105 protein-coding genes, 1 tRNA gene, 2 other RNA genes and 1 pseudogene (2 of these 109 only partly in view) are annotated in these 114604 nt (G+C 62.3%); 73 read left to right on the forward strand and 36 right to left on the reverse strand.

From position 1 onward, the window contains the following. Positions 1–704 carry the 5' portion of a TerB family tellurite resistance protein gene (locus tag FHR70_RS05295; protein WP_183447788.1) on the reverse strand. Its footprint begins 22 nt before the window's first position, so the window shows 704 of its 726 coding nt (coding positions 1–704); it begins with the start codon at positions 702–704; its stop codon lies off the left edge, out of view. Between the two features lie 85 nt (positions 705–789). Continuing rightward, a complete protein-coding gene (locus FHR70_RS05300; protein WP_183447790.1) occupies positions 790–1068 on the reverse strand; it encodes a hypothetical protein in 279 nt (92 codons plus the stop codon). A 288-nt stretch (positions 1069–1356) separates the two neighbouring features. On the opposite strand from FHR70_RS05300, the gene FHR70_RS05305 reads away from it, so the two are divergent. From FHR70_RS05305 to recN, 21 genes are all read left to right on the forward strand, one after another. Continuing rightward, a complete protein-coding gene (locus FHR70_RS05305) occupies positions 1357–2151 on the forward strand; it encodes a lytic transglycosylase domain-containing protein (protein ID WP_183447792.1) in 795 nt (264 codons plus the stop codon). A 47-nt stretch (positions 2152–2198) separates the two neighbouring features. Next, positions 2199–2593: RNase P RNA component class A (gene rnpB, locus FHR70_RS05310), an RNA gene on the forward strand. Positions 2594–2903: 310 nt separating this feature from the next. Continuing rightward, positions 2904–3401, forward strand: a complete 498-nt coding sequence (mraZ, locus tag FHR70_RS05315) for a division/cell wall cluster transcriptional repressor MraZ (RefSeq protein ID WP_183447794.1) — start codon at positions 2904–2906, stop codon at positions 3399–3401. Further along, positions 3398–4447: a 16S rRNA (cytosine(1402)-N(4))-methyltransferase RsmH gene (gene rsmH, locus FHR70_RS05320; protein WP_183447796.1), complete on the forward strand. Its 1050-nt coding sequence runs from the start codon at positions 3398–3400 to the stop codon at positions 4445–4447. Before mraZ ends, rsmH begins: the two co-directional genes overlap by 4 nt. Further along, on the forward strand, positions 4444–4839 hold the full coding sequence (gene ftsL / locus FHR70_RS05325; protein ID WP_183447797.1) for a cell division protein FtsL: 396 nt from the start codon (positions 4444–4446) through the stop codon (positions 4837–4839). The genes rsmH and ftsL overlap by 4 nt, the downstream gene beginning before the upstream one ends. Continuing rightward, positions 4836–6611 (forward strand): peptidoglycan D,D-transpeptidase FtsI family protein, encoded by a 1776-nt coding sequence (locus FHR70_RS05330; RefSeq protein WP_183447799.1) that lies wholly within the window; start codon positions 4836–4838, stop codon positions 6609–6611. The genes ftsL and FHR70_RS05330 overlap by 4 nt, the downstream gene beginning before the upstream one ends. Beyond that, the gene (locus FHR70_RS05335) at positions 6608–8077 is read left to right on the forward strand and encodes a UDP-N-acetylmuramoyl-L-alanyl-D-glutamate--2,6-diaminopimelate ligase (protein ID WP_183447801.1); all 1470 of its coding nucleotides are present in this window, start codon (positions 6608–6610) and stop codon (positions 8075–8077) included. The genes FHR70_RS05330 and FHR70_RS05335 overlap by 4 nt, the downstream gene beginning before the upstream one ends. Then, positions 8074–9507: a UDP-N-acetylmuramoylalanyl-D-glutamyl-2,6-diaminopimelate--D-alanyl-D-alanine ligase gene (locus tag FHR70_RS05340; RefSeq protein WP_183447803.1), complete on the forward strand. Its 1434-nt coding sequence runs from the start codon at positions 8074–8076 to the stop codon at positions 9505–9507. Before FHR70_RS05335 ends, FHR70_RS05340 begins: the two co-directional genes overlap by 4 nt. A 3-nt stretch (positions 9508–9510) precedes the next feature. After that, a complete protein-coding gene (mraY, locus tag FHR70_RS05345) occupies positions 9511–10596 on the forward strand; it encodes a phospho-N-acetylmuramoyl-pentapeptide-transferase (RefSeq protein WP_183447805.1) in 1086 nt (361 codons plus the stop codon). A gap of 5 nt (positions 10597–10601) precedes the next feature. Further along, positions 10602–11993 carry a UDP-N-acetylmuramoyl-L-alanine--D-glutamate ligase gene (murD, locus tag FHR70_RS05350; protein ID WP_183447807.1) on the forward strand — a complete coding sequence of 464 codons (1392 nt, stop codon included), beginning with the start codon at positions 10602–10604 and terminating at the stop codon, positions 11991–11993. Positions 11994–11997: 4 nt separating this feature from the next. Then, positions 11998–13137 carry an FtsW/RodA/SpoVE family cell cycle protein gene (locus FHR70_RS05355; protein WP_183447809.1) on the forward strand — a complete coding sequence of 380 codons (1140 nt, stop codon included), beginning with the start codon at positions 11998–12000 and terminating at the stop codon, positions 13135–13137. Then, on the forward strand, positions 13134–14258 hold the full coding sequence (gene murG / locus FHR70_RS05360; protein ID WP_183447811.1) for an undecaprenyldiphospho-muramoylpentapeptide beta-N-acetylglucosaminyltransferase: 1125 nt from the start codon (positions 13134–13136) through the stop codon (positions 14256–14258). Before FHR70_RS05355 ends, murG begins: the two co-directional genes overlap by 4 nt. Next, complete coding sequence (gene murC, locus FHR70_RS05365) at positions 14255–15670, forward strand: UDP-N-acetylmuramate--L-alanine ligase (protein WP_183447813.1); 1416 nt, start codon at positions 14255–14257, stop codon at positions 15668–15670. The genes murG and murC overlap by 4 nt, the downstream gene beginning before the upstream one ends. Then, entirely contained in the window at positions 15670–16590 is a 921-nt protein-coding gene (murB, locus tag FHR70_RS05370) for a UDP-N-acetylmuramate dehydrogenase (protein ID WP_183447815.1), read from the forward strand. Before murC ends, murB begins: the two co-directional genes overlap by 1 nt. Positions 16591–16641: 51 nt before the next feature. Beyond that, positions 16642–17565 (forward strand): D-alanine--D-alanine ligase, encoded by a 924-nt coding sequence (locus FHR70_RS05375; protein WP_183447817.1) that lies wholly within the window; start codon positions 16642–16644, stop codon positions 17563–17565. Further along, positions 17532–18518 carry a cell division protein FtsQ/DivIB gene (locus FHR70_RS05380; protein WP_183447819.1) on the forward strand — a complete coding sequence of 329 codons (987 nt, stop codon included), beginning with the start codon at positions 17532–17534 and terminating at the stop codon, positions 18516–18518. The genes FHR70_RS05375 and FHR70_RS05380 overlap by 34 nt, the downstream gene beginning before the upstream one ends. Further along, positions 18515–19837, forward strand: coding sequence for a cell division protein FtsA (gene ftsA, locus FHR70_RS05385; RefSeq protein ID WP_183447821.1), 1323 nt, complete (start codon positions 18515–18517; stop codon positions 19835–19837). Before FHR70_RS05380 ends, ftsA begins: the two co-directional genes overlap by 4 nt. Before the next feature lie 105 nt (positions 19838–19942). Beyond that, positions 19943–21634 carry a cell division protein FtsZ gene (gene ftsZ, locus FHR70_RS05390; RefSeq protein WP_183447823.1) on the forward strand — a complete coding sequence of 564 codons (1692 nt, stop codon included), beginning with the start codon at positions 19943–19945 and terminating at the stop codon, positions 21632–21634. Between the two features lie 294 nt (positions 21635–21928). Next, entirely contained in the window at positions 21929–22873 is a 945-nt protein-coding gene (gene lpxC, locus FHR70_RS05395) for a UDP-3-O-acyl-N-acetylglucosamine deacetylase (RefSeq protein ID WP_183447825.1), read from the forward strand. A 295-nt stretch (positions 22874–23168) separates the two neighbouring features. Next, the gene (locus FHR70_RS05400) at positions 23169–24065 is read left to right on the forward strand and encodes an outer membrane protein assembly factor BamD (RefSeq protein ID WP_425487840.1); all 897 of its coding nucleotides are present in this window, start codon (positions 23169–23171) and stop codon (positions 24063–24065) included. A gap of 12 nt (positions 24066–24077) precedes the next feature. Then, positions 24078–25754: a DNA repair protein RecN gene (gene recN / locus FHR70_RS05405; RefSeq protein ID WP_183447827.1), complete on the forward strand. Its 1677-nt coding sequence runs from the start codon at positions 24078–24080 to the stop codon at positions 25752–25754. Between the two features lie 161 nt (positions 25755–25915). Here recN and FHR70_RS05410 read toward each other — a convergent pair whose 3' ends face one another. Then, positions 25916–26155, reverse strand: a complete 240-nt coding sequence (locus FHR70_RS05410) for a hypothetical protein (protein ID WP_183447829.1) — start codon at positions 26153–26155, stop codon at positions 25916–25918. A 209-nt stretch (positions 26156–26364) separates the two neighbouring features. On the opposite strand from FHR70_RS05410, the gene FHR70_RS05415 reads away from it, so the two are divergent. Further along, entirely contained in the window at positions 26365–27021 is a 657-nt protein-coding gene (locus tag FHR70_RS05415; RefSeq protein ID WP_183447831.1) for a response regulator, read from the forward strand. After that, the gene (locus FHR70_RS05420) at positions 27018–28346 is read left to right on the forward strand and encodes a sensor histidine kinase (protein WP_183447833.1); all 1329 of its coding nucleotides are present in this window, start codon (positions 27018–27020) and stop codon (positions 28344–28346) included. The genes FHR70_RS05415 and FHR70_RS05420 overlap by 4 nt, the downstream gene beginning before the upstream one ends. 45 nt (positions 28347–28391) lie before the next feature. Here the strand turns inward: FHR70_RS05420 and FHR70_RS05425 are convergent, their stop codons facing one another. From FHR70_RS05425 to FHR70_RS05435, 3 genes are all read right to left on the reverse strand, one after another. Further along, a complete protein-coding gene (locus FHR70_RS05425; protein ID WP_183447834.1) occupies positions 28392–29018 on the reverse strand; it encodes a LysE family translocator in 627 nt (208 codons plus the stop codon). A 90-nt stretch (positions 29019–29108) separates the two neighbouring features. Continuing rightward, complete coding sequence (locus FHR70_RS05430; protein WP_183447836.1) at positions 29109–29378, reverse strand: hypothetical protein; 270 nt, start codon at positions 29376–29378, stop codon at positions 29109–29111. Between the two features lie 203 nt (positions 29379–29581). Beyond that, a complete protein-coding gene (locus FHR70_RS05435) occupies positions 29582–30736 on the reverse strand; it encodes a helix-turn-helix transcriptional regulator (RefSeq protein WP_183447838.1) in 1155 nt (384 codons plus the stop codon). Positions 30737–31005: 269 nt separating this feature from the next. On the opposite strand from FHR70_RS05435, the gene FHR70_RS05440 reads away from it, so the two are divergent. Continuing rightward, entirely contained in the window at positions 31006–32370 is a 1365-nt protein-coding gene (locus tag FHR70_RS05440) for a M20/M25/M40 family metallo-hydrolase (protein ID WP_183447840.1), read from the forward strand. A 26-nt stretch (positions 32371–32396) separates the two neighbouring features. Here FHR70_RS05440 and FHR70_RS05445 read toward each other — a convergent pair whose 3' ends face one another. Further along, positions 32397–33434 (reverse strand): NAD-dependent epimerase/dehydratase family protein, encoded by a 1038-nt coding sequence (locus tag FHR70_RS05445; RefSeq protein WP_183447842.1) that lies wholly within the window; start codon positions 33432–33434, stop codon positions 32397–32399. 711 nt (positions 33435–34145) lie between these two features. Here FHR70_RS05445 and ligA point away from each other — a divergent pair. The 4 genes from ligA (at position 34146) to FHR70_RS05465 (ending at position 38804) form a co-directional block, all read left to right on the forward strand. Beyond that, positions 34146–36818, forward strand: a complete 2673-nt coding sequence (ligA, locus tag FHR70_RS05450; protein ID WP_183447844.1) for an NAD-dependent DNA ligase LigA — start codon at positions 34146–34148, stop codon at positions 36816–36818. A gap of 46 nt (positions 36819–36864) precedes the next feature. Beyond that, a complete protein-coding gene (locus tag FHR70_RS05455) occupies positions 36865–37731 on the forward strand; it encodes an AraC family transcriptional regulator (RefSeq protein WP_183447847.1) in 867 nt (288 codons plus the stop codon). 66 nt (positions 37732–37797) lie between these two features. Next, on the forward strand, positions 37798–38508 hold the full coding sequence (locus FHR70_RS05460; RefSeq protein ID WP_183447849.1) for an AzlC family ABC transporter permease: 711 nt from the start codon (positions 37798–37800) through the stop codon (positions 38506–38508). Beyond that, a complete protein-coding gene (locus FHR70_RS05465; RefSeq protein WP_183447851.1) occupies positions 38505–38804 on the forward strand; it encodes an AzlD family protein in 300 nt (99 codons plus the stop codon). The genes FHR70_RS05460 and FHR70_RS05465 overlap by 4 nt, the downstream gene beginning before the upstream one ends. Here the strand turns inward: FHR70_RS05465 and FHR70_RS05470 are convergent. Next, the gene (locus FHR70_RS05470; RefSeq protein ID WP_183447853.1) at positions 38801–40621 is read right to left on the reverse strand and encodes an aminopeptidase P family protein; all 1821 of its coding nucleotides are present in this window, start codon (positions 40619–40621) and stop codon (positions 38801–38803) included. The two genes, FHR70_RS05465 and FHR70_RS05470, sit on opposite strands and share 4 nt — an antisense overlap. 290 nt (positions 40622–40911) lie before the next feature. Here FHR70_RS05470 and FHR70_RS05475 point away from each other — a divergent pair, with 290 nt between their 5' ends. After that, entirely contained in the window at positions 40912–41136 is a 225-nt protein-coding gene (locus FHR70_RS05475; RefSeq protein WP_183447855.1) for a hypothetical protein, read from the forward strand. 140 nt (positions 41137–41276) lie between these two features. Here the strand turns inward: FHR70_RS05475 and FHR70_RS05480 are convergent, their stop codons facing one another. Beyond that, positions 41277–42197 (reverse strand): 50S ribosomal protein L11 methyltransferase, encoded by a 921-nt coding sequence (locus FHR70_RS05480; RefSeq protein WP_183447857.1) that lies wholly within the window; start codon positions 42195–42197, stop codon positions 41277–41279. 157 nt (positions 42198–42354) lie between these two features. Between FHR70_RS05480 and FHR70_RS05485 the strand changes: the two genes are divergently transcribed. Both FHR70_RS05485 and FHR70_RS05490 read left to right on the forward strand, forming a co-directional pair. Continuing rightward, on the forward strand, positions 42355–43230 hold the full coding sequence (locus FHR70_RS05485) for an SDR family NAD(P)-dependent oxidoreductase (protein WP_183447859.1): 876 nt from the start codon (positions 42355–42357) through the stop codon (positions 43228–43230). Between the two features lie 19 nt (positions 43231–43249). Continuing rightward, a complete protein-coding gene (locus tag FHR70_RS05490) occupies positions 43250–44503 on the forward strand; it encodes a Gfo/Idh/MocA family protein (protein WP_246407799.1) in 1254 nt (417 codons plus the stop codon). 8 nt (positions 44504–44511) lie between these two features. Here FHR70_RS05490 and FHR70_RS05495 read toward each other — a convergent pair whose 3' ends face one another. Then, positions 44512–45786 carry an SAM-dependent methyltransferase gene (locus FHR70_RS05495; RefSeq protein ID WP_183447861.1) on the reverse strand — a complete coding sequence of 425 codons (1275 nt, stop codon included), beginning with the start codon at positions 45784–45786 and terminating at the stop codon, positions 44512–44514. A 203-nt stretch (positions 45787–45989) separates the two neighbouring features. On the opposite strand from FHR70_RS05495, the gene FHR70_RS05500 reads away from it, so the two are divergent. Next, positions 45990–46871: a manganese catalase gene (locus tag FHR70_RS05500; RefSeq protein WP_183447863.1), complete on the forward strand. Its 882-nt coding sequence runs from the start codon at positions 45990–45992 to the stop codon at positions 46869–46871. Positions 46872–47101: 230 nt separating this feature from the next. On the opposite strand, the gene FHR70_RS05505 is transcribed toward FHR70_RS05500, so the two are convergent. Continuing rightward, positions 47102–49465: an ATP-dependent helicase gene (locus FHR70_RS05505; protein WP_183447865.1), complete on the reverse strand. Its 2364-nt coding sequence runs from the start codon at positions 49463–49465 to the stop codon at positions 47102–47104. A 149-nt stretch (positions 49466–49614) separates the two neighbouring features. Here FHR70_RS05505 and FHR70_RS05510 point away from each other — a divergent pair, with 149 nt between their 5' ends. After that, on the forward strand, positions 49615–49899 hold the full coding sequence (locus tag FHR70_RS05510; protein ID WP_183447867.1) for a hypothetical protein: 285 nt from the start codon (positions 49615–49617) through the stop codon (positions 49897–49899). Positions 49900–49958: 59 nt separating this feature from the next. Here FHR70_RS05510 and FHR70_RS05515 read toward each other — a convergent pair whose 3' ends face one another. Then, complete coding sequence (locus FHR70_RS05515; RefSeq protein ID WP_183447869.1) at positions 49959–50501, reverse strand: thioesterase family protein; 543 nt, start codon at positions 50499–50501, stop codon at positions 49959–49961. Positions 50502–50682: 181 nt separating this feature from the next. Here FHR70_RS05515 and FHR70_RS05520 point away from each other — a divergent pair, with 181 nt between their 5' ends. Then, the gene (locus FHR70_RS05520) at positions 50683–52098 is read left to right on the forward strand and encodes an FAD-binding oxidoreductase (RefSeq protein ID WP_183448532.1); all 1416 of its coding nucleotides are present in this window, start codon (positions 50683–50685) and stop codon (positions 52096–52098) included. Between the two features lie 83 nt (positions 52099–52181). After that, a complete protein-coding gene (locus tag FHR70_RS05525; protein WP_183447871.1) occupies positions 52182–55751 on the forward strand; it encodes an AsmA family protein in 3570 nt (1189 codons plus the stop codon). Here the strand turns inward: FHR70_RS05525 and FHR70_RS05530 are convergent. Genes FHR70_RS05530 through fumC form a run of 3 tightly spaced genes read right to left on the reverse strand, consistent with a single transcriptional unit; the run spans position 55727 to position 57579 of the window. Beyond that, positions 55727–55981 carry a ribbon-helix-helix domain-containing protein gene (locus tag FHR70_RS05530; protein WP_183447873.1) on the reverse strand — a complete coding sequence of 85 codons (255 nt, stop codon included), beginning with the start codon at positions 55979–55981 and terminating at the stop codon, positions 55727–55729. The genes FHR70_RS05525 and FHR70_RS05530 overlap by 25 nt on opposite strands. Beyond that, complete coding sequence (locus FHR70_RS05535; protein WP_183447875.1) at positions 55982–56170, reverse strand: DUF4169 family protein; 189 nt, start codon at positions 56168–56170, stop codon at positions 55982–55984. A gap of 14 nt (positions 56171–56184) precedes the next feature. Continuing rightward, entirely contained in the window at positions 56185–57579 is a 1395-nt protein-coding gene (fumC, locus tag FHR70_RS05540) for a class II fumarate hydratase (RefSeq protein ID WP_183447877.1), read from the reverse strand. Positions 57580–57667: 88 nt separating this feature from the next. On the opposite strand from fumC, the gene FHR70_RS05545 reads away from it, so the two are divergent. After that, entirely contained in the window at positions 57668–59083 is a 1416-nt protein-coding gene (locus FHR70_RS05545) for a cytochrome P450 (protein WP_183447879.1), read from the forward strand. Between the two features lie 9 nt (positions 59084–59092). On the opposite strand, the gene FHR70_RS05550 is transcribed toward FHR70_RS05545, so the two are convergent. Both FHR70_RS05550 and ssrA read right to left on the reverse strand, forming a co-directional pair. After that, entirely contained in the window at positions 59093–59683 is a 591-nt protein-coding gene (locus tag FHR70_RS05550; RefSeq protein ID WP_183447882.1) for an SspB family protein, read from the reverse strand. A gap of 23 nt (positions 59684–59706) precedes the next feature. After that, positions 59707–60063: a transfer-messenger RNA gene (gene ssrA, locus FHR70_RS05555) on the reverse strand. 77 nt (positions 60064–60140) lie between these two features. On the opposite strand from ssrA, the gene FHR70_RS05560 reads away from it, so the two are divergent. From FHR70_RS05560 to acs, 10 genes are all read left to right on the forward strand, one after another. Further along, positions 60141–60935 carry a thymidylate synthase gene (locus FHR70_RS05560; protein WP_183447883.1) on the forward strand — a complete coding sequence of 265 codons (795 nt, stop codon included), beginning with the start codon at positions 60141–60143 and terminating at the stop codon, positions 60933–60935. Positions 60936–60941: 6 nt separating this feature from the next. Continuing rightward, positions 60942–61232, forward strand: a complete 291-nt coding sequence (locus FHR70_RS05565; protein WP_183447885.1) for a DUF2293 domain-containing protein — start codon at positions 60942–60944, stop codon at positions 61230–61232. A 94-nt stretch (positions 61233–61326) separates the two neighbouring features. Continuing rightward, positions 61327–62826, forward strand: coding sequence for a M64 family metallopeptidase (locus FHR70_RS05570; RefSeq protein WP_183447887.1), 1500 nt, complete (start codon positions 61327–61329; stop codon positions 62824–62826). A gap of 92 nt (positions 62827–62918) precedes the next feature. Then, the gene (locus FHR70_RS05575; protein WP_183447889.1) at positions 62919–63401 is read left to right on the forward strand and encodes a GNAT family N-acetyltransferase; all 483 of its coding nucleotides are present in this window, start codon (positions 62919–62921) and stop codon (positions 63399–63401) included. After that, positions 63398–63910 (forward strand): dihydrofolate reductase, encoded by a 513-nt coding sequence (locus FHR70_RS05580; protein ID WP_183447891.1) that lies wholly within the window; start codon positions 63398–63400, stop codon positions 63908–63910. Before FHR70_RS05575 ends, FHR70_RS05580 begins: the two co-directional genes overlap by 4 nt. 138 nt (positions 63911–64048) lie before the next feature. Next, positions 64049–65194 (forward strand): FtsH protease activity modulator HflK, encoded by a 1146-nt coding sequence (gene hflK, locus FHR70_RS05585; RefSeq protein ID WP_183447893.1) that lies wholly within the window; start codon positions 64049–64051, stop codon positions 65192–65194. Then, positions 65191–66132 (forward strand): protease modulator HflC, encoded by a 942-nt coding sequence (gene hflC / locus FHR70_RS05590; RefSeq protein WP_183447895.1) that lies wholly within the window; start codon positions 65191–65193, stop codon positions 66130–66132. The genes hflK and hflC overlap by 4 nt, the downstream gene beginning before the upstream one ends. A 9-nt stretch (positions 66133–66141) precedes the next feature. Next, positions 66142–66333 carry a DUF2065 domain-containing protein gene (locus FHR70_RS05595; protein WP_036350916.1) on the forward strand — a complete coding sequence of 64 codons (192 nt, stop codon included), beginning with the start codon at positions 66142–66144 and terminating at the stop codon, positions 66331–66333. Between the two features lie 88 nt (positions 66334–66421). Further along, on the forward strand, positions 66422–67939 hold the full coding sequence (locus tag FHR70_RS05600; protein WP_183447897.1) for a DegQ family serine endoprotease: 1518 nt from the start codon (positions 66422–66424) through the stop codon (positions 67937–67939). A 172-nt stretch (positions 67940–68111) separates the two neighbouring features. After that, positions 68112–70052, forward strand: a complete 1941-nt coding sequence (acs, locus tag FHR70_RS05605; protein WP_183447899.1) for an acetate--CoA ligase — start codon at positions 68112–68114, stop codon at positions 70050–70052. Here acs and serB read toward each other — a convergent pair. Further along, positions 70049–70957 (reverse strand): phosphoserine phosphatase SerB, encoded by a 909-nt coding sequence (serB, locus tag FHR70_RS05610; RefSeq protein ID WP_183447902.1) that lies wholly within the window; start codon positions 70955–70957, stop codon positions 70049–70051. The two genes, acs and serB, sit on opposite strands and share 4 nt — an antisense overlap. Before the next feature lie 9 nt (positions 70958–70966). On the opposite strand from serB, the gene miaA reads away from it, so the two are divergent. Then, complete coding sequence (gene miaA / locus FHR70_RS05615) at positions 70967–71926, forward strand: tRNA (adenosine(37)-N6)-dimethylallyltransferase MiaA (RefSeq protein WP_210277521.1); 960 nt, start codon at positions 70967–70969, stop codon at positions 71924–71926. On the opposite strand, the gene FHR70_RS05620 is transcribed toward miaA, so the two are convergent. Then, positions 71883–72713 (reverse strand): RMD1 family protein, encoded by an 831-nt coding sequence (locus tag FHR70_RS05620; RefSeq protein WP_183447906.1) that lies wholly within the window; start codon positions 72711–72713, stop codon positions 71883–71885. The genes miaA and FHR70_RS05620 overlap by 44 nt on opposite strands. A gap of 276 nt (positions 72714–72989) precedes the next feature. On the opposite strand from FHR70_RS05620, the gene FHR70_RS05625 reads away from it, so the two are divergent. From FHR70_RS05625 to ilvN, 3 genes are read left to right on the forward strand one after another with little or no spacing between them, the layout of a single operon-like run. Then, positions 72990–74762: an acetolactate synthase 3 large subunit gene (locus tag FHR70_RS05625; protein WP_183447908.1), complete on the forward strand. Its 1773-nt coding sequence runs from the start codon at positions 72990–72992 to the stop codon at positions 74760–74762. A 17-nt stretch (positions 74763–74779) separates the two neighbouring features. Further along, on the forward strand, positions 74780–75460 hold the full coding sequence (locus tag FHR70_RS05630) for a glutathione S-transferase family protein (RefSeq protein ID WP_183447910.1): 681 nt from the start codon (positions 74780–74782) through the stop codon (positions 75458–75460). A gap of 30 nt (positions 75461–75490) precedes the next feature. After that, on the forward strand, positions 75491–76033 hold the full coding sequence (gene ilvN / locus FHR70_RS05635) for an acetolactate synthase small subunit (RefSeq protein ID WP_183447912.1): 543 nt from the start codon (positions 75491–75493) through the stop codon (positions 76031–76033). Positions 76034–76036: 3 nt separating this feature from the next. Here ilvN and FHR70_RS05640 read toward each other — a convergent pair whose 3' ends face one another. After that, positions 76037–76585: a DUF924 family protein gene (locus tag FHR70_RS05640; protein WP_183447914.1), complete on the reverse strand. Its 549-nt coding sequence runs from the start codon at positions 76583–76585 to the stop codon at positions 76037–76039. A 280-nt stretch (positions 76586–76865) separates the two neighbouring features. Between FHR70_RS05640 and ilvC the strand changes: the two genes are divergently transcribed. Both ilvC and FHR70_RS05650 read left to right on the forward strand, forming a co-directional pair. Beyond that, on the forward strand, positions 76866–77885 hold the full coding sequence (ilvC, locus tag FHR70_RS05645) for a ketol-acid reductoisomerase (protein ID WP_183448534.1): 1020 nt from the start codon (positions 76866–76868) through the stop codon (positions 77883–77885). Positions 77886–78043: 158 nt separating this feature from the next. Then, positions 78044–79795, forward strand: coding sequence for a patatin-like phospholipase family protein (locus FHR70_RS05650; protein WP_183447916.1), 1752 nt, complete (start codon positions 78044–78046; stop codon positions 79793–79795). Positions 79796–79809: 14 nt separating this feature from the next. Here the strand turns inward: FHR70_RS05650 and FHR70_RS05655 are convergent, their stop codons facing one another. The 3 genes from FHR70_RS05655 to FHR70_RS05665 all read right to left on the reverse strand — a co-directional run bounded on the left by FHR70_RS05655 (position 79810) and on the right by FHR70_RS05665 (position 81001). After that, a complete protein-coding gene (locus tag FHR70_RS05655; RefSeq protein WP_183447918.1) occupies positions 79810–79980 on the reverse strand; it encodes a hypothetical protein in 171 nt (56 codons plus the stop codon). Positions 79981–80259: 279 nt separating this feature from the next. After that, positions 80260–80415 carry a hypothetical protein gene (locus FHR70_RS05660; RefSeq protein WP_183447920.1) on the reverse strand — a complete coding sequence of 52 codons (156 nt, stop codon included), beginning with the start codon at positions 80413–80415 and terminating at the stop codon, positions 80260–80262. Positions 80416–80479: 64 nt separating this feature from the next. Further along, positions 80480–81001: a DedA family protein gene (locus FHR70_RS05665; protein ID WP_183447922.1), complete on the reverse strand. Its 522-nt coding sequence runs from the start codon at positions 80999–81001 to the stop codon at positions 80480–80482. 152 nt (positions 81002–81153) lie between these two features. Between FHR70_RS05665 and pdxY the strand changes: the two genes are divergently transcribed. The 3 genes from pdxY to FHR70_RS05680 are packed head-to-tail and all read left to right on the forward strand — an operon-like array spanning position 81154 to position 83623. Then, on the forward strand, positions 81154–82002 hold the full coding sequence (gene pdxY, locus FHR70_RS05670; RefSeq protein WP_183447924.1) for a pyridoxal kinase PdxY: 849 nt from the start codon (positions 81154–81156) through the stop codon (positions 82000–82002). 5 nt (positions 82003–82007) lie between these two features. Beyond that, positions 82008–82913, forward strand: coding sequence for a PhzF family phenazine biosynthesis protein (locus FHR70_RS05675; protein WP_183447926.1), 906 nt, complete (start codon positions 82008–82010; stop codon positions 82911–82913). Then, positions 82910–83623: an NUDIX hydrolase gene (locus FHR70_RS05680; RefSeq protein ID WP_183447928.1), complete on the forward strand. Its 714-nt coding sequence runs from the start codon at positions 82910–82912 to the stop codon at positions 83621–83623. The genes FHR70_RS05675 and FHR70_RS05680 overlap by 4 nt, the downstream gene beginning before the upstream one ends. On the opposite strand, the gene FHR70_RS05685 is transcribed toward FHR70_RS05680, so the two are convergent. Next, positions 83614–83919, reverse strand: a complete 306-nt coding sequence (locus tag FHR70_RS05685) for a hypothetical protein (RefSeq protein ID WP_183447930.1) — start codon at positions 83917–83919, stop codon at positions 83614–83616. The two genes, FHR70_RS05680 and FHR70_RS05685, sit on opposite strands and share 10 nt — an antisense overlap. 422 nt (positions 83920–84341) lie before the next feature. Here FHR70_RS05685 and FHR70_RS05690 point away from each other — a divergent pair, with 422 nt between their 5' ends. From FHR70_RS05690 to FHR70_RS05735, 10 genes are all read left to right on the forward strand, one after another. Then, the gene (locus FHR70_RS05690) at positions 84342–85904 is read left to right on the forward strand and encodes a 2-isopropylmalate synthase (RefSeq protein WP_183447932.1); all 1563 of its coding nucleotides are present in this window, start codon (positions 84342–84344) and stop codon (positions 85902–85904) included. 296 nt (positions 85905–86200) lie between these two features. Continuing rightward, a tRNA-Lys gene (locus FHR70_RS05695) sits at positions 86201–86276 on the forward strand. A 526-nt stretch (positions 86277–86802) separates the two neighbouring features. Further along, a complete protein-coding gene (locus FHR70_RS05700; RefSeq protein WP_210277476.1) occupies positions 86803–87783 on the forward strand; it encodes a Bug family tripartite tricarboxylate transporter substrate binding protein in 981 nt (326 codons plus the stop codon). An 85-nt stretch (positions 87784–87868) separates the two neighbouring features. Then, positions 87869–88327 carry a tripartite tricarboxylate transporter TctB family protein gene (locus FHR70_RS24575; RefSeq protein WP_183447936.1) on the forward strand — a complete coding sequence of 153 codons (459 nt, stop codon included), beginning with the start codon at positions 87869–87871 and terminating at the stop codon, positions 88325–88327. Positions 88328–88335: 8 nt separating this feature from the next. After that, the gene (locus tag FHR70_RS05710; RefSeq protein WP_183447938.1) at positions 88336–89838 is read left to right on the forward strand and encodes a tripartite tricarboxylate transporter permease; all 1503 of its coding nucleotides are present in this window, start codon (positions 88336–88338) and stop codon (positions 89836–89838) included. Positions 89839–90010: 172 nt separating this feature from the next. Then, a complete protein-coding gene (locus FHR70_RS05715; protein WP_183447940.1) occupies positions 90011–90166 on the forward strand; it encodes a hypothetical protein in 156 nt (51 codons plus the stop codon). A 34-nt stretch (positions 90167–90200) separates the two neighbouring features. Further along, positions 90201–90818 (forward strand): SMP-30/gluconolactonase/LRE family protein, encoded by a 618-nt coding sequence (locus FHR70_RS05720; RefSeq protein WP_246407800.1) that lies wholly within the window; start codon positions 90201–90203, stop codon positions 90816–90818. Positions 90819–90842: 24 nt separating this feature from the next. Beyond that, complete coding sequence (locus tag FHR70_RS05725) at positions 90843–91598, forward strand: SDR family NAD(P)-dependent oxidoreductase (RefSeq protein WP_183447944.1); 756 nt, start codon at positions 90843–90845, stop codon at positions 91596–91598. A gap of 159 nt (positions 91599–91757) precedes the next feature. Continuing rightward, positions 91758–92735 carry an NADPH:quinone reductase gene (locus tag FHR70_RS05730; protein WP_183447946.1) on the forward strand — a complete coding sequence of 326 codons (978 nt, stop codon included), beginning with the start codon at positions 91758–91760 and terminating at the stop codon, positions 92733–92735. A gap of 447 nt (positions 92736–93182) precedes the next feature. Further along, entirely contained in the window at positions 93183–94835 is a 1653-nt protein-coding gene (locus FHR70_RS05735; protein WP_183447948.1) for a flavin-containing monooxygenase, read from the forward strand. Positions 94836–94975: 140 nt separating this feature from the next. Here the strand turns inward: FHR70_RS05735 and FHR70_RS05740 are convergent, their stop codons facing one another. The 10 genes and pseudogenes from FHR70_RS05740 to FHR70_RS05785 form a co-directional block, all read right to left on the reverse strand. Next, a complete protein-coding gene (locus FHR70_RS05740) occupies positions 94976–96169 on the reverse strand; it encodes an NADH:flavin oxidoreductase/NADH oxidase (RefSeq protein WP_183447950.1) in 1194 nt (397 codons plus the stop codon). 93 nt (positions 96170–96262) lie between these two features. Continuing rightward, positions 96263–97471, reverse strand: a complete 1209-nt coding sequence (locus FHR70_RS05745) for an acyl-CoA dehydrogenase family protein (RefSeq protein ID WP_183447952.1) — start codon at positions 97469–97471, stop codon at positions 96263–96265. A 138-nt stretch (positions 97472–97609) separates the two neighbouring features. Next, on the reverse strand, positions 97610–98503 hold the full coding sequence (locus tag FHR70_RS05750) for an SDR family NAD(P)-dependent oxidoreductase (RefSeq protein ID WP_210277477.1): 894 nt from the start codon (positions 98501–98503) through the stop codon (positions 97610–97612). Further along, a complete protein-coding gene (locus tag FHR70_RS05755) occupies positions 98496–98987 on the reverse strand; it encodes a MaoC family dehydratase (protein WP_183447954.1) in 492 nt (163 codons plus the stop codon). The genes FHR70_RS05750 and FHR70_RS05755 overlap by 8 nt, the downstream gene beginning before the upstream one ends. Continuing rightward, the gene (locus FHR70_RS05760; RefSeq protein WP_210277522.1) at positions 98984–99799 is read right to left on the reverse strand and encodes an SDR family oxidoreductase; all 816 of its coding nucleotides are present in this window, start codon (positions 99797–99799) and stop codon (positions 98984–98986) included. The genes FHR70_RS05755 and FHR70_RS05760 overlap by 4 nt, the downstream gene beginning before the upstream one ends. 7 nt (positions 99800–99806) lie before the next feature. Continuing rightward, entirely contained in the window at positions 99807–101624 is a 1818-nt protein-coding gene (locus tag FHR70_RS05765) for an acyl-CoA dehydrogenase family protein (protein WP_183447958.1), read from the reverse strand. Positions 101625–101754: 130 nt separating this feature from the next. Further along, the gene (gene bktB / locus FHR70_RS05770; RefSeq protein ID WP_183447961.1) at positions 101755–102936 is read right to left on the reverse strand and encodes a beta-ketothiolase BktB; all 1182 of its coding nucleotides are present in this window, start codon (positions 102934–102936) and stop codon (positions 101755–101757) included. Positions 102937–102995: 59 nt separating this feature from the next. Further along, positions 102996–103610 (reverse strand): 3-hydroxyacyl-CoA dehydrogenase family protein, encoded by a 615-nt coding sequence (locus FHR70_RS05775; RefSeq protein WP_343058731.1) that lies wholly within the window; start codon positions 103608–103610, stop codon positions 102996–102998. After that, positions 103571–103804, reverse strand: a pseudogene (locus FHR70_RS24580) (enoyl-CoA hydratase-related protein); the annotation flags it as partial. The pseudogene FHR70_RS24580 and the gene FHR70_RS05775, both read right to left, overlap by 40 nt. Continuing rightward, entirely contained in the window at positions 103774–104583 is an 810-nt protein-coding gene (locus FHR70_RS05785) for an enoyl-CoA hydratase-related protein (protein ID WP_183447965.1), read from the reverse strand. The pseudogene FHR70_RS24580 and the gene FHR70_RS05785, both read right to left, overlap by 31 nt. 556 nt (positions 104584–105139) lie before the next feature. Between FHR70_RS05785 and FHR70_RS05790 the strand changes: the two genes are divergently transcribed. The 8 genes from FHR70_RS05790 (at position 105140) to FHR70_RS05825 (ending at position 113366) form a co-directional block, all read left to right on the forward strand. Further along, entirely contained in the window at positions 105140–106783 is a 1644-nt protein-coding gene (locus FHR70_RS05790; RefSeq protein WP_183447967.1) for a long-chain-fatty-acid--CoA ligase, read from the forward strand. Between the two features lie 74 nt (positions 106784–106857). Beyond that, a complete protein-coding gene (locus FHR70_RS05795) occupies positions 106858–107982 on the forward strand; it encodes an acyl-CoA dehydrogenase family protein (RefSeq protein ID WP_183447968.1) in 1125 nt (374 codons plus the stop codon). Positions 107983–107989: 7 nt separating this feature from the next. Then, on the forward strand, positions 107990–108766 hold the full coding sequence (locus tag FHR70_RS05800; RefSeq protein ID WP_183447970.1) for an enoyl-CoA hydratase/isomerase family protein: 777 nt from the start codon (positions 107990–107992) through the stop codon (positions 108764–108766). Then, complete coding sequence (locus tag FHR70_RS05805) at positions 108766–109929, forward strand: acyl-CoA dehydrogenase family protein (protein ID WP_183447972.1); 1164 nt, start codon at positions 108766–108768, stop codon at positions 109927–109929. The genes FHR70_RS05800 and FHR70_RS05805 overlap by 1 nt, the downstream gene beginning before the upstream one ends. Positions 109930–109996: 67 nt before the next feature. Next, complete coding sequence (locus FHR70_RS05810) at positions 109997–110773, forward strand: ABC transporter ATP-binding protein (protein WP_183447974.1); 777 nt, start codon at positions 109997–109999, stop codon at positions 110771–110773. Next, a complete protein-coding gene (locus tag FHR70_RS05815; RefSeq protein ID WP_246407801.1) occupies positions 110763–111500 on the forward strand; it encodes an ABC transporter ATP-binding protein in 738 nt (245 codons plus the stop codon). Before FHR70_RS05810 ends, FHR70_RS05815 begins: the two co-directional genes overlap by 11 nt. A gap of 4 nt (positions 111501–111504) precedes the next feature. Then, positions 111505–112386 (forward strand): branched-chain amino acid ABC transporter permease, encoded by an 882-nt coding sequence (locus FHR70_RS05820; protein WP_183447976.1) that lies wholly within the window; start codon positions 111505–111507, stop codon positions 112384–112386. 5 nt (positions 112387–112391) lie between these two features. Then, positions 112392–113366 carry a branched-chain amino acid ABC transporter permease gene (locus tag FHR70_RS05825; RefSeq protein ID WP_183447978.1) on the forward strand — a complete coding sequence of 325 codons (975 nt, stop codon included), beginning with the start codon at positions 112392–112394 and terminating at the stop codon, positions 113364–113366. A 28-nt stretch (positions 113367–113394) separates the two neighbouring features. On the opposite strand, the gene FHR70_RS05830 is transcribed toward FHR70_RS05825, so the two are convergent. Further along, positions 113395–114420, reverse strand: coding sequence for an NADP-dependent oxidoreductase (locus FHR70_RS05830; protein ID WP_183447980.1), 1026 nt, complete (start codon positions 114418–114420; stop codon positions 113395–113397). A gap of 170 nt (positions 114421–114590) precedes the next feature. Beyond that, positions 114591–114604: the end of an LLM class flavin-dependent oxidoreductase gene (locus FHR70_RS05835; RefSeq protein ID WP_183447982.1), read on the reverse strand. Its footprint extends 1057 nt past the window's final position; 14 of the gene's 1071 nt are visible here — the last part of the coding sequence; its start codon lies beyond the right edge, outside the window; the stop codon is at positions 114591–114593.

Below are 114604 nucleotides of genomic sequence, written 5' to 3' on the forward strand. Positions count from 1 at the left end.
GCGATGCGTTCCCATGCAGCATTAATGGTGGCAAGGCGCTCGGTGGCGATCTTCACGGCCTCCGGTGGCAGGCCGCGGGCGATCTCCCGGTCGGGGTGGTTTTCGGCCACGAGCTTGCGGTAATGCCGCTTCAGCTCCTCGTCTCTCATGCTCCGGTCGGCCCCGAGGATGAAATAGGGGTCGTCCTTGCGCTGCACGTGGCGGGCGGCGATGCGCTCAAAATCCACGTCTGAGAAGGCGAAGATCGTTGCCACATCCTTGAGGTAGGCATACTCGGCCTCGTGCACGGCCTCATCTGCCTTGGCGATGTGGAACAGGCCGTCGATCACGTCCTCAAGAAGCGTAGGCTCTTCGCTGAACTCTTCATGGATTTGGCGGGCATAAGCCTCGAACCCATCCGAGGTCTGCATGGCAAGGTTGAACAGGCGCTCCACCTTGTCATGCTCGCTGTCCGGCACTTCGACGATCTGCTCGAAAGCCCGGACCTCCACGTCGACCACGACGCCGTCGGCCTTCGCCATCTTGGCGGCGAGCGCCACGAGGCCCATTGTGAAAATGACGTCGCGCGGCGGCTTTCCGAACAAAGCGCCTTCGCGATCGACGAGAACGTGGCCGGCGACGCCGCCCAGGAGAGCACCAATCGGCCCGCCCAACGCAAGGCCTATGCCGGCTCCACCGAGCTTACCCCAAATCGACTGAATCATCTTGAGATCAGTCGTACGCTCAAGTGCAGGCAAAAGAAAAGGGGCCGAGAATGCCTCGGCCCCCGAAATTCGCTTTCAGGTGTGATTAGCGGCAGTACACGTTGCCGTAGACGTCCTGGTAGGTGCCGTACGGGCAGGCCGGGCCGCGCGGAGCCGTCGAGGCGCCGACGATCGCACCACCGGCACCGCCGATGGCTGCACCGGCGAGAGCGCCACCAGCCGTGCCGGTTGCAGCGCCGCCGATGGCCGCACCAGCGAGGCCGCCGATGGCGGCGCCGCCGACTGCACGCTCACCAGGAGTATTGCAGGCTGCCATCGAGAGGGTGAGGGCACCGGCGGCAATGGCTGTCATGATCTTCTTCATGGAGGCTTCCCTGTTGTTGAGCGGGCCGTCGGCCCGGCGGTAGTTAGCTTGACCTTACGCTGTCGCCAACTCCTGTGCGGGGAAAGAGTTCCTCCAACGCAGGAGAGAGGGCGGGATTCGGAGCCATGTGAAGGCTGGAATTGTGTTGTAGGGCCCAAGCGCCACGAAGACAATACGGTCAAGCTTGAACGAATTCTGAACAAAATTGGGGCGGACGGCGCCACATCTTTGCCCCATTTCGCCGCCACCCAGCGCATCCTCGTGGTTAATGCCAGCTGGAGTTACGGTTTGACTTGGCAACACTTCCTCAGAACGCTGGCAATTGCAGGTTTGGGCGCAGCGGCCCTCGTGGTGGCATCGCAGGCCCGGGCCGGCGGAGGCGAGAATTCCCCCATCTCTCCGGATCAGGCCGAGCAGTTCCTAGGCGCGGCGGCCGCCGAAGCCGCAGCCTTCGCTGAGGAAGAGGCTGCGGCAGCTTCTGCCACGGAGACGTCAGAGCCGGACCCCAAGGCTACCGGTAAGAAGAAGCTGAAAGAGGCTGTTGCTTCCAAGCCCGCCAAGACCCAGGTGGCCAAGGCGGAAGTGGCACAACCGGAGAAGGTTGCAAAAGCAGTGCCCACGCCGGAAGAGGCGGATCAGGAGACCGCCTCCCTTCCCATGGCGCTGATGGGTGCCGCGTCCAAGACCCGGATGTCAGATGCAACCCGTGCCGTCGCGCTCAAGCCTCTTATCGCCCGCTATGCGTCCGAAAATGGTTTGCCATATGAACTGGCCGACGCTGTGGTCCGGCTCGAGAGCCGATACAACGCCGGTGCCCGCAATGGCCCGAACATGGGTCTCACCCAGATCAATGTCCGTACGGCCCAGTCTCTGGGCTACAAAGGCGATGCCGCCGGCCTTCTCGATGCGGAAACGAACCTCCGCTATGGCCTCAAGTACCTGGCCACCGCCTACAAGCTTGCGGGCGGCGATACCTGCGGCACGATCCTGCGCTACCAGTTCGGTCACCGCACACAGACCATGACCGCAGCGTCCCGGGCCTATTGCGCCAAGGTGAAGGTGATCACGGCAGCGGCCGATTGAGCCGTTGCCCTTGACGGCAGGACCCTTTTGGCACCACATCCCGCCCGTCAGCTGGCCGGGCGGCCGCTTCGAGCTCAGCTCGGGGAGGAAAGTCCGGGCTCCATGGAAGCAAGGTGCCGGATAACGTCCGGCGGGGGAAACCCTAGGGAAAGTGCCACAGAAAGCAGACCGCCCCGCAAGGTCTCCGGATCCCGGGGTCAGGGTGAAAGGGTGCGGTAAGAGCGCACCGCGGACGCAGCAATGCGGACGGCATGGTAAACCCCACCAGGAGCAAAACCGAATAGGGACGACAGGCGCTCGCGCCAGGCCCGCTTCCAGGCTGGTCGTCCGGGTTGGTTGCTAGAGGCGGTCAGCAATGATCGTCCCAGAGGAATGGTCGCCACGTCCAAAGTCTCTAAGACTTTGGGCCCTACAGAACCCGGCTTACAGGCCGGCTGACCCCATCTTTCCACAGGCTCGAAATTTGCAGAAAGCGGAGCAAACCGTTGCTCCGCTTACGATTCATTAACCGTAAATGCGTCTCATGGGGAACGCATGCCATGAGGCCTGTGCTCGCCCTCCGTTCCGTTGACGCCCACTATATCCCATGTTATCCCAAATCATCCCGTCGACGGTGTCTTTCGAGCAGGGCGTCAAGCACCCAAGAATTGCTGGCATCCTGCTTCCGAAAGAGGCGTCTCCACCGAGAACGGGTGGCGGATCCTCAAGATCCGCCTGGGGGCTGACAATCAGGAGCGTGCGAGCTGCGGCCAATGAACCGCTTCGTGTCCAATTTCACCAACAAGTTGGATTCGAAGGGTCGCGTCTCGATCCCCGCATCCTTCAGGGCCGTGTTGGCCCGGGATGGATTCGAGGGGCTCTACGTGCATCCGGCGCTCGATGCGCCGGCACTGGACGCAGGCGGCAACGTGCTTCTGAACGAGATCGATGCGTTCTTGTCGACGCTGTCGCCCTATTCGGACGAGCGGGATCAGCTGTCGACGGCATTGTTCGGAACCAGCGAGATTCTCAAGGTCGATCCGGAGGGGCGTGTCATCCTGACGGACACGGTAAAAGTGCATGCCGGGATCGGCGATACGGTGACGTTCGTCGGGCTTGGTCACAAGTTCCAGATTTGGGAGCCCGAGCGCTTCCGTGCGCACTTGGAGGAGGCGCGCACGAAGGTCCGAGATCTGAAGAAAGCGTTAGGCAACCGGGTTGTGGAGCCAAGGCTAGTGCAGAACACCTCACCAGGAGTACGGGAGCGATGATGGGACGCGGCGACGGCCCAGGAGCCGGAGCCGCTGGCGGACCGTCCCGTCACGTTCCTGTTCTCCTGGCGGAGGTTGGCACGGCGCTCGATGCAAAGCGCGGCGGCGTTTTCATCGACGGCACGTTCGGCGCGGGCGGCTACACGCGCGCCATTCTCGATGCCCATCCGCAGAACAGGGTGATCGCCATCGACCGCGATCCCGATGCGATCGCAGGCGGGGCGGGGCTCGTTACCAAATACAAGAAACGTCTGATACTCGTGCCGGGACGCTTCGGCGATCTCGACGAGATCGCGCGTGCCCAAGGGTTCGACGGTGTCGACGGCGTCGTGCTCGACATCGGCGTATCGTCCATGCAGCTCGATCAGGCCGAGCGCGGCTTCTCGTTCCGCAACGAAGGCCCGCTTGACATGCGTATGGAGCAGTCGGGTCCGAGCGCTGCGGACCTCATCAACGAGGCGTCGGAAGCCGAGCTTGCCGACATTTTCTATCATTATGGCGAGGAGCGGCGTGCCCGCGCCGTCGCACGCGCCGTCATCGAAGCGCGGCGCCGCCAGCCTTTCGAGACCACGCGGCAGCTGGCTGATCTCGTAGCCTCTCTGATCCGGCAGGAACCCGGCGGCATTCATCCCGCAACGCGCGTGTTCCAGGGACTGCGCATCGCCGTCAACGACGAGCTCGGGGAGCTGGTGCGCGCGTTGCACGCGGCTGAGCGCATCCTCAAGCCCGGCGGTCGCCTCGTGGTCGTCACGTTCCACTCACTGGAAGATCGGATCGTGAAGCAGTTCTTCACGGTGCGCACCGGTCGGGCGCCGACGGGCTCGCGCCATCTACCAACGGCGGCCGCCCCTGAGGCCACCTTCGATGCGATCACCCGCGGTCCCGTTGCTCCCAGCGAGCAGGAAATGGCGCGCAATCCGCGGGCTCGTTCGGCGAAGCTGCGGGCCGGGGCACGGACGGATACGCCGGCACAGGAGCCCTTGAGCGCCATCACCATGCTGGCCGAACTGCCGCAGACAGCTGAGAAAAAGGGAGGGCGCCGGTGATCCGACTGCTCCACATCATCGCGATCTCCGCCCTCATCGCTTCGGCGGGCTACGCCTATTCGGTCAAGTACGAGACCCTCTACTATGTGGAGCAGGTGGCGCAGCTGAAGTCGCAGGTCAGCCGCGAGCGCGAGGCCATCGCAGTGCTCCAGGCCGAGTGGCAGTATCTCGACCGTCCAGACCGTCTCCAGGAGGCCGCCGACAAGCACCTCGATCTGCAGCCGCTGAAGATTCAGCAGCTGGCGCGTCTGTCCGACCTGCCGAACCGGCCGTCCCGCGAGGACGAGATCGGCCGCAAGCTCGAAGCGCTCGGATTGCTGGAGCCGACTTCGACCCCGAAGGACAGGAATTCGGACGCCCGCACCCCGACGACTCAAACTCCGAAACGGTGAGCCTCGTGTCGCAAGAGCCCCAAACCGAATGGCAGGGTCAGCCCACCTATCAAAAGCGGGGCGTGCTCGGGCACGCCCGCGAGCTGTTTCGCCTGCGGCATGACAAGAGCACGTCGCGCGTTGGCCTTGCGGCCGTGTGCTTCGTCGGCCTATTCAGTCTGATCGGCGGGCGCCTCGTTCATCTGGCCGTCACCAGCGAGAATACGAGCGAAGTGCGCCGTGCGGCCTCGTCCGAAATCTCCGCCGCGCGTCCCGATATCGTCGACCGCAACGGCGAGATCCTCGCCACCGACGTGAAGATGGTGTCGGTCTTCGCCGAGCCGCGCAACATCGTCGACAAGGACGAGGCGGTTGAGCTGCTGACCGCCGTGCTGCCTGATCTCGATGCCACGGACCTGCGCAACAAGCTCGGCACGAAGAAGGGTTTCGTCTGGGTCAAGCGCGAGATCACGCCGCGTCAGCAGGCGGAGGTGCATCGCCTGGGCATTCCCGGTATCGGCTTTCTCCCTGAGAACAAGCGCGTCTATCCCAATGCGGAAGCCGCCGCCCACGTGCTCGGCTTCGCCAATGTGGACAATGTGGGCATCGCCGGCATCGAGAAATACATCGACAGCATGGGTCTGCAGGACCTCAACGGTGCAGGCTTCAACATCTCTGCGGCCGACTTGAAGCCCATTCAGCTCTCGCTGGATCTGCGCGTGCAGCATGCCCTTCGCGATGAGCTTGCCAAAGGCATGGCGAAGTTTAAGGCCAAGGCGACCGCCGGTGCGATTCTGGATGTGAACACGGGCGAGATCATCGCCCTCGTGTCGCTGCCGGATTATGATCCCAACAACCCGGTCGACGCACTCGACAAGGACCGGATCAACCGCATCAATGTCGGCGTGTTCGAGATGGGCTCGACCTTCAAGGCGCTCACCGTCGCGATGGCTCTCGATTCCGGCAAGTACAACATCAACTCGACCTTCGACGCGCGCTCCGGCCTGCGCTACGGCCGCTTCACCATCGGCGACTACCATCCGACCAGGCGCGTTCTCACCACGCCGGAAGTGTTCGTGCATTCGTCGAACATCGGCACTGCCCGCATGGCGCTTGGCATCGGCGTCGAGGGGCACAAGGCCTTCCTGCGCAAGATGGGCCAGCTCACCCGCCTTGAGACAGAGCTGCCGGAAAACGCGCTGCCGATCATCCCGCCGCGGTGGGGCGAGCTCAACACCATGACCATCGCGTTCGGCCACGGCCTTGCGGTCGCGCCGCTCCAGGCGCTCTCGGCCGTGGGTGCGCTGGTGAACGGCGGCATCATGATCAAGCCGACCTTCCTGAAGCGCACGCAGGAAGAGGCACGCCAGAACGCCCTGCAGGTGCTCAAGCCCGAGACGAGCGAGGCGATGCGCTATGTGATGCGCCTCAATGCCTCGACGCCGGAAGGCTCCGCCGGAAACGCCTCGATTGCCGGCTTCTTCGTCGGCGGCAAGACCGGCACCGCCGAAAAGGTGATCAACGGCCGCTACGCCAAGAACAAGAACTTCACCACCTTCACGGCGGTGGTGCCGTCCGACAAGCCGAAATACGTATTCCTGACCATCATGGACGAGCCGCAGGCGATAGAGGGCACCTATGGTTTCTCGACGGCAGGCTGGAATGCCGCTCCCGTGACCGGCAACATCATCGAGCGCATCGCGCCGCTGCTTGGCGTTCCACCGCGCTTCGAGCCGCCGGTGCAGCCTTTCCCGCTCATGTCGCGCCTCGGCGCCTGGGGCAGCAATCGATGAGCGCACGGTCACTCAATCTCGGCGATCTTCTCGATCTCGCGGCAGGCGACGCTCAGGCATCCCTTTCCGTCTCGAAAATCGCTTCCGACAGCCGTAAAGTGGAGCCTGGCACCCTATTCTTCGCCGTGCCCGGCACCAAGGTGGACGGCATGAGCTTCGTGCCGCAGGCAGCCGCCGCTGGCGCCGTCGCCATCGTCGGTGAGGCGGAGCGCCCGGCCGAATTGCCGGACGCCGTGGCCTATGTGCAGGTGAAGGACGTGCGCCGCACACTGGCTCTTGCGGCCGCGCGCTTCTACCCCAAGCAACCCGAGAAGGTCGTCGCCGTCACGGGCACGAGCGGCAAGAGCTCGGTGGCGGATTTTATCCGCCAGCTCTTCGCGCATCTGGGCTACAAATCCGCCAGCGTCGGCACGCTCGGCATCATCACGTCGGATGGCGCGGCCTATGGCTCGCTGACAACACCCGATCCGATTTCCCTGCATGAAAGCTTCGACCGCCTAGCCAACGATGGTGTGACCCGTCTTGCCATGGAGGCCTCTTCGCATGGCATCGACCAGCGCCGCCTCGACGGGGTGCGCCTGAACGCTGCGGGCTTCACCAATCTCGGCCGCGACCATCTCGATTATCATGCCACGACGGAAGCGTACGCGGCGGCAAAGTTGCGCCTCTTCGACACCCTGCTGCCGCAGGATGCGCCCGCGATCATCAATGCGGATGGGCCTTACGCGGATGTGTTCCTGCATGGCGTGCGCAATCGTGGGTTGAACGTCATCACCACCGGCAGCATGGGCGAGACCATCCGTCTCGTCGCAGCGCGCGCAGAGGGCTTCACCCAGGCCCTGACCATCGAGGCTTTCGGGAAAACCTTCCAGACACATCTTCCGCTTCTCGGCGCCTTCCAGGTCGAAAACGCGCTCGTCGCCGCCGGCCTCGTGCTGGCTGTTGAGGGCGAGGCTCGGGCGGCCGAGGTGTTCGAAGGCTTCAAGGGATTGAAAGGCGTGCGCGGCCGCCTGGAGCAGGTGGGCGAGGTGGATGGCGCCATCTGCATCGTCGATTATGCCCACAAGCCCGACGCGCTTGCCCATGTGCTCGATGCCTTGCGCCCCTTCGTGACGGGAAAGCTGTTCTGCATCGTGGGCTGTGGCGGCGATCGGGATCAGGGCAAGCGCCCGCTCATGGGACGCATTGCCTCGGACAAGGCCGATGTGGTCATCGTCACGGACGATAATCCTCGCTCCGAGGATCCGGCGGCGATCCGGGCCGAGGTGCTCAAAGGGGCGCGCGGAGCCCGCGAGATCGGCGACCGCGCTCAAGCCATTCGCACCGCCGTGGGCGAGCTTCGCCGGGGTGATATTCTGGTCGTGGCCGGCAAAGGCCATGAAACGGGCCAAATCATCGGCGACCGGACCCTGCCGTTCTCGGACCACGACGAGGTCCGGGCGGCCATTGCAGCGAGGCAGGGATGAATTCGCCCCTTTGGACATCAGACGAAATCAAAGCCGCCACCGGTGCCCGCATCGGCAGTGGCTTCACGAAAGGGACCGGCGCGTCCATCGACACGCGCACGCTCGAGCCTGGCGATCTCTACTTCGCCATCAAGGGTGACGTCCATGACGGCCACGATTTCGTTCAGGCCGCCCTGGAGAAGGGCGCTTCGGCCGCCGTCGTGTCCGAGGAAAAGGCTCCTGAATTTGCGGGCTCCGACAGGCTGATCGTAGTGCCCGACGTACTCGAGGCCATGCGCCAGATGGGCCGCGCGGCCCGGGCGCGTACGGGCGCAAGGATCGTCGCGGTCACCGGCTCCGTCGGCAAGACCGGCACGAAGGAGGCCATGCGTCTCGCGCTCTCGCGCCAGGGCGCGACGCATGCATCGGTTGCCTCCTACAACAACCACTGGGGCGTGCCACTCACGCTCGCGCGCATGCCGCGCGAGACCGCGTTCGGTGTGTTCGAGATCGGCATGAACCATGCCCACGAGATCCTGCCGCTCACCGGCATGGTGCGCCCGCACGTGGCGGTGATCACCACGGTCGAGCCCGTTCATATCGAGTTCTTCCCCTCGCTCTGGGGCATTGCGGACGCCAAGGGCGAGATCTTTTCAGGCCTGGAGCCCGGCGGAACGGCGGTCATCAATCGCGACAATGGCTATTTCGAGCGCATGCGCGCTCACGCCCTTGCCTCCGCGGCCGGCCGCGTCGTCACCTTCGGCGAGCACGAGGCAGCGGACATCCGCGCAAATCGCATCATCGTAAAGCCTGACCACTCCGTGGTCGACGCCACGATCTTCGGCCAGCCCCTGACCTACAGGATCGGCACGGCAGGTCGTCATCATGCGCTCAATTCCTTGAGCGTGCTTGCGGCCTCCCATGCGCTTGGTGCGGATCTCGCCCTGGCGGCGCTCTCCTTCGCCGAGTTGAAGCCGCCTGTTGGACGCGGCGAGCGCACCATGCTCACCATCGGCGATGGCGAGGCCCTGCTGATCGACGAGAGCTATAACGCGAACCCGGCTTCCATGCGCGCAGCGCTGGCCAATCTCGGCGCGGTGGAGCTTGGGCGCGGTGCGCGGCGGATTGCCGTTCTGGGTGACATGAAGGAATTGGGCGAGACGGGCCCACGACTTCACGCGGAACTGGCGGAGGCGATCAAATCCAACGGGATCGACTTGGTTTTCGCCGCCGGCGCCCTGATGCAGAACCTCGTGGATGCTCTGCCGAAAGCCATGGTGGCCGCTCACACGGACACCTCCGCCGATCTGGTCGATGCGGTCTGCGCGGTGGTTCGTCCCGGGGACGCGGTGACGGTCAAAGGCTCGCTCAGCATGAAGATGGCCCTGGTTGTCAAAACTTTGAAAGAACGTTACGGCGCGAGCCCAACGGCCCACGCGCTGAAAGGATGATCGATGTTAACTTGGTTGGCTGAGCTCAGCCCCTATTTCAGCCCCCTCAACATTTTCCGGTACATCACGTTCCGCACCGGAGGCGCGACCGCAACCGGCATGCTGTTCGTGTTCCTGTTCGGACCCGCCATCATCTCGCTTCTGCGCGTGCGCCAGGGCAAAGGTCAGCCGATCCGCGAGGACGGGCCGCAATCGCATCTTTTGACGAAGCGCGGCACGCCCACCATGGGCGGCCTGATGATCCTCGCCGGCGTGCTCGTCTCGACCCTGCTCTGGGCGAACCTCGAGAACCACTATGTGTGGGTCGTGCTGTTCGTCACCGTGGGCTTCGGCGCCATCGGCTTTTACGACGATTACCTGAAGGTGACGAAGCAGTCGCACAAGGGCTTCTCCGGCCGCTCGCGCCTCGCCATCGAGGCGCTCATCGCCGCCATCGCCTGCATCGCGATCTCGTACATGGCGACGCCGGGACTGGCGAACAAGCTGGCGCTGCCGTTCTCGAAGGACCTCATCTTCAATCTGGGCTGGTTCTACATTGTCTTCGCCGGTTTCGTGATCGTCGGAGCCGGCAATGCGGTGAACATCACCGACGGCCTCGACGGGCTTGCCATCGTGCCGGTGATGATCGCGGCCGGCACCTTCGGCTTCATCGCCTATCTCGCCGGTAACGCGGTGTTCTCCAACTACCTGCAGATCCATTTCGTGCCCGGCACCGGCGAACTCGCCGTGCTCTGCGGCGCACTCATCGGCGCAGGCCTCGGCTTCCTCTGGTTCAATGCGCCGCCGGCGCAGATCTTCATGGGCGACACGGGCTCCCTGGCGCTCGGTGGCATGCTCGGCACCATTGCGGTCGCGGCCAAGCATGAGATCGTGCTCGCCATCGTCGGCGGTCTCTTCGTGCTGGAGATCATGTCCGTGATCATCCAGGTCACGTCGTTCAAGCTCACCGGCAAGCGCGTCTTCAAGATGGCTCCGATTCACCACCATTTCGAGCAGCTGGGCTGGACAGAGCCGCAGGTCGTGATCCGCTTCTGGATCATCGCCGTCATTCTGGCCCTCACCGGCCTCGCCACCCTGAAACTCCGGTAAGGCGCATGACACCCGTCACCTCCTTCGCAGGCAAAACGGTTGCTCTCTTCGGCCTCGGAGGCTCGGGGCTGGCGACGGCCCTTGCCTTGAAGGAGGGCGGTGCGCGGGTGATCGCCTGCGACGACAATCCGGCGAAGATGGCGGAGGCCAACGCGAAGGGCATCGAGACCGCCGATCTGCGTAACGCCGACTGGTCACAATTCTCGTCGCTCATTCTCTCCCCGGGCGTGCCGCTGACCCATCCCGAACCGCATTGGTCGGCGAAGCTGGCGCGTGAGGCCGGTGTAGAGATCATCGGCGATATCGAGCTGTTCTGTCGCGAACGGGCGAAGATCGCCCCGAATGCGCCCTTCGTCGCGATCACCGGCACGAACGGCAAGTCGACCACAACGGCTCTGATTGCGCATATCCTCCGCGAGGCCGGCCGCGATGTGCAGATGGGCGGCAATATCGGCACGGCGATCCTGTCGCTTGGGCTGCCCGCCGACAACCGCATCCACGTCATCGAGTGTTCGTCGTTCCAAATCGACCTCGCGCCGTCGCTTAGCCCCACGATCGGCGTCCATCTCAACCTCTCGCCGGATCACATCGACCGGCACGGGACGATGGAGCTCTATGCGGCGATCAAGGAGCGGCTTGTGGCGAAAGCAGGTCTTGCCGTCATCGGTGTCGACGATCCGTTGAGCCGTGCGATTGCCGATTCCTGCGAAGCAAAGGGCGTGAATGTGGCTCGCGTCTCGGTCGAGCCACTTGGCGTGAAGGGTGTGTTTGCGGATGGCGAAACGCTTGTCGGCGTGACCACGTCGGACGCAGCGCCGATTGCCAATCTGTCAGGCATCAGCTCTCTGCGCGGTGCGCACAATGCCCAGAATGCAGCGGCGGCAGTCGCTATCGCGCTGGCATTGAACGTTTCTCCGGAGCAGATCCGCTCCGGCCTCCACACTTTCCCCGGCCTGCCGCATCGCATGGAGGAGGTCGGCCGCATCGGCGCGACTCTCTTCATCAACGACTCGAAGGCCACCAATGCGGATTCCACCGAGAAGGCCCTGAAGTCCTTCGACGATATTTTCTGGATCCTCGGCGGCAAGGCGAAGGAAGGCGGCATCGAGCTGCTGACATCCTATTTCTCGAAGATCCGCAAGGCCTATCTCATTGGCGCGGCTTCGGACGAGTTTGCAACGACGCTCGGTGACGATGTTCCGCATGTTCATTGCGGCACCCTCGACAAGGCCGTGGCTCAGGCGGCTGAAGATGCGCAGACGCTGGGGAGCCCTGCCGTCGTTCTCCTCTCGCCGGCCTGCGCGTCCTACGACCAATTTCCCAATTACGAAATGCGCGGAAACCACTTCCGCGATCTGGTCCGGGCATTACCCGGAATCGAAGCCAAGGGGGCTTGAGACAATGGTGTCACGCGCGGAACGCTCGGCTTTCGGCGATTGGTGGTGGACGGTCGACCGCCTGCTGCTTGCGGGCCTCGCCATCCTCATGCTGGCAGGACTCGTCTTCCTCATGGCCGGTGGTCCGCCGGTCGCGGAGCGGCTCGGGTTGTCGACATTCCACTTCGTGAACCGGCAGGTGATGTTCCTCGTCCCGGCCTTGTGCATCATCCTGAGCGTCTCGTTCCTATCCCTGCGCCACCTGCGGCGGCTGGCTCTCATTGTTTATGCGTTCGGCATGGCACTGATCCTGCTGGCGTTTCAGTACGGCCCCGAAATCAAGGGCGCGCATCGCTGGATCATGATCGGCCCGCTCGGGCTTCAGCCCTCAGAGTTCGTCAAGCCCGCCTTCGTGGTGCTCTCCGCCTGGGCCTTCTCGGAAGGCGCAAGGCGCAAGGACGTGCCGGGCACGCTGCTGGCCTTCCTGCTCCTGCCCGCCACCATCGTTCCGCTCATCCTCCAGCCTGACTTCGGCCAGACCATGCTCGTCACCATTGTGTGGTGCGGCCTATTCTTCGTCGCCGGCCTGCACTGGTTCTGGGTGATGGGCCTCGGCGGTGCAGGACTCGTGGGCATCGTGGCGGCCTATGAGTTCCTGCCGCACGTGCGTGCGCGCATCGAGCGCTTCCTCGACAAGGATTCCGGTGACACCTTCCAGGTCGACACGGCGATGGAGTCGTTCTCCCGCGGCGGCTGGCTCGGGCGCGGCCCGGGCGAGGGCTCGGTCAAGCGCATCCTGCCCGACGCCCATACCGACTTTATCTTCGCCGTCACGGCGGAGGAGTTCGGCATCATCGTGTGCATCGCGTTGCTCATGGTTTTCGCCTTCATCGTGCTGCGCGGCCTCACGCTGGCGCGCCGCAACGAGGACACCTTCTGCCGCCTTGCCGCTACGGGCCTCATTTTCATGTTCGGCCTGCAGGCCTGCATCAACATGATGGTGAACGTGCATCTTATGCCTGCCAAGGGCATGACGCTGCCCTTCATCTCCTATGGCGGCTCCTCGCTGCTCTCGCTGGCGCTCGGCATGGGCTTTCTCATCGCGCTCACGCGGCGGCGTCCGCGCGCCGAGATGATGGACCATTTCGGGCAGGACCGGGTGTGAGGATGAACGCTCCGCTCATCCTCCTGACCGCCGGCGGCACCGGCGGTCATCTTTTTCCGGCCGAAGCCCTCGCCAATGCCCTGAAGGCCTCCGGCGCCAGGGTGGCGCTCGCCACCGACAAGCGTGCCAACGCCTATGCGGGCTCGTTCCCGGCCGACGAGATCGTCGAGATTCCTTCCGCCACGCCTTCCGGCCGCTCCATCCCGCAGATGGCGAAGGCTGCGCTGATGCTGGGGCAGGGGACCTTGAAGTCCATCTCCGAGATCCGCCGGATGAAGCCGGCGGTGGTCGTGGGCTTCGGCGGCTATCCCACCGTGCCGCCGGTCATCGCCGCTTCGCTCCTCAAGGTGCCGACCGTGATCCACGAGGCGAACGGCGTGATGGGACGGGCCAACCGCCTGCTCGCCCGCCGCGCCACCGTGATCGCCACCGGCTTTGCCGACATCAAGGGCATTCCGGCCAATGTGCCGGGGCAGACGATCCATACCGGCAACCCGATCCGTCCTGCGGTGCTGGAGGCGGCGAAGCAGCCTTATGCCCCGCTTGGCCCGCAGGACTGGCTCCGTCTTCTCGTGGTCGGCGGAAGCCAGGGTGCCCGGGTGATGAGCGACGTGGTGCCGCCTGCTATCGAGAAGCTGCCGCCAGAGCTTCGCGCCCGCATCGCCGTCACGCAGCAGGCGAGGGGCGAAGACCTGGAGCGGGTGAGCGCCCATTACACGCGCCTGAATGTAGAATTCGAGGCCGAGCCCTTCTTCAAGGACCTGCCGCATCGGCTGGCCCAGGCCCATCTCGTGGTCTCCCGCTCCGGCGCTTCGACCGTGGCAGAACTTGCCGTGATCGGCCGCCCGTCGATCCTCGTGCCCCTGCCGGGTTCGCTCGATCAGGATCAGGCGGCCAACGCAAAGACCCTTGGGGATCTGGGCGCCGCCATCGTTTGTCCGCAATCGGACTTCACCTCTGAGCGGCTGGCCGGCGAGATTCAGGCGTTTTTTCAAGAGCCTGACCGCTTGACCAGAGCCGCCGCCGCCGCACATAGCGCCAGCATCACGGATGCGGCCGAGCGCTTGGCTCAGGCCGTCCTCACCCTCATTTCTGCGAATCGTAACGGAATAAGCCCATGAAACTGCCGCCGAAGCTTGGACCCATTCACTTCATCGGCATCGGTGGCATCGGCATGTCGGGCATCGCCGAGGTCATGCACAATCTGGGCTACACGGTTCAGGGCTCCGACGCCGCCGACAACTACAACGTGAAGCGCCTTGCCGACAAAGGCATCAAGACCTTCATCGGCCACAAGGCCGAGAACGTGGAGGACGCCGAGATCGTGGTGGTTTCTACCGCTATCAAACGCGACAACCCGGAGCTCGTTGTCGCCCGCGAGAAGCGCCTGCCCGTGGTGCGCCGCGCCGAGATGCTGGCCGAGCTCATGCGCTTCAAGTCCTGCGTGGCGGTGGCCGGCACCCACGGCAAGACCACCACGACCTCGCTCGTCGCGACCCTGCTCGATGCAGGCGGCCTCGACCCGACGGTGATCAACGGCGGCATCATCAACGCCTACGGCACCAACGCCCGCATGGGCGACGGCCAGTGGATGGTGGTGGAGGCGGACGAGTCCGACGGTACCTTCCTGAAGCTGCCGGCGGATGTGGCCATCGTGACCAACATCGACGCCGAGCATCTCGACCATTTCGGCACATTCGACGCGATCAAAGACTCCTTCCACTCGTTCATCAACTCGATCCCGTTCTACGGCTTTGCCGTGATGTGCATTGACCATCCGACCGTGCAGGACCTCGTTGGTCGCATCGAGGACCGTCGCATTATTACCTATGGCGAGAACCCACAGGCCGATGTGCGCATCATGGATGTCGATCCGCGGGGCGGGCAGACCAAGTTCCGCGTGATGATTCGTGACCGCCGTCCAGGCTTCCGCCTCGAACTCGAAGATCTCGTGCTGCCGATGCCGGGCGCGCACAATGCGCTCAACGCCACCGCCGCCATCGCGGTCGCGCACGAGCTCGGCGTCTCGCCGGATGCGATCCGCAAGGCGCTTGCCGGCTTCGGCGGCGTGAAGCGCCGCTTCACCCGCACGGGCGAGTGGAACGGGATCACCGTATTCGACGATTACGGCCATCATCCCATCGAGATCGCTGCGGTGCTCAAAGCCGCGCGTGCGTCGACGGACGGTCAAGTGATCGCCGTGGTGCAGCCGCACCGCTATTCGCGCCTGTCGTCCCTGTTCGACCAGTTCTGCACCTGTTTCAACGATGCCGATGCGGTCATCGTTGCGCCAGTTTATGCCGCGGGCGAGCAGCCGATCCCGGGTGCCGATCGCGACGGTCTCGTGTCGGGCCTCAAGGCCCGCGGCCATCGCAACGTGATGGCGCTGGAGAAGTCCGAAGACCTCGCTGGTCTCATCAAGGGAACCGCGAAGCCGGGCGATTACGTGATCTGCCTCGGGGCCGGCAACATCACCCAATGGGCCTATGCGCTGCCGGGTGAACTCGAGCATCTCGGCGAGAAGGCGGCCTGATGTTTGCCGACATCACCGCTGACCTGAAGGCCGGCATGCCGGAGCTGCGCGGCAAGCTGGAGGCGAATGCGCCGACGGCACCTTTGTCCTGGTTCCGCACGGGCGGCCCGGCGCAGGTGCTGCTCACGCCGGCGGACGCAGAGGATCTTGCGTACTTCCTGCAGCGTCTCGACCGCAGCGTGCCGGTTCTCGTGGTGGGACTCGGCTCGAACCTGCTCATCCGCGACGGCGGATGGGAAGGCGTCATGATCCGCCTCGGCAAGGGCTTTGCCGAAGTGTCGATCGAGCCGAACCTGCGCGTGCGCGCCGGCGCCGGCGCTCCCGACGTGAAGGTGGCGCGCGCTGCCGCCGAGGCCGGCATCGCGGGCTTGTCCTTCCTGCGCGGCATTCCCGGCGCCATCGGCGGAGCCTTGCGCATGAATGGCGGCGCCTATGGCGGCGAGACCAAGGATGTTCTCGTCGAGGCCAAGGGCCTCACGCGCACCGGCGAGGCCGTGACCTTCACCAACGCGCAGATGGGCTTCACCTATCGCCATTCCGGCGTACCGGATGACGTGATCTTCACCGAGGCTCTCTTCGAAGGTCGTCCCGGCAATTCGGATGAAATCCTGGCCGAGATGAACGCCATCACCGAGGCGCGGTCCTCGACCCAGCCGGTCAACACCCGCACGGGGGGCTCCACCTTCAAGAACCCGCCCGGTAAGAAAGCCTGGGAACTGGTCGATGCCGCAGGCTGCCGCGGGCTTCGCGTGGGCGATGCCCAGGTGTCCGAGATGCACTGCAATTTCCTGATCAACCATGGCTCCGCCTCCGCGGCCGACATCGAAGGCCTCGGCGAAGAGGTTCGCCGCCGCGTTCGCGAGATGGCGGGCGTGGAGCTCGAATGGGAGATCAAGCGGGTCGGGCTTCCCAAGCTCTGATTCGAATCACTTTCCGACCCGGTGTCGCCGGGCGCATGACGGGAGACACCCATGGCGAAGCATGTTGCCATCCTTTATGGCGGCTGGTCGGCTGAGCGCGAGGTCAGCCTGGCGTCGGGCCGTGCCTGCTGCAAGGCCCTGGAGGATCAGGGCTACAAGGTCACTCCCATCGACGTTCAATCCGATATCGCGACCGTTCTCCAGGCGGTTGCGCCGGACGTGGTGTTCAACGCGCTGCATGGACGGGTGGGCGAGGACGGGACCATTCAGGGCCTGCTTGAACTGTTAAGAATTCCCTACACGCATTCCGGCGTCCTCGCCTCGGCGCTCGCCATGCAGAAGGACAAGGCGAAAATCATCATGGCGGCGGCCGGCGTGCCGGTTCCGAAGGGGATGGTCGTTAACCGTTTCGAGGCGGCGAAAAGCCACGTCCTGCCGGCCCCCTACGTCATCAAGCCGATCAGCGAAGGCTCGTCCTACGGGGTCATCATCGTCCGCGAGGACCGGTCCCATCCGCCCCAGGAACTGCTGCGCGAGGATTGGGCCTTCGGCGACCAAGTCCTTGTGGAATCATATGTTGCGGGCCGTGAGCTGACCTGCGCGGTGATGGGTGACAAGGCCCTGGGAGTCATCGACATCCGGCCCGCCACCGGGGTCTTCTACGATTACGATGCGAAATATGTGAAGGGGGGCTCCATTCACGTCCTCCCGGCAGAAATTAAACCGAATATTTACCAAAAGGTCCAAGAGTTGGCGTTAACGGCGCATCAAGCGCTCGGCTGTCGGGGAATCAGCCGCGCCGACTTGCGGTACGACGACACTCCTGGGGGAACCGGGGAACTCGTCGTTCTTGAAGTCAACACGCAACCCGGCATGACCGAGACGAGCTTGGTGCCAGAACTGGCAGCCCATGCGGGCTATACGTTTAGCGAGCTTGTGCAATGGATGGTGGAGGACGCTACCTGCAACCGATGACGGCCTACCCGGCCGGATTCGCCGTTGCGCGCGCTGCCTCCGGGGGCCGGAGGCCCGCCTCCTCGTTCAAGCAGCCCTCCCGAATCAAGAAGCTGTTCGGCGCCTCCAGCAGCGTGCGCCGGCGCTCCTCTGGCGTTCCGCTTGAGCAGCGCCTCCCGCGTTTTCTCGGAACCGGCCTGACGCTGGCCTTCTTCTCGGCGGTCGTCGGCTATGGCCTGTGGCAGGGTGGTCATATCGACGATTTCATCCGCCAGCATGGCGAGCCGCATCATGCCCTGGCGCGGACCGTGGGCCTCGGCCTCGAGCAGGTGACGATCTCCGGCATCTCGCAGATGAGCGAAAACGAGGTTCTCGCGGCAACCGGCATCAACGGCAAGCTGTCGCTCGCCTTCCTCGACGTGAACGACCTGCGCGAGCGCCTCGAGCGTGTGCCCATGGTCAAGTCGGCGACCGTGCGCAAGCTCTATCCCAACGAACTCGTCATCACGCTCACCGAGCGCGAAGCCCATGCCATCTGGCAGCACAACGGCGAACTCTTCGTCATCGCTGCCGACGGCACGGTGATCGACCTCATGCAGGACGAGCGCTATCTTGGTCTGCCTTTCGTGGTAGGCGAGGGCGCCAACAGCCGCAGCAAAGACTATCTCGCGCTCGTCGAGGCGGCAGGGCCGCTGAAACAGCGCATCCGCGCCGGCACGCTCGTGGCCGGGCGGCGCTGGACGCTGAAGATGGACAACGGCATGGACGTGCGCCTGCCGGAGATCGGAGCCGCCGACGCGCTGGCCCGTCTCGTGAAGCTCGAACACGAGCAGAAGATTCTGGAAAAGGACGTGCTGGCGATCGATCTGCGGATGGCTGATCGCGTCGTCGTCCGCTTGACGGAAGAGGCCGCCTTGGCCCGCGCCGAGGCACTCAAGAAAAAACCAATGCGCGGCAAGGGGGTCGATACATGAGTCTCTCGGGTCACGGTTTGACGCCTCGCCTGAGGCCGCTCTCCGCACGCAAGAGCGCCATTCTCTCGGTGCTCGACGTGGGAACGAGCAAGGTCGTCTGCGTCGTGGCGGAACTGAAGCCGGCCGACGAGGTCGAGTCGCTGCGCAGCCGCACCCATGTGGCGCGCATCCTCGGCATCGGCCATCAACGCTCCATGGGCCTGAAAGGCGGCGTTGTCGTCGATCTGGAGGCGGCCGAGGCCGCGATCCGGCAGGCGGTTCATGCGGCGGAGCGGATGGCGAAGGTCGAGATCCAGTCGGTGATCGTGAATCTCACCGGCGGGCGTCTCGCGTCCGAGCATTTTGAAGCGCATGTTCCCGTGCGCGGTGCGGTGAGCGAAGGCGATGTGCACCGCGTGCTTGACGCGGCATCAAGCTACGATCTGCGCCGCGGCCGCACGGTGCTGCATGCGCTGCCCACCGGCTTCTCACTCGATGCGCAGAACCATATCGTCGATCCTGCCGGCATGATCGGCGAGCGCCTCGGCGCGGATCTGCATGTGGTGACCTCCGAGGCTGCAGCTGCACGCAATCTCATGCTGGCCGTCGAACGCTGCCATCTGGGTGTTGAAGCTGTCATCGCCACGCCTTATGCAGCGGGTCTCTCCGCGCTTGTCGACGACGAGGCCGACATGGGCTGCGCGGTCGTCGACATGGGCGGCGGCACCACGAGCGTGGGAATCTTCTCCAATGGGCATCTGGTTCACAGCGATGCCATCGCGGTCGGCGGTCACCACGTGACCATGGACATCGCGCGCGGTCTCACGACCCGCGTGTCCGCCGCCGAACGACTCAAGACCTTCTACGGCTCCGCCATCGCTTCGAGCGCGGATGACCGGGACATGATCGCGGTGCCGCAGGTCGATGAGGACGAACGGGACGTTCCGAATCATCTGCCGAAGTCGCACCTCGTTCGCATCATCAAGCCGCGGGTCGAGGAGGTTCTCGAACTCGTGCGCGACCGGTTGAAAGGCGCGGGCTTTGCGGCCCAGGCCGGACGGCGGGTCGTGCTGACGGGCGGCGCAAGCCAGCTCGTCGGGCTGCCGGAAACGGCGCGCCGCATCTTGCAGGGCCAGGTTCGTGTCGGGCGTCCGCTCGGCATCAAGGGCCTGCCCGAGGCGGCGAAAGGCCCTGCCTTTTCGGCGGTGGTCGGCCTCCTGGTTTATCCGCAGGTGGCGCATATCGAGTATTTCGAGCCGCGGTCCAGCGGCTTGTTTCAGAGTACGGGAACCGACGGCTACTTCTCGCGAATGGGCCGTTGGATTCGCGAGAGTTTCTAAGACGAGTAACGCGTTGGCGCGGCGGGCCATCGTGCAGAGTTCAAGTAAACACAGGTCAGCGTCAGCCAAACGCTCATCACTATAAGGCCAGAAGAGGCACAGGTCATGGCTATCAATCAGCAAGCTCCGGATATCCGGGAACTCAGGCCGCATATCACGGTTTTCGGCGTCGGCGGTGCCGGCGGAAATGCCGTGAACAACATGATTGAATCCGGTCTGGAGGGCGTCGAGTTCGTGGTGTCGAACACCGACGCGCAGGCACTCGCCTCCTCGAAGGCCCAGCGTGTAGTCCAGATGGGCATCCAGGTCACCGAAGGCCTCGGCGCCGGCTCGCAGCCGGAAGTCGGCCGCGCGGCGGCGGAAGAGGTCATCGACGAGATCCGCGATCAGCTCGCAGGCTCTCACATGGTGTTCATCACCGCCGGCATGGGCGGCGGCACGGGCACAGGCGCGGCCCCGGTCGTGGCCCGCGCGGCGCGCGAGCTCGGTATACTGACCGTTGGCGTCGTGACGAAGCCGTTCCAGTTCGAGGGCGTGCGCCGCATGAAGCTGGCGGAAGCCGGCATCAACGAGCTGCAGCAGGCGGTCGACACGCTCATCGTGATCCCGAACCAGAACCTGTTCCGGGTTGCCACCGAGAAGACGACCTTCGCGGACGCCTTCGCGATGGCCGACCAGGTGCTCTATTCGGGCGTTGCCTGCATCACCGACCTGATGGTGAAGGAAGGCCTCATCAACCTCGACTTCGCCGACGTGCGCTCCGTCATGCGCGGCATGGGCAAGGCGATGATGGGCACGGGCGAAGCTTCCGGCGAGAAGCGCGCCATCCGCGCCGCTGAAGCGGCGATTGCCAACCCGCTCCTCGACGACGTGTCGATGAAGGGTGCCCGCGGCCTGTTGATCTCCATCACCGGCGGCAACGATCTTACCCTCTACGAACTCGACGAGGCGGCCACCCGCATCCGCGAGGAAGTGGATCAGGATGCCAACATCATTCTCGGCGCCACCTTCGACGAGAGCCTGGAAGGCATCATCCGCGTCTCCGTCGTGGCGACCGGCATCGACCATGCGATCCTGGAGAACGGCGGCGATCTGACGGCCACCGAACAGCGCATCTCCGAGGTCGCCGAGCGCCTGCGGGCCGAGGCCCGCGCCCGCGCCACCCAGGCCACGCCGACCTTTCGCTCCGCCGCCCAGCCCGAACCGGTGAAGGCGGCTCCGATCCTGACCCAGGGCTCGCCCGTTCTGGCTCCGGCCCCGGTTGCGGCTCCTGTGGCTGCGGCCCAGCCCGTGGAGCCCGCTCCGCAGCCGATCGTGCGCGACGACGTGGTTCTCACCCCGGCCCAGCCGCGTCAGGCGGTTGCCTATGAGGCTCCCGCCCCGCAGGCACCAGTCTACGAGGAGCCGGTGGAGCAGGGCACCTTCATCCCGCCGCAGGCCGAGCGCGCCATGCGTCCGGCCCGGATGCCGCGCATCGACGAACTGCCCATGCCCGGACAGGTTGCTCTGCGCGCCAGCCGTGGCGAGGAGCCGGTTCACGAGCACAAGCCGTCCCTGATCCAGCGTCTCGCGACCATCGGCTTCGGTCGCCGCGAGGAGCCGCAGCAGGCCCACATCGAGCCCCGCCAGGAGGCCCCGCGCCAGCCCATGTCCTCGGTTCATGCCGAATACGCCCGCCGGCCCATGCCGCCCCAGGCGCAGCGGCCGCCGCAGGGCCAGCCGGCCCCGGCTCCCCGGGCTGCTTCGGAGGATGACCAGCTGGAGATTCCCGCCTTCCTCCGCCGTCAGGCCAACTAAGCGAGCCTGACAGCGCTGTCACGAATGTTACAGAAGGCCCCCAGCCCATTACCGGCTGGGGGCCTTCTTCGTTAAAAAACCATTAACTTCAATGGGTTGCGGCTTATCCCCTTTGTAACACACGGTAAGAAAGCGTGATTTGGCCTAGCCTGACAGCGGGACTAAGGTGCCTCACATCAAAAAAGGGGCACCGCTCACAAGAAGCCTGCCGCGGGAAGCACAACGCAGCCAATGCATCTTCCTCCGGCGAAACAGGCTCTGTCAGGCGACAAGGGTAGTTGAGGTCTAGGAATAATGAAGCAAAGCCAGCAAACCACGCTTCGCGCCGCCGTGACCCTCATCGGAACCGGAGTTCATTCCGGGGATGAAGTGAAGATGATCCTTCATCCGGCTGAAGCGAACCATGGCATTGCCTTTCTCCGCACCGGTCTTCCGGGCGGCCTGGACCGACTGATCGATGCTCGGCATCTGGCGGTGACCGCCACCGAGCTGTGCACGGTCATCGGCGACCGCGATACGGGCGCGGTCGCCACCATCGAACACCTCATGGCGGCTCTTTCCGGCCTCGGCATCGACAACGTTCTTGTCGAGATCGACGGGCCGGAAGTGCCGATTCTCGACGGCAGCTCGGCGCCGTACATCGATGCCATCGATCAGGTGGGCATCACGGTTCAGGGCGTTACCCGCCGCTACATCAAGGTTCTCAAGCCCGTCCGCGTCACGCAGGGCCGGGCCTTCGCAGAGCTCCTCCCGAACGAGCGCGCCTTCCGCCTCGACGTGGAGATCGATTTCCCGACCCCGGTGATCGGCCGCCAGCGCAAGGTCGTCGACCTGTCTCCCTCCGTGTTCCGCCGCGAGATCTCCCGCGCCCGCACCTTCGGCTTCATGCGTGACGTGGAGAAGCTCTGGAGCGCCGGTTTCGCGCTCGGCGCCTCCCTCGAGAACACCGTGGCCATTGGCGACGACGGCATCATGAACCCCGAGGGTCTGCGCTATGCCGACGAGTTCGTCCGGCACAAGCTCCTCGACGCCATCGGCGACCTGTCGCTCGCCGGCCTGCCGCTGCTCGGCACCTATCGCTCCTATTGCGGCGGTCACCGCATGAACTTCTCGGTGCTGGAGGCCCTGTTCTCGAGCCGCTCCAACTACGCCATCGTGGACGCCGCGCCGCGCCGCGAGACGGGTTATGCCGAGATCGGCAATGCGGTCGCTTCGGTTTTCGCTCCCGAAGTGCACTGAATTCTTTCTTCAAAGCACTGCTTCGATGCCATCAGAGCTCGTGTGGCCCTCCGGGTCCTCACGATGTTCTCACCCAGGGAAAAAGCATCGGATTGATCCCAAAAGGGCAAATCCACTTTCGGGTCCGATGCTGGAGCATCAAGGCGCCCATTGGCCGCATGATTTCGTGCAGGCTTTCTTAATTCCTATTGGGTAAACCCTGTGCTATGGGCTTGGCTCTTCCCATATGCTTGGGATAAAGAACCCTTGATGCACCGTTGAAACATCGGGCACGGTTTTTGGAGGACCGCGAAGCATGTCATTCGCGAAGGCTTATTCGGGTATGAAAGGCGCGGCCGCCCGCGCCCTGATCCTTGGCGTCTGCGGCTTGGGTCTCGCGGGTTGCGATACTCTCTCGTCGCTGAACCCGTTCGAAAAGGACACGAGCTACAAGCCCGAGATCGTATCCAACCTGCCCGCCGAGGAGATTTACAACGACGGTCTCGCCCGGGTGCAGAAGGGCGATTTCGACGGCGCGGTCACCAAGTTCAGCAGCCTCGACAAGCAGTATCCCTATACCGACTGGGCCCGCAAAGGCCTGATCATGGAGGCCTACGCCAATTACGAGGGCGGCTTCTATGACGAGGCCATCACGGCCTCTCGGCGCTACCTCCAGAGCTATCCCAACACCACGGATGCGGCCTATGCCCAGTATCTGATGGCCTCGTCCTATTACGATCAGATCCCGGACATCACCCGCGACCAGGAGAAGTCCGAGCGCGCCATCCTGGCCCTGCAGGAACTGGTCCAGCGCTATCCCACCTCCGAATACGTGGCCGACGCCAAGAAGAAGATCCAGGTGGCCAGCGACCAGCTTGCCGCCAAGGAGCTGGAGGTTGGCCGCTTCTATCTCCAGAAGCGTAATTACGCGGGCGCCATCAACCGCTTCCGCCATGTGGTTTCGCGCTACCAGACGACCCGTCACGTGGAAGAGGCTCTCCAGCGCCTCACCGAGGCCTACATGGCCATGGGCATCGTCAACGAGGCGCAGACCGCCGCCGCCGTTCTCGGCCACAACTTCCCCGATTCTCCCTGGTACAAGGACGCCCACGCTCTGCTGACCAAGGGCGGCGTCGAGCCGCGAGAGGACTCCCAGTCCTGGATCAGCAAGGCCTTCCGCGGCGTTCCCCAGGTTGGTCAGCGGACGGGCTAAGCCTCACCATCCATGCTCATCCAGCTGGCGATTCGCGATATCGTCCTCATCGACAGGCTTGAGCTTCATTTCCATGAGGGCCTGAGCGTCCTCACGGGTGAGACAGGCGCGGGCAAGTCGATCCTGCTCGATGCTTTCGCCTTGGCCCTCGGCGGCCGCGGCGACGGAAGCCTCGTGCGCCATGGCGAGAACCAAGGCCAGGTGACGGCCGTCTTCGACTGCCCCATGGATCATCCGGCCCGCCGCATCGCGGCTGATGCGGATATCGACATTGACGGCGATCTGATCCTGCGTCGCGTCCAGGTGGCCGACGGGCGCACCCGCGCCTTCGTCAACGACCAGCCGGTCAGCGTCCAGGTGCTCAAGGCCATCGGAGCGACCCTGGTCGAGATCCACGGTCAGCACGACGACCGCGCTCTGGTCGATCCTGCGACCCACCGGACGATCCTCGACGCCTTTGGCGGCTTGTCGGCTGAAGTTCAGGCCGTGAATGAGGCATCACGACGTGTTCGTGAGGCTCGGCATGCCCTGCATGAGCATCGCAGCCGCATCGACAAGGCCCGCAAGGAGGCCGATTTCCTGCGTCATGCGGTCGAAGAGCTGACGACCCTCAACCCTCAGGCGGGGGAGGAGGAGGCGCTCGCAGAGCGCCGCGTGGTCATGATGCAGTCGGAGAAAGTGGCCCAGGACCTGAACGAAGCCTATGAAGTCGTCGCCGGCAACACGTCTCCGGTCAACGAACTCTCGGCGGCCGTGCGCAAGCTGGAACGGCGCGGTGCCCAGGCGCCGACTCTCGTCGAGCCCAGCGTAAAGGCGCTCGATGCCGCGCTTGTCGCCATCGACGAGGCGAGGGCGGCTCTCGAGGAGGCGATCCGCGCCACCGAATATGACCCGCGTGAGCTGGAGCAGACCGAGGAGCGTCTTTTCGCCTTGCGCGCCGCAGCCCGCAAATACGACGTTCCTGCCGACGAACTGGCTGCCCTGCGTCAGCGCTTCGAGGGGGATGTCGCGGCCATCGATGCAGGTGAGGAGCAGCTCGGCGCGCTGGAGAAGGCTCTGAAGGAAGGCGACGACGCCTATTTGAAGGCTGCCAAGGCGCTCTCCGCTGGCCGGAAGAAGGCGGCGCAGTCGCTCGATGCGGCGGTCCAGGCCGAGCTGCCGCCCCTCAAGCTGGAGCGGGCTCGCTTCATCACCGACATCCAGATCGACGAGACAAGCCGCGATCCTGCCGGCTTCGAGCGTGTCGAGTTCTGGGCCCAGACCAATCCGGGCACCCGCCCCGGACCGCTCATGAAGGTAGCCTCGGGCGGCGAGCTTTCCCGCTTCATGCTGGCCCTGAAGGTGGTGCTTGCCGACAAGGGCTCGGCCCCGACCCTGGTCTTCGACGAGATCGATACCGGCGTCGGCGGTGCGGTGGCGGATGCCATCGGCCAACGCCTCGCTCGCTTGGCCCGCAGGGTCCAGGTCATGGCCGTGACCCATGCCCCGCAGGTGGCCGCCAAGGCCGAGAGCCACTTCCTCATCGCCAAGGAAGGCGTGCGCAACGAAAAGGACCGGGTCGCCACCCGGGTCATCCCGCTGGAGGCTACGCCGCGCCGCGAGGAGATCGCCCGCATGCTCGCCGGCGCGACGATCACCGAGGAAGCCCGCGCGGCCGCCGCGCGCCTGCTGGAAGCGGCCGCGCACTAGAGCATCGCGCGGAAAAGTGGGCACCGGTTTTGCGTAGTAAGATGTGTTAAGCCAAAAACTTGAAGCATCGTGCGACAAGACCATGCCGGCTTCTCGCACGATGCGGATTTCAGAACACAAGTACAGGCTCGGTCTTGAAGCGAACCTGCTTTTGGAGGCTGCTACTTGATGGCACCGGTCGATGAAGGATGGCAGGCCGGGTTCGTCGATCCGGCAGGGCATGAAACGTTCCTCTTGGCCTCGTTCATGCGGTGTTCCTTCTTCGCCGTATGATGCCGGACGGTGGCATGCTTGGCGTGCGGAGGCTGCGTCGCCGATGGGCTGGATGTCGCCGCCTGCGCGGCCAGCGGAGCTGCCGCCACAAAAGCCAGGGTCGAAGCAGCGATAAGAAGCTTTTTCATAGGATCTCTCCGGTCAGTATCAGCACCTCGTAAGTGCCTGATGGAGGATCCTAAGATGTCCGACTTAGGAGAGAATGAGAGTGGGAGACAGTTACCATTGAAGCGGATGCGGCACTCTCCCTGAGTGCAGGCATCCCCAGGCGGCAATTTGCATCGTTGAATTTATGCGGCACTTGGATTGAACTCACTCTGCATCGTGAGCGGCAATCATGCGGGTCCTGCTGGTCGAGGATGATCCGTTGATCGGGCGTAGTCTAGCACGCGCCTTCGAAGGTTCGGGCGCGGCAATCGACTGGACTCGATCGGGCGGCGATGCGCTCTCAGCCCTGCGCGCAAACCGCTATTCTGCCGTCCTGCTCGACCTTGGCCTTCCGGATAAAGCCGGCCTCGATGTGCTCAAGGAAATGCGGCGCAGCAAGGATGAAACCCCGGTGCTGATCGTCACGGCGCGCGATGATGTCGACATCCGCGTGGCCGGCCTGGATCTGGGGGCGGACGACTTCATCGTGAAGCCGTTCGACTTCGACGAGCTCTCGGCCCGGATCAGGGCTGTCGTCCGTCGCCATGCCGGGCATCCGACATCGCAGATCAGATCCTCAGAAATCGTCCTCGATCTCGCAGCCCACGAGGCCAGCTACAAGGGGATTACGCAGCTTCTGCCCGCACGGGAATTCGCGCTCCTTCAGGCGTTGCTCGAACGGCCTGGAGCCATCCTGTCCCGCAAGCAGCTCGAGGATGCCCTCTATGGTTGGGGAGACGAGGTGGAGAGCAATGCGGTGGACGTTCTGATCCACTACATCCGCCGGAAGTTCGGCAATGACATCATCCGCAATGTGCGCGGAGTCGGCTGGATGGTGGTGAAATGAAGCACCGCAACTCGCTCCGGACGCGCCTCACGGTGTGGTTCACCTCTCTGTTGATCCTCTTCGGCCTGTTCGGTGGATTGGGCGCTTACGTCGTGGCTCAGCAGGATCCGGAGAATCTCCTCGACAGTCAGATGCGCGAGATCGCTTTCAACGTGGTCAGCTCGGTCGACGATCTGGCGCAGATGCCTGCGCCGCCGCTCGAGCCCGACGACATGATCGTCGTTCAAACCTGGGACGACGACGGGAACCTGCTGAAGTCCTTTCCTCCGGGGTTCGACCTGCCGCGTCAGGAGAAGACCGGCTTCTCGAATTTCGATGCGCCAGGCGGACAGTGGCACAGCTACACCTGGGTCCTGGACGACGGCACCGTCCAGGTTTCTCAAAGGACCAGCGTGCGCCGGGAGCTTGCCCTGATGGCGGCACTGCCCGCCATCGTCATCGTCCTGCTCCTCGTCCCCATATCGGCGCTCCTCGTGCACTGGCTTGTGGGCCGGCTTCTCACGCCCGTGGATGCCCTCACGATCCAGCTCATGGCCCGCAAGCCCGATTCCACGCAGCCACTGGCCGCATCGGACGTGCCGAGCGAGATCGCGCCTCTCATCCAAGCGATGAACAAGGCGCTCGAGCGGCTCACGGAGTCGCTTGCATCGCAACGGCGCTTCGTCTCCAACGCGGCGCACCAGCTGCGCACGCCTCTGACGGCCCTTCGCATTCAAGCCGGTAATCTGCGGCACGCGCCGAGAGGCAAAGAAACGACGGACATTCTCGATGACATGGATCTTGCGGTTCGGAGGATGTCGACTCTGACGAACCAGCTTCTGGCCCTTGCCCGGGCGGAGGCCCCGGTGTCGGTGGATGAGCCGCAGCCGGTTGACCTTGCCGACGCTCTCCAGGAAGCCTTGCGTGGCGTGATTCCTCTGGCAGAGAGAAAAGGTATCAATCTCGAATCCATCGCATTGCCGATTGGGGCCGTGCGTGCCGAACGGCAGGGGCTCGTCGCGATCTTCTCCAACCTTCTCGACAACGCCATTCGCTACACGCCATCCGGCGGGCAGGTGACCGTCTCTGCCCGGCGTGCGGGAGGTCTGGAGCAGATCGAGGTCGTCGATACGGGACCCGGACTGCCTGAGGAAATGCTCGATCGAGCCTGCGAGTCCTTTGTGCGCGGCGATCACGATCAGGAGGGAACGGGGCTCGGACTGTCCATCGCCAAAGCCCTGGCAACGCGGATCGGAGGGCGTCTGTCGCTGCGCAACAAGCCGGATCGCGGCGGACTGATAGCGCGCATCGAGTTGCCGATCCTTCCAACATCGCGCACTCCGTAATTCAGCCCTGGATGCGGCGGCCCATCAGGGCCGCCATTCATCGCGTCACGGCAGTTCCAGCCCGAAGGCGTTGGCCATGGTGAAGGCTCCGAGCCCTGCCAGCATGAGACCGCTGGCCCTGGTCGTGATGCCGATGATCCGTGACGACAGACGGTTGCGGATGAGGGAGATCGTCGTTGCGAGACAGATCCACCAGGCGATCGAGCCCAGGAAGACGCCCGCGACGAGGAGAGGCGCAGCCTCGGCATCGCTCCCCTCGGCGAAGACCGGAAGAGCTGCCGCGAAGAGCAGGATCGCAAGGGGATTGGACACACCGAAGAGAATGGCGCTGCCATAGAAGCGCAGCCACCCCTCCCGTTGCGACGGAGCGGGGCCGACAGGCACGGAGCACCGCATGATCCGGGCGGCAAACCAGAAGAGCAGTCCGGCCGAGACGAAGGAGAAGATCTGGCTGCCGGTCCATGCCAGCAGCACCGCGCCGAACCCGAAGGCCGTCATGGTCCCGAGAGCGAGATGGACGGTCGCGGCACCCAGGCCCGTGGCGAATCCCGCCTCCAGCCCGAAGGCGAGCGTTCTCTGGATGCACAGCAGGCCCATCGGTCCGATCGGTACGGCAACGGTCAGCCCCACGCCCATTCCTGCGACGAAGCTTGCAAGCGATACACCTGTCATGAGCAGCCTTTGATCCTGAGGCAGGGAGGGGCCGGCACCGGGGAGCCGGTGCCGATGCGGCGAGACTGTCAGGCCGAAAGCTGCTGCGGATCATTCCGCACGGGCGTATCCGAGCGTATCCTTCTCGGGCTCGCCGGTCACGACGCCGATCGGGACGAGCTTTTGATCGGCCCTGCCCGCAAGCGAACCCGTGCGCTCGACCTCCACGGTGTCGCAGGAGCGTCCGAACGTATTCTTCTCCGTATCGCCGCTGAATGCGCCGACCTGAACGACGTCGCCTCTGGTGCAATCCGCGTAGACGGTCCCTGCAGGTGCCAGGAAAAGGAGCGTGGCCGTGAAAGCTGTCGGGGTAATGCGCATGATAACCTCCCTTGGAGTGCGGGCGGCCGGACAGCACGCATGGTGCCGGTCAAAGGCTTCCCGTCGCGCTTCCGCTTCAATCCGCGTGGCGCAACTCTCAAGGAAAAGATGCCACTGCGCCGCCCGTCCTGTCCTCCACCGAACAGGGGAGAGGGAGGGCAATTTTGTGCGTGCGTAGGGGCTGGGCGTCAGGTTGCTGTGCGTCACGGCTGGGTGCGGCGAACGGGCAGCATCATCTGCATGGCGAGGCGGATCAGCTCGGTCTGGCGGGAGGCGCCGGTCTTCGCGAAGATGTGGTCGAGATGAGTCTTGGCCGTTGATGGCGCGACACCGAGATGCGCTGCCGTCTGCGGGAGGGAGCGGCCGGCAAGAATCCCTTCGAGCACGCGAGCCTCCGCGGCGGTGAGGCCGAAGGCCACCATCAGCAACTGAGCGCCATCCTGCTGCTCGTGGGGCGCGCCGATGAAGATCGCCGCGACCGCGTCCGGCTGCAGCCGCGTGCGCAACGCGCCGCCGGAGACCGGCAGAACATGGGCATAGACCGGCGCTTCGTCGGCGCCGGTGAGGCGGATCGCGAGGCCGGTCTGCCCCAGGCGGGCCTCGTCCTGGGTTGCGAGCGTGATGGCGTTGCGGAGCTCCCGGGCTGCCGCGGGGTTCCTGGCACCCAGGGCACCCTTCACATCCCTGATGGGAGAGCCGTTGCGGAGCATGGTCGCGGCAGCGCAATTCGCATGCAGGATCCGTCCCTGCCGGTCGGCCAGAACGACGCCGCAACGAAGCTTGTCGAGGGTTTCCGCCAGATGGGCCCGCTCGATCGTCTTCACATCGAGCAGGTTGCTGATCGTCACGGCGCGACGCAGATGCGGCAGCAGCATGCGGCCGATGGCGATCTCGCGCTCGGTGATCGCTCCGTGCTGCTCATGCCGCCCGAGGCCCAGCTCCGCAAACTGCGTGGGCGTGTACATCAGGAACACATGCATGATGTCCACGATGCCCTGCGGCTTGAGGCATTCCTGCACATAGTCCGACGATTGGATGTAATCAGGGCTGAGATGGCGCGAGGTCACGAAAGGCTCGTCCAGCGTCGGCTGCTCGGCAAGCCATTCGGTCAGCCGCGCGTTGATCTCCGGAACATGCTTCTCCGATTTCTGCTTCAGCAGGAAGGCATCCCATCCGGCCGCCTTGTTGATGAGGAAGCGGTTGTAACGCAGATCGTTGAGGGTGAGGGATGCCACCGCGCAGTCCGATGCTCCGGCGACCTGCGCCAGGGTCGGCTCCCATTGGGCCGGATCGATGGCGCAGTCGTAGATCGCTCCGATCAGATCCGACAGCGCGTTCGGCGACAGAACCTCAGGCATCGCGTCCCGCTCCATGCAGGCCAACGAATCGGGCAGCGATTAGCGCATGGCCCGCCCGAGGCTGCAAATCCTCTTTCGGGATGTCCGTTTCGCCGTCTCACGTCTGTGTGAGGTTGCGGCTTCCTGATCTTGCCAGCGGGCGGGGAGGCCCGATCTCCTGCGGGTGCACGCTCCTGTGCAGTCCTGGAAGCGAGAGCCGCGTGTCCGCCCTGCATCCGAATGCCTGTCGAACAGCCCTTACAGCGCTTGTCCTTATGACGGGCACTGTGGTGTCCCGTGCGGATGTCGGCCTGCCCGCAACCGGCGCCCAGGCCGATCCCTTCCGTCATGTTCAGGCGCTGCAGGACATCGCCACGGCGAACGGCGGCAACAGGGCAGCCGGCACGTCCGGCTATGACCGCTCCGCCGAGTACGTGGCCGACCAGCTGCGCGCCGCCGGCTACAATGTGCGGTTCGAGGAGTTCACCTTTCCGTTCTTCGACGAGCGGTCGCCGCCGGTTCTCGTCTCTAGGCCCAAAGAACTCGATGCGGTCACGCTGCCCCGCGAGGCGCTGCGCACCCTGGCGAGTTCCGGTTCCGGCGACGTGACGGCGTCCGTCCATGCGGTGGATCTGGCTCTGAACGAGGAGCCTCTGCAGATTTCGACCAGCGGCTGCGAGCGTGAGGATTTCGTGGGCTTCACGCCGGGCCATATCGCCCTTGTCCGGCGGGGTACCTGTCCGTTCCAGACCAAGGCGGAACTGGCCCAGGCGGCGGGAGCGGCAGGCCTCATCATCATGAACCAGGGCACCGGAGACCAGACCGGCATCTTCGGCGGACGCCTGAGCACGCAGGCATCCATTCCCGTACTGGGCGTGACCACCGAGGTCGGGCGCAAGCTTGCCGAAGCGGTGCAGGATCCGTTGCGCAACCGGGTCCGGCTGAAGATCGAGGTCGAGACCGGCACCCGCTCGACCCGGAATGTGCTTGCCGATCGCGGTGAGACAGGCGGTTCTTTTATCGTCGTCGGCGCGCATCTCGACGGCGTTTCCGAGGGGCCCGGCATGAACGACAATGCCAGCGGCACGGCCGCCGTTCTGGAGACGGCCCTGCGTCTTGCCAAGGAACCCGCCACCGCCACGCCGATCCGCTTCGCCTTCTGGGGCGCGGAGGAGCGCGGCCTCGTCGGTTCGCGCCATCACCTGGACGCGCTCTCGGAAGAACAGCGGCAGCGGATTCGGTTCTACATCAATCTCGACATGGTCGGCTCGGTGAACTTCGGGCGCTTCATCCAGCTCTCGCAGACGGAGCGCACCGCCGAAACCGCTGGCATCATCCAGGCCTTCACAGATCATTTTGAATCCAAGGATCTTGCCGTGGAGGAGCGCTCTCGCAACCAGCGCGGCTTCGGCTCGGACGATGCGGCTTTTGCGGCCAAGAACATTCCGACGCTCGGCCTCTTCACCGGCGCCGGCAATGCGAAGAGCGACGAGCATGCCGCCCGGTTCGGCGGGCAGGCCGGGCAGCCTTACGATCCCTGCTATCACAAGGCCTGCGATAATGCGGAGAACGTAGACCGTGTTGTGCTCGGACAGATGACCGACGCACTGACCCATGTGCTGAAGGATGCGCGCCCGCTCATGCCGGATCGGTAACCAAGCAGGATCGCTCTTCCTGTCGGTCAAACGGCCACGCCGGCCTCAACAGCTGCCAGCAGCGCAGCCTCCTTCTCAGGTGGCATTCCAGCCGTCAGGGGCGTTGCACGGCGGGTCCTGTCCCAGGCCAGAATGTTCTCGAGCGTTTCATTCAGCGGCCGCGTCCGAAGCCCTTGTGCGTATGCCTTCTCCGTATCGATCTCCAGGAAGTGGCGGAACGGCTCATCCGCATGCGGCAGCCAGAGGGGCACCTCGCTCCAGGGCTCGAGGCCTGCAGCCAGGACCATGTCATCCGGACACCAGACGAACCGCGCATCCGAGCCCGCAGCCTCGCGGCACGATACGAGAAGGCCGCTCATGGGGAAGGGGCGACCGGTGAGGTTGAAGACCCCGCCCAACCCCTTCTCCGCACCCTCGACGATGAAGCGCGCGGCATCGCGGACATCGATGAGCTGAACGAGCCGCTGCGGATCCCCGGGCGCCGGAACAGATCCACCCTGATCCACGCGGCGCACCCAATAGGTCAGCCGGTCCGTATAATCGCCAGCCCCCACCAGCAGCCCCGAGCGGAGAATGAGTGCCCGGTCGCCGAGATGATCGAGCGCCACCAGCTCGCATTCCCGTTTCAGCGGGCCATAGGCCGTGCCGTATGAGGCCGCGCTGGAGCGCCGCTCGAGGGGGAGCGATCGCGCGAGGTCCAGGTGCTCAGGCGTTGCGCGGCTCGTCGGCGCCTGTTCCGTTAGGCCGGGCTTTGCGAAATTCGCATAGACGGACGCGCTCGACACGAGCGCGTAACAGCCAATATGCGGCGAGAGCGCATCGAGCAGGCTCGTCACGGCCTCGGGCGCGTAGGCGCAGGTGTCGACGACCAGGTCGAAGCTGCGGCCCCTAAGGGCCGAGAGGTCGCTGTGCCGGTCGCCGACTATCGTCTCGAACCCGGCTCCCACCGCTGGATTGACGGTCTTGCCGCGCGTGAAGATCGCGACCCTGTCGCCTGCCTTGAGCGCGGCATCCGCAACCGCCCCACCCAGAAATCCCGTTCCGCCAACCACAAGCACGTTCATCGCAGGCATCCCGACTCAACCTCAAGCACCCGCCTATGAGGATGGAGGTTTCCCGGGCGGTCAACGTCCGCAAGGGCACCTCCAGTTTTTCCAGCCTCCGCGTCATCCCCGGACCTGTTCCGGGGATTCCCGTCTCTGCTGTCCACCTCTCCAGCCTCATCCTGAGGAGCAGCCGTGAGGCTGCGTCTCGAAGGATCGTCCAGTGCTCTCTGGAGCCTCCTTCGAGACGGGCCTGCGGCCCTCCTCAGGATGTCGGGAGAGGGCGTGAGGCGAACTATGTTCTTACTTTGTTCTTGACAGATGTTCCAAGCTCGACTATAACATGTCCCTAGATCTGTTCCTGTGAGGGGCGCGCTCGCGAGGCGTCGCAGTGTGGGAGCAGGCACGGTCCCGCCGCAGGGTTCGCACCCCTGTGATCGCGGGTGGCCGATCCTGGCGCAGATCCAGGTCCGCTGAAACAAACCGTGCGCGAAGAGCAGTCTGGCTCTTACATCTTCCAACACAGAGCGAGCCGGGCTGCCCCAAGCGCCACCCTCGACAAACCTGAAAGGCTCGCAGCTCACGCTGCGGGCCCCACGGTGCTGGCTGTTTGATCCAGATCGGGCAATAGCCGTCCGGAAGGACAGTGGATTGCGTGCACCGTCTCACTCCACCCCTGGAGACTCCGCCCCGGAGCGCTATGGTTCAAGCACCCTCAAACCCGATTCGATCATGCCCCCACGCAACACCTCCTCTGAGACTCCCGTCGATCATCTGACGCCCGATGAAGCCCGGATCGAGCACGAAGCACTCGGCGCCGAGATCGCGGAGCATGACCGGCGCTATTACGAGGAGGATGCGCCCTCGGTCTCCGATGCGGAATACGATGCCCTGCGCAAGCGCTACGAGGCGCTGGAGGATCAGTTTCCCGAGCTGAAATCGCCCGAGAGCCTGACCGAGAAGGTCGGCTCCAAGGTGTCGGAAAAGTTTGGCAAGATCCGGCACAGGGTGCCGATGCTCTCGCTCGCCAACGGCTTTGCCGACGAGGAGGTGGAGGAGTTCGTCGAACGGATCCGCCGCTTCCTCAACCTCGGTGCCGATGCGCCGCTCGCCTTCACGGCCGAGCCCAAGATCGACGGTCTGTCCTTGAGCCTGCGCTACGAGAACGGAAAGCTCGTATCGGCCGCCACCCGTGGCGACGGTGCTGTGGGCGAGGATGTGACCAACAACGCCCGCACGGTAGGCGACATTCCACACCGGCTGAAAGGCTCGAGCGTTCCCGAGATCTTCGAGGTGCGCGGAGAGGTCTATCTCTCGCATGAGGATTTCGCCGCCATCAATGCGCGACAGGAAGCGGCCGGCAAGGCGCTCTTCGCCAACCCGCGCAATGCGGCGGCAGGCAGCCTGCGCCAGCTCGATGCGTCGATCACCGCATCACGTCCCCTGCGGTTCTTCGCCTATGCCTGGGGCGAGGTGAGCGCCATGCCGGCGGACACGCAACACGGCATGATGGAATGCTTCAGGAGCTTCGGCCTCACGGTCAATCCGCTGACGCGCCGCTGCACGAGCGTCGGTGAGTTGCTGGAGCATTATCATGCCATCGAGACCGACCGCGCGAATCTCGGCTACGACATCGACGGCGTCGTCTACAAGGTCGACTCTTTAAGCCTGCAGCAGCGCCTCGGCTTCGTGTCGCGCTCGCCGCGCTGGGCGCTGGCGCACAAGTTCCCGGCGCAGAAGGCTGTCACGGTGCTGGAGGACATCGAGATCAATGTGGGCCGCACGGGCTCGCTCAACCCCATTGCACGCTTGAAGCCTGTCACGGTCGGCGGCGTGGTCGTGTCGAACGCGACGCTGCACAACGAGGATTATATCAAGGGTATCGGTGGTAACGGCGAGAAGATCCGCAATGGCGTCGACATCCGCATCGGCGACACGGTCGTCATCAATCGTGCCGGTGACGTGATCCCCAAGGTGCTCGACGTGGTGCTGGACAAGCGCCCGGCCGACGCAAAGCCTTACGAGTTTCCCATCACCTGCCCGGCCTGCGGCAGCCACGCGGTGCGCGAGGTCAATCCGCGCACCGGCAAGGAAGATGCGGTGCGCCGCTGCACCGGCGGTCTCATCTGCCCGGCGCAGGCGCGCGAGCGCCTGAAACATTTCGTGTCGCGCAATGCCTTCGACATCGAAGGCTTGGGTCTACAGCGCATCGACGAGCTTTTCGACATTGGATTGGTGAGGCTCCCGCACGAAATCTTCACCCTTGAGGAACGCAACAAAAGCGGCTTGTCCCGTCTTGAGAACCGCGAAGGCTGGGGAGCTCTAAGTGTAAGAAACTTATTTGAGGCAATCGATTCGAGACGTTCGATAGCTTTGAACCGTTTCATATTCGCATTGGGTATACCTGATGTCGGTGAGACGAGTGCTAAGCTTTTAGCGAGACACTTTCATGCATACCGCTCATTCTACGAATACATGAATGAAGGTGTCTCATTTGTCCTTCAAACATGGCGCAATGATGCGCAGACAGCTCTTGGAGGAGATCTGAACTTAAATGATCCGGAGAAGCTGAAAGAGCTTTTTGATATATTCCATGAGAAAAGCGACTATGAGAACGCCATCATAGCTAAGCTTCGCTATGTTGAGGGTATCGGATCGATAACAGCAAGGCGTATCGTTGAACGCACACGTGCTTATAAAGCTGAAGGCCTGCCATTTTCCCATTGGATCATATGGGAAGAAGGACTGAAAAGTGTGGAGCGGTTTTCCGAGGCAAGCAGACGGAAGTTTTTTGATCATTTCTCTTCTGTTGAAGATGCGTTTAGAGCGGTTTCTGAAATCGAAGATAGATTGGAGCGCCTGTGGAGTAGCTTACCAAGTGATCTCAACTCACGACTAGATTTGGAAGCTGATGATTCTGAGTATGTGCGTAAACTTAGGCATGGATGGCCAACTCTATCCACACACATCGCGAAGTTAATATCTAAAGAAACAAAGCACTTTGAAGATCTGATTTCCATCGATGGCTTCGGGGAGAAAGCGCTGTATTCGCTTCTTCGGTTCTTTATGGAGCCAAGGAATAAGGCAGAGATAGATGCGTTAACTATCCCCAATGATTCCAACCTCCCCCTCATACAGGTGGAGGACTTTGATCTTGTTATATCCAGTGAATCCCCGGTTGCCGGCAAGACCGTGGTGTTCACCGGCTCGCTCGAACAGATGACCCGCGAGGAGGCCAAGGCCATGGCCGAGCGGCTCGGAGCCAAGGTGGCGGGCTCCGTGTCCAAGAAGACCGATATCGTGGTGGCCGGGCCCGGGGCGGGCTCGAAGCTCGCCAAGGCGGCCGAACTCGGTCTCCAGGTCATGGACGAGGACGGCTGGTTCGCCCTCGTCGGCCGCGGGTGAGACTCCTGTCCAAGACAGTTGGGCCTCGATGTGGCATGGTGCGCCCATGACGGTGATCACCCCGGAGGTCTCGCTCGATCCTGCCCAGGTCGGAGCGGGCGACGTGACGCATTTCTGGCGGGTGCCGCGCTATCGCGGCCTCGATTGCCTGCGCGCGACCTTCCGCCGTCATTCTTACGCCCGCCACAGCCACGACACCTATGCGATCGCGGCGGTGCTGGCCGGCTGCGAGACGTTCTTCCATCGGGGCGAGCAGCGCTATGTTCCGGCCGGCTGCGTGGCCGTCGTCTGCCCCGACGAGATCCATGACGGCGAGCCCTATGGCGGCGGCTTCGAGTACCGCACCTTCTATCCCTCGCCGGAGCTGATGCAGGAGATCGCCGAGGATGTGGCCGGGCGTCCGCTCTCTCGTCCGCCCTGGTTCCGGCATTCCGTCATCCACGATCCCGAGCTGTTTCAGGCTCAAGTTCGGCTCCATGCCTGCCTCTGCCAGGAGGACAGCTGGGCCTCCGAGATGGAGCAGGACACCCGGCTCATCGACTTCCTGAGCCGTCTGATTGCCCGCTGGGCCGATCTCGATGCCCTGCCGAGCGTCCGCTATGGATCGACAAGCATCCTGCGGGTGCGCGATTATCTGGACGCACATATCGGCGAGGAGGCGGACCTTGCGGGCCTTGCCAACCTGGCGGGTCTGTCGCGCAGCCATTTCATCCGCGCTTTCGCCAAGGAGACCGGGCTGACGCCGCATGCCTATCTCCTCGACCGGCGGTTCCGGGCGGCGACCCGGCTGCTGGGGCAGGGCGAGGCTCCGGGCGATGTGGCGGCGGCCTGCGGGTTCTTTGACCAGAGCCACCTCAACCGGGTGTTCAAGGCCCGCATGGGCGTGACGCCGGGGGCTTATCGAACGGCTTGAAACAGCACTTTCATCCAAGACGTCTCATGGCTCATCGCGCATAAGGCCGGGACAATGAGGACCGTCATGGATCAGGCAAGCCCCTTCGTCTCCACACCGCGCCGGGATATCCAGGCGGGCCTGCGCGACATCGCGCCGGTGGCCGTCGCGGCGCTTCCCATCGGCCTTCTGTTCGGCGCGATTGCTGCCGCCAAGGGCATGTCGCCGCTCGAGGTCACCTTGATGTCCGCTCTGGTCTTTGCAGGCGGCGCGCAGTTCGCCGCCATCGAGACATGGATCAGTCCCGCGCCTATCCTGACGCTCGCTTTCGCCACGTTGCTGATCAATGCACGCCACGTGCTGATGGGGGCATCGTTGACGCCGAAGGTCCGCATGTCGCGGGTCCAGACGGTCCTGGCCTATTTCTTCCTCACCGACGAGGCCTGGGCGCTGTCCGAGCGCCGTGCGCTTGAGCGGCCGGTGACGGGCGCCTACTGGTTCGCCATGGCCGTGGTGCTCTGGGCGAACTGGACGCTCTCGTCGACCATCGGTGCCATCCTCGGCTCGTTCCTCGGCGATCCGGAGCGCATCGGCGCGGACTTCGCGTTCACGGCTTTGTTCATCGGACTCGTCGCGGGCTTCGGCAAGAGCCGCGTGACGCTGGTGACGGTGGCCGTCAGCGCGGGGGTCGCGGCTCTCGTGCATTACTTCATCGGCGCGCCCTGGCACGTGGCGTCGGGGGCGCTCGCAGGCATTGCGGCTGCTTATCTCGCAGCCCCTGAGGAGGCGCGCTCATGAACCTCGACATGACGACCCTGGTCGCCATCCTGGCCATGGCAGTGGTGACCTATCTCACACGTATCGCGGGCCTGTTCGTGGCCGACCGCCTCGTGCTCACCGGCCGCGCGAAAGCCGCCTTCGATGCCATCCCACCTGCGGTACTCGTCGCCGTGATCGCACCCACCGCGCTCACCACGGGATGGGCGGAGGCCATCGCCGCGGCGATCACGGCCATGGTAGCGTTTCGGCTCCCGCTGCTCGGCACGGTGGCGGTCGGAGTCGTTGCCGTCGTGGTCCTGCGGAATGTGATCTAACCGATCGCCCGTGTGGTATCCTCAAGCCAAGCGCGCGTTTCGGCATCGAGGTGCGGCCCGATCTTCTCACGCACCGCCGCATGATAGGCATCAAGCCACGCGATCTCGTCCGCCGTCATGATCGCAGGTTCCACAAGACGCAGGTCGATAGGCGTGAAGGTCAGCGTCTCGAAGCCCATCATCTCGCGGTCGCCGCCGGGGATGGTGCGCGGCTCGACGAGGATCAGGTTCTCGATACGGATGCCGTAGGCGCCGGGCTTGTAGAAGCCGGGCTCATTGGAGAGCATCATGCCAACTTCCAGGGGCGTATGGCCGGTCTTGGCGATGCGCTGCGGACCTTCATGCACCGAGAGATAGCTGCCGATGCCGTGGCCGGTGCCGTGATCGAAATCGAGGCCTGCATCCCACAGGGGCTTGCGTGCAAAGGCGTCGATCTGCGCACCCGTCGTTCCTTTGGGAAACACTGCCTGCGCGATGGCGATATGGCCTTTCAGCACGCGGGTGAAACGGTCCTTCATCTCGGCAGTCGGTTCGCCCACGATGATCGTGCGGGTGATATCGGTCGTGCCGTCCTCGTATTGCGCACCGGAATCGATCAGGAAGATCTGATCGCGTTCGATGGGCCGGTTGCTCGAAGAGGTTACGCGGTAATGGGGCAGGGCGGCGTTCGGGCCTGCACCCGAGATGCTCGGGAATGAGATGTTCTTGAGAGCGCCCGTCTCGACGCGGAACGCCTCCAGCGCCTCCACCGCATCGATCTCGGTCAGCTTGCCCGAGGGCGCCTCGCGGTCGAGCCAAGCGAGGAAGCGAGCCACCGCCACACCGTCGCGCAGATGCGCCGCATGGGAGCCTGCGATCTCGGCCTCGTTCTTGACGGCTTTCATGAGGGCAATCGGATCGGTCCCCACATCGACCTTGCCGCCCGCCGCCTCGATACGCCGGATCAGGGCGACCGCGCCGGTGGCAGAGTCGATGCGGATCTTGCCGCCGGTCTGACCCAGCTCGTCCAGGGCGCCCTGGAAGCCGCTGATCGGCGCGAAGGCGGCAAGGTCACCCACCGCGTCGCCCGCCTCGTTCGTCACCTTTGCCGGGTCGAAGAACAGGCTGGCACGGCCCTCTCGTGGCAGGATTGCATAGCCGAGCGGCAGGGGCGTATGTCCTACGTCGCCGCCGCGCAGATTGAAGGCCCAGGCGAGGTTGTGCGGATCGGAGATAACGAGAGCGTCGATTCTGGCCTCCGCCATCTTGCGGCGGATGCGCTCAAGCTTGGCGGGCGCAGTCTCACCGGCATAGTCGCCTGGGTGAGGCCGCACGGGAGCCTGCGGCGGAGCCGGGCGGTCAATCCAGACCACATCGACAAGGTTCATGTCGACGGGGACAAGCTTGCCTCCGGCGCGGTTCACCGCCTGCTCGAGGCGCTTCAGGCCGTCGCTGGTGAGAAGCCAGGGGTCATAGGCCAGGGTGCCGCCCTGCGGCAGGTTCTCGGCAATCCAGTCCTCCGGCGTGAAGTCGGCGAGCTGAACAGGGGTGATAACGGATGTGTCCACCTGTTCGGCGGCTTGGACCGTATAGCGCCCGTCGACCACGAGAGCAGCCTTGTTCTGGAGGATGACGGCCGTCCCGGCCGAGCCTGTGAATCCAGTGAGCCATGCCAGACGCTCGGCACTCTTCGGCACGTACTCGCCCTGATGCTCGTCGGCGCGAGGCACGATGAACCCATCAAAGCCGCGGCGGGCCATTTCGGCGCGCAGCTTGGCAATGTGCTTGGGTCCTTGAGCGGGCGAGGTCGTGTCGTCGAAAAACTGGAAATGAGCCATGGAAAGCAGCACCGAAGATCGGAAAAGGAGAGGCCTGCACGCTAGGCTGGAGCGAGCGCGGCTGCAACTGCATATGCCCTCGAGAATAGAGCCGCGTCTCCAGGCAGATCGCCTGAGAATTATGCGTCAGGTGACTAGATGTTAATCATATTCGCGGTCGTTCTGCACAGAGCGCATGACTCGCATGTGATCCTGTGACTTCTACCAAAGTCGAACCGAGCTTATCTTCCTGACAACAAGAACAGAGGAGCGCTGAAGGGTTTCAGCACTGATCTGTTGGAGATGAGCCCATGACCGCAGCCGTTTTTTCGTCCCACCTCGCTGGCCCTGTCACCATGACATCGAAGCTGTCGCAGATTGCGACACGCGTGATGAGCGCTCTCATCGAGAGCCGCGTCCGGAGCGCCGCGCGGGAACTGCGCCGCCACGAGGCTCTCATGGCCGATCTCGGCCGCCGGCAGGATCATTCGCCCCTGTTCCTCAGTCAGTCCGACGACTTGCCCGTCAAGCTTTAAGCACGTTATTTGCAAAGAAAGATAAGACAATGATCATCATCACTGCCCTCAAGGTCGTTCGCGAAGTCTGGACTGAGACCCTCAAGCTCCGTCGCGAACTCGCCAAGCGCTACCCTGGCGTTCTGGCCGAGTAATCTGGATTACTGCCGAGGCAGCGCCCGTGCGCTGCCTCGTGTCATGACCAAAGCTGCCCAGCCGTCCAGATTGTAGCGGCGCTGCAGATACCAGCCCTGGTGCGCATAGGCTGACAGAACGCCAGGGACGTCGCGGTAGAGAAGCCCTGACAAAATGATCGTCCCGTCATCGCTCGCCACACGCGCCAGCGCTGGTGCCAGCATCCGCAGAGGCTTGGCCAGAATGTTGGCAAAGACCAGGTCGAAGTGCCCGGGGCGATCCGCCTCCGCGTGGCGGATGCCGGGGCCTACATAGAGCTTCATCCAAGCCGCGATCCCGTTGAGCCGCGCGTTCTCCCGCGCCACCCGCACGGCTTCCGGGTCGATATCGCCTGCCACGACAGGGCGCTTCAAAACCTTTGCCGCAGCAAACGCGAGAATGCCCGTGCCGGTGCCGACATCGAGCACATGCCGCGGCGTGCGCATCTTCAGCTCATCTACGAAAGCAAGCAGGCAGCCCTTGGTGGTGCCATGGTGGCCGGTGCCGAAGGCGAGGCCCGCTTCGATCTCAATCGCGATGTCGCTGGGAAGGCGTTGCTCACGGTCATGGGAGCCGTGAACGAAGATGCGGCCCGCGCGAACGGGCTTGAGGCCCTCCAGAGACGACTTCACCCAATCCTTCTGCTCCAGAGGCAGGAAGACACCTTTGTCGGCCTCCGCGCCCACGATGGGGCGCAGCAGGTCGCGGATCGCTGCCTCGTCCGGCTGGTGCGCGAAATAGGCCTCCAGCAACCAGGGGCCGTCGTCCTCCGTCTCGAAGGACGCAACGGCCGTCTCGGCCGGATCGAAGATCTCGCCGATCATGTCGGTCATGGCGCGGGCGGAGCGCTCGTCCGTGGTGATGCGGAAGACGTGGGTGGGGCGGTTTGGGTGCAGACCTTCAAGCATGCGGTCGCCTTAGCATTCATCAGAGCGCAGGTCACCTGTCCGTGATGTCGGGACGCGAGAGGAACCGTCAGGGGAGCGGCCCGTTTTGTCCTCGCTCGGCTTCAGCCATGGCCGCTGCCTTCATGGCTACGCTTCCCTCAGCTTCCAGGAGATCGCTATGAACGGACGCCTCTTCGATAAGGTTGCCATCGTGACGGGTGCCGGTACCGGCATTGGCGAGGCGATTGCCCTCAAGTTTGCCCGAGAGGGCGCACGTCTCCTCCTTGTTGGCCTGCCGGACGATCCGGTGGAGGACGTGGCTCGCATGATCAACGGGGCCGGCGGCTTCGCGGAGATCTACCTTGGCGATATCGCCGAGGAACACCATGCCCAAGCAGCGGTCGAGGCTTGCGTGAGCGCCTATGGCCGCATCGACGTGCTCGTCAACAACGCGGGCATGTTTCTGATCGCGGCGGAAACTCAGGATTATCCCATCGACAAGTTCGACGAGACTCTGCGTGCGAATGTGCGTTCCGTCTTCCTGATGACGAAATTTGCGCTGCCTTACCTTCAGAAGACATACGGCAACATCGTTTCCACCGGCTCGGAGGCCGGCATGATTGGCATCGCCAAGAACACCATGTATGGCGGCACCAAAGCCTTCATCCATTCCTTCATGCGCGGCGTAGCCGTGGAGCAGGCTGCGCATGGCGTACGCGCCAACTGCGTCTGCCCCGGTCCGATCGACACGGCCTGGACTCACAAGTCCAGCGGCCCAATGGACCGAGAGATGGAATCGATGATGATCGACGCCACGCCAATGGGGCGGCGCGGCATGCCAGAGGAAGTGGCGAACGTGTTCTGCTTCCTCGCTTCCGATGAAGCCAGCTACATTACCGGTGCGCTGTATGCGGTCGACGGAGGCGTGACGATCGCAAAAGGATCCGTCGGCTCCATGGCCTCCTCGCACTTCAAGAAGCAGCCTGAAGGCACGCTGCCGACCCGTCACGCCCACGACGGCCTGAAGAACAAGGACTACGAGACGCTGACCTGATTGCCCCTAGGAAACCATCATGACATTCGACTTTGAAACGGGCCTTTCCCGGCGGCTCTTCCTGCGCGGCACAGGTGGCGGATTGCTCCTAAGCTCGGCCTTCGCCGCCGCCGGCCCTGCCTTCGCTCAAGGCAATGGTTCGGGTGGAGGGGGAGGAATGCCGGCTCTTCCACCTGACCGGCCGACGGGACGACCGATGCCGGAGATGGAAAAGGAGATGCCGGAAGCGCCCGGAAAGCGCCTCGGATACGCCATCGTGGGACTGGGTCAATTCGCCTTGAACCAGATCATCCCATCCTTCTCCGAGAGCAAATCGTCGAAGCTGGTGGCTCTGGTGTCCGGCAACCGCGACAAGGCTTTGCAGGTCGCCGACCGTTACGGCGTCGATCAGAAGAACATCTACGACTATCAGAGCTTCGACCGCATCGCCGACAACGACGAGATCGACATCGTCTACATCATCCTGCCCAATGCACTGCATGCCGAGTACACGGTGCGGGCCTTCAAGGCCGGCAAGCACGTGTTGTGCGAAAAGCCGATGGCGGTGACGGCCGAGGAATGCGAGACGATGATCCGGGCCGGTCGCGAAGCTGGCCGCAAGCTCATGATCGCGTATCGCGCTCAGTACGAGCCGTATAACCTGGAAGCCATTCGTATGTCGCGCGAGGGCGAGCTCGGCAAGATCCGCCTTGTGACGAGCGACCATGGGCGAATCCTCGATCCAAAGGTGCCGGCCGATCAATGGCGTATGGTAAAGGCTCTGGCCGGCGGCGGCTCCCTTTATGACATCGGCATCTACTCGCTCCAGGCAGCCCGGTACATCACGGGCGAGGAGCCGGTGGAGGTCTCGGCTCATATCTCAAGCGATGCGAGCGACCCTCGATTCAAGGAGGTCGAGGATCTCGTGGCGTTTCAGCTTCGCTTCCCGTCGGGTACGCTGGCCAATCTCACCTCGTCCTATTCCACGTCGTCCGTGAAGCGCTTCCAGGTGTTCGGCTCAAAGGCCTCTCTTGTTCTCGATCCAGCCACGGAGTACGAGCGGCATCAGATGAAGGTGAAAACCGAAAAGGAAGAGCGGCGTGTGCAGATTCCGGAGGGCAACCAGTTCGCCGCCGAGATGGATCACCTGTCGAACGCCGTGATGGAGAACCGGGAGCCGAAAACGCCGGGCGAGGAGGGCCTGCGCGATGTGCGCATCATGCAAGCCGTTTATAGGGCCGCACAGGAAGGTCGGCCCGTTTCATTGGATACGACAGGCGCAACTTCCCGCTGAGGGTATGCCTATTCGGACTGCAGAGCCATTTCTGCGGCCTTGATTGGCTTCAGCCTCTCATTTTCCTTAGCCCTATATTCACGCTGCACGTCCGTGATGTAGTCGCGCACGATCGGCGCGGCATCGCGCTTGCGGGCGAGCTGCATGTGGAACACGAGCTGGCTGCCGGTGGTGAACATGGTCTCGGCGCTGATGAGGTAGAACTCGAACATGCGGCAGAAACGCTCGTCATACATGGCGGCGATTTTCTCGCGGTTCGCTTCGAAGCGCCGGTGCCAATGGTTGAGCGTCTTCGCGTAGTGCAGACGCAGGAATTCGAGATCTGTCACCCAGAGCTGGCTCTGTTCGACGACGGGAAACACCTCCGACAGGGCAGGGGAGTAGGCGCCGGGGAAGATGTACTTGCGCAGCCACGGGCTTGCGGTGCCGGGCGGGCTCATCTTGCCGATGGAGTGCAGCACCATCAGCCCGTCATCGTCGAGCAGCGAGTTGATCTTGGCGAAGAATTCGCCGTAATGATGCACGCCCACATGCTCGAACATGCCGACCGAGACGATGCGGTCGAACGTGCGATCGACTTTGCGATAGTCGAGCAACTCGAAGCGCACCCGGTCCGACAGGCCGGCACGGCGTGCCTTCTCGTTGGAGAGCTCATGCTGCTCCTTCGAGAGCGTGACGCCGGTCACATCCACTTCCTCCATGGCCGCGAGATAGAGCGCGAGATCGCCCCAGCCGCTGCCGATGTCGAGGATCTTCAAGCCGGGCTTCAGCCGCAGCTTCGAGGCGATGAGACGAAGCTTGTTCTGCTGCGCCTCTTCCAGCGTGTCGTCGTCGTTGACGAAGTAGGCGCAGGAATACTGCATGCCCTTGTCGAGGAAGAGCTTGTAGAAGTCGTTGCCTAGATCGTAGTGATGCGCCACGTTCTGTTGTGCCTTGCCGACCGGGTTTGCCTGCTGGAAGCGCTTCACTCCCCGCGAGATGCGCTTGAGCACGCTCTGCAGCGGGTAATTCGCCAGGGACGAGCGGTTCATTGAAAACAGGTTCAGAAAATCTCTGAGCGATGAGCCGTCCTCGAAGCTCATGCGGCCATCCATATAGGCTTCGCCCGCATGCAGTTCCGGATTGAGGAAGAGCTTGTGGTAGAGCGAGCGGTCGGTGAGCCGCATGGTGACGCTTGGGCCTGGTTTTTCGCCGCCGAACGTATGGGTGCCACCCTCCGCATCGATCACCTTCAGGTTTCCGGCTCGCACGAAGGATCTCAGCATGTTGGACAGGGGAAACATCGGCACCTCTCTGGGTCATTCGTCGGGGCGGATGGTTCCACAGTTGCGGACGGGTGGCTAGAGGGGTGATCGGCCAGATCAGAACTCGTCTAAAGTACGGGGTAAACGGCCTAAATCGGGAACAACGGGGAATCGCTTTGGTTGGAAGGCTGACTCTTGCGGGGCTGAGAGTCGCGACTCAATCCACCAGACAGGAGCAGCCGATGTTCTTCCGCCAGAAGCAGATGGCGTATCACGCCAAGCCTGAGAAACCCGACCCGCTCTTCGCCAAGATGCTCCAAGAACCCCTGGGCGGCCAATGGGGTGAGATCAGCGTGATGATGACCTATCTGTTCCAGGGCTGGAACTGCCGCGGCCCCCAGAAATACAAGGACATGATCATGGACATCGGCACCGAGGAGATCGGCCATGTCGAGATGCTCGCCACCATGATCGCGCGCCTGCTCGAAACCTCGCCGATCGAGCAACAGGAGGACATGGCCAAGAATTCGGTGGTGGGGGCTGTCATGGGCGGCGCTCGAGTTGAGGATGCCATCGTGGCCGGCATGAACGCCCAGCATTACATCGTGGCCGGCCTCGGAGCGCGGCCGTCCGACAGCGTCGGCAATCCCTGGACCTCCGCCTACACCATTGCGAGCGGCAACTTGCTGGCCGATTTCCGTTTCAACGTGACGGCCGAGAGCCAGGGGCGACTGCAGGTCAGCCGTCTCTACAACATGACGAACGACACCGGCGTGCGCGACATGCTCTCGTTCCTCATCGCGCGCGATACCATGCACCAGAACCAGTGGCTTGCTGCGATCCGCGAACTCGAGGAGGACGGCCTTGAGATGACGCCGGTGCCGTCGAACTTCCCGCAGAGCCTGGAGAAGAGCGAGGTGGCCTACCAATTCCTCAACCATTCGGAAGGGACTGAGAGCGAGCAGGGGCGCTGGGCTCAAGGGCCTGCGCCGGACGGGAAGGGCACCTTCACCTATATCGATCGCCCGCCGGCCTACACGGAGGACGAGGGCGACCTCAACCCGGTCGATCCCCGCACTTACGGCACCCCGCCGGCCCCTGTGCCGCCGGCTGCTGCGGAGTAGTTGTGGGGAGTTCTATATCAACGTCATGGCCGGGCTTGTCCCGGTCATTGTCATATTTTGAATTGCTCACCACTGTCATTCCGGGGCGAGCGGAGCGAGAGCCCGGAATCCATACCCGCCTAACGATTCAAAATGAGGCGCAACGCTGCTCGCCCTTACTGAGACGTCGTGTTTATGGATTCCGGGCTCCACTGCGCGGCCCCGGAATGACAATTAAGGTATGTTGCGGCTCAGCTCAGCGCTTCCACGAAACTGTCGAGCACCATCTTCCGTCCGGCCTTATCGAACTCGACCGTGAGCTTGTTGCCGTCCACCGCCTCGATGGTGCCAGGACCGAACTTGGTGTGCAGGACGCGACCGCCGACCTTGAAGCCCGAGCCGCCGGTGGATTTCGCCACCAGTTCGCCCTCAATCAGCATCGGACCGCGACGCTCGCCGGAGCGGCGTGCGGAATAGCCACCGTCCTCGGTCGTTGCGCGATGAGCCTGCGCACGCTGCCAGCCAGGGGTCTGGTAGGACGAGCCGCTGAAGGGCTGCATGCGGTCGAAGCGGGAGCCGCCATAGGAGAAGTTGGCCGGGGCCTCGGCGATCTCTACATTAGCCTCAGGCAGGTCGTCGACGAAGCGGCTTGGCACGGTCGAGTTCCACAGGCCGTGGATGCGTCGATTGGAGGCAAAGTAGATCTTGGCCCGGCGCCGGGCGCGGGTGAGGCCCACATGGGCGAGGCGCCGCTCCTCCTCCAGGCCCGCGCGGCCGCTCTCGTCGAGGGCGCGCTGGTTCGGGAAGAGGCCCTCCTCCCAGCCGGGCAGGAAGACCGTGTCGAACTCCAGCCCCTTCGCCGCATGGAGCGTCATCAGGCTCACGCGTTCGACGGTGTCGGATTCGTTGGCCTCCATCACGAGCGACACGTGCTCGAGGAAGCTCTGTAGGTCGGGGAACTCCTCCATGGAGCGCACGAGCTCCTTGAGGTTTTCGAGCCGCCCCGCCGCATCCGCCGATTTGTCCTTCTGCCACATGTCGGTATAGCCGGATTCCTCCAGCACCGTCTGGGCGACTTCGGACTGGCTCATGGTCTCGGAGAGCTTCGCCCAGCGGCCGAAGGAGATGAGCAGATCGCGTAAGGTGGCGCGCGGTTTTGGCTTCAGCTCGTCGGTTTCGACGATGAAGCGCGCGGCCTCCATCAGCGGCACGCGGGCCGCGCGGGCATGGTTGTGCAGCACCTGGATCGTTGCGTCGCCTAAGCCACGCTTCGGCGTATTCACGATGCGCTCGAAAGCGAGGTCGTCCGCAGGCTGGTTGACGACGCGCAGGTAAGCAAGCGCATCGCGAATTTCCGCGCGCTCATAGAAGCGCGGGCCGCCGATGACGCGATAGGGAACGCCCAGCGTCACGAGCCGGTCTTCGATCTCGCGCATCTGGGCCGAGATGCGCACCAGGATGGCGATCTCGGAGAGCGGGTGCTTTTTGGCGTGCAGCGCCTCGATCTCCTCGCCGATGAGGCGCGCCTCGTCCTCGGAATCCCAGGCGCCGGTGATCGTCACCTTCTCACCGGGCTCATCCTCGGTGCGCAGCGTCTTGCCGAGGCGGCCCTGGTTCTTGGCGATGAGGCCGGAGGCTGCGGAGAGGATATGGCCGGTGGAGCGATAGTTGCGCTCGAGCCGGATCACCGTCGCGCCCGGGAAGTCATGCTCGAAGCGCAGGATATTGTCGACCTCGGCGCCGCGCCAGCCATAGATCGACTGGTCGTCGTCGCCGACGCAGCACAGGTTCTTGCGCGCCTGGGCCAGAAGCCGCAGCCAGAGATACTGCGCGACGTTGGTGTCCTGGTACTCGTCCACCAGCATGTAGCGGAAACGGTTCTGGTACTGCTCCAGAATGTCCGGATGCTCGCGCCACAGGCGCAGGCATTCGAGCAGGAGGTCGCCGAAATCGACGGCGTTCAGAACCTTCAGTCGCTCCTGATAGGCCCGGTAGAGCCGCCCGCCCTTGCCATTGGCGAAGGCCCCGGCTTCACCGGCCGGCACCTGATCGGGCCCGAGCCCCCGGTTCTTCCAGCCGTCGATATGGCCGGCGAGTTGCCGGGCCGGCCAGCGCTTCTCGTCGATGCCCTCTGCCTCGATCACCTGCTTCATCAGTCGGAGCTGGTCGTCCGTCCCCAGAATCGTGAAGTCCGAGCGAAGGCCCACAAGTTCGGCATGGCGGCGCAGGATCTTGGTGCCGATCGAGTGGAAGGTGCCGAGCCATTGCATGCCCTCGGCCACGGGGCCGATGACAGCCGTGATGCGCTCGCGCATCTCCCGCGCGGCCTTGTTGGTGAAGGTCACGGACAGGATCTGGGACGGATAAGCCTTCCCGGTGGCGATCAGGTGGGCAATCCGGGTGGTAAGCACGCGGGTCTTGCCCGTGCCGGCGCCCGCCAGCACGAGAACCGGGCCCTCGGTGGCCTCCACGGCGGCGCGCTGCTCTGGGTTCAAGCCGTTTAGATAAGGCGATTGGGGCGCGACCGCCGCACGGGCGCGGGCGCTCAGCGAGCCGGACGCGGGCTCATGGGCCAAGCTGTCATGCGGGTCGTGTCTGGGATCGGACTGATTCATCGGCGGGACCATGGATCAAAAGGCGAACGGCGTCGAGCCCGGAATGCCTGTCGATCCTGCCGCAGGCGTGAACTTCGGAGCCAAGTTGTCATTGTTGACGAGAGGTCTCATCCTCATATGGGGATGAAGGTCCTGAAGAGGAATGTCCCATGCGTATCATGATGGCTCTTGCCGTCGGCTCCAGCCTCATCCTGCCCCTAGCCGTGCCGGCGGACGCTCAGACACGCCTGCCCCGCGTGAGCCCGTCCGAGCGGGCTGCGAAGGACATCAACCGTCGGATCCGGGAGGATCAGAAGCTGCTGAATCTGGAAGAGCGGATCCAGATGGACAACAACCAGATCCGGCAGGACATCCAGCGGGAGCGCCTTTTCGCCCCCCGGGCATTGCCCCCCGTTTCTCGCGGAGCCTGCCCGCGCGGCTCGATCAGCTGCTAGAGTCTCGGACCCAAAAGTGGATTGGCAATTTTGGGAGCAATCCGAGCTCACTCTCTGCGCTAGTGACGGGTGCCTGAGGCTGACAGAGCCTCCTGCACCTCGGTCCTGTGCGGAATGCCGATCACGCGGCCCAGGGCTGCCGGCTGCGGCAGGCGGGCATGAGTCGTTTTCATCACGGCGAGATTGGCCATGATGTCGTCTGGGAAGGGGCTGACCTTCCGGGTCTCCATGTCCACGTGGAGGGACAGGCCTTCCATGGTGGCTGCAACCCAGCCCTCGCCGGCGTGGCGGATTTCCATGTAGTAGTGGATGCGCTTCTCGTCGAATTCGACCAGCTGGAGCGTGACGCGCACCCTGTCTTGCACGGTCAATTCACGCTTGTAGGTGGTGTGGATCTCGGCGGCGAAGAAGGAAGCTTTGCGCTTCTCCAGGTAGTCGTGGCCCAGACCGACGAGGCTGAACCCTTCCTCCACGGCCCGGTCGAAGAGCACATGGTAATAGGCCATATTCATGTGGCCATTATAATCGATCCAAGCGGGCTCGATCCGCATCGTGGAGGACACGAAGGGGGCAAAGAAAAAGACGGGGGTCCGCTTTTCCATCTCAGTCTTGTTCCTCGATGCGTCTCAGATGCCAATCCCTTCGCGCTGGAAGAAACAATGTTAGCACGATCTGGCAGCTTGTGCATGAGGGGTGCGGCATCTTTCTCATCCGAGTGTTGCCTTTGCAACGGTTCTGGTAGCTATGGATCCCATGAGCATCACAACCGGATCTGAAGCCTCCATGAATGCGCCCCACGCTGCCGTCCGTCAGAAAGCCACCGACGCCGTCCTTGCCTCCCTCCAGGCCGAGTTGTCTCGGCGCCTTGGAGACCGGGTCGCCACCTCGGCCGCCGTTCGCGAGCAGCACGGCCATTCCCTCACCTGGGTGAAGAACCAGCCGCCGGATATCGTGGTCTATCCTCGGACCAGCGAGGAGGTGTCGGAGGTCGTCAAGCTCTGCGCCGCGCACGAGGTCCCGATCATCCCCTACGGCACCGGCACCTCGCTCGAAGGGCACGTCAATGCTCCTTACGGTGGCGTGTCAATCGACCTGAGCCTGATGAAGCGCGTCATCGCCGTTCATGACGAGGATCTGGATTGCGTGGTCGAGGCCGGCGTGACCCGCAAGGAGCTCAACGAGCACCTGCGCGACAAGGGCCTGTTCTTCCCCATTGATCCAGGCGCCGACGCCTCCATCGGCGGCATGGTCGCCACGCGAGCCTCGGGCACCAATGCGGTGCGCTATGGAACCATGAAGGACGTGGTGCTGGCGCTCACCGCCGTGCTGCCCGATGGCGAGATCGTGAAGACGGCAAGCCGCGCCAAGAAGAGTTCGGCCGGCTACGATCTGACCAGGCTTCTCATCGGGTCGGAGGGAACCCTCGGCATCGTCACCGAGATCACCCTCAAGCTCAACGGCATCCCGGAGGCCATCTCGGCCGGCATCTGTCCCTTCCCATCGGTCAAGGCGGCCTGCGACGCCGTGATCATGACGATCCAGTCCGGCATCCCGGTGGCCCGTATCGAGCTGCTCGACGAGGTGCAGGTGAGGGCGGTCAATCTTCATTCCAAGCTCACCCTGCCGGAGAGCCCCCTGCTGCTCCTGGAGTTCCACGGCTCCGAGGCCGGGGTGCAGGAGCAGGCGGAGCGCTTCGGCGAGATCGCGGCCGAGTTCAGCGGTGGACCATTCGAATGGGCCACGAAGCCTGAAGAGCGCTCGCGCCTCTGGCAGGCCCGGCATGATGCCTATTGGGCCGCCAAAGGCCTGCGGCCGGGTGCGCAATCGGTGGCAACCGATGTCTGCGTGCCGATCTCGCGTCTGGCCGAATGCGTGGATGCCACCAAGCAGGACATTCTGGAGAGCGGGCTCATCGCCCCCATCGTGGGTCATGTGGGCGATGGCAACTTCCACGTTCAGCCCCTCGTGAACACCGACGATCCGGCGGAAATCGAGGCCTGCGAGGCCTTTGTCGACCGGCTCGTGCGCCGGGCGGTCGCCATGGAGGGCACCTGTACGGGCGAGCACGGGGTCGGTCAGAAGAAGATGAAGTATCTGGAGATCGAACATGGACCGGCGGCGCTCGGCCTCATGCGCGTCTTGAAACAGGCCATCGATCCTCACAACATCATGAATCCGGGCAAGATCGTCGCGCTTTGACGGTGGAACACGGTGAACAGCGCTCCCGGTCCTTGCCGTCATGGGGTAAGGACGTGTCAGAGTAACGGAGAAAAGGCGGCTTCTTGCGCGATATCCTGACGATCATCGCCTCCATCGTGATCCTGATCCTGGCGATTGCCGTGGCGGCGCCTCCCTTCATTGCCTGGGAGGCTCACCGCGACACGATCGACCAGATGATTGCGCGCGCCTCCGGGACCGAAGCCCAGACTGAAGGCGGCATCGGCATTCGTCTGCTGCCTGAGCCGAGGATCATACTCGACCGGCTCAGGCTTGGCGGGAAGACGCCGGACTCGCCGGTTCTGACCGCCGACGACGTCTGGGCGGAAGTCGCCCTCACGCCCCTTTTACGGGGCGAGGTGCGCTTCACGGAAACGCGGGTGGGACGCGCCGATATCCGCATCCCGGTCTCCGGGGACGGCGAGTGGCGCCTGCCGCCGGAGCTGGTCTCCGGCAGCGGGCGAGCCCGGGAATGGGCCATCGAGAACCTCTCCGTCGGCCAGCTTCTCGTGACCACGCAGAGCGCCAGCACCGGCCGTACCAATCAGGCTTTCGCCGAGAACGTCCTCATCGAGGGCCAGAAACTCATCGGGCCCTGGCGCGTCGAGGGCACCACGTCCGGGGTCCCGTTCCGGCTCGTGACCGGGGAATTAGCCGAGGACAAGACCATCCAGGTCAAGCTCTCCGGCGGCGGCGACGTCTATCCGCGTTTCGATCTCGATGCCCGGCTGGGCTTGAGCGAAGGCGCCGGAGAGGCTGCGACCCCGAATGTATCTGGCAAGGCCAAGATCCTGTTCGGCCCTCCGGCGCAGCTCGCCGCAGCTGGCATCCCGATCCCGATCGTCGTCGAGACCGAATTCAAGACGGTGCCGGGTGCCGTCGAGCTCAACCCGGTCAGCCTCGAAGCGGGCGAGGGCGGAGCGAGCCTGCGCATGACGGGCGAGGGAAGGGTCGGGCTCAACGATCCGCGCATCTCGTTGCGTCTCGAAGGGCGCCGGCTCGATGCGGACAGCTTCATCCTCTCTGGAAATGGACAGGATTTTAAAAGCAGACTCCAGCAATGGTCCCTGCCACTGATCCGAGTGCCGATTGATCTTGATCTCAAGATCGACAGCATCGGCCTGGGCCAGGAGGATCTGACGAATGCCAATCTGCGCCTGTCCCTCGACACCGGGCGGGCGCAACTCGACCGGATCGAGTTCACCGCTCCGGGCGATACCAAGGTGGCGCTCGAAGGCCAGCTCGGCCTGACCACGAGGGGCGGCATCAATGGCAAGGTGGCGTTGGCCTCTAAAGCGTCCGACCGTCTCGCGCGCTACCTTGCCAAGATCAACCTGAACTCGCCGCTTCTGACGGCCCTGGATGGGCGCCCCGTGGAACTCTCATCGGAGGTCGCGTTCTCGAATCCCGTCCTGTCCTTCAACCGGCTGCGGCTGAAGATGGGCGAGTCCACGCTCACCGGCAATGTCCGCTATACCGCGCCCGAAGCGAATGAGCGCGGCAGGCTCGAGGCGCAGGTTGGCCTTCAGGGCCTCAATCTTGACGACCTGCCCCAGGTCTCGAGCGTGTTCCAGGCCACCGAGAACCTCGATGTCGGCTTCATCCTGGACGCCCGCGGGGTCAGCGCCGGCCGGAGCCCGGCGACGGGGCGGATCACGGCGCGCATCCTCTCCGATGGTCCGGCGCTGCTGGTCGAGACCCTCGACATCGTGGATCTCGCCGGCGCCAATGCCCGGGTGCGTGGGCGGATCGCACCGGACGGCTCGGGCCGGATTTCCGGCAAGGTCACGGCTCAGCGGGCAGATCCCCTGGTCGATCTCCTGGGAAGCGTCTGGATCGGCGGAATTTCAAAGCTCGTGCCTCACTTCGTCCGGGAAGGGGCGCTCGATCTCGATGTTGCGTCCGAGCGGGTGGCGCCGGCTCCCGGCTCGACCGAGCTGCGGCTGCGCACGACCGCCACCGGTCGCATGGCCAATGGACCTTTCGAGGGACAGGTCGAATCCATCGACGGGCGTACCGAGAGCCTGACCCTCAGTCTCTCCACCGACAACACCGGACGCTGGGTCAACCGGCCGAACATGGCTGGCCTCAACCAGCCGTCCAGGATCGATCTCCGCGGCTCCCGCGTCGGATCCGGCCGGTTCAGCGTCGTTCTCACCGGGGACGTCGCCGGCGCGAAGGTGGCGACCACGAGGCCATTCGCCCTCAGCGAGGGCGATGATGTGGTGGATAGCGGCGAGGCCGAGATCGCAACCCCCGACATCACGCCCTTCCTGCGCCTGCTTGGCGATGGGGCGGGTGTCGCCCCGCCGGTGCCGGTGAGCGGGCGGGTGACTCTCGGCCGGGAGCGCGGGGCGACCCTTCTCGACATCAATGCCAAGGTCTCCAACGAACCCGTGCAGGCGCGCCTCGTGGCCGCCTCCCGGTCCGAGATCAGCGGCGAGGTCTCCCTGGGCCGACTCTCCATGCCATGGCTCACGGCGGCACTGGCGCTCAATGTGCCGGGCGATCAGAGCACGACCGCAATCTGGTCCACCGCCCAATTCGGCCAGAGCGGCCGTCTCGTCTCCGGCGGCCAGGTTACCTTCCGGGTCGGGACGCTCGAACTGGGTCGCGGTCTTCAAGCCACACGGGCTGCCTTCGTCGTCGGCGCTCAGCCCGACGGGATCGCCATCCGCAACCTTGAGGCGACCATGGGCCCGGGGAGGATCACCGGCACGGCGACGATCACCCGGCAAGGGGCGGTTGCCACCATCGTGGGCGAGGGAGCGCTCGACCGGGTGCCCTTATGGGCCCTGACGGGCTCCACGCCTTTCGAGGCCATCTTGTCCGGGCCGCTGCGATTCGGAGCGGCGGGGTCGAGCCTCTCCGAACTCGTTGCCAATCTCGGAGGTGCGGGCGAATGGCAGGTCGCCAATCTTCGCATTCCCGCAGCAGATCCGAACGTCTTCGACCGCGCGCTCAAGCGTGCGCTCGGGGAGAACGATCCCTTGGTCGAGGGAAAGGCGGAGGCCATCCTCGGCATGGAGCTTGGACGGGCACCCCTGAACACAGGCCTAGTCCGAACCTCGGCGGCCCTTGTGAGCGGGATGCTGCGGCTCTCGCCCTTCGTGGCCGAGAGCGGGCCGGCCGTCTGGCAGGGCGGCATCACCTACGACCTGAAAACCCTCCAGCTCGATGCCCGCGGTGCGCTGACGGCCAAGACGGCTCCAGCCGAATGGGTCGGTGCCCCGCCGTCGATCGGCCTGAACTGGCAGGGTTCCCTGACGGCTCCCGTTCGCCAGATCGATGCGGGACCGTTCCGCAATGGGCTGGCCGCCATCGTGCTCAAGCGGGAACTGGAGAAGATCGAGGCGTTCGAGCGCGCTGCGGCAGAACGCCAGCGCCAGATCGAGGCGCAGCGCGAGGCTGAGCGCCAAAGGGTGAAAGCGGCCGAAGAGGAGGCGCTTCGCCAAGCCAAAGCCCGGGCCGAGGCCGAGCGGGCACGCCGGGAGGCTGAACGGCTGCAATCGGAGCAGCGGAGACAACCCGAGGAGCCTAAGCCGGCACCGTCGCAGACCTCGCTGCCGCCCTTGAATCCACCCCTCGAGGTGGCTCCCCCGCCCTCAGTCTACGGGGCTCCACCGATACGCTGATCGGCGTCGGAGACCAGCCGGCCGCGCAGATCGTTGAGCACGAAGACGCGAATGGCCGAGGACAGGTTCTGCTCCCCGCGCTCCGCATCGATGCGCCCGATCAGGGCTTGGACGGAGATTTTCTCCCGCTCGGCGATCTCTCTCAGGCCCTCCCAGAACGGCTCCTCAAGGGAGATGCTCGTCCGGTGGCCGGCAATGGAGACGGAGCGCTTGAGAACGGCAAAGCCCATTCACGGCGTCTCGTCGGAATCGCGCTTGTGGCCTTCCAGGCGGGTCTTTGTCATGTCCTGCTCGACCTTCGTCAGCGTCTTTTCGGCCTTGGTGCGGCCGAAGGTGATGCGGTTTTGTTCGGCGCGGGCCTCTTTCTCGGCCCGCGCCTTCTGCTTGCGCGCCTGGCGCAGATTGATGATCTCAGCCATGGCGCGAATTTAGCTCATTCGCCGGGCTGAAGCATCGTCTCGGGGCGGACGACGGCGTGGAAATGATCTTCCGCCACACCCGCCTTGAGAGCCTCTTCCTTCAGGGTGGTGCCGTTCTTGTGCGCCGACTTGGCGATGGCAGCCGCCTTGTCGTAGCCGATCGACGGCGCAAGCGCCGTGACCAGCATCAGGGAGCGCTGCATCAGGTCCTGGAGGCGGTCGTGGTTCGGCTCGATGCCGACGACGCAATTGTCCGTGAAGCTGATCGCGCCATCCGCCAGCAGGCGGATCGACTGCAGCACCGCATTCACGATGACCGGCTTGAACACGTTGAGCTCGAAATGGCCCTGGCTGCCGGCGAAGGTGACCGTCGTCTGGTTGCCGGCGACCTGGCAGCACAGCATTGTCATGGCCTCAGCCTGGGTCGGGTTGACCTTGCCAGGCATGATCGACGAGCCGGGCTCGTTCTCGGGCAGGGAGATCTCGCCGATGCCGGAACGGGGGCCGGAGCCCATCAGGCGGATGTCGTTGGCGATCTTGAACAGGCCGGCCGCCAGGCTCGCCAGGGCACCGTGGGTGTAGACGAGGGCGTCGTTGGAGGCGAGCGCCTCGAACTTGTTGCTGGCAGACGTGAAGGGAAGGGCGGTGAGTTCCACCACCTTCGCGGCGAAGCGGTCCGCAAACTCGGGATGGGCGTTGAGGCCCGTGCCGACGGCGGTGCCGCCCTGAGCCAGGGCATAGATTCCGGGCAGAGTCTGCTCGATGCGGGCAATGCCGAGGCGGACCTGAGCGGCGTAGCCGGAGAATTCCTGGCCGAGGGTGACCGGGGTCGCGTCCTGCAGGTGCGTACGGCCGATCTTCACGAGATCCTTGAAGGCTTCCTGCTTCTCTTCCAGCGCCTTCAGCAGGTGCTTGAGAGCAGGCAGCAGCCGGTCATGCACCTCACGGGCCACCGCGATGTGCATGGCGGTCGGGAACGAGTCGTTCGACGACTGGCCCATGTTCACGTGGTCATTCGGGTGAACGGGCTTCTTGCTGCCGCGCTCACCTCCGAGACGCTCGATGGCGAGGTTCGAGAGAACCTCGTTCATGTTCATGTTCGACTGGGTGCCCGAGCCCGTCTGGTACACCACGAGGGGGAACTCGTCGTCGTACTTGCCCTGCACCACATCGGCGGCCGCCGCCGCAATGGCATCGGCCAGGCGCGGCTCCAGCTTGCCGAGGTCCTTATTCACGAGGGCGGCGGCCTGCTTCACGATAGCCAGCGCATGGACCAGGGGAAGCGGCATCCGATCCGTCCCGATGCGGAAGTTCTGGAGCGAGCGTTGCGTCTGGGCGCCCCAGAGCTTGTCGGCGGGAACGTCGATGGGGCCGAAGGTATCTGTTTCGATGCGGGTTGAGGGCGACATCCTGACCTCTTTCGATGGAGTTGCGTGTTCTTATCTCAATTGATGGCGCTCGCAACTGCGAACGCGCATGGAGGCTTTGTCAATTCGCATGAGCGATACCCTGGAAACGCCCCTTTTCCGCCCGCCTCACCCCAAGCCCCGTACAGAGCTTCTCGGCATGGTGGCCTTCCTGCGCATGGTTCGCGAGAACCCCCTGAACATGTGGATGGAGGCGCATTTCGAGGAGCCGTTCGTCACAGGCGACGGCGCTATGGGGCGCATGACCGTAGTGAGCGACCCTGCCGCCATCCGCCATATCCTCGTGGACAATGCCACCAATTACCGGAAGGACGACCTGCAGATCCGGATCCTGGCGCCAGGGCTCGGCCGGGGCCTTGTGACAGCCGAGGGCGACGAGTGGCGGCTTCAGCGGCGCACTCTGGCGCCGCTCTTCACCCCGCGCACGGTCGCCAGCTTCTTCCCGGCCATGGTCGAGGCCGCCGACCGCCTGGTCAGGCGGTGGCAGAGACGCCCCGAGGGACGCGTGGTCGATGCGGCCCTCGATATGACCCGGGTCACCCTCGACGTGCTGGAGCGGACCATCTTCACCCAAGGTGTGCCGAAGGATCCGGACGCCCTGGGGCGGGCGATCACCCGTTATTTCAACTCGATTGGTCGGGTCGACCCGCTCGACATCTTCGGCTTTCCGGATTGGGTGCCCAGGATCGGACGCCTGCTGGCCAGGCCGTCGATCCAGTTCTTCGAGGAGACCGTCAACGCGCTGATCGAGGCCCGCAAGGCGCTGCTCGCCAGCGGCGAGCCTGCTCCCCGGGATCTGCTCACCCTCCTCCTGGAGGCAGCGGACCCTGAGACCGGCAAGGGCCTGAGCGACATCGAGGTGCGGACGAACATCGTCACCTTCATCGGCGCCGGGCACGAAACGACGGCCAATGCTCTGTCCTGGTCGCTTTACCTTCTCTCTCAGGACGAACATGCCCGCACCCGTGTCGAGCAGGAGGCGGACGAAGTGCTGGGCCAGGGGACCATCGAGCCTCATCACCTGGAGCGGCTCGTCTATACCCGTGCGGTGATCGACGAGGCGATCCGCCTCTATCCGCCCGCACCCTATATGAGCCGCACGGCCATCGCGGATGATCGAATTGGGGATGTGGATATACCGGCAGGCTCCATGGTGGCGATCTCGCCCTATGTTCTGCACCGCCACCGGAGGCTTTGGGACGAGCCCAATGCCTTCCGGCCCGAGCGCTTCCTCCCTGAGAACCGCAAGCAGATCGACCGCTTCGCCTATCTACCCTTCGGAGCAGGCCCGCGGGTCTGCATCGGCGCGAGCTTCTCGCTGCAGGAGGCCGTGATCGTGCTGGCGACCATCGCCCGTTCCCTGCGGCTTGATCTCGTGGAAGGTCACGCGGTCGAACCCGTGCAGCGCATTACCTTGCGGCCGCGCGGTGGCCTGCCCATGCGCCTGACGCAGCGGGTGCGCAAAGAGGCTCTGGTCGAAGCTTAAGAGAGGGGCTTAGTTCTTCTTGCGGAAGGCATCGAGGCTGACGACTTCGGCCGTGCCCGATGCGGCGTCGGAATCGGGAGCCTGCTCCAATGGCGCCTCAGCTTGTTCGGTCTTGGGAGCGGCGGCCGGCTTCTCCGCTGTCGGCATCGCCTTGCGGGGCTGCTTCAATTCCACAGGTTCGGTGGTGCCACGCGCAGGCTGAGGTGCGGGCGCAGCCTCGGGCGCTTCCTCCTCGTCATCACCCTGGCTGTCGAACTTCAGGCCGAACTGCACGGACGGGTCGAAGAAGCCGGTGAGCGCATCGAACGGGATGAGCAGCCGCTCCGGGATCCCGGAGAACGACAGCCCGACCTCGAAGGTGTGCTCGGTGACGTTGAGGTCCCAGTACTGATGCTGAAGGACGATGGTCATCTCCTGCGGGTATTTCTCGCGCAGGCGGTTCGAGAGGCGAACGCCCGGAAAATCCGTCTGGAAGGAGATGTAGAAATGGTGCTCGCCCGGGAGCCCGTCCTTGGCATCGATCAGCACCTTGCGCACGACACCCTTGAGGGCGTCCTGCACCAGAAGATCGTAGCGGATCAGGTCTTTACCACCGGCCATAAGCGAGCCCTTGCAGAAACAAAAGTGGAGGCTTCTGTTGCCAGGTGCCTCCGGACCCCGCCTTACGGTGCTAACCGCAAGGGCTTTGATTCGGCTTTAGGGACCGCTTACGCAGCCACTGCAACCGGAGCATAGTTGTCGTTGGCAACTATAGATTCGGCCCGATAACGGCGGAACCATGCCGAGCGAAAGTCTACCCTTTACGCCCTCGTCGATCCTATTTCGCCCCCGCCGAAATCCAGGTCCTGCCTGGATTTTGGTGGAGGCGCCGGGTACCGCCCCCGGGTCCGATGGGTTTATTCCGATAGCCGTTTATCGCCATAGCCGATCTTGCGACCGGCACACCCAATATAGGTGGGGCGAGCGGATTTTGAAAGGGCGGGTTGTCCCCACCCTTCGTTGAAAATCGACTCGGAAGGCTGTTCCCGCTGCCCTATGATCAGGTGAGGAGTACCGCATGCAGGCCTATCACGATCTTATCCGCCACATCATGGACGAGGGCGTCCGCAAGGACGACCGCACCGGTACGGGCACCATTTCCGTGTTCGGCCACCAGATGCGCTTCGACCTCAGTGAGGGTTTTCCGCTCGTCACCACGAAGAAGCTGCACCTGCGCTCCATCATCCATGAGCTGCTCTGGTTCCTGAAAGGCGACACCAACATCCGGTATCTGAAGGAGAACGGTGTTTCGATCTGGGACGAGTGGGCGGACGACAACGGCGATCTCGGCCCTGTCTACGGCAAGCAATGGCGCTCCTGGGCGAAGCCCGACGGCGGGACCGTCGATCAGATCCGCTGGGTTCTCGACGAGATCCGCCGCAACCCGGACAGCCGCCGCCTGATCGTCTCCGCCTGGAACCCGGCCGATCTCGACAAGATGGCGCTGGCGCCCTGCCACTGCCTGTTCCAGTTCTACGTCGCGGAGGGACGGCTCTCCTGCCAGCTCTACCAGCGTTCGGCAGACGTGTTCTTAGGGGTTCCCTTCAACATCGCCTCCTATGCGCTGCTCACACACATGATGGCGCAGGCGACCGGCCTGCAGCCCGGCGACTTCGTCCACTCCTTCGGCGATGCGCACCTCTACCTCAACCACCTGGAGCAGGCCCGCCTCCAGCTTTCGCGGGAGCCGAGGCATCTGCCGAAGCTGCGGCTCAACCCGTCGGTGCGGTCGTTGTTCGAATTCACCTACGACGATATCGCCATAGAGGACTACGATCCGCATCCCGCCATCAAGGCGCCCGTCGCAGTCTGACGTGACATGAACAGGCGCGAAGCCATCGAGAGCGCCGTGCGCATCCTCGCTCCGCGCATTCCGCGGCACGAGTTCGAGGCAGTGACCGATCACGCGCTGGGCAGCCGCGGCCTGCACGCCGCCTCGCCGGAGGCGGCGGCCTGGCTGTCGATCACAGCCTATATCCGGCACAGTCTGACGGATTACGACACCCTTCTGGACGACGGCTACGATGTCGAGAGCGCCCGGTTCTTCGTGCTGGACGACATGAATGCAGTCCTTGAGGAGTGGGGCTCGCCGCGGCGGGTCATGGAATAGGAGCAAGCGGCTAGGTAGTCTGCACTGTTCAGGGCAGCCCCAGTCAGATAGGATAGACGATATACTGTATATTTCGCCTACCTGAGGATTTTGCGTGCCCTCACTTCGCCAGCTGCAGACGACAGGTTATAGTTCCAACCGCATCGATATAGTCTTCATGGGAGATGGCTACACATCTCCGGAGATTGCCACAACCTATACGGCCCAGGTTCGGGGCCTTCTGGGGTACATGTTCGATGGAGGCCTTCTGAGCGATCCCTTCGGGCGCTACAGAAACTTCTTCAACATTCATTCTATCGACATCATCTCGAATGAGTCTGGGGCCGATGATCCTGCCAATGGAATCTCTCGGGACACTGCTCTCGATGCGAGCTACAGCGGCCGTGCGCTGGGTGTCCGTCTCGATAAGGCGGATGCCATCGAGGATAATGTCCTTCGATACGCAGATTTTGCTTCCGAGATGCGCTTCATCCTCGTGAACAGCGAGAATTATGGTGGTGCAGGCTACGATTCCGGCATCTACTCGGCCGGACATTCCCAAGCCTATGAGATCGCCCTCCACGAGATCGGCCATGCCTTTGCGGGCCTGGGAGACGAGTACGATTATGGCGCTTCGGGATCCTATAGCGGTCCTGACCCTTCCTATGCCAATGTGACGAATGATCCTTCCGGCGCCAAATGGTCGGAGTGGCTGGGATACAACCAGCCTGGCATTGGGGTAATCGGGGCTTATGAAGGTGCCTATTATCATGCGGACGGTGCCTATCGTCCGTCTGTCGATTCAAAGATGAAAACCTTGGGTCGTCCCTTCGATGCCGTCGCAAGGGAGCAGTTCATCCTCAAATTCTATGAATTCGTCGATCCGCTGGACGGCTATACAGATCCCTGGAGCGTCCATCACAACCCATCCGATTTCTATGTGGATACAATCGACCCAAACGTAATCAAGGTCGATTGGACGCTGGACGGCAGAGCCTTCATCGATGCTGGCGAGACCTTCAGCCTAGCCCAGGATAACTACGGCTTCGGCACACATACCTTGCAGGCCCGTGCCTACGATCCCACAGATTGGGTGAGGGGAGACCGCAGTTCCCTGGAGCAGATTGTGACCTGGACCGTCACAAACGATTTGCTCCTCACGGGCGATAACGGATCGAACAATCTTCGGGGCAACGTGGTAGCCAACGAGGTTCAAGGCAGGGGCGGAAATGACAAGCTTTGGGGCGGAGCCGGCAATGACGTGCTGATCGGCGGAGCAGGGCGAGACGTCTTCGTGTTCGATCTTAAACCCAACAAGACGTCGAATAGGGACAGGATCGACGACTACAACGTCACTGCTGACACGGTCTGGCTCGACAATAAAGCTTTCACGAAGCTTGGAGCGGGTACCCTTCAGAAGCCAAAAAAGATCTCCTCCGACATGTTCGTCACCGCGTCTAGGGCCAAGGACCGGGAGGACAGAATTATCTATGACAAGAAGAAGGGCCTACTGCTCTATGACGCCGACGGGTCCGGGACGAAGTTTAAGTCGGTTGAGATAGCATCGCTCAGCAAAGGGCTGTCGATGGCATTCCACGATTTCTTCGTCATTTGAACAGCATCCGAAGCTGCGCAGGGCGGGGAACGGGAGTGGATGGCGGCCAAAGTGCCATTGGCGTCAAACCAGTGTTCCCGTAGAGAGGAAGGATGCCCCTCTCGATCCGACCTGCCATAGCGTCCGACGCGGCCCAGATCTTCCGCTTCATCCGGGAACTCGCCGATTATGAGCGCCTCGCGCATGAGGTCGATGCGACTGAAGCCGATCTTGCGAACGCACTCTTCGGTCCCAACCCTCGCGTCTTCGCGGATATTGCCGAGTGGGAGGGCGAGCCTGCCGGCTTCGCCCTGTGGTTCTATAATTTTTCCACCTTCCGCGGGCGCCACGGGATCTATCTCGAGGATCTCTTCGTCAGTCCCGAGTTCCGCTCCAAGGGAATCGGTCGGGCCCTGCTGCGGCATCTGGCACGCCGTTGCAGGGCGGAGGGGCTGGCGCGCCTCGAATGGTGGGTGCTCGACTGGAACGAGCCGGCCCTGAGGGTCTATCGCTCCATCGGGGCGATCCCCATGGACGAATGGACGGTGCAGCGTGTGACGGGCGAGACCCTACAACGACTGGCGGAGGAGCCATGACCCTACCTCTCATCCTTGTGGTCGCCATGGCCGAAAACGGCGTGATCGGGCGGGACAATCGTCTGCTCTGGCGGATCAAGACCGACATGGGACGCTTCCGCCGCCTCACCATGGGCAAACCGATGATCATGGGACGCAAGACGTTTCAATCGATCGGAAAGCCCCTGCCGGGCCGGGAGACCATCGTGCTGACCCGCGATGAAGGTTTCTCCGCCGAGGGCGTGCATGTGGTCCATACCTGGGAAGAGGCCGTTGCCAAAGGGGAGGAACTCGCAGGCAGGGCAGGAGCCGATGCGGTGGCTGTTGCCGGCGGAGCGGAGATCTATGCCCTGGCCCTGCCGCATGTGCAGGCTCTGTTCCTGACCGAGGTCCATACGGCGCCTGAGGGCGATGCTGTCTTTCCGTCCTTCGACCGGTCACAGTTTCGCGAGGTGAAGCGCGAGGACCATCCGAAAGGACCCGAGGACGAGCATCCGTTTACCTTTATTGATCTCGAAAGACGGCCTTGAGCCGTCTCAAGGTTGACGAAGCCGTTCGGAATCCCCAATTCGCAGGCTTGACAGGCGGAAGAGGCAACACCCACAACCGTCTCAAGTTTCTTATCGGCTGTCTCGGCCGGTCTCTTCGTAAGTGAGGAAAGGCGTCCTATGCCTTGGAGTAACCAAAGCGGCGGCGGTGGCCCCTGGGGGCAACGTGGCGGATCAGGAGGCGGCAAGAGCCCATGGGGCTCGGGTGGCCCGCAGGGGAACGGCAATCCCCCGGATCTCGAAGATATCCTGCGCCGCAGCCAGGACCGGCTGAAGGACTTCATTCCCGGCGGCTCCATGGGAGGTCGGGGTCTGATCATTCTCGTGTTGGGTGTCATTGCCGTCTGGCTGCTCACCGGCTTCTACACGGTGCGGCCGAACGAGGTTGGCATCAACATGATCTTCGGCCGCTTTACGGGAACGTCCGGCGAGGGTCTGCGCTACAACCTGCCTTATCCGATCGGCCGTGTGGTGAAGCCCAACGTCACCGCCCAGCAGCGGGTCGAAGTGGGGTACCGTTCCACTCCGACAGGGCAGGGCCGTGCGCGCGATGTGATCGAAGAGAGCCTGATGCTCACCGCTGACGAGAACATCGTCGATATCGATTTCGATGCGGTCTGGCAGATCAACCCGGCCCGTCCGCAGGATTATGTCTTCAACCTGCAGAACCCTGACGGTACCATCAAGTCGGTGGCTGAAAGCGCCATGCGCGAGGTCATCGGCCGCCGCAACATCCAGCCTATTCTCACCACCGAGCAGGCGAGCGTCGCCCAAGAAGTGCGCGAGATCATGCAGGAAGCCCTGGATGCCTATGGCGCCGGCGTGCTGATCAACGTGGTTCAGCTCCAGGCGGTCAGGCCGCCGTCGGAAGTGCAGCAGGCCTTCTTCGACGTAAACGCCGCCCAGCAGGATGCGGTGCGCGTCCAGAACGAGGCTGGCGCCTTCGCCAGCCGCGTCGTTCCGGAAGCCCGAGGCGAGGCCGCCCGCACCGTCCAGCAGGCCGAGGCCTATCGCGAGCAATCCGTCGCCGATGCCACCGGTCAGGCTGCCCGCTTCCGTCAGGTCTATGAGGAGTACCGCAAGGCTCCCGATGTCAGCCGCGAGCGCATCTTCCTTGAGACGATGGAGCGCGTCTTTGGAGGTCTCGACAAGATCATTGTCGATCAGAACGGTCAGGGTGTGGTGCCCTTCCTGCCGTTGACGCAAAACCAGCCGCGTCCGCAGCCTCAGGGCAATGCCGCCAACCCGCAGGGAGCCACGCGATGAACGGTTCAACTCTTCGCACAGGCCTCCTGATCCTGGTGGGCCTGATAGCCATTGTCCTCTACAGTTCAGTCTTCATTGTGCAGCAGACCCAGTACGCCCTGGTGCTGCGCTTCGGTGCCGTGCAATCCGCGATCTCGGAGCCTGGCCTGAAGTTCAAGCTGCCGCTGGTCGACAACGTCACCTACTTTGAAAAGCGGGTGCTCGATCTCGACCTGCCGGTCCAGACACTGCTGTCGGCCGACCGACAGAATCTCGAGGTCGATGCCTTCACGCGCTACCGGATTGTTGATCCGCTGCGGTTCTACCAGGCGGTCGGCAACATCGCTTTGGCCAACCAGCGTCTGCAGAGCTTCACCAATTCGGCGATGCGTAATGTGCTGGCCGGTGCATCCCGTGACGCCATCGTTCGCACGGAGCGTGCGGCTCTGATGGAACGGATCCAGGAAGACGTGAACCGGCAGGCACGCAATCTCGGCATCGAGATGATCGACGTGCGCCTGACCCGTGTCGATCTTCCGGCCGCCAACAGCCAGGCGGTCTATCAGCGGATGCGCACCGAGCGTGAGCGCGAGGCCGCCGATATCCGAGCCAATGGCCAGCAGCAGGCCCAGACCATCCGGGCCCGCGCCGAGCGCGAGGCGACGGTGATCCGGGCAGAAGCGAACCGGACGGCCGAGGAGCTGCGCGGTAAGGGGGATGCCGACCGCAACCGTATCCTCGCGGAAGCCTTTACCCTCGACCCGGACTTCTTCTCCTTCTATCGCTCCATGCAGGCTTACGAGGCAGGGTTGAAGGCAGGCGATACCCGTCTCGTCCTGAGCCCCGACTCGGAATTCTTCCGCTACTTCAACGATCCGGCGGGTCGGGGAAATGGTGGCGGGACTGCTGCCCGGCCGGCTCCGGCGCCAGTGCCGGCCCAACCGGCTCCAGCTCAATAAGCCCGTCTGATGTTGGACTTGATTGCAGCCCTCGGCCTCGCTCTCGCGGTCGAGGGCATTCTATTTGCTGCCTTCCCTGACGGGATGCGCCGGGCCATGTATGAGGCGGCTCACAGCCCCAGCGACCAGATGCGGATTGTCGGCATCATATCGGCCGTGCTCGGCCTCGGGGTGATCTGGCTTGTGCGTCAGTTCGGCTGAGCGGCGATCAAGCTGCCGCCTTGCTACCCGCTTGAATGCCGGGGCCAAGCACCAATCTATATCCACAAACTCCGAAAGAGGATTGTCGATGAACAAAGCCACGAACGCGCTGGCACCTTCCAAGGAGGTGCTTTCCCAGCGTCCCCTGCGCCGGCTTGCCGCTTCCTGCTTCGCGGTCGTGACACTGGTCGCGACGGCGATGCCGCTGCCGGCCTATGCCCGCTCGGCTCCTGAATCCTTTGCCGATCTGGCTGAGGAGGTTACGGGCGCCGTGGTCAACATCTCGGCCTCGACTACGGTCGAAGCCCGCAACCGCACCCTGCCGCAGCTTCCGCCGGGGACGCCTTTTGAGGATCTTTTCGAGGAGTTCTTCAACCGTCGCGGCCAGAATGGCGGTCCCGGCGGTGACAGCACCCCGTCGCGTCCCCGCAGCTCAAACTCGCTCGGCTCCGGCTTCGTGATCGATCCGTCCGGCATCGTGGTGACGAACAATCACGTGATCGGCGACGCCAACGACATCAGCGTGATCTTCCCCGATGGGACGCGCCTGAAGGCGGAGATCGTCGGCAAGGACTCCAAAGTCGATCTGGCCGTCCTGAAGGTGAAGTCCGACAAGCCCCTCAAGGCGGTGAAGTTTGGTGATTCCGAGACTATCCGACCGGGTGACTGGGTCATGGCGATCGGAAATCCCTTCGGCCTCGGTGGCTCCGTCACGGCCGGCATCGTGTCGGCGCGCGGCCGCAACATCGAGTCCGGTCCGTACGACAACTACATCCAGACCGATGCCTCCATCAACAAGGGCAATTCCGGCGGTCCGCTCTTCAACATGAACGGCGAGGTCATCGGCATCAACACGGCGATCCTGTCGCCCACGGGCGGCTCGGTCGGCATCGGCTTCGCGGTTCCGGCTTCCACTGCAGTGCCAATCATCGATCAGCTGCGCCAGTTCGGCGAGACCCGTCGCGGCTGGCTTGGCGTGCGCATCCAGAACGTGGATGATGCCACCGCCGAGGCCCTGAATCTCGGCACGGCACGGGGTGCGCTTGTCGCCGGCATCGACGACAAGGGGCCGGCCAAGCCAGCCGGCATCGAGGTGGGTGACGTGATCGTCCGTTTCGACGGCAGGGAAGTGAAGGATTCTCGTGATCTTCCGCGCATCGTCGCCTCCTCGCCCGTGGGCAAGGCGGTCGATGTGACGATCATTCGCAAGGGTCAGGAGATTACCCGTCAGGTGACCCTGGGACGCCTGGAGGACACCGAGAAGCAGGCCAGTCTGCAGCAGCCCTCGACCGAGCCCCCGACGGCAACCCGCCAGGCTCTCGGCCTCAACATGTCCGGCATGACCGACGAGCTGCGCCGCCGCTTCAGCTTGAAGGACGATCTGAAAGGTGTGGTGATCACCCGCGTCGACCCGAACTCGGCTGCTTCCGACAAGCGGATCCAGGCCGGTGAAGTGATCGTGGAGGTCAACCAGGAGCCGGTCACGAGCCCGGCCGACGTGACAAAGAAGATCGACGATCTCAAGGCTCAGAACCGCAAGTCGGCACTGCTTCTCGTGGCGAATGCCCAGGGCGAGGTTCGTTTCGTGGCGCTGTCTATCGAATAAGCCAGTCGCTATCGGATCCGAAAGGGCGGCCCAAGGGCCGCCCTTTTTGCATGTCTCTTCTGTTCTTTATTAAGAACAATACGGTTGACATAAAGGCCAGATCCGAGGATTGAGGGGTGACTTTCCCTCAACCGCAGGTCCGACCAGGCTGCGGGTGCAAGATCATAACACCATGACCCAGCGTGTCTTTCCCGTTCCTAATGTTTTGAAGTCGACAACCCGTGTGGATCTGCAGACCTATCAGAATCTCTATCGGCGCTCGCTGGAGGAACCGGAGAGCTTCTGGCGCGAGCAGGCGAGAATCCTTGATTGGGTGAAGCCCTTCACGACAGTGAAGAAAACGCACTACTCGCCCGACAACGTCACCATCGAGTGGTTCGCCGATGGAGCGCTGAATGCCTGCTTCAACTGCCTCGATCGCCATGCTCGGGAACGCGGTGACGATGTGGCGATCCTGTGGGAGGCTGACACGCCCGGCGAGACACGGCGCGTCACTTGGAGCGATCTTCAGCAGGAGGTTTCACGCCTCGCCAACGCCCTGGAGCGTCTCGGCGTGAACAAGGGTGATTTCGTCAGTGTCTATCTGCCGGTCGTGCCGGAAGCCATCGCCGCGATGCTGGCCTGCGCTCGGATTGGTGCCGTCCATTCAGTAGTGTTCAGCGGCTTCTCGTCAGAGGCTCTGGCCGGGCGGATCGAAGACTGCCGCTCGCGGGTTCTGATTACCGCCGACGAAGGCATGCGGGCCGGCAAGCACGTGCCGCTCAAGAAGAACGCGGATGCCGCCCTGCAAAACCTGCCCTTCGTCGAGCATGTGCTCGTGGTGCGTCGTACGGGCCGGGATGTTCCCATGACGCCCGGGCGGGACCGCTGGTACGACGAGGCGCTGGCCGAAGTCTCTGCCGAATGTCCGCCTGTCGAGGTCGGCGCGGAGGATCCGCTCTTCGTGCTCTACACCTCCGGTTCGACGGGCAAGCCGAAGGGCATGCTGCATACGACAGGTGGCTATCTCGTGCATGCTGCCACGAGCTTCAGGGCGATGTTCGACTATCGCCCCGGTGACATCCACTTCTGCACGGCGGATGTGGGCTGGGTGACGGCGCATACCTATCTGATCTACGGGCCACTTGCGAACGGCGCCACCATCGTGTTGTTCGAGGGTGTGCCGACATGGCCCGATGCCTCGCGCTGGTGGCAGATCATTGAGACCTATAGAGTCAACATCTTCTACACCGCGCCGACCGCCATCCGCTCGCTGATGCGTGAGGGAGAGGCACCGGTGCGTAAGCACGATCTCTCGTCTCTTCGGGTGATGGGCTCCGTGGGCGAGCCGATCAATCCCGAGGCGTGGCTCTGGTATCATGAGATTGTGGGGGGAGGGCGCTGCCCCATCATCGATACTTACTGGCAGACGGAAACGGGAGCCGTGCTGCTGTGCCCGCTGCCCGGTGCCACGGATCTGAAGCCCGGTTCGGCCGCGAAGCCCTTCTTCGGCGTTCGCCCTGCTTTGCTCAATAGCGACGGCGCTCCCGTTGATGGCGAGGGAAGCGGCAATCTGTGCTTCGGTGATTCCTGGCCGGGGCAGGCCCGCACCATCCTGGGGGATCGCGAGCGCTTCCTGAAAACGTACTTCACTACATTCCCGGGCTATTATTTTACGGGTGACGGCGCGCGGCGCGATGCGGACGGCTATTACTGGATCACCGGCCGCTTGGACGATGTGATCAACGTCTCGGGTCACAGGCTCGGAACTGTGGAAGTCGAGACCGCGCTTGCGTCGCATGCATCGGTTGCGGAAGCTGCCGTCGTGGGCATGCCGCACGAGATCAAGGGGCAGGGTATCTTTGCTTTCGTCACCCTGAAGGATGGCGTGATCGAGAGCGATGAGCTGCGGCGCGAGCTCGTTCAGATCGTGCGCACCCGCATCGGTCCCATCGCCACGCCGGACCGCATCGAATGGGCGCCTCAGTTGCCCAAGAACCGCTCCGGCAAGATCCTGCGACGCATCCTCACGCGCATTGCGGCAGGCGATTTCGAGAACCACGGCGACACATCGACAGTGGCCGATCCGGCAGTGGTGGCAGAAATCGTCCGGCGGGTTCAGGTGAGCGCTTAGTTCTGAGCGATCTCGTCCGCCTTGTAGCCCTGGATGTAAAGGAGCGCCGAGAGATCGGCATGATCGACCCGCGCATGGGCTGCAGCAGCCACTGCAGGCTTGGCCCGGAAGGCTATTCCTAAGCCCGCTTCTCCCAGCATGGCGAGATCGTTGGCGCCATCGCCTACGGCCATCGTCTCGTGCGGAGCCAAACTGAGGCGGGTGCGGAGCTCGATCAGGGTCGCAAGCTTTGCCTCACGGCCGAGGATCGGCTCCTCGACAAGGCCGGCGAGCCTCTCGCCGTTGAGGATGAGGCGGTTGGAGCGGTCCTCATGGAAGCCGATCGTTGCCCCGATGGGGCCGGTGAACAGCGTGAATCCGCCGGAGACGAGGCAGGTATAGGCACCATTGGCGCGCATCGTCTTGACGACAGCCGTTCCACCAGGCGTGAGGGTGATGCGCTTCTCGATGATCTCGACGACCACGTTCACAGGCAGGTTCTTCAACAGCGCTACCCGTTCGCGCAAAGCCGGCTCGAAGGCGATCTCGCCGCGCATGGCGCGCTCCGTGATCTCGGAGACCTCGGCTTTCAGCCCGACATAATCGGCCAGCTCGTCGATGCATTCCTGGCCGATCATGGTGGAATCCATGTCGGCGAGGAACAGGCGCTTGCGACGGCGGGCTGACGGCTGGACGACGATGTCGATGGGTTGACCCTCTAGGGCTTGGCGTAGTGCGGCCTCGATCGCCTTGGCGTCCTGTGGGCCGGATATCATCAGATCCGCCGCGATTCCCCTTGCCAGAACAGTCTGTTCCGTCTCTTGTCCGAGCGTCCGGGCAGCCAAATCCACGATCTCGTCGGTGATGGCTGGCTGGGACGGGTTGGCGACCAGGGTCGCGACGAGGGAATACTGGGGAGACGTCATTGGGGAGGCCTGACAGTGAGTGACGTTCGGGTCGGCGCGGTTCTCATCGCAGGGCCGACTGCTTCAGGCAAGTCCGCATTGGGCATCAGGCTGGCCCAGGCTCTCGATGGTGTCGTGATCAATGCCGATTCCATGCAGGTCTACCGCGACCTGCGCGTGATCACGGCCCGTCCGACCCCTGACGACGAAGCCCAGGCTCCCCATTGTCTCTACGGCCATGTGGATGCTGCCGTGAACTTTTCCGTTGGGCGCTATGTGGCGGACGCCGTCCAGGTTCTGCGGGAGATCAAGGGCAAGAGCCTGCCGATCTTCGTGGGTGGCACCGGCCTCTACTTCAAGGCCCTGACGGAGGGGCTGTCCGGCATGCCGCCCGTCCCGGAAGAGGTGCGCGAGCAGGTGCGCCGGGAGAGCGAGGGACTGGAGACGCCCGAGTTGCACCATCTCCTCTCCGAGCGTGATCCCGAGACGGCCCGGTCCCTTCGCCCCACTGACCGGCTGCGCCTCCAGCGGGCTCTTGAGATATTTGCCGCAACTGGTCGCCCGCTCGTGTCCTTCCACGGCGCTCGCGAACCGGGACCTCTGGCGGATCGCCCCGTCGTCAAGCTCTTCCTCGCCCCGGACCGGGACGAGCTGCGCCGGCGGATCGACCGGCGGTTCGAAGCCATGATGGAGCAGGGGGCGCTCGACGAGGTGAGGGCGCTGGGTGAGCGCTATCTCGATACCATGCTCCCGGCCATGCGGGCTCACGGCGTGCCCGGTCTCCTGGCCTATCTGCGGGGGGAGCTTTCCCTCGATGAAGCTGTCGCCAAAGGACAGGGGGATACGCGGCGCTATGCCAAGCGCCAGTTCACCTGGTTCCGGCACCAGCTGCCGGATTGGCAATGGGTTGCACCCGAGCAGGGTTTTGAGGCGGTGATGACCCGCCTCAATGCCCCGTCAGATAGCCCACCGCCATCTGATAGAAGGTGATGAAGATCTCGAACACGATCAGGAGGACGATGATCAGTTCGAGGCGCAGGGACCGCTCGGTGTCGATGATGTCGGTCAGAGCCTGTGCGGTATCGCCGAGAACCTCGAGCTTGCGATGGAGGGCGGCTGCCCGCTCCTTCAGCTCGTACTCGTCCTCGAGGCGGGCGTAGAGACGCTCCAGGTCCGGGCGGTCCCAAAGAACGTCCGGCTTCTCCTCCACGGCCACGCCGCCGGACATGCGCTGACGGACGAGGAGGGCTTGGCCGACCTGCTTGAGGATCCTGCGGCGGTCGCGGGGGCGTCGCCCCTGTTCGGCGAGGTGCTGAACGGAAGGCTCGACCAGCTCGAAGGCGGCGGTGGCCTCCCGCTCGTCGCGGGCGAGGGTGGCGCTTTTCGACAGCGCATCCGCAATGACGAGCAGCCGCTCGGTGGACATCTGCTTGATGTAGATAGGGCCGCCCGGAGGGATCTGATCGTCCCGGTCGGGGGAGATCTCGATGATCGCGGTCTCCTCCTCATGACGGGCGAATTCGCCGGAGATCCGCTGGCGCAGGCTGCGGATCACCTCGTCCTCTTCCAGAGGCGTGAGACCAACCAGAACCGCCACACCGTAACGGAAGAGGGCCACGAAGCCCTCCTGCCCAGCCCGGAAGGCAAGAGGCGTCGTGGATAGTACATCGCTGCGCTCCAGCCCTGCCACGTCAAGGCGATCGCCGAGGAGGAGGGCGCGGGCGGTGAGGCGCAGGTTCTGCGTCGGAGCCTGGGTGGAAGAGGTGGTATCGGTCATGGCCATACGACTAAAATAGGGGGCCTAGCCTAAAAGCTAAGCCGCCTCGCGCCAAGTTGCCCCTGCTTGACCGAATGACATGGATCGTTTAACTTCTGCGCAACTTTCGAAATTAAGAGCTGCCCCAATGCGCAAGCTTATTCTCGTAGTACGAGCGCCATCGACGGAGCGGGATTGACCCGCAGGTCCGGCGATGGCGCACAGGCCCCCTCAGGGGCCTTTTTTATTGCCCAGATTTCTTGAGACACAGCAGACAAGACCGACGGAGCGAGGCCCATGAGCGAGACGATGACCGGAGCCGAAATGGTGATCCGAGCCCTGCAGGATCAGGGAGTTGACCATATCTTCGGGTATCCGGGCGGCGCGGTTCTCCCCATTTACGATGCGCTCTTCCATCAGGAGAAGGTGCGGCACGTTCTCGTCCGCCACGAGCAGGGCGCGGTCCACGCGGCCGAGGGCTATGCCCGCTCCTCAGGCAGGCCGGGCGTGGTGCTGGTGACGTCCGGACCCGGCGCAACCAACGCGATCACGGGTCTTGCCGATGCGATGATGGACTCGATCCCGCTGGTCTGCATCACCGGTCAGGTGCCGACCCACCTCATCGGCTCCGATGCGTTCCAGGAATGTGACACGGTGGGCATCACGCGCCACTGCACGAAGCACAATTATCTCGTCAAATCCATCGAGGATCTGCCCCGTGTCCTGCACGAAGCCTTCTACGTGGCGCAGAACGGGCGCCCGGGTCCTGTCGTGGTCGATCTGCCGAAGGACATCCAGTTCAAGACTGGAGCTTATGTGCGGCCCCTGAGCAACCAGCATAAGACCTACCGCCCCACCGTAAAGGGCGACATGGAGCATATCCGTGCGGCCATCGAGCTGATGGCCAATGCCAAGCGGCCGGTCTTCTATACGGGTGGCGGCGTCGTCAACTCCGGACCGCATGCCGCGACGCTGCTACGCGAGTTCGTGCGGCTCACGGGCTTTCCCATTACCTCGACCCTGATGGGTCTTGGCGCCTATCCGGCCTCCGACAATCAATGGCTCGGCATGCTCGGCATGCACGGCACCTACGAGGCCAATCTCGCGATGCATGAATGCGACGTGATGATCAATATCGGGGCGCGTTTCGACGACCGCATCACGGGCCGCCTCGATGCCTTCTCGCCGTTTTCCAAGCGCATCCACGTGGACATCGACCCGTCGTCCATCAACAAGACCGTGAAGGTCGATATCCCGATCGTCGGCGACTGCGCCCATGTGCTGGAAGACATGGTGCGCCTGTGGCGACAGGGCGCGCATCAGGCCGACAAGGCCGCGCTGAAGGATTGGTGGAGCAAGATCGAGGGCTGGCGTGCCCGCAACTGCCTCGCGTTCCGAAATTCTACTGAGACCATCAAGCCGCAATATGCGATCCAGCGTCTTTACGAACTCACGAAGGACCGTGAGACCTATGTCACCACCGAGGTAGGCCAGCACCAGATGTGGGCGGCCCAGTACTTCAGGTTCGAGGAGCCGAACCGCTGGATGACTTCTGGCGGCCATGGTACCATGGGCTACGGTCTGCCGGCTGCCGTCGGTGCGCAGCTCGCGCATCCCGATGCGCTGGTGATCGACATCGCCGGCGAAGCCTCGATCCAGATGATGCTGCAGGAAATGTCGACCGCCCTGCAGTACAACCTGCCGATCAAGGTGTTCATCCTCAACAACGAGTACATGGGCATGGTGCGCCAGTGGCAGGAGCTGCTGCATGGCGGGCGCTACTCGCAAAGTTATTCCGAGTCGCTGCCCGATTTCGTGAAGCTCGCCGAAGCCTATGGCGGCGTCGGAATCCGCTGCGACAAGCCGGGTGATCTCGATGCGAAGATCATGGAGATGACCAACGTGAACCGCCCGGTGATCTTCGACTGCATCGTGGACAAGACCGAGAACTGCTTCCCGATGATCCCGTCGGGCAAAGCGCACAACGAAATGCTGCTCAACGATTATCTCGGCGAGACGGGGGCTGATATCGGTTCCGTGATCGACGAGAAGGGCAAGATGCTGGTTTGACCCGGAAAGTGTGACTCATGCCCACCCTCGTCATCGCCAACAAGTGCTACTCGTCCTGGTCCTTGCGTCCTTGGCTGCTGATGAAGCAGCTCGGCGTTGCTTTTGATGAGATCACCATTCCTCTCGACTTGCCGGACACGAAGGAGAAGGTGCTCAAGCACTCGCCGGCCGGCAAAGTGCCGATCCTCATCGACGGTGACGTGACCGTATGGGAGAGCATCGCGATCATGGAATATGTGGGCGATGCGCTTGGCAAGCCTGCCTGGCCGCAGGGTACCAAAGCCCGCGCCATGGCGCGCTCGGTTGCCGCTGAAATGCATGCGGGATTCCAGGGCTTGCGCAACACCTGCCCAATGAATCTCGGCAAGAAATTTGCGGGCAAGGATCGCGGCGAGGCTGTCGCGCGGGATGTAGCGCGCTTTTCCGAGATCGTGCACCAGGCGCGTGAGCGCTTCGGCGCCGGCGGTCCGTTCCTGTTCGGGGCGTTCTCGGCAGCGGACGCGATGTATGCGCCGCTTGTAACGCGCCTCGACACCTATTCCATCGCTCTCGATGCCACGACGCGCGCTTATGTAGACACGATCCTGTCGCTTCCAGCCTTCCAGGAATGGCGCGCTGCCGCCATGAAGGAAGAGTGGATCGTTGACGCCGACGAGATCGATGAGGATGCAATCGAAGATTACCGCAGGGCGGCCTGAGGCTCAAAGGACAGATCGGGAAACAAAACTATGCTCCAGATGAAAACTCATTATCCCGATGCGACCCGCGTCGAGCCCTCCAACCGGCACACGCTGGCCATCATCGTCGACAACGAGCCAGGCGTTCTCGCCCGCATTGCCGGCCTGTTCTCAGGACGGGGCTACAACATCGAGAGCCTGACCGTCACCGAGACGGAGCATGAGGCGCACATTTCCCGCATCACGGTCGTGACCACGGGCACCGACAGCATCATCCAGCAGATCAAGAGCCAGTTGGAACGCCTTGTGCCCGTGCACCGGGTGGTGGACCTTACCCTCACGGGTGAAGCGGTGGAGCGTGAGCTGTGCCTCGTGAAGGTTGTGGGCAAGGGCGATCATCGCGTTGAGGCCATGCGCCTGGCTTCGGCCTTCGGTGCGCGCACGCTGGACGCGACGCTGACTTCGTTTGTTTACGAACTCACGGGCACGACGGACGAGGTCGAGCGCTTCATCAAGTTGATGACGGCTGTTGGTCTGGTTGAGGTGTCCCGCACCGGCGTTGCCGCCATGGCGCGCGGTGCCGAGGGGGTGTGATCGTCACCCCCTGAAGTCACTTTCCTTCAGGAACGCCTCCTCCTCCGGTGTGGTCTCACGACCCAGGATGACATTGCGGTGGGGAAAGCGGCCGAAGCGGGCGACGATGTCGTGATGGTGGTGGGCATACTTGACGGAATCCTCTGCACCGAGGGCTTCGTTCAGAACCACCGAGCGCTCCTGATCTGCCAAGGATTCGGAGTGCATGAAGGGCAGGTAGAAGAACCGGCGGAAGAGCGGTTCCACCTTGTGGTCAAAGCCCCGCTCAATGGCGCGGTCCGCTGCCATGAGGGCGACCGGATCGGTCTTGTAGGTTTCGCGCAGTCCCCGGAACATGTTCCGGGGAAACTGGTCGAGGAGAAGAATGACGGCGAGCGCTCCCTCCGGGGTAAGCTCCCACTCGTTGAGATCGCCTCTCGCGGCGGCCTCGTAGGTGGACATGAAGCGGTCACGGCAGGCTTGGTCGAAGGCTTCATCCTTCGAAAACCACTTCTCCGGACCGGCTTCGCGCCAGAATGAGACGACTTCGTCGGGAGTGGCAAGGCGCTGCATGGGGGCTTTGTCCTTCTCGGTCGGGAGATGAGATTTGAATCTAGAGCATAGGGGAGCGGTTTGAACTCTCCAGGCTCGGATCGTTTGAGGCGGAACAGGCGTACCCTGCACCAGATACAGGAAAGAGTCGCAGTTTTGCTACAAACAGCAACTTGTCAGCGCAGTTTTATTCGCTAAAAGCGGCGTCTGATAAATCAATGTTGCGTCAGCTCCATTCGGGCGATGCAGCGTCAACGAAGGCCGGGGGAAAGCCCCCTTTAGGATAAGGGACTTGAAGACCATGCGTGTCTATTACGATCGCGACGCAGACATCAACCTGATCAAGGGCAAGAAGGTCGCCATCGTCGGCTATGGCAGCCAGGGTCATGCCCATACGCTGAACCTGCGCGATTCCGGCGTGAAGGACATCGTGGTGGCGCTCCGCAAGGGCTCGCCCTCGGCGGCTAAGGCCGAGAAAGCCGGTATCAAGGTCATGGAAGTGGCCGAGGCCGCCAAGTGGGCAGACGTGGTCATGATGCTGACCCCCGACGAACTGCAGGCCGACATCTACCGCACCGAACTGCAGGACAACATGAAGCAGGGGGCCGCGCTCCTCTTCGCCCACGGCCTGAACGTCCACTTCAACCTGATCGAACCCCGCAAGGACCTCGACGTGCTCATGGTGGCCCCGAAAGGCCCCGGTCACACGGTTCGTTCCGAGTACCAGCGCGGCGGCGGCGTGCCGACCCTCATCGCGATCCACCAGGATGCCACGGGCAATGCCCACGACATCGCGCTATCCTACGCGTCGGCTAACGGCGGCGGTCGCGCCGGCATCATTGAGACCTCCTTCAAGGAAGAGTGCGAGACCGACCTCTTCGGCGAGCAGGTGGTGCTCTGCGGCGGCCTCGTCGAGCTGATCAAGGCCGGCTTCGAGACCCTGGTCGAGGCGGGCTACGCTCCCGAGATGGCCTATTTCGAGTGCCTGCACGAAGTGAAGCTGATCGTCGACCTCATCTACGAGGGCGGCATCGCCAACATGAACTACTCGATCTCGAACACCGCCGAGTACGGCGAGTACGTGACAGGGCCGCGGATCATTACGGCTGAGACGAAGGCCGAGATGAAGCGCGTCCTGGAGGACATCCAGTCCGGCAAGTTCACCCGCGATTGGATGCTCGAGAACAAGGTCAACCAGACATCCTTCAAGGCCACCCGTGCCCGCAACGCCGCCCATCCGATCGAGGATGTCGGTTCCCGCCTGCGCGACATGATGCCTTGGATCAAGGAAAAGGCCCTGGTCGATAAGAGCCGGAACTAAGGATCACGTGGCGGGGTAGGGTGATGAAACCTTGTTCCCTCAGGAACGAGGCTTCGCCTCTGCCCCGTCCGTTATTCCCTTGCCCTAAGCCGGATGTGGATTTGCGGGGCTGCTCGTTTCCCGCTAGTGGGCTCTGGAACGCAAGCATCCGATAGCCCATGAGAGCATCGATTCTGACCGAAGACCTGCTGGAATTCGAGACCCCCCTTTGGGCGGATCTCGATCCGGTCGCGCGCCTCGAGCTCCAGGCGGAACTCCAGCAGATGGTTCTTCCGGGAGGCTCGGTCCTGTTCCAGGAAGGCGATCCGGCGGACGCGCTATACATGCTCGTGTCAGGGGCTCTCGGGGTTTCCATCCAGGGCAGCCATGGGGAGCAAAAGCGCGTCGCGCGCATCTTTCCACCGGAAACGATCGGGGAAATGGCCCTGATCTCGCATGCCCCTCGTTCGGCCAGTGTCACGGCCTTGCGGGACTCGGTGCTTCTCAAGCTGACCCGAGAAGCCTTCGAGCGTTTGGTTAAGCGTTGCCCCACCGTCATGGTCTACTTGTCACGGCTCCTCGCCGACAGGCTTCGCACGACGACCCGCAGTGCTCCCATCACTTTCAAACCGACTACCTTCGCCATTGTGCCGGTCACCCAGGGCGTGGAAGTGGCCGACTTCGCCCATGCATTTCTGGAGGAGATGCGGCGCAGTCACGGAAGAAGGATCGATCTCCTCGATGCAATGCCGTCGGAGGAGGACGAGAACTGGCTCTATCGCTTCGAGGCCGGCCGGGAAAGCGTCATCTATGTCGCCTCCGAGACGTCGGGCTCTTGGACCGGGCGCTGCATCCGCCATGCCGACCATGTCATGTTTCTGGCCTGCCCGGGTCAGCCACTGGCCCTCGAGGCGGAGGCGCTGGCCAGCGCCGTATCCTCCTGGCGGCGTCATGACCTTGTTCTGCTTCAGAAGGCGGATGCCTCCCGCCCGTTGCCTGCGCATCCGTCGCTCGCCGCTCTTCCGGTGGATCAGCGAATTCAGGTGCGGGCGAAAAGCCCGGCCGATCTGCAGCGCCTCATTCGCACATCAAGCGGGCGCGCTGTCGGAGTGGTGCTGGCTGGGGGAGGAGCGCGAGGCTTCGCTCATCTCGGGGCAATTCGGGCCCTGCGCGAATATGGCTTCCCCATCGATCTCGTCGGTGGCACCAGCATCGGGTCCGTCATGGCCGCAACGGCCGCCATCCAGATTGGACTTGACGAGGCCAAGGACCTCATGCGGGAGGCCTTCGTCCGGAACCCGCCGCTTAACGACTACACGCTCCCGCTTATCGCCTTAGTAAGAGGCAAGAAGGTCGATGCGCGGCTGTTCGAGCATTTTGGCGACCGGAATATCGAGGATCTCTGGCTGCCGTTCTTCTGCGTGTCGTCCAACCTGACGACCGGCACAACCCATGTTCACCGTCAGGGCCCGCTCTGGCGCGCCCTGAGGGCGAGCCTTGCCATTCCAGGCCTGCTGCCGCCGGTCATCGAGCCGGAGGGCGTGCTTGTGGACGGAGCTATGATGAACAACCTGCCGGCGGACATCATGGCCGACCTGCAGAGAGGCCCTGTCCTTGGTATTGATGTGGCGCGGGACGTTGCCTTCACCACAGCCGGCGAGGAGGAGAAGAAGGCGCCGTTCCTCCGCCGGCTCCTTGGGCTTCCGGCTCAGGCGCCGGATATCGTCAGTCTGCTCTACCGGGCGGCGACGATTTCCAGCGATGCCCAGACACTCAAGGCCCGCGCTCATGCGGCCCTTGTCATTCACCCTCCGCTGGCCGACGTGCCACTCAGGGGGTGGGAGCAGTTCGAGAGGGTGGTCGAGATCGGCTACGATCACACACGGGACAGGATCGAGGCGGGCGCTCTCGATCTCTTCAAGGCTGCCTGAGGATCATTCAGGTCCTACAGGCGGTGCCCCGTCATGGCAGCCGAAGCTCCCAGAAGACAGAGGGCGAAGCCCAGCCTTTCCGAGCGGTGCCGGCAGAACCGGTAAACAGCATAGCTGCTGCCGAGAACCAGGATCAGGCACCAGAGATCCTGCATCAGGTGATTGACCTTAGTCGAGCCAAGCAAGGGTTGAGCCGTCCTCCAACTCTCAGCCATCCAGAGCCCAGAATAGACGAGAGACGAGAAACTCCACACATAGGCCCACCATCTGGCCGGCAGGCCCGTCGTGAGGGGATGCCTCTCCCCGGAAAGGGGATTTGATGCGAGATCCGCGTAAGTGTCAGGTGATGAGATCGTCACAGCAGCATTCCGAAATGTTATAGCCAAGGTGCTATCATCGCGGAACGTTGCTGTGACCTACGGAAACAGACAGGTTGGGGGTATTTAGATCGAGAATGCCTCGATCTATTGCTGGTTGCTCTTCGTGTTCTGAGCCTTGTTGTTATCCTGCTTGCCGGGATCCTTGCGGTTCTTCATCGTGCCGCCCGAGCCGCGTGCATGGTCGTCGAGGTGCTTCTTGCTCTCGCCGGAATTGTCGCCGTTCATCTTGCCTTTGCCCATAAAGGCCTCCTTTGGTGATGGATGTTAATGAGCCCTTGGGGCGCAGGTTCCCGGGTGCGCCGCCCTACCACAGCAGGTATTCCGCCAGCCCCGCGCCGGGCGCGAGGATCACGAAGGCCCAGACAGATGCCGAGGCAAGGTTGGCAGCCTGAAACAGCACTCCCGGCATGAGGAAGATGCCTGCGATCAGGGCAATGACGGCCCGGATCGGTCCGAAGAACCGTCCCAGGAACACGGCCCAGGGGCCAAAGCGCTGGAAGAAGTCCTCACCCCGCACGATCAGCTTGGGATTGCGGGACAGCGGCCATACTCCATAGGCCGCCTTCTTGTAGCGCTTGCCGATGGCATAGGAGACCCAATTGCCCAGAAAGGCGCCAACGACGGCGCCTGCCCAAGCCTGCCAGAACGGGATGTCGGCTGCTGCCAGGACGAAGCCCACAGCGATCAGGATCGTCATGGTTGGCAGGAGCAAGGACACGAAGGCAAGGGACTCGCCAAAGGTCATCAGAGCGAGCACGAAGGGGGCATAGGCTTGGTGGGCTTGGACAAATTCCAGAACACTGTTCTTCCAAAGCTCGATATCCATCGATCCGATCCGGCTCCTTCGTCGCTGGTGTGCATATAAGCAATTGCCGTGGATCACATAGATCCAATCGCCTTTGTGATGAATAGGATCACATCACACAATTTGAAGCAGCGGCCATGTTGCGCTAACCCGTACTCAAGGGGGCAAGAGCCATGAACGTTCTCTCGATCCAATCCCATGTCGCCTATGGTCACGTGGGTAACGCCTCGGCGGTCTTTCCGATGCAGCGCCTCGGCGTCGAGGTGTGGCCCATTCATACAGTCCAGTTCTCCAACCACACCGGTTACGGCTCCTGGAAGGGCCGCGTCTTCGATGGTCCCGCCATCGAGGATCTGGTGGAGGGCATTGCCGAACGCGGGGTGCTCGGTCGCTGCGACGGTGTCCTCTCCGGCTATATGGGATCTGCCGATATCGGCAATGCCATCCTGTCGGCCGTTGCGCGGGTGCGGTCTCTTAACCTGGATGCCCTCTATTGCTGCGATCCGGTGATCGGGGATGTGGGGCGCGGCGTGTTCGTGCGCCCCGGCATTCCGGAATTCATGCGTGAGCAGGCGGTACCTGCAGCCGACATCATCACACCGAACCAGTTCGAACTGGATTACCTATCGGGCCTCACGGTACAGACCCTCGAGGATGTGAAGAAGGCGGTCACAATCGTCCACGGAATAGGCCCCAGAGTCATCCTCGTCACGTCCGTCGAGACGAAGGAGACGCCGTCTGACAGCGTGGACCTCATCGCCGCGGAGAACGGGCGCTTCTGGCGCGTCCGGACGCCGAAGCTGTCGCTCTCCGTCAACGGGGCAGGGGATGCCATTGCGGCGCTCTTTTTCGTTCATTACGCCCGCACACGCTCCGCATCGATGGCCCTTGCCGAAGCCTCGGCATCTGTCTACGGCTTGCTCAAGCGCACGGACGAGGCAGGCTCCCGCGAGATCCTGACCATCGCGGCACAGGATGAGTTCGTCTCGCCCACTCGGCGCTTCGATGTTGAAGAGGTTTGATCCGCATGTCCCGCCGCTTTGTCACCCTGGATGTTTTTACGGGCGAGCGCTTCGCCGGAAATCCTCTCGCTGTCGTGCTTGATGCCGAAGGCCTCGACACGGCCGCGATGCAGAGGATTGCGAAGGAGTTCAATCTCTCCGAAACGGTCTTTGTTTTCTCGGCTTCCGAGCCGCGCCAGCGGGCCGATATCCGCATCTTCACGCCGGCACGCGAGTTGCCCTTCGCCGGTCATCCGACTGTGGGAACGGCCGTGCTTCTGGCTCTTCTGGACCAGGGCGGCCAGCCCGGCGCCGTGGCTTTCGGTTTGAAGGAACAGGTCGGGATCGTACCCTGCGCCGTCGAGGTGGCGGATGAGGCGAGCGGTACGGCGCGCTTCCGTCTGCCGCGCTTGCCCTTCGTTTGGGGCGAGGGCAAAGACTCTACGGCCTGCGCATGGGCGCTCGGCCTTGATCCGACGGAGATCGGCTTCGACCGGCACATTCCAAGCCGCCATTCGGCAGGCGTCGCGTATGACCTTGTCCCTGTCTCCTCGCTTGAAGCATTGGCGAAATCTAAACCTCAGGGTGAGGCTTTCGACAGGGCGTTCGGCGACAGCGACCACCCGGCACCTTATGTCTATGCCCGAATCCCCCAGGCAGACGGCTTACGCTTTCGCGCCCGCATGTTCGGATTGGGGATGGGCATTGTCGAAGACCCGGCGACAGGTTCTGCTGCGGCCGCCTTCGCGGGCGCTCTCATGCAATGCGAGCCTCTGGGTGACGGCGAGCACGACATCGTCATCGAACAGGGTGTCGAGATGGGGCGCCCGAGCGAGATCAGGCTTCAGCTTGTCATCAAGGATGGAGCGCTTGCTTCCGCCGAGATCGGCGGCGGTGCCGTGATGGTGAGCCGCGGCGAGATTCTCGCGTGAATCGCGACATCGAGATCCGGCGCGTCTCTCGTGTCGAGGCGTCTTGCCGCCCTTTCGACTGGGCCTGGCCCAAGCAGAACCGGCAGTTCATCTCGGAGAACTGGAAGCGGCGCACCGTAGGGAAACCGCAGATGTTCAACGGACGCGTGCTGCTGCTGCAGGACGTGGCCTTTGAACGGGATCTCTGCCGCAACACCTATTTCGAGGTGGATTACGCCGACTTCGTCGCCTGGATCGATAAGGGCTATCCTGATCCTGCCATTGCCAACGGCTTTGCCATGGGCGCGCTGCGCGGGTCCGACGGCGCTTACATCTGCGGCGTGATGGGCAACGGCACGACAAATGCGGGCCGCGTCTATTTCGCGGCCGGCACGCCCGATCCTTCCGATCTGCGGTCCGACGGCACCGTCGATCTTGCCACCAGCCTCACCCGGGAGCTTGCTGAGGAGACGGGCCTGCAGGAAGGCGAATATCACGTGGATGATGAATGGATCATCGTCCAGCGCTGGCCGACCATCGCCCTCCTGCGCATGGTGACCCTGCCGGTGCCGGCGGAGGAGGGCGCGGCCAAGATCCGCGCCAACATCGCCCGGCAGCACGAGCCCGAACTGCAGGATGTACGCATCATCCGCGGGGCAGGGGACATCGACCCCGAGCGAATGCCGTTCTTCCTGCAGTCCTTCTTCGGCTGGGTTTTCGATCAAAGATAACCGTGTCGCGCCTTCGTGGCGTTGACCATCCGGACAGCCTCTGCATCGCGTCCTGCGGCACAGGCAGCCTCGGCCTGAACGAGTTCGCGATCCACCCGGTTGTAGACGGATTGGTTCACATGGCCCATGGCAAGGTCATTGCTCATGACGGCGCGGTAGCGGCTAATTTCGCCAGTGCATCCGGTGCCGGAGCTGCCGGCCATGACGCCGGTGCTGACGGGTGCGGTGGCGGTCTGATTGCAGGCGGCCAGCATGAGGGCGCCAGTCAGGAGCAGGGTGGGGGTGACGATCTTCATGGGTTCATCTCCTCAGCGAACTTCGTGGGCAAGGAACAAAGGCCAAGCTTCGTCTGTTCTAGGGCACTTTCCCGAGAGACCAGTCTCGCCGAGCTTCGAGTCATAACCCATCTGATCGACAATCCTTTGCTTTTCATTTGTTTCAACGACTTGCCTTTTGAAAGGCGCGCCATTACAAACAAGCCCGTTGTTCGCGGCTCAAGCCTGCGGCCGAGGAGGATTTGGGCAGCGATGATCATCGGCTCCCCCAGCGCAAGCATGAACGGCACCGCTTCCGCGGCCGCTCGCGCGCGTCTTCTTGGCCTCCTTCTCCTTAGCTGCCCCTGAGGGTCGGCTGGGCGTTGCCGCCTGGGCTCTCAGGGGTTCTGGACAAGCAGGAACAACCTTGAGCCCGAAGGCTCCTCCCGAGAAGGACTAGACTGATGACCGCTTCCGTATCCGGCTCCCCCAAGGACCGCGTTCTGATCTTCGACACCACCCTGCGCGACGGCGAGCAGTGCCCCGGCGCCACCATGACCCTGGAGGAGAAGCTCGAGGTTGCGGAACTGCTCGACACCATGGGTGTCGACATCATCGAGGCTGGCTTCCCCATCGCCTCGAACGGCGATTTCGAGGCCGTATCTCTCATCGCCAAGCAGGTGAAGCGGGCAACCGTCGCGGGCCTCGCCCGTGCCATCTCGGCCGATATCGCCCGTGCCGGCGATGCCGTGCGCCATGCGGCTCGGCCTCGCATCCATACCTTCGTCTCCACCTCGCCGATTCACCTGGCCCATCAGATGCGAAAGTCGGAAGAGGAGGTGCTGGAGATTATCACCAACACCGTGACCCAAGCCCGCAATCTGATCGAGGACATCGAGTGGTCCGCCATGGACGCCACCCGCACCCCGATCGACTACCTGTGCCGCTGCGTGGAAGCCGCCATCAAGGCCGGCGCCACAACGATCAACCTGCCGGACACTGTGGGCTATGCCACGCCCGACGAATACCGGGCCATGTTCCGCGCTGTGCGCGAGCGCGTGCCGAACGCCGACAAGGCCATCTTCTCGGCCCATTGCCACAACGATCTGGGCCTCGCGGTTGCCAATTCCCTGGCAGCCCTGGAGGGCGGCGCGCGGCAGATCGAATGCACCCTCAACGGCATCGGTGAGCGCGCCGGCAATGCGGCTCTGGAAGAGATCGTCATGGCGATCAAAACCCGCGGCGACGTGCTGCCCTACGAGACCGGCATCGAGGCCACCATGCTGACCCGTGCCTCGAAGCTGGCGTCCGCCGCCACCTCGTTCCCCGTGCAGTACAACAAGGCCATCGTAGGCCGGAACGCCTTCGCCCATGAAAGCGGGATCCACCAGGACGGCATGCTCAAGAACGCCCAGACCTACGAGATCATGACGCCCGAGAGCGTCGGCGTCTCTAAGACGTCCTTGGTGATGGGCAAGCATTCGGGCCGGGCGGCCTTCCGCAACAAGCTGGAGGAGTTGGGCTACAGCCTGTCGGACAACCAGTTCCAGGACGCGTTCGAGCGCTTCAAGGAACTCGCCGACCGCAAGAAGCACGTCTACGACGAGGACATCGAGGCGCTGGTCGACCAGAACATCGCCATGGCCCATGATCGCATCAAGCTGGTCTCGCTCCACATCGTGGCCGGCACCCGCGGCCCGCAGCGCGCCACCATGCGGCTCCAGGTGGACGACCGGATCGTCGTCGAGGAGCAGGAGGGCAACGGCCCGGTGGATGCCACCTTCAACGCCATCAAGGCCCTGGTGCCTCACGAAGCGGTGCTGGAGCTCTACCAGGTCCATGCCGTCACCGAGGGCACCGACGCCCAGGCGGAGGTCTCTGTGCGCCTCTCGGCCGACGACCGCAGCGTGACCTCCCGTGCCGCCGACCCGGATACCCTCGTAGCCTCAGCCCAAGCCTATCTGGGGGCCCTCAACAAGCTCATGAGCCGGGGTGCCCGCCTGCATGCCCAGCACGCAGCGGAATGATTAAACGAGAAAGGCCCGTTGAGCGGGCCTTTCTCTTGGTCAGGGCAATGTCGAAGTCTCGAACCCTCAAGCTTAAGGGCTTGAGGCAACCCTCATCAGTAAACGTAGCATTTGTGGGTTCGGCCTGATCATTTTTGCTCGAAGATGCAACGAAGTTGGCCCATTTCATAAGGCTCCTGGGAAAATCCGCGCCTGAGGCAGAAAACCTTGCTTATAGGGCTAGACAGCGGGTACCCGGTTTGTTACACGCACGGCCTCTTCAGCGGTCATCGCGCCGCTGAATTCGCTTCGGCGACGGGTGTGTAGCTCAGTTGGTAGAGCAGCTGACTCTTAATCAGCGGGTCCAAGGTTCGAATCCTTGCACACCCACCAATAAAATCAATCGCTTAGATGGGGTTTAAGTTAGAACGGGCCAACCGTTTTACACCCGTTTTACAGACTTGGTTCTCTCTTCAACCTCTCTCGCTTCCGTATTGCGGACCCCGCAAGTCTAAGATCATGGCCAAGATAGTAGGCTCCAAGGATCGCCAATCGACCATTCGGAGCGGTTGCTGAGCATTCCGGTGGCGAGGATAAAGGCCTCGTCCTTTTCGGCCCGAAGGATCTGCGGCGTGGCATAGGTGATGGTGAGAGCGGCAGCCAAGCCCAATCCGAGCGGTGCCCTCGATTGGGCAAGTGGGCATGATTTTTCGCTGGGTTATGCCGGGTTGATCAATGGACCCTGAATCGGCGCTCATGTTCATCGATTGTACGACTAGTAGTCGTCGTTCCAAATTCCTGTATGTGAAAGAGAAGTCCCGGCCGCATACAGACATTGGTTCTCTTACATAGCCAACCTAGCATCCCTCCCTGCAACTCAGAAAATGTTGCACGAACTAAGAAATATGGGAGGAACATGATGTCGAAGTACGCTGTTACCATGCTGGGCATTGCCACATCCCTGACGATGGCTGTACCAGCCTTTGCTCAAACAGCGTATCCGACTCGTCCGATAACGTGGGTCGTTCCGTTTGCCGCAGGAGGCGTCACCGATACTGTTGCCCGCAAGATGGCTGGTCCGATGTCGAAGGTGCTAGGGCAGACAGTCGTGGTCGAGAACAAGCCTGGCGCAGGCGGCGTGGTGGGAACGGAGGCGGTCGCATCCGCCAAGAACGACGGCTACACGGTACTCTATACGTCGTCCGGCCCCATGTCGATTTTGCCTGCACTTCAGGCAGGCAAACTCTCTTATGACCCGGTCAAGAGTTTTACCCATGTTCAGGGTCTGAGCGTTGCCAATCAAATGATTGTTGCAACACCCAGCGCACCCTTCAGCACACTGCCAGAGTTGATCGCCTACGCTAAGGAGAACCCGAACCAGATCAACTACGGTTCTCCCGGCGTAGGCACCGCCCAGCATCTGGCGGGTGAATTGCTGCAATCGGCTGCAGGCATCAAGATGACCCACATCCCCTACAAGGCTGGCAGCAATCAGATGGTCGACCTCATGTCGGGTGTCATTCAGGTGTCATTCGAGTATTCGTCCGTCGTGGCGCCCTACGTCAGCGGAGGCAAGATGAAAGTGCTCGGAACGACAGGCTCGAAACGGGCGAGCGCCTATCCGAATGCCGTGACGGTGGTTGAGGCGGGTCACCCCGGAGCAGAAAATGCAGGCTGGAGTGGCATTGCCGTTCCGGCCGGCACGCCGTCGGAGGTCGTCGAGAAGATCGCAGCTGCCGCGCAAGCGGCTCTCAAGGATCCGGCAGTGGCGGAGTACTTCGAAAGCAACGCGATCCTCCCGCTGCCGGAGGTCGGCCCTGCTCAGATCAACGAATTTGTGGCAAGCGAAAGTGCGAAATTCAAAGCCGTCGTGGAACGCGCAGGTCTGGCTGTGAAGTGAGCCAGTAAAGCCCGTCTACATTTATTGCGACCTGCTTCCGCACCTGCGACGCAGGTGCGGAAGCGCCACGCTTCCGGAGACTGCAATGCCGATTTACAATCAGAGAGCTTTTGCGTCGGGTCTGCTCTTTGTCATTACAGCTCTCGCATTCTTTCTTGGATCGCGAGAGTACGATCTTGGCACTCCGGCTCAGATGGGGTCTGGCTTTTTCCCATCACTAGTGAGTGTATGTCTCGGAGGCGTCGGGCTCTTCATCATGCTTGGTGCTGTAAGGCGGAGATCTGCGCGGGAACGTCTTAGGACCTGGAATATTCGCCTGCTAGCTTGGATTGCGGGATCTGTCGCACTTTTCGCCTTCATGCTTCCCAGATTCGGTTTCGTCATCTCCTTGGTCGTGCTGCTTGTTCTGGCCAGCCTTGCAAGCCATGAAGCGCGCTGGCGCGGGATCGTCATCAACACTCTCGTCCTAGTAGCAATCGCGGTAGGAGCCTTCGTTTACGGCATCGACTTACAGCTTCCGCTCTGGCCCTCATTCATCAGGTAGAAACGCAGATGGATCTGCTGTCGAACTTATCAGTTGGTTTCACGACCGTCTTCACACCTGACAATCTTGCTTATGCTTTCCTGGGCTGCCTACTCGGAACATTGATTGGCGTGCTGCCGGGCCTCGGCCCACTCGCAACAATCGCGATGCTGTTGCCGATGACCTACAACCTGGCACCCGATTCGGCCTTGATTATGCTCGCGGGAATCTACTATGGCGCCCAGTATGGTGGTTCGACCACTGCGATCATCGTCAATCTGCCTGGCGAGTCCTCATCGATCATGACGGCAGTCGACGGACATCAAATGGCGAGGCGTGGAAGGGCGGGGGTCGCCCTTGCAACGGCGGCAATCGGATCGTTCTTCGCTGGATGCGTGGCAACCCTCGCCATCGCAGCACTTGCCAAGCCTCTGGCGGAAGTCGCGCTTCAGTTCGGTCCGAAAGAATACTTTTCATTGATGGTCCTAGGCCTCCTTCTTGCAATCGTCATTTCCGCAGATTCACTGCTGGAAAGCTTGGGCATGGTCCTCGTTGGGGTGCTTTGGAGCCTTATCGGGACCGACGTGAATTCCGGCACCCAGCGTTTTACTTTTGGCGTCACTCAGCTGTTCGACGGACTCGATTTCGTGCCTCTAACCATGGGCATCTTCGGCTTTGCCGAGATCGTGCGAAATCTTCAACAGCATGGAGCAGGGCAGGGTCTTACAGTTGAGAAGCTCACCAGTCTGTTCCCTACGCGGGCTGACTTCAGGCGCATGGCCGCACCAATTGCGAGAGGGACGTTCATCGGCACGATCCTAGGGGTTCTGCCCGGTGGTGGAGCCGCGCTCGCATCGTTCACATCCTATTCGGTCGAGAAGAAACTCTCCAGCAACCCCACCAGCTTCGGCCAAGGAGCGATCGAGGGTGTGGCCGGACCGGAATCCGCGAACAATGCGGGAGCGCAAACCTCTTTCATCCCCTTGCTGACGCTTGGCCTGCCGGCCAATGCGGTCATGGCTCTGATGGTTGGCGCGATGACCATTCACAACATTCAGCCCGGTCCCCAGGTCATGACGGCCAACCCATCACTCTTCTGGGGAGTGATCGCCTCGATGTGGGTCGGGAATATGATGCTGGTCATCCTGAATCTTCCCCTTGTCGGGCTCTGGGTGAAGCTTCTCAACATCCCCTACCGCTTTTTATATCCAGCAATCATGATGTTCTGCTGTATCGGCGTCTATTCGCTAAAGAACAGCACGTTCGAAATTTATGAGGCAGCGATCATGTGTATTGTCGGCTATGCCTTTCTGATGCTGAGATTGTCTCCCGCCCCGCTACTGCTCGGACTGGTGCTTGGCCCGCAGCTGGAAGAGACATTCCGTCGAACCATGCTTCTCTCTCGAGGCGACGCCACCGTGTTCTTCTCATCACCCCTGTCGGCAGTACTCCTCGCCATTGCGTTTTGTGCGGTAATTGCGATCGCCGTGCCAAGCATCCGTGGAAGGCGGGACAAGGCGCTTCAGGAGTAGTTCAATCCGGGCGCTGCCTGAACGCTCGCAGAGAAGCCAGTAATACACATGCATGTAATTACTCTCGCGGCGTTGACCCTGTCTGTACTCGATCGATAGCGTTCTGCCTACATTGCCAAAGAATCTCCAACGATATGGCGACACGATCTTGGCTTCAGGAGGAGCTGTCCGAATGAAGAAACTCTCACTTCTGGCTGGTGTATCCGCCATGCTCCTGGCCCAAGCAGGGGCTGATTATGCTCAGGAAAAATATACGGATGATGTCATCCGCGTCGGCGTCATGAGCGATATGGCAGGCGTCTATTCTGACAGTCGTGGCGCTCGGTGACGGGGTTTACATTTACGGTACGACGGATGGTGACTTGAGATCCGTCTTCAAGCTTCCCGATAGTGAGAAGGGTGTTCGCTTCAATGACGGCAAGGTCGATCCTTATGGCAATTTCCTTGCTGGCACCCTCACGATGGAGGGCGCTGCTCGCGGCAAGCTCTATCGGATAGCATCTAACGGGCGGGTGGCCATTCTCAAGACAGGCATCGCGATTCCGAACGCGATCTGCTTCACGCCGAATGGCCAGAGCGTCTATTTCGCGGATAGCCTTGAGAATTGCGTGAAGCTCTACAGGTACCTGCCCGACACTGAACAACTTAGCGAGCCGCTCCAGGTTCTGGACACGAAGGCATTGGGCTCGGCGCCCGACGGCGCTTGTGTGGATGCCGATGGCAATCTGTGGGTGACACTCGTGCAGAATGGCAAGATCGCCAAGTTCGACGCGGCGGGCAATGTCGCTGCGGTCTTCGAAGCGCCAGTCGATACCCCGTCCTGCGTAGCATTCGGCGGCAGGACTCTGCAGAGCCTCTACCTGACTTCCATCAAGGATACAGGCACCGGTCGTATTGTATCTTCCCATCCGCATGGCGGCCATCTCTTTGCATGCGAGGATCCGTCATTCCGCGGCATGAAGGATTATCTTTTCTCGTAACCGCATCTGTATCGGAGTGAGCCCATGAGTCAGGTCGCTATCGTGACCGGCGCCGCCCGCGGTGTCGGCCTTGCCATTGCCCAGCGTCTCGGATCCGCTGGGCGGACTGTCTATATGCTCGATGTGCTGGAAGCTGATCTTCGAGAAGCTGCCGGGAAACTCGGCCATGATGGGATACAGGCGATTCCCATGGCAATCGACCTGGCTTCCCAAGAGCAGATCGCAGATCTTCCGAAACGCATCGGCCAGTGCTTCGAAGACGTATCCATCCTAGTAAACAATGCTGGCATCGCGCCCATTGCATCGGACGGAAAGCCCATACTGGGCCCGGAGATCGCCCTTGAACAATGGGAGCGGGTCCTGACCATCAACCTGACTGCTCCATTCCGCCTGATGCAGATCTGCATTCCTGCCATGAGGCGAAGGGGGTGGGGCCGCATCATCAACATCTCGTCGCGGGCAGGTCGATCACCAGGCGGAAGCTCGGGTGCTGATTATGTCACTTCCAAATCCGGGTTGCTCGGATTGACGCGCGCCTTTGCCCATGACGTAGCCGCCTCGGGCATTACGGTGAATTCGATCGCGCCCGGACGGATCGATACCCCTATGGGCATGAGCTCGTCGGAGGATCTGTTGAGACTGGTGCGGGCGAAGATACCTGTCGCCCGGATCGGTCAACCGGAGGAGGTCGCTGCCCTCGTGGCCTTCCTCGCCGGCGAGGAATCGGGTTTCATCACCGGCGCTGTCATTGACATCAATGGCGGCGCGCTGATGATCTAGAGCCAGGGCTTCCCGATTGAGGTGTTAGGCGGCTGTGGGCAGATCTCCGACATGGAGCGCCTGAGCACGGTTTGATCGCAATGCTTGTGGCCTTCTGCTGGGGAGCGTCTCAGTTCAGCTACTTCGCTACTCCCCTCACCAAGAGACAGGAGCTACTCGATGCAGGCGGTTTGGTATGAACGTAATGGCCCAGCCCGTGAGGTGCTTCAGTTCGGTGAGATGCCTGATCCGGAGCCTGGGCAGGGTGAGGTGCGGGTGCGCGTCCATGCGTCGGGCGTCAATCCGTCGGATTGGAAGACCCGCTTGGGGTCCCGCCCCATGGTCGGGCCACGGGTCATCCCCCACAGCGACGGGGCAGGCGTCATCGACCGCGTGGGCGCGGGGGTCGACCCGGCGCGGATCGGCGAACGGGTCTGGATCTGGAGCGGCCAATGGAAGCGCGCCTTCGGGACCGCTGCAACCTATATTGCGCTGCCGTCAGAGCAGGCGGTGAAACTGCCTGATGCGATCTCCTTCGAAGTGGGTGCCTGTCTGGGTATCCCGGCGCTGACGGCTCATCGTACCATCACGACGGAGTGCTCGCCGGAGGGGCAGATTATCCTGGTCGCGGGTGGCGCCGGGGCGGTGGGGCATTGTGCGATCCAGATCGCAAAGCTGCTCGGGGCCGCTCAGGTGATCACGACTGTGAGCTCGTCCGAGAAAGCAGAGCATGCCCGAGCGGCCGGTGCCGACGAGGTGATCAATTACCAGACCGAATCCGTGCCTGACCGTGTCCGCGAGATCACGGGCGGTCACGGCATCGACCGTGTGGTCGAAGTCGACATGGCCGGAAACGCTTCGTTGCTTCCGAAGATCGTTGCAATAAACGGATTGTGCGTCGCCTACGGATCGAATACCCCCCAGGTGACCTTCGAGTTCGGCCCCATGATCCTCAGCGGCGCCGCAGTGCGGTTCTTCATCGACTACGAGCTTCCGCCCGAGGCTCGCAGCCGCGGCATCCGGGACCTGACCCGCTGGATGAACGAGGAGCGCCTGCAACATGCGATCGGCGCGATCCTACCCTTAGATCAGACGATCGAAGCGCATGAGCGCGTCGAACAGGGAACGGTGATCGGAAACTTGGTCGTGATACCCTGAAAAAAAGGATTCATGATCGGCCCCGTTTCAAAACGGATGCCCCGAAGGACGCTCAATACTCCGATCTGATACATTCGGATCTGGAAATGTATGCCCACCGCCATCGGCCAAGCTCACTGCCGATCAGCATTCGCCCCTTGATTTCAGGATAAGGCTAAGTCTGCGAAGAAGACGTCCTGGCAAGCTTTCACATTCATGAAAGTTTCCTTCGCATCCCCGATATCGTTGACTTGGATTGCCTCCGGTTCGATGCTTAGACATAGGGCCGCCGCAGGTAATGCCCTGGGAGAGACGCCAACACTCAGGTCTATTGGCTGGTCTCCGACATGTCGTTCACAGGGGCGCAGTCGGTCGGAGATCGGGCAGATTGGACTTGCAGTCTTCCATGTGGTCAGCAGCGTGGCAGTGCGCCCTGCGGCCGTCGAATGATAGAAGGGAAATGCTGACATGGTGCATGGCAACCGTACGGGTAGCAGCGATTCAAGCGCGCGGCGCATCGACGTGATCGTCGTCGGCGCGGGGTTCGCTGGTATGTATGCCACATACAAGTTCCGGCAGATGGGCAAATCGGTTGTCGGGATCGAGGCCGGCGGCGATGTCGGCGGGGTCTGGTACTGGAATCGGTATCCAGGAGCGCGCTGCGACCTGATGAGCGTCGATTACAGCTACGGGTTCTCCGAGGAGATCGAGCAGGAATGGACCTGGAGCGAGCAGTTCGCCGCGCAGCCGGAGATTCTTGCCTATGCCAACTTCGTGGCCGACAGGCTGGACCTTCGCCGCAGCTATTTGTTCAACACTCGGGTGACCAGCGCAATCTGGGACGAGAATGCAAAGCTCTGGCGCGCCACGACCGATCAGGACCAAGTCCTCGAGGCGCCCTACTGCGTCATGGCGACAGGGCCTCTCTCGGTGGCGAAGGATCCCGATATACCGGGCATCGATCGCTTCAAAGGCAGGCTTCTGCGCGCGCAAAAGTGGCCGCATGAGCCGGTCAGCTTTGAAGGCAAGCGCGTGGGTATCATCGGAACTGGGTCAACCGGCATCCAGATCGTGCAGACGGTCGGTCGGGAAGCCGGAGAGCTCTTTGTCTTTCAGCGCACGCCGAGCTTCACGCTCCCGATGCGCAATCATGTGCTCGAGCCCGATTACATCAACGAGATGAAGCGTCATTACCGCGCCATGCGCGAGGCCATGCGAAACAACCCGACAGGCGGTACTCGCCCGGCTACGTCGCGCCCCTTCTTCAGCCTGCCGCCCTCACAGCGCCGGCAGGTCATGGAACAGGCATGGGTGAACGGTGGCCATACCTTCCTGGGTTCTTTCGCCGATCTTCTGATTAACCAGGAGGCGAATGACCAAGTTGCCGATTTCGTGCGCGAGAAGATCGGTGAAATCGTGAAGGACCCCAAGACTGCGGAGGCGCTGAAGCCGCGGGGGTACCCGATTTTTGCCCGTAGGCCTTGCCTCGACACGGAATACTACGAAACCTACAACCTGCCGAACGTCCACCTTGTGGACCTGAAAGCGGATCCGATCGTGGAAATCACCGAAAAGGGGATCCGTACAGAGAGCGGCGAGACCGAACTGGATATTCTCATCTTCGCCACCGGCTACGATGCGCTCACCGGCGCGCTTCTGGCCTTCGACGTAGTCGGACGGGATGGATATACCCTGAAGCAGAAATGGGGCAGCGGCGCACGCTCCTATCTGGGCATCATGATGGAGGGTTTCCCGAACCTCTTCGCCCCAAGCGGACCGAATGGGCCCGCAGCTCTCGCGAACCTTATCACCATCGCCGAGCACGACGTCGATTGGATCGCCGAGATGATCGACTACATGGAGGCGAACGGGCTCACGACGGTGGAGCCAACTGCACAAGCCGAGGAAGGTTGGATGTCCCTTGTCGCCGCGCTCGCCGAAAAGTCACTGATCCGCAAGGCAAACACTTGGTGGGTCGGAGCCAATGTCAAAGGCAAGCCTCAAGGGCTTACCATGTTCATCGGTGGATTCCATAAATACCGGGAGCATTGCGCAACGGCGGCCCAGAACCGATCATCAAACTTTGTTTTCGACCAGGCCAATAAGAGCGCAGCCGCCTGACTACCGAATAGTTCGTCGCGAAGGGGTGTAGAGAGAAGCGGGGCCGAAGCTTGCGATCATCGACGGCAGCTTCAGCTCCGAGCATTCTGTGACCTGCAGGCAAGCGGCAGCGGCAGCGGGAGCAGAAGCAGCATTCCCTATTACTTCTTTGATTCGGCTGAAGGTCTATCCCACGTTGTGGATTGAGGCCGATCTGCTTGTTTGAACGTTTGTGGCGCAACGACACCGGGATGGGCTGTGGTGAAGCCGATCCAATTGTTGGGGCGGATACGAACATATTGCGGCGGATAGTCGGGATCGACACCGAGCGTGGCTGCCGCGTGCAGAGCCCAGCGCGGATTGTCCAGAAAGGCCCGCCCGATCGCGACCATGTCCGCGCGTCCTTCCATGATGATATCATCGGCCAGCTTGGGGTCCACAATGAACCCAACGGCCATCGCCGTCAGTCCTGTTTCCTTTTTGACACGCATCGCGAATGCGACTTGGTGTCCGGGCGTCGCTCGGGGAATCTTCGCATCCGGAACAAGGTTTCCCGCTGACATGACCGCATAATCAACGCCTATTTCCTTGAGCGCCTGACACAGCACGATCGCGTCATCCAGCGACAATCCATCAGGGTGCCAGTCCTTACTGTTCACCCGGAAGCCGAGCGCCTTGCTTTGGGGCCAGACGGAGCGTACTGCGCGAGCCACTTCGAGGGCAAAGCGTAGGCGGTTGTCGAGAGAGCCTCCCCAGGTATCGGTTCGCTTGTTGGTCAGTGGCGACATGAACTGATGTATGAGATAGCCATGCGCGCCATGGATCTCGATCAGATCGAATCCGGCGCGATCTGCACGTCGTGCCGCCTGAGCAAAGGCCGTGATGACGCGGAGAATGTCGCTCTCAGTCATTTCGACAGGAGTGTGCCAGCCCTCATTGTAGGAGGTGGCTGACGGTCCATAGGTCTGCCATGCCCCTTCGCCGATATCGAGCCACTCGCGCGTAGAGCGTGTCGAGATGGACTGGCATGAAGCGCGGCGCCCGGCATGGCCGAGTTGGATGCCTAATGCCGCGTGGGAGTAAGCTTTTGTCGCCCGCACGATACGGGCAAGAGCTTCTTCCTGCTCGTCATTCCAGAGCCCGAGGCAACCATGGGTGATGCGTCCTGCCGCCTCTACGGCCGTAGCCTCTGCAATCACGAGGCCTGCACCGGACAAAGCAAGGCTGCCGAGATGGATGAGGTGCCAATCCTGTGCCACACCATTGACGGCGCTGTACTGACACATGGGCGAGACAGCGACACGATTGTCAAGACGCAGACCACCGAGGGAGATGCCACTGAAAAGTTTGCTCATGGGCCGCAGTCCAATTGCTTGAAGGGACGGTTAAGGCAGGCCCGCTGTCTCATCGGGGCAGGATGCAAATTCAAGTATCTGTTCTGCAACATTCTATGTCTCTTTAACCGGCCAGCTCCAGAAGCCTGGGCCTTCAGCAGTCTGCAGACGATTGAGCACCATGCGGTGTACCTCGTCGGCTCCATCCACCAGCCGAGCCTGCCGTGCATAGCGGTAGATCCACTCCAGCACGGTGTCCTTGGAATAGCCGCGTGCTCCATTGATCTGGATGCCTGTATCGGCGGATTGGTGCAGCAGATTGGCGACGTGGATCTTGGCCATGGACACTTCCTTCCGGGCAAAGCTGCCTTGATCGAGTGCCCAGGCGGCTTTCATGACCAGCAGTCGCCCGATCTCGATTTTGAGGGCGAGATCGCCCAGCATCAGCTGAATGCTCTCCCGGTCTGCGAGGCGTTGGTCGAATCCGGTACGCTCGGCCGCGTAGGCTTGAGCGATCTCGACGCAGCGCTTCGACAGGCCGAGCCAGCGCATGCAATGGGTCAGGCGGGCAGGACCGAGGCGGATCTGCGTCACCTTCAGTCCTTGACCTTCTCCAAGGAGCACATTCTCTTTAGGAATCTCAAGGCCGTCGAATTCGATCTCGCAGTGGCCGCCATGTTCCTCAGGCCCCATAATCGGGATCCGGCGCAGAATCCGCCAGCCCGGCTGGTTCTTGTGGAACAGGAAGGCCGTGAGACCATAGCGAGGATCGTCCGAAGTGCGGGCGACGAGGATGAAGTAGCCGGCCTCTTCCGCACCCGTGATGAACCACTTGCGTCCGTGGACGACATATGTGCTTCCGCGCTTCTCCGCTCGGGTCTGAATCATGCTGGGATCGGAGCCGCCGCCGGGGTGTGGCTCGGTCATTGCGAAGGCGGAGCGTACTTCGCCGCGAACGATGGGCTGCAGCCAGCGCTCCTTCTGCTCGGGCGTGCCTGTGGCCTCCAAGACCATCATGTTGCCATCATCGGGCGCGGCGGAATTGAAAACCACGGGGCCGAAGATCGAGCGGTTCATAGCCTCGTAGCAGACCGCCATGCCGACCTTGCCGAGGCCTGCGCCGCCCGTCTCCGGCTTGAGCTGGAGGCACCAGAGCCCTTCGGCCTTGGCCTTGTCGCGTAGCGCCTTCAGGGGAGCGAGGGCAATGTTCTCGTGCGCGTCATAGGAGGCGTGGTCGGACTCAAGCGGAAGGATCTCGCGCTCGATGAAGCTTGCAATGCGCACACGGTAGTCCTCGATGTCAGGCGAGATGCGGAAGTCCATGCGTGCAATCCCATAGATTAGAAGGAACGGGTCGCCTGGCCGGTCCTACAGGACGGTCATCAGCACTCTTTCGGCCTATTCCCATCCTGGTCAACCGAAGCCATACCGATGATCCACCTGCGCCGTGGCGATACGCACTTACTTGCGTAACCTTACTCCAGATGCTCCTGCGGCACGCGTCACAAACTTGCTGGTTTGATCGAATGCCGTATTGAGCGGGGCTGCCGTGGCTATGTCGGCGATCTCAAGCATATGCCGAGCGATGCCCGCAGGGGTTCGCTCGCTCTCCGGCAGGAACTTGCCTTCTGTCTCGATGATGTGCGTGACCGCGAAGGTGCCTGCCCCCGCACCCAGAATCATCTTTGATGGAGCGTTCTCGCCTACGAGGTAGAGCACCGCAGGTGTGACCGTATCGGGGGAGAGGAGCTGTGCCTCCTCATCCGAGATCAGCCCGGCCGTCATATTGGTTGCCGCCGTTGGAGCGAGGCAATTGACGCGGATGTCGTACTTCGCACCTTCGAGATGCAGCACGTTCATCAGGCCGATCATAGCAGCCTTGGCTGCGCCATAGTTGGACTGGCCGAAATTGCCGTAGATGCCGGAAGCGGAGGACGTCAGAACGATGCGGCCATATCCAGCGTCGCGCATGAGGTCCCACACCGCCTTGATGCAGTTGAAGGTGCCTTGCAGGTGAACCTTGATGACGAGGTCGAAGTCGGCGGGTTCGAGCTTCGCAAAGCTTTTGTCGCGCAGGATCCCGGCATTGTTGACGAGAATATCGACGCGGCCCCAGGTCTCGACCGCCTTGGCCACCATCGCATCGACCTGAGCCCTGTCGCTGACGTCGGCGGTCGCGGCGATTGCCTCTCCGCCGGCTGCCTTGATTTCCGACACCACAGCCTCGGCGCTGGTCAGGGCAATGTCGCTGACGACGACCTTTGCGCCCTCCCGGGCTAGGCCGATCGCATGACTGCGGCCGAGGCCCGCACCTGCGCCAGTGACGATGGCGACGAGTCCTTCAAACTCACCCATGATTGGATACCTCTTGCTGCAATGTTGTCAGGATGAGCCAATCGGCTGCAAGGGCAGGGCGGCTCTGGCTCTCCACTTCCACATTCACATGATAGGAACAGAGGATCTGGGTGTCGCTCCGCCTTGTCACGCCGTTGAGAGTGAAGCCGCCGCGCACCCGTACTCCGGCGGGAACTGGGCTCAACATGCGGATCTTGTCGAAGCCGTAGTTGACATTGGCCGTCATGCCATTGATTGGCCGCAGACCTGTCTCGACCATGCGGCTGAGCAATGACAATGTCAGGAATCCATGGGCGATCGTTCCACCGAAACCGGTCTCCCTCGCCTTATCGGGATCGACGTGAATGTACTGATGATCCTCCGTCACATCGGCGAAGTCGTTGATCCTGGCCTGATTGATGAGGATCCAGTCGGATTGGCCGACCCTGGTGCCGACGAGAGCTTCCAGTTCGTTGAGGCTGATGGAGGGCCGGGGATGAATCATGCGTCGTCATTCCGGAACATGTGTTGGCGGGTTTGGCTCGTCATGCCGCCGTCAACGGGGAGGATCGCACCGGAAACGAAGCTCCCACCGCGCCCGCAGAGATAGAGGAGAGCGGCCGCCATGTCGTCCGGACGTCCCAGACGTCCAGCTGGAACTGTCGATGCCGCTTCCCCGGCTCCATGAGCGTCACCCAAGGCATAGGCGGTCATCTTCGTGGTGAACGGGCCGGGGGCGATGGCGTTGACGTTCACACCGCGCGGGGTGAACTCATTGGCCAGAATGCGGGTCAGATGGTGCACTGCCGCTTTGGATGTCGCGTAGGAGTAGGCACGGTCGGCCAATGGTAGGGTGCCCACCATGGAGCCGACATTCACGATTCTCGACGGCTCGCCCTCAATGCTAGAAGCGATCAGCATCGGCATGAGATGTCGTGTCAACTCGAAGACGCCCATTACGTTCACGGAAAGCACCTTGTCCCAAGCCTGCCATCCAAACTCCTCGAAATCCGCACCCCAGGTTGCGCCTGCATTGTTGACCAGGATATGGAGCTGGTCGGTGCGCGCACGAACCTGGTCTACGAGCGCTGCCACCCCCGCTTCATTACCGACATCACCGCCAAATCCCTCGCAGGCGCCGAGTGCGCGCAGTTCAGCGGCAACCACCTCGCATTGCGACGCCTTGCGTGAGGCTATCAGTACCCGGCCCCCTGCCTTGAGCAGCGTTTCTGCGCAGATGCGACCCAGCCCCGTGGCGCCACCTGTGACCAAGGCCGTACGGCCTCTGAGATCGAAGAGGTTTTCGAACATGATCAGATGTCTCTTACTGTTCAACTCCGAAGACGCCGAGCGGAACCGTTGCCGGTAAGGGCGAGCGGTGGGCGAGGTGGTGGAGGGCGTTCGTCACGCGCGGCATTTCCGTCTGGAAGTAGAAGTCGCAGCAGGCGACCTTCGTCTCCTGGAGAGGGGACTTAGTCGTCGAAGTCACAAGGGCTTGGTCGAGCCACAGCCAGCCGACCACCAGATGGCCGAAGGCTTGAAGAAGCTCCGTGGCGTTCGACAGCATGACGTCGCGTCCGACATCCTGATAGCCCTGCGCTAGGCTGACGAATTCGTCCCAGACAGCCTCCAGATCGGCCGCATGGTTGCGCAGGCGCTCGTCCGCTGCAGCGGCGGAGATGCAGGTGCTGCGAATGCGCTTGCCAAGGGTAATCAGGGCGGCGCCCCCGTCCTTTTGAATCTTGCGCCCTACGAAGTCGATGCCCTGAATGCCGGTTGTGCCTTCGTGGATTGGGTTGAGGCGATTGTCGCGGTAGAGCTGTTCCACATCGAAGTCCCGTGTGTAGCCGTAGCCGCCATGGATCTGAATGGCGATATCATTGGCTGCCAGTCCCCATTCAGAGGCCCATGTCTTCGCTGCGGGTGTGAGCAATCCCAGAAGGAGATCGGCCTCGGCGCGCTCCTCATCCGTCTCCGCCGTCTCGCGATCATCGACGAGGCGCGCCGCATAGAGGATTAGCGACAGCGCCCCTTCCGCATAGCACTTCTGAGCCAGCAGCATGCGGCGAACATCAGGGTGGGCGATCAAGGGAACCGGGTTATTGTTGCGCTCCAGCCGGCCCTGCATTCGTTCCTGTGAATAAGCGACCGATAGGAGATGTGCGCGGCACGCAACGGATGCAGCACCCAACCCGACATTGATCCGGGCCTCGTTCATCATATGGAACATGATGGCAAGTCCCGCGCCCGGTTCTCCTACCAGATAACCGACGGCTCCGGCTCTCCCGCCGGGCCGAAAGCGTGTTCCCTCGCCGAAATTCAGCAGGCAGTTCGACGTGCCGCGATAGCCCATCTTGTGATTGATTCCAGCCACATCGACGTCATTGCGGATGCCGGGGGATCCGTCCTCCGCAAGGATGAATTTCGGCACGATAAACAGGGAGATTCCCTTTGTGCCTTCCGGAAGGCAGCCGTCAGTCTCGGGGATCTTGGCGAGAACGAGATGGAAGATATTCTCAGAGATGTTCTGGTCGCCTCCGGAGATCCACATCTTGTTGCCCGTGATGCGGTATTGCGGCCCGTAAATGCTATCCCCGTCGGGCTCTGCGCGGGTCCGAATGTCGCCGAGGGAGGATCCAGCCTGCGGCTCGGACAGGCACATGGTGCCCAGCACCCGGCCTTCGATCTGCGGACGCGCAAAGGCTTCCGCTTGAGCGGGTGAGCCATGGGCGACGAGCAGGCGAGCATTCGCGATGGTGAGCATGGCATAGGCGGATGTTGCGAGATTCGCTGCCATGAACAGACCCAGGCCAGCGGCCTGGACCAGCTCGGGAAACTGCAAGCCTCCATAGGTTTCAGGGAATGGGGCAGAGAAGAATCCGGCTGCGGCAAACTGCTCGAGGGCCCGCTTGATCTGCGGCAAAACCTCGACACCTTCCTCCGTCAGCGTAGGCTCGATCTGATCGGCCAGCTTGTAGTGCGTCAGAAACTTGTCACCCGCCAGCTCCTCGGCCAAATCCAGATAAGCCGAGACTTCGGCGAGGTCATGCATCGCGAAGGAGGGACGCGCCAGGAGCTCGTCGACCTTCAGCCATCGGTTCAGCAGGAAGTCGAGGTTGGAGCGATCAATGAGAGATGCCATTCAAAACTCCGTTAATCGTCGCAGCAGGTCACGGGTGGCGGCTGTGATCTGATGCGGCAGAGAGCAGGTCCCTATGCGGTTCAAACCTAGCCGCGGGAAACGCCTCATTTTGTTACGAATACCGCAGGCGTCAGACGCGTTCGACCGCGAGCGCGATGCCCTGGCCACCGCCAATACACATTGTGATTAGACCATAGCGCCCTGAATTCCGACGAAGATGATGCATCGCTTTGATGATCAGGATTGCTCCGGTCGCACCGACAGGATGGCCGAGCGCAATGGCGCCCCCGTCGGGGTTGACCTTGCTCTCGTCGAAGCCGAGCTCCCGCGCGACCGCGATGGCTTGTGCAGCGAAAGCTTCGTTCGACTCGATAACGTCGAAGTCGCCAATTTTCATCCCCGTGCGGGCGAGGAGATTTCGGACGGCCGGAATGGGACCAAGTCCCATGACGGAGGGATCGACGCCGGCATGAGCATAGCCGACGATCCGCGCCATCGGCACAAGGCCCTTGTCGCGCGTATAGGTCTCTGAGGCAAGAACCAGTGCGGCAGCCCCATCATTGATACCCGATGAGTTGCCTGCGGTCACGACACCGTCTTTCTTGAAAGCGGGCCTCAAGCCCGCAAGGCTATCTGCCGTCGTCTCGCCTTTCGGGTATTCGTCCGTGTCGAAGGTGAAAGTCTTGCGTCCTACCGAGACCTCGATGGGAAGGATCTGCTCCTTGAAGCAGCCTTCCCTGATGGCAGCGGCTGCACGATGTTGGCTTTCCGCCGCATAACCATCCTGGTCGCCGCGCGAAATGCTGCAATGTTCGGAGATGTTCTCCGCCGTAATGCCCATCAGACCATGGCCAAACGGATCCATTAACGTGCCGGTCAGACCGTCGATCAGGGTCGTGTCACCCATCTTCTGCCCAAAGCGCCCGGTCTGGAGATAGTGCGGCGCCTGGCTCATCACCTCGGCGCCGCCAGCCAGAGCAACTTGTGCATCGCCCAGCATGATGCTCTGGGCTGCTGAAACGACGGCTTGGGCGCCGCTGCCGCAAAGCCGGTTGACGTTCATGGCCGGCGTTTCCTTCGGGATGCCTGCGCTGACGGCGGCCACACGGGACAGATATGCGTCACGCGGACCCGTCGGAATCACGTTTCCGAAAACCACGTGACCGACGGCCTCGGGGGGAACGTCGGCGCGCTTGAGCGCTTCAGCTGCAACAAGCGCCCCAAGCTTGGCTGGTTCGTAGCCGGAGAGGGAACCTCCAAAGGTGCCGATGGCAGTCCGGACTCCGGACAGGATCACGACAGATTCGGTCATGTTGTATTTCCTATTCTATTGAACGTGCTCTGGAGCAATGTTGCTGTTCGCTCCGCAATTCAGATGGAGAACATCGGGCCGCCCTTTTGCCGGGGAAAGCCGTAGCCGGTGATCATGACAACATCGATATCGGCGGCACTTTCGGCAATGCCTTCGGCCAGGATCGCCTCGCCCTCCGTGCGCATCACCTTCAGGATGCGGGTCATGATCTCGTCTGGTGTGAATGAGCGCCGTTTGAACCCACGTGCGGCGCTCTCCTCCAGGATGACCTGCACGACGAAAGCTGACGGCGCCGGCTTTCCCGATATATAATCGTAGAAACCGGCGCCTGTTTTCCGTCCCAGTCGCCCGGCTTCGCAGAGACGATCCGAGATACGGGAATAGCGCTCTTCGGATGGCCGAGTCGCAGCACGGCGCTTGCGCATGGCCCATGCAATGTCGAGACCGGACAGATCTTGGACCTCATAGATCCCCATCGCGAAGCCGAACCGCCGCATGGCGGCATCGATCTCCTGCGGCAGGGCTTCCTCCTTGAGCATGAACTCGCAGTCACGGCGATATGCGGACATGATGCGGTTGCCGATGAAGCCATCGCAAACGCCTGCGACGACAGGCGAGGAGGTTTTCCAAATTCCTTGATGTGCGCACCGGACACGAAGGTGCGGCCAGCGCACGTCAGAACAGCGACGCGAACCGAGATATCGTCATTGATCTGCGAGATGGCCTTCAGCAGCCCTTCACGAACGGCTTGGCTGATTGCAGTGACCGGTGGATTGTCGATCGTGATCCGGGCAATCCCATCCACAACGGACGAAGAAACAGGCGAGGGGAGCGACATCAGAGTTCTCCCGACCGTCCGGTGAAGCATGCCGGTCTTTTCTCCAGAAAAGCGATGACGCCCTCCCGGTAGTCAGGGGTGCGTCCAGCCTGGCCCTGAATCTCCGCCTCCAGCTCGAGTTGCGCCTCCAGGGAATTGGCGCTCGAAGCGTGGATGGCTTGCTTTATCCACCCGAGGGCCAGGGTCGCGCCGCCAGCAATTTGGGCCGTATAGTCACGTGCTGTCTCCAGCAGTTCCTCGTCTGAGTGGATCGAAACCACGAGCCCTGCCTGATGTGCTTCCTGGGCGGTGAGGGCTCCTCCGGTCAGGGCCAGAGCCTTCGCACGCAACTCACCGAGCGCACGGGTCAGGAACCAGCTAGATCCCGCGTCGGGTCCAAGCCCGATGCGCGAGAAGGCAAGAATGAACTTGGCCCTTTCGCTGGCGAGAACAAGATCGCAGGCAAGCGCGACGCCCACACCCGCTCCTGCAGCAGCGCCATTCACAGCACAGACAACCGGCACCCGGAGTGCGCGGATGAGACGGATCAGAGGATTATAGTATGTGGTCACCGTTTGGTGCAGATCAGGCGGACCGTCGAGCTTGCGGGGGTCACGATCCGACAGATTCTGCCCCGCACAGAAGGCTTTCCCGGCTCCCGTCAGCAGGATGGCCCGACAAGTCTTGTCCGCACCTGACGCTTCGAGGGCCGCCATCAGGGCGCACTGCATATCAGGGCTGAAGGCATTCAGCTTCTCAGGACGGTTCAGCACGATCTCGTGCCATGTCTCGTGGCGGGTCACCAATACGGGGGCGATGGAATTCATCATCTCTGCCTGTTTGTGTGAGACACAAGTTTTCCTGCAACGGCAGGGCTGAGCGATTGATTATGCCGTACCCCATCGTCCAGTCTTTTGAGACAGTAAGGCGTAGCTGATCTCAACTAGGCAGGGCATAGCGAATGGGATTAATTTATGCTGAACCCAGTTTTGGAACGTCAAGCGAGCCCAAAGGCTGAGAGGGCAGGGTGTTGCCGGCGAGTTCAGATATTCTGTTTCGACTCATACAGAGCGAAGGTCTATACGAGGCTTTGTATAAAGTTGCTACTATTGCATTAAGCATCTAAAAATAAAGGTATAATTTATTCGTTCTGCAAATGGACGATAAGCTTTCCTAGCCTCAGCCAAGACGTTGACTTCAGAATTTGGTGCTGAAAATTCACATTTGTGATACATTCCATGTCCGATCGAGGGCGACCTTTTTCATGTCCATGAATTTTTCCTGCGCCCCCTTATGCTTGAACCCAATTTGATTTCTTATGGGCGGCATCAAGAAAAACAGTGTGGGCGAGTGCTTCATATCGCACGTCCCTGAGGAGAAAACGCCATGCTCGGCCTGATGCAGGATCGCCAACTCCTGATTTCGTCCCTGCTACAGCATGCACAGCAATACCACCCTCATACCGAGATCGTGAGCCTCACATGTGAAGGCGAAACGATCCGCACGAATTATGCTGGTCTTGCACAACGGTCGGCCAAGCTCGCACAGTCATTGGCTGCCCTTGGAGTAAAGCCAGGGGATCGCGTGGCAACCCTGGCGTGGAACACGCATCGCCATCTTGAGCTCTATTACGCGGTCTCTGGCATGGGAGCGATCCTGCACACAGTCAACCCGCGCCTTTTTCCGGATCAGATCGACTATATCGTCAATCACGCCGAGAGCTGCGTTCTTCTCTTCGATATCACATTCGAATCGCTGGTCAGCTCGCTGCAGCCCAAGTTGGCCAAGGTCCGGGCTTTCATCGCTATGACGGACGAAGCGCATATGCCTGTCAGCATCGAGGGGTGTCATTGCTATGAGACGCTAGTCGAAGCCCAGGACGGTAGCTACACTTGGCCACAATTCGACGAGAAAACCGCATCCTCCCTCTGCTATACCTCAGGCACGACCGGTAATCCCAAAGGCGTTCTCTTTAGCCATAGATCGACCGTCCTGCACTCATTCATCGCATGCCAGGCCGATGGCCTGCAGCTCTCGAGCGCCGATTCTACGCTCTTGGTTGTGCCACTCTTCCATGTGAACGCATGGGGAATCCCCTATGCATCCGCCATGTGTGGTGCAAAGCTTGTCCTCCCAGGCCCTCAGCTCGACGGTAAGACGCTGTTCGACCTAGCCGTACAGGAGAAGTGCACATTCTCGCTCGGTGTGCCGACAGTCTGGTTGGGTTTCTTCAAGCATATAGAGGAGACGCCCGGCGTCGATGTCGCCGAGCTTCGACTGAAACGTGTGGTCATTGGTGGCTCTGCCGCCCCGCGCGCGCTGATCACGAAGTTCGACAAGATCGGGATTTTCGCGATCCACGCCTGGGGAATGACTGAAACCAGCCCTCTTGCAACAATTGGAAATCTGCTGCCCAAGCACGAAGCATATAACGAGGAGCAGAAGACCGATGTCCAGGTGAAGCAGGGGCGTGCCATCTATGGGGTGGAGCTGCGCATCATCGGCGAGTCCGGCAGGCCCCTGCCGCACGATGGGACGGTCGCTGGAGATCTTCAGGTGCGTGGGCCGTGGGTCACCTCCGGGTATTATGGCGGCAAGAGTGGAGATGCCCTGGACGCTGAGGGCTGGTTCTCGACAGGCGATGTAGCGAAGATCGACAGCGACGGTTACGTCCAGCTCACCGACCGTTCGAAGGACGTCATCAAGTCTGGCGGCGAGTGGATCAGCTCAATCGACCTTGAGAATGCAGCGGTCGCACATCCTGATATCCAAGAGGCTGCAGTCATCGGCATTCCTCATCCGAAGTGGCAGGAGCGTCCGCTCCTGATCGCGGTGCGGAAGGCCGGCGCCCATCCGAGCGTGGATGACATCAAGCTGTTCTTGGCCGAACGGGTCGCCAAGTGGTGGTTGCCGGATGACATCATCTTCGTCGACGAGCTGCCGCACACGGCGACCGGAAAGCTTCACAAAGTGAAACTGCGCGAAGCTTTTCACGCTCAGTTCAATAGCTCTGACGTCTGTGCGCAGTAATACGAAGCGCTGCCCCCAAGCTGCCCAATCCAGCAATCTACATGCGCCTATGCGCGATTTGATGCGAGGTTTTGATGCCGCAAACCATGTTTGATGATCCAGATGGTACCTTAGCGATGCTGAGGAACAGTGTAGCCGGGTTCGCAGCTCAGAGTCCCGGCGCCAAGATCCTTCGGGAGCGTCGTGCTGCGAGGAAAGATCTCGACCAGAGTATCTGGAACGGCATGGCTGAAGCGGGATGGCTCGGCCTGTCGCTGCCGGAGGCTATGGGTGGATCGGGACTTGGACTGCGGGAGCAGGCCGTTCTGAGCGAAGCCCTTGGTCGAGAGTTGATCACTGAGCCGCTGGCACAGCTTGCCGTGTTCGCTGGTACACTCGTCGCGGCATTTCCCGATAATGCCGAAGTGCAGCGGTTGGGGCAGGGGATTGCCGATGGATCCTTGATCGTCTCGCCCCTCTGGCAGGGAAGAGATGCAGGACGCGCGAGCGCCGTCATGAAGCGCAGCGGCAATAGTCTTCTTCTTTCAGGCGACTACCATTTTGTCAGCGCGCCTCGTTCCGCGACCGAATTCCTTGTTGTGGCGGAGTCTGACGAGGGGACCGCCTTGGCGAGTGTCGGTGCGAAGTCCGAAGGGGTTTCAGTCAGTCTGCGTCCAAGTGTCGATGGCAACCAGATTGGCTCAATTACGCTCTCCGGGGTTGAGATCTCGGGAGAACGCGTCATCGCCTCCGGACCTGATGTCGATGGCGCGCTTGCCCGCGCCATCGAGGTCACACGGTTGGCACTTGCCGCGGAACTCGCGGGCATTGCGTCGCGTGCGCTTGAGATCACCGTTGGCTATACCCGCAACCGGGTACAGTTCGGCAAGCCCATAGCCTCCTTCCAGGCGGTCCAGCATCGGCTCGTCGATATGTGGGGCGATGCCGAGTTTGCCTGCGCCGCTGTGGTCAATGCCGCCGAGACGGCGGTATCTGGAAAGGGCAAGGACGCTACTCTTGCCACGCTTGCCGCTAAGGCGCGCGCCGGCGACGCCGCCGTGAGCGTTGCCCGTCGTTCGGTGCATCTGCACGGGGCCATGGGGTTTACCGACGAATGTGACATCGGACTCTATCTGAAACGCGCAATCAATCTGAACGCGACGTTGGGCCAGCCAGAAAAACTGCGGCTTCAATTCGTGGCACTGGAAAGAGCGGCTTGAGGGAAATATGGAAAACAATCTCATCAAAACCACGATCGAAGATCACATTGCTGTCGTGACGATGGATGCGCCACCCGTCAATGCTCAGTCACGTGAGTTTGTCGAGGAATTGATCTCGGTGTTCGACGAGCTCAATGAGACGCCGACTGTGCGCGTCATTGTGCTGACCGGCGCTGGAAAGGTCTTCTCGGCCGGAGCGGATATCAAGTCCCGTGGCAAGGTCGGCGCTGTTCCAGGCGATACTTATCGCCACCTGCGGCGAACCCGGGAAATCGGCTTTTCCATCATGGAATCCAACAAGGCCGTCATTGCTGCCGTGAATGGCCCGGCTCTCGGAGCCGGCATGGGGCTCGCCGTCTGCTCCGACATCATTCTCGCATCCGACAATGCCGTATTCGGACTGCCGGAGATCGATATCGGCCTCATGGGCGGAGTGCGTCACACGATGCGCCTTTTTCCGCACTCGCTCACCCGGCGGATGGTGCTTTCCGGATATCGTGTTCCGGCCGAAGAACTCTATCGCCGTGGCATTATTGAAGCCTGCGTTCCGCGCGAACAGCTCATGGACGAAGCCATGAAAATGGCCCGGACCATCGCGAGCAAGAGCCCGATGGCCCTTAAGCTGGCCAAACGCGCCATCAATACTGTCGAGACTATGGGGCTTAAGGATGGCTACCGGTTCGAGCAGAACCTAACTGTCGAGATGACGCAGCACGAAGACAGCAAAGAAGCCATGGCCGCCTTCCTCGAGAAACGCCCCGCAGTGTTCAAGGACGTGATCTGATGAGCACCCAACAAGACTGGAACGCCCTCAGCGATGAGGAATTCCGCCGCATTTTTCGAGATTGGGTCGAGGAAAACTGCCCAAAGGAGCTGCGCTTCATGCGCAAGCAACGGCCCCTGTTCGACGAGGTGGCCGTCTGGTACCATAACTTGGCTCGAAAGGGCTGGCTCGCTCCGGTCTGGCCCCAGGCCTATGGCGGCATGGGTCTCAATCCCAGTAAGCACATCATCTACGTCGAGGAATGGGCTCGGATGGGCTGCCCGCGAATTCCCGACCATGGCATCGGCCTTGTCGGCCCGCTACTGCTGCAATACGGCTCCGAGGAGCAGAAGCAGCATTTCCTGCCTCGGATCATCTCCGGCGAGCATGTCTGGTGCCAGGGATACTCTGAGCCGAATTCCGGATCGGATCTTGCCAGCCTCAAAACCTCTGCCGTCCGGGAGGGTGACGAGTTCGTCGTCAACGGACAGAAGATCTGGACCACGCTTGCCCATTGTGCCAACTGGGTCCTGTTACTCGTGCGGACGAAAAGGGTTGAGGGAAAGCGCCAGGAAGGAATTTCGGTGCTGCTGGCTGATCTGCGGACACCTGGGGTCACGATCCGTCCCATACCGAATTTGCGTGAAGAGGCTGACTTCTGCGAGGTCTTCTTTGACAATGTCCGCGTACCGGTAGCCAATCTCGTCGGCGAAGTCGACAAGGGCTGGACACTTGCCAAGTCTGTTCTCGGCCACGAGCGCATCTTCCTCGGTGCACCAGCGCGCCCCGAATATGCTTTGACGCGGCTGGAGGCTCTCGCCGAAGCGACAGGGGCCTTTGAGGACAAGGCTTTCCTGTCACGCTACGCGAAGCACCGGCTGGATGTTTACGACCTGGGTTCGGCCTTCGAGCGTTTCGCCAAGGTCCTGCGTGCCGGGGGAGACTTGGAGGCTGATGTTTCCGTATTGAAGATTTTCAACACGGAACTCTATCAACGCATCACCGAGGAAATGCTGGAGATCGCCGGAGAAGACGCGCGCTTCGAGGACGATCTAGATGCAGGCGAAATCCAAGTCGATGCCATGAATCTGTTCCTCGACTCGAGAGCGCCCGCTATCTTTGGTGGATCAAACGAGATTCAGAGAAATATCCTGGCTAAAGCAGTGCTGAATTTGCCAGGATAAGTAATTTCATGACAAAGCCAGACATCCGGGGGAAAGAGTGACGATCAGCCAAAACCCGAGTAGGACGATGACCAGCACTTCGGACGACTTGGCAGACTATGCGCTCACCGCTCGTGGTCTGACGAAGCAATTTGGTGGATTCGCGGCTGTCAACAATGTTGACCTATCAATACGTCGCGGATCCATCCATGCGCTGATCGGACCGAACGGAGCTGGCAAGACAACGTGCTTCAATCTCCTCACGAAGACGCTGGCGCCCACACGCGGTACGATTATCTTTGAAGGGCGGAACATCACCAACTTGCGGGCGGCGGACGTCGCCCGACTTGGCTTGGTCCGCTCGTTCCAGATCTCAGCGACGTTCGCTCATTTGACGGCTCTCGAGAATGTACGCGTGGCACTGCAGTCGCAGTATGGAAAGTCATTTCAGTTCTGGCGCTCGCTCGATGCCGTTGCCCCGCTCAATCGGCGTGCCGAGGAACTGCTTGAGCGGGTTGGTCTCGCCAATGCGCGGCACCTTGCAGCCTCCGATCTGTCATACGGTAAGAAGAGGGCACTTGAGATTGCTACAACCCTCGCCCTGGAGCCGCAGGTGATGCTGCTCGATGAGCCGACCGCCGGCATGGGACACGAGGACATTGAGCCGATCACCGACCTCATTCGCGAGGCAGCACAAGGGCGGACAATCCTGATCGTCGAACACAATCTTTCGGTTGTCTCGACCCTCTGCGACAGGATCACGGTTCTGCAGCACGGTGAGCTTCTGACCGAAGGAACCTATCGGGAGGTTTCGTCAAATCCTGACGTGATCAGCGCCTATATGGGAGGCGTCGATGAGCTTTGAGAAAGCGCCTACCACGGCAATGCAGAGTGGGGCGGTGCTCCGCGTCGAGAACCTCAGCGCCTGGTATGCGGAGTCGAAGGCCCTGCATGGAATGAACTTCGATGTTCGGGAAGGAGAACTCCTGACTCTGATCGGACGCAACGGTGCAGGCAAGACGACCACCCTTCGCTCCATCATGGGAATTGTGAGAAAGCGAACAGGGTCGATCAAGTTCAAGGGCGACGAGCTCATCGGCCGCCGGGTTTACGAAGTGGCCCGCAAGGGAGTTGGCTATTGTCCGGAAGAGCGGGCGATATTCAGCTCTCTCTCTGTCAGGGAAAACCTAACCCTGCCTCCGGTCCTCCAAAAGGGCGGGATGAGCGATGAGGAATTGTTCAAGACTTTTCCTAATCTTCTGCGGCGCGCCGGCAGCCAGGGCACGAAGCTGTCCGGCGGCGAGCAGCAGATGCTGGCCATCGCGCGGATTCTCCGCAATGGTTCCCGCTTCCTGCTGCTCGATGAGCCGAGCGAGGGGCTCGCGCCGGTCGTTGTGAAGGAAATTGCGGAAATTATCCTGCGCCTAAAGACCCAGGGTTTCACGATTATTCTTGTCGAGCAGAATCTTCGGTTTGCAAGGCGCGTTGCTGACCGGCACGTCATCGTAGAACATGGCAAAGTCGTCGATATCCTAAACGCTGCCGAGCTTGAGGCCGACATGGACCGCGTCCAAACTTATCTCGGGGTTTAATCCGATGTTCGATATGATTTCCCCGCAACTCGTCTTCGGGCAGCTACTGATTGGTCTTATTAACGGCTCGTTCTATGCCATGCTCAGCATGGGCTTGGCCATCATCTTCGGGCTGATGAATGTAGTCAACTTTGCCCATGGCGCTCAATACATGCTGGGTGCGTTTACCGCCTGGGTCCTGCTCAACTACCTTGGCGTTTCCTACTGGCCGGCGCTGATCATCGTGCCGATTGTGGTTGCGTTCTTTGGGATTATGCTTGAGCGACTTGTGCTCAAGCCCCTTCAGAACCTGGACCATCTTTACGGTCTGCTGGCGACCTATGCTGTGGCCCTCATCGTTGAAGGCTTGGTGCGTCAGAAATACGGCTCAACGGGACTTCCCTATGGAAGTCCGATCCCAGGGGGCGTGAACCTGGGCTTCATGTTCCTGCCCTATTACAGGCTGTGGGTCGTCGTGTTCTCGATTGTGACCTGCCTTGGCACCTGGCTCCTCATCGAGCATACCAAGCTGGGTGCATACCTGCGAGCCGCCAACGAGAGGCCGGATATCGTTGAATCGTTCGGCATCAATGTTCCGCGAATGGTCACCCTCACTTATGGGTTGGGTGTTGGACTCGCTGCACTGAGTGGCGTGCTGGCAGCGCCCGTTTATCAGGTGTCCCCATCGATGGGGTCAAGCATCATGATCGTCATCTTTGCTGTTGTGGTGATTGGTGGCATGGGCTCCATTATCGGGGCAATTGCCACAGGATACATGCTCGGCATCCTGGAAGCGTTGACCAAGGTCGTGTATCCGGCTGGGGCCTCAACCGTCATCTTCGTGTTTATGATCTTGGCTCTTATCATCCGACCGAATGGCTTGTTTGCCGGTACGGGGAAATCCTGATGAATATGCGTCTTCTCTGGTTGGGTCTGCTGGCGGTCGTTCTGATCGTTGCGCCATTCTTCACATATCCCGTCACGCTGATGACGATTCTGTGCTTCGTCATTTTCGCGTGCTCGTTCAATCTTCTTCTCGGCTATACGGGACTGCTGTGCTTTGGCCATGCCATGTTCTTCGGCGGAGCTGCCTATATTACCGGCCATATCCTCAAGACAACCCATGTCTCCCTTGAACTGGCTCTACTCGGCGGGGTAGGGGCAGCCTCGCTGCTCGGTCTCCTTGTCGGGTGGATTTCACTTCGGCGGTCCGGGATCCAGTTTGCTATGATCACCTTCGCTATCGCGCAGTTCATTTATTTTATCATGTTGCAGATGCCCTTTACTGGCGGCGAGGACGGCATGCAGGGCATTCCGCGCACGAAGCTCTTTGGCATCATCGACGCGAGCACCTCGTTCGAATACTACTACGTCGTGCTTGCCATCGCTGCACTGAGCGTCGCTCTGTTCTATCGGATCGTCCACTCGCCTTTTGGCGAAATCCTCAGAGCTATTCGCGACAATGAGCCCCGTGTCGAATCTCTGGGCTTCAAGCCTGAGCACTACAAACTCCTTGCTTTCGTCCTATCGGCTGGCCTGGCCGGCCTGGCTGGTGGGCTCAAGGCGACCGTCTATCAGTTCGCGACGCTTGCCGACGTATCGTTTCCAATCTCCAGCGAGGTCATTCTGATGACACTCCTTGGAGGGCTCGGAACTCTGACAGGCCCAATGGTGGGTGCGGGGCTGATCATTCTCCTGAACGACTATCTGTCAAGCTTCGGGGAATGGGCGCTGATCACGCAGGGCATCATTCTACTCATCGTGATCATCTTCTTCCGCCGGGGCTTGGTCGGAGAGTTGAATGCCTTGAGGCGTAAGATGCGCACGAAAGCTAGCCCCAAGGCACCCGCTTCGGCAGAATTCGCTAGCAGAAGCCCTGGAGCGTAGAGAGAGTGAGCCGCTTGGGGAGCAATCCTCAGGCGGCTTCCGCGATGCGGATGATGCTCTTGCCGGTATTCTGGCCTTGCAGCATGGCAAGGAAGGCAGGAACGATCTGGCCAAAACCCTGGTACAAGGTGGTCTCGAGCCTGATCTGTCGGTTCTTCAACCATCCGGCCATGGTCTCATGGAATTCTGGGTGGTTCCGAGCTAGATCTGAGACGATAAAGCCTCGAATTGCGAGACGGCGCACCAGGATCCAACGCATATACTCGTCAAGAGACTTCGGATCGAGATCATTCTGGCCGCTGTACTGCGAAATCAGCCCACACACGATGATACGTCCGAAGAGCTTCATCTGCTTCTGTACGCAGAAGCTGATCCGTCCGCCAACATTGTCGAAGTAGATATCGTATCCATCGGGACTGACCGCCCGGAGATCTTCTTCGAAGGTGGATGAGCGGTAGTCGACGCAGGCGTCGAAACCAAGTGTTTCGACCACGGTCTTACATTTGGCATCCGAACCGGCGATGCCGACCACGCGGCACCCGAGAGCCTTTCCGATCTGCCCCGCCAGGGAGCCGACAGCGCCAGCGGCGGCTGAAACAAGTATCGTTTCGCCTGCTTTGGGTTGGCCCATGCTGAGAAGGCCTGCATAGGCGGTATAGCCGGTCATCCCCAATGGTCCGAGCCACGCCTCAAGCGGAGCGCGCTCACGATCCACACGCGTTGCTACCTTGCCGAGCACGATGGCATAATCCTGCCACCCGCCTGGAATGGCCACGAGATCTCCCTCCTGCCAGTCGTCATGGCGGGAGCTGACCACCTGGGCGATGGAGCCGCCTGGAATCTGCTCGCCGATTTCGAGTGGAGGTGTGTAGCTCTCCCTGTCGTGCATCTTAAGGCGCAGATAGGGATCAACCGAGACCAACAAGTTGCGACAGAGGATTTGACCGTCACCAGGCAGGGGAACCTCACCTTCAGCAATCGTGAAGACATCTGCCGTGGGTTGCCCTGGGGGGCGTCGCGCGAAGCAGATGCGGCGATTGACAAGATGGTTCATCACGAGTTCCTCAATCCTTCGACCTTGTTGAGAGCCGGCATTTTTTGCGCGGCTGCTTTGATAGCAATCCTGGGGCGCTCGCCAGGGCCGATTCTTCCATGCAACACAATACGTGTGCCCTCATGAATAATCCGCCCTATTGGTCGCAACAGGGCGGATCCAACGGCAAGTTATTGTGCTGCCA

This window comes from Microvirga lupini (assembly GCF_014191055.1).
In the GTDB taxonomy this organism is placed as follows: domain Bacteria; phylum Pseudomonadota; class Alphaproteobacteria; order Rhizobiales; family Beijerinckiaceae; genus Microvirga; species Microvirga lupini_A.

Coding starts and splice junctions, on each gene's coding strand:
- FHR70_RS05575 (WP_183447889.1), top strand. CDS start 62,919: ATGCCCCTCTCGATCCGACCTGCCATAGCGTCCGACGCGGCCCAGATC.
- FHR70_RS05580 (WP_183447891.1), top strand. CDS start 63,398: ATGACCCTACCTCTCATCCTTGTGGTCGCCATGGCCGAAAACGGCGTG.
- FHR70_RS05445 (WP_183447842.1), bottom strand. CDS start 33,434: ATGAACGTGCTTGTGGTTGGCGGAACGGGATTTCTGGGTGGGGCGGTT.
- hflC (WP_183447895.1), top strand. CDS start 65,191: ATGAACGGTTCAACTCTTCGCACAGGCCTCCTGATCCTGGTGGGCCTG.
- FHR70_RS05825 (WP_183447978.1), top strand. CDS start 112,392: ATGCGTCTTCTCTGGTTGGGTCTGCTGGCGGTCGTTCTGATCGTTGCG.
- FHR70_RS05735 (WP_183447948.1), top strand. CDS start 93,183: ATGGTGCATGGCAACCGTACGGGTAGCAGCGATTCAAGCGCGCGGCGC.
- FHR70_RS05425 (WP_183447834.1), bottom strand. CDS start 29,018: ATGACAGGTGTATCGCTTGCAAGCTTCGTCGCAGGAATGGGCGTGGGG.
- rsmH (WP_183447796.1), top strand. CDS start 3,398: ATGATGGGACGCGGCGACGGCCCAGGAGCCGGAGCCGCTGGCGGACCG.
- ilvC (WP_183448534.1), top strand. CDS start 76,866: ATGCGTGTCTATTACGATCGCGACGCAGACATCAACCTGATCAAGGGC.
- lpxC (WP_183447825.1), top strand. CDS start 21,929: ATGAAGCAAAGCCAGCAAACCACGCTTCGCGCCGCCGTGACCCTCATC.
- FHR70_RS05460 (WP_183447849.1), top strand. CDS start 37,798: ATGGATCAGGCAAGCCCCTTCGTCTCCACACCGCGCCGGGATATCCAG.
- FHR70_RS05730 (WP_183447946.1), top strand. CDS start 91,758: ATGCAGGCGGTTTGGTATGAACGTAATGGCCCAGCCCGTGAGGTGCTT.
- murB (WP_183447815.1), top strand. CDS start 15,670: ATGTTTGCCGACATCACCGCTGACCTGAAGGCCGGCATGCCGGAGCTG.
- FHR70_RS05745 (WP_183447952.1), bottom strand. CDS start 97,471: ATGGACTTCCGCATCTCGCCTGACATCGAGGACTACCGTGTGCGCATT.
- FHR70_RS05560 (WP_183447883.1), top strand. CDS start 60,141: ATGCAGGCCTATCACGATCTTATCCGCCACATCATGGACGAGGGCGTC.
- FHR70_RS05465 (WP_183447851.1), top strand. CDS start 38,505: ATGAACCTCGACATGACGACCCTGGTCGCCATCCTGGCCATGGCAGTG.
- FHR70_RS05805 (WP_183447972.1), top strand. CDS start 108,766: ATGAGCACCCAACAAGACTGGAACGCCCTCAGCGATGAGGAATTCCGC.
- FHR70_RS05340 (WP_183447803.1), top strand. CDS start 8,074: ATGAATTCGCCCCTTTGGACATCAGACGAAATCAAAGCCGCCACCGGT.
- FHR70_RS05520 (WP_183448532.1), top strand. CDS start 50,683: ATGAATGCGCCCCACGCTGCCGTCCGTCAGAAAGCCACCGACGCCGTC.
- FHR70_RS05620 (WP_183447906.1), bottom strand. CDS start 72,713: ATGACCGATACCACCTCTTCCACCCAGGCTCCGACGCAGAACCTGCGC.
- FHR70_RS05660 (WP_183447920.1), bottom strand. CDS start 80,415: ATGGGCAAAGGCAAGATGAACGGCGACAATTCCGGCGAGAGCAAGAAG.
- FHR70_RS05830 (WP_183447980.1), bottom strand. CDS start 114,420: ATGAACCATCTTGTCAATCGCCGCATCTGCTTCGCGCGACGCCCCCCA.
- FHR70_RS05375 (WP_183447817.1), top strand. CDS start 16,642: ATGGCGAAGCATGTTGCCATCCTTTATGGCGGCTGGTCGGCTGAGCGC.
- recN (WP_183447827.1), top strand. CDS start 24,078: ATGCTCATCCAGCTGGCGATTCGCGATATCGTCCTCATCGACAGGCTT.
- FHR70_RS05510 (WP_183447867.1), top strand. CDS start 49,615: ATGCGTATCATGATGGCTCTTGCCGTCGGCTCCAGCCTCATCCTGCCC.
- ftsA (WP_183447821.1), top strand. CDS start 18,515: ATGAGTCTCTCGGGTCACGGTTTGACGCCTCGCCTGAGGCCGCTCTCC.
- FHR70_RS05495 (WP_183447861.1), bottom strand. CDS start 45,786: ATGTTTCCCCTGTCCAACATGCTGAGATCCTTCGTGCGAGCCGGAAAC.
- FHR70_RS05565 (WP_183447885.1), top strand. CDS start 60,942: ATGAACAGGCGCGAAGCCATCGAGAGCGCCGTGCGCATCCTCGCTCCG.
- FHR70_RS05550 (WP_183447882.1), bottom strand. CDS start 59,683: ATGGCCGGTGGTAAAGACCTGATCCGCTACGATCTTCTGGTGCAGGAC.
- FHR70_RS05415 (WP_183447831.1), top strand. CDS start 26,365: ATGCGGGTCCTGCTGGTCGAGGATGATCCGTTGATCGGGCGTAGTCTA.
- FHR70_RS05335 (WP_183447801.1), top strand. CDS start 6,608: ATGAGCGCACGGTCACTCAATCTCGGCGATCTTCTCGATCTCGCGGCA.
- FHR70_RS05530 (WP_183447873.1), bottom strand. CDS start 55,981: ATGGGCTTTGCCGTTCTCAAGCGCTCCGTCTCCATTGCCGGCCACCGG.
- bktB (WP_183447961.1), bottom strand. CDS start 102,936: ATGACCGAATCTGTCGTGATCCTGTCCGGAGTCCGGACTGCCATCGGC.
- murD (WP_183447807.1), top strand. CDS start 10,602: ATGACACCCGTCACCTCCTTCGCAGGCAAAACGGTTGCTCTCTTCGGC.
- FHR70_RS05785 (WP_183447965.1), bottom strand. CDS start 104,583: ATGATGAATTCCATCGCCCCCGTATTGGTGACCCGCCACGAGACATGG.
- FHR70_RS05700 (WP_210277476.1), top strand. CDS start 86,803: ATGTCGAAGTACGCTGTTACCATGCTGGGCATTGCCACATCCCTGACG.
- FHR70_RS05675 (WP_183447926.1), top strand. CDS start 82,008: ATGTCCCGCCGCTTTGTCACCCTGGATGTTTTTACGGGCGAGCGCTTC.
- FHR70_RS05355 (WP_183447809.1), top strand. CDS start 11,998: ATGGTGTCACGCGCGGAACGCTCGGCTTTCGGCGATTGGTGGTGGACG.
- acs (WP_183447899.1), top strand. CDS start 68,112: ATGACCCAGCGTGTCTTTCCCGTTCCTAATGTTTTGAAGTCGACAACC.
- FHR70_RS05420 (WP_183447833.1), top strand. CDS start 27,018: ATGAAGCACCGCAACTCGCTCCGGACGCGCCTCACGGTGTGGTTCACC.
- FHR70_RS05475 (WP_183447855.1), top strand. CDS start 40,912: ATGACCGCAGCCGTTTTTTCGTCCCACCTCGCTGGCCCTGTCACCATG.
- FHR70_RS05300 (WP_183447790.1), bottom strand. CDS start 1,068: ATGAAGAAGATCATGACAGCCATTGCCGCCGGTGCCCTCACCCTCTCG.
- FHR70_RS05715 (WP_183447940.1), top strand. CDS start 90,011: ATGAAGAAACTCTCACTTCTGGCTGGTGTATCCGCCATGCTCCTGGCC.
- FHR70_RS05380 (WP_183447819.1), top strand. CDS start 17,532: ATGGATGGTGGAGGACGCTACCTGCAACCGATGACGGCCTACCCGGCC.
- FHR70_RS05480 (WP_183447857.1), bottom strand. CDS start 42,197: ATGCTTGAAGGTCTGCACCCAAACCGCCCCACCCACGTCTTCCGCATC.
- FHR70_RS05625 (WP_183447908.1), top strand. CDS start 72,990: ATGAGCGAGACGATGACCGGAGCCGAAATGGTGATCCGAGCCCTGCAG.
- FHR70_RS05535 (WP_183447875.1), bottom strand. CDS start 56,170: ATGGCTGAGATCATCAATCTGCGCCAGGCGCGCAAGCAGAAGGCGCGG.
- hflK (WP_183447893.1), top strand. CDS start 64,049: ATGCCTTGGAGTAACCAAAGCGGCGGCGGTGGCCCCTGGGGGCAACGT.
- FHR70_RS24575 (WP_183447936.1), top strand. CDS start 87,869: ATGCCGATTTACAATCAGAGAGCTTTTGCGTCGGGTCTGCTCTTTGTC.
- FHR70_RS05795 (WP_183447968.1), top strand. CDS start 106,858: ATGCCGCAAACCATGTTTGATGATCCAGATGGTACCTTAGCGATGCTG.
- mraZ (WP_183447794.1), top strand. CDS start 2,904: ATGAACCGCTTCGTGTCCAATTTCACCAACAAGTTGGATTCGAAGGGT.
- FHR70_RS05455 (WP_183447847.1), top strand. CDS start 36,865: ATGACGGTGATCACCCCGGAGGTCTCGCTCGATCCTGCCCAGGTCGGA.
- FHR70_RS05810 (WP_183447974.1), top strand. CDS start 109,997: ATGACCAGCACTTCGGACGACTTGGCAGACTATGCGCTCACCGCTCGT.
- ftsZ (WP_183447823.1), top strand. CDS start 19,943: ATGGCTATCAATCAGCAAGCTCCGGATATCCGGGAACTCAGGCCGCAT.
- FHR70_RS05710 (WP_183447938.1), top strand. CDS start 88,336: ATGGATCTGCTGTCGAACTTATCAGTTGGTTTCACGACCGTCTTCACA.
- FHR70_RS05755 (WP_183447954.1), bottom strand. CDS start 98,987: ATGATTCATCCCCGGCCCTCCATCAGCCTCAACGAACTGGAAGCTCTC.
- pdxY (WP_183447924.1), top strand. CDS start 81,154: ATGAACGTTCTCTCGATCCAATCCCATGTCGCCTATGGTCACGTGGGT.
- ligA (WP_183447844.1), top strand. CDS start 34,146: ATGCCCCCACGCAACACCTCCTCTGAGACTCCCGTCGATCATCTGACG.
- FHR70_RS05650 (WP_183447916.1), top strand. CDS start 78,044: ATGAGAGCATCGATTCTGACCGAAGACCTGCTGGAATTCGAGACCCCC.
- FHR70_RS05740 (WP_183447950.1), bottom strand. CDS start 96,169: ATGAGCAAACTTTTCAGTGGCATCTCCCTCGGTGGTCTGCGTCTTGAC.
- FHR70_RS05545 (WP_183447879.1), top strand. CDS start 57,668: ATGAGCGATACCCTGGAAACGCCCCTTTTCCGCCCGCCTCACCCCAAG.
- FHR70_RS05790 (WP_183447967.1), top strand. CDS start 105,140: ATGCTCGGCCTGATGCAGGATCGCCAACTCCTGATTTCGTCCCTGCTA.
- FHR70_RS05725 (WP_183447944.1), top strand. CDS start 90,843: ATGAGTCAGGTCGCTATCGTGACCGGCGCCGCCCGCGGTGTCGGCCTT.
- FHR70_RS05750 (WP_210277477.1), bottom strand. CDS start 98,503: ATGGGTGAGTTTGAAGGACTCGTCGCCATCGTCACTGGCGCAGGTGCG.
- mraY (WP_183447805.1), top strand. CDS start 9,511: ATGTTAACTTGGTTGGCTGAGCTCAGCCCCTATTTCAGCCCCCTCAAC.
- FHR70_RS05410 (WP_183447829.1), bottom strand. CDS start 26,155: ATGAAAAAGCTTCTTATCGCTGCTTCGACCCTGGCTTTTGTGGCGGCA.
- FHR70_RS05485 (WP_183447859.1), top strand. CDS start 42,355: ATGAACGGACGCCTCTTCGATAAGGTTGCCATCGTGACGGGTGCCGGT.
- FHR70_RS05470 (WP_183447853.1), bottom strand. CDS start 40,621: ATGGCTCATTTCCAGTTTTTCGACGACACGACCTCGCCCGCTCAAGGA.
- FHR70_RS05400 (WP_425487840.1), top strand. CDS start 23,169: ATGTCATTCGCGAAGGCTTATTCGGGTATGAAAGGCGCGGCCGCCCGC.
- FHR70_RS05815 (WP_246407801.1), top strand. CDS start 110,763: ATGAGCTTTGAGAAAGCGCCTACCACGGCAATGCAGAGTGGGGCGGTG.
- FHR70_RS05765 (WP_183447958.1), bottom strand. CDS start 101,624: ATGGCATCTCTCATTGATCGCTCCAACCTCGACTTCCTGCTGAACCGA.
- FHR70_RS05690 (WP_183447932.1), top strand. CDS start 84,342: ATGACCGCTTCCGTATCCGGCTCCCCCAAGGACCGCGTTCTGATCTTC.
- FHR70_RS05600 (WP_183447897.1), top strand. CDS start 66,422: ATGAACAAAGCCACGAACGCGCTGGCACCTTCCAAGGAGGTGCTTTCC.
- FHR70_RS05820 (WP_183447976.1), top strand. CDS start 111,505: ATGTTCGATATGATTTCCCCGCAACTCGTCTTCGGGCAGCTACTGATT.
- FHR70_RS05595 (WP_036350916.1), top strand. CDS start 66,142: ATGTTGGACTTGATTGCAGCCCTCGGCCTCGCTCTCGCGGTCGAGGGC.
- ilvN (WP_183447912.1), top strand. CDS start 75,491: ATGCTCCAGATGAAAACTCATTATCCCGATGCGACCCGCGTCGAGCCC.
- FHR70_RS05430 (WP_183447836.1), bottom strand. CDS start 29,378: ATGCGCATTACCCCGACAGCTTTCACGGCCACGCTCCTTTTCCTGGCA.
- FHR70_RS05640 (WP_183447914.1), bottom strand. CDS start 76,585: ATGCAGCGCCTTGCCACTCCCGACGAAGTCGTCTCATTCTGGCGCGAA.
- serB (WP_183447902.1), bottom strand. CDS start 70,957: ATGACGTCTCCCCAGTATTCCCTCGTCGCGACCCTGGTCGCCAACCCG.
- FHR70_RS05630 (WP_183447910.1), top strand. CDS start 74,780: ATGCCCACCCTCGTCATCGCCAACAAGTGCTACTCGTCCTGGTCCTTG.
- FHR70_RS05685 (WP_183447930.1), bottom strand. CDS start 83,919: ATGAAGATCGTCACCCCCACCCTGCTCCTGACTGGCGCCCTCATGCTG.
- FHR70_RS05665 (WP_183447922.1), bottom strand. CDS start 81,001: ATGGATATCGAGCTTTGGAAGAACAGTGTTCTGGAATTTGTCCAAGCC.
- FHR70_RS05435 (WP_183447838.1), bottom strand. CDS start 30,736: ATGCCTGAGGTTCTGTCGCCGAACGCGCTGTCGGATCTGATCGGAGCG.
- FHR70_RS05800 (WP_183447970.1), top strand. CDS start 107,990: ATGGAAAACAATCTCATCAAAACCACGATCGAAGATCACATTGCTGTC.
- murC (WP_183447813.1), top strand. CDS start 14,255: ATGAAACTGCCGCCGAAGCTTGGACCCATTCACTTCATCGGCATCGGT.
- FHR70_RS05500 (WP_183447863.1), top strand. CDS start 45,990: ATGTTCTTCCGCCAGAAGCAGATGGCGTATCACGCCAAGCCTGAGAAA.
- FHR70_RS05505 (WP_183447865.1), bottom strand. CDS start 49,465: ATGAATCAGTCCGATCCCAGACACGACCCGCATGACAGCTTGGCCCAT.
- FHR70_RS05490 (WP_246407799.1), top strand. CDS start 43,250: ATGACATTCGACTTTGAAACGGGCCTTTCCCGGCGGCTCTTCCTGCGC.
- FHR70_RS05515 (WP_183447869.1), bottom strand. CDS start 50,501: ATGGAAAAGCGGACCCCCGTCTTTTTCTTTGCCCCCTTCGTGTCCTCC.
- fumC (WP_183447877.1), bottom strand. CDS start 57,579: ATGTCGCCCTCAACCCGCATCGAAACAGATACCTTCGGCCCCATCGAC.